This is a genomic window from Kitasatospora sp. NPDC001527 (assembly GCF_040298605.1).
In the GTDB taxonomy this organism is placed as follows: Bacteria; Actinomycetota; Actinomycetes; order Streptomycetales; family Streptomycetaceae; genus Kitasatospora.
The window spans coordinates 1-111,480 of record NZ_JBEPAM010000010.1 but is presented as its reverse complement, the minus strand read 5'-3'; the positions used below and the strand labels follow the sequence as shown (position 1 = coordinate 111,480).

At 74.6% G+C, this 111,480-nt stretch carries 106 protein-coding genes and 2 pseudogenes; 47 read left to right on the top strand and 61 right to left on the bottom strand.

The window, feature by feature from the left end:
• Positions 1-3: 3 nt before the first annotated feature.
• The 3 genes from ABT238_RS13515 to ABT238_RS13505 are packed head-to-tail and all read left to right on the top strand — an operon-like array spanning position 4 to position 3,155.
• On the top strand, positions 4-1,095 hold the full coding sequence (locus ABT238_RS13515) for an ABC transporter substrate-binding protein (protein ID WP_350561076.1): 1,092 nt from the start codon (positions 4-6) through the stop codon (positions 1,093-1,095).
• 3 nt (positions 1,096-1,098) lie between these two features.
• Positions 1,099-2,211, top strand: coding sequence for a FecCD family ABC transporter permease (locus ABT238_RS13510; protein WP_350561074.1), 1,113 nt, complete (start codon positions 1,099-1,101; stop codon positions 2,209-2,211).
• Positions 2,212-2,228: 17 nt separating this feature from the next.
• Positions 2,229-3,155: an ABC transporter ATP-binding protein gene (locus ABT238_RS13505; protein ID WP_502891427.1), complete on the top strand. Its 927-nt coding sequence runs from the start codon at positions 2,229-2,231 to the stop codon at positions 3,153-3,155.
• Here the strand turns inward: ABT238_RS13505 and ABT238_RS13500 are convergent.
• The 4 genes from ABT238_RS13500 to ABT238_RS13485 all read right to left on the bottom strand — a co-directional run bounded on the left by ABT238_RS13500 (position 3,140) and on the right by ABT238_RS13485 (position 8,196).
• The gene (locus ABT238_RS13500) at positions 3,140-4,174 is read right to left on the bottom strand and encodes an L-tyrosine/L-tryptophan isonitrile synthase family protein (protein ID WP_350561070.1); all 1,035 of its coding nucleotides are present in this window, start codon (positions 4,172-4,174) and stop codon (positions 3,140-3,142) included. The genes ABT238_RS13505 and ABT238_RS13500 overlap by 16 nt on opposite strands.
• A gap of 117 nt (positions 4,175-4,291) precedes the next feature.
• Positions 4,292-5,653, bottom strand: coding sequence for a cytochrome P450 family protein (locus tag ABT238_RS13495; RefSeq protein ID WP_350561068.1), 1,362 nt, complete (start codon positions 5,651-5,653; stop codon positions 4,292-4,294).
• 56 nt (positions 5,654-5,709) lie between these two features.
• The gene (locus ABT238_RS13490) at positions 5,710-7,215 is read right to left on the bottom strand and encodes an MFS transporter (protein ID WP_350757376.1); all 1,506 of its coding nucleotides are present in this window, start codon (positions 7,213-7,215) and stop codon (positions 5,710-5,712) included.
• A gap of 180 nt (positions 7,216-7,395) precedes the next feature.
• Positions 7,396-8,196: a trypsin-like peptidase domain-containing protein gene (locus tag ABT238_RS13485; protein WP_350561064.1), complete on the bottom strand. Its 801-nt coding sequence runs from the start codon at positions 8,194-8,196 to the stop codon at positions 7,396-7,398.
• A gap of 288 nt (positions 8,197-8,484) precedes the next feature.
• On the opposite strand from ABT238_RS13485, the gene ABT238_RS13480 reads away from it, so the two are divergent.
• Positions 8,485-9,258, top strand: a complete 774-nt coding sequence (locus ABT238_RS13480) for a maleylpyruvate isomerase family mycothiol-dependent enzyme (RefSeq protein ID WP_350757373.1) — start codon at positions 8,485-8,487, stop codon at positions 9,256-9,258.
• A 561-nt stretch (positions 9,259-9,819) separates the two neighbouring features.
• Here the strand turns inward: ABT238_RS13480 and ABT238_RS13470 are convergent.
• The gene (locus tag ABT238_RS13470) at positions 9,820-10,407 is read right to left on the bottom strand and encodes a sigma-70 family RNA polymerase sigma factor (protein WP_350561060.1); all 588 of its coding nucleotides are present in this window, start codon (positions 10,405-10,407) and stop codon (positions 9,820-9,822) included.
• A 55-nt stretch (positions 10,408-10,462) separates the two neighbouring features.
• Between ABT238_RS13470 and ABT238_RS13465 the strand changes: the two genes are divergently transcribed.
• Positions 10,463-10,801 (top strand): zf-HC2 domain-containing protein, encoded by a 339-nt coding sequence (locus tag ABT238_RS13465; RefSeq protein ID WP_350757370.1) that lies wholly within the window; start codon positions 10,463-10,465, stop codon positions 10,799-10,801.
• 413 nt (positions 10,802-11,214) lie between these two features.
• Here ABT238_RS13465 and ABT238_RS13460 read toward each other — a convergent pair whose 3' ends face one another.
• The gene (locus ABT238_RS13460; RefSeq protein WP_350757367.1) at positions 11,215-12,105 is read right to left on the bottom strand and encodes a hypothetical protein; all 891 of its coding nucleotides are present in this window, start codon (positions 12,103-12,105) and stop codon (positions 11,215-11,217) included.
• A gap of 352 nt (positions 12,106-12,457) precedes the next feature.
• Here ABT238_RS13460 and ABT238_RS13455 point away from each other — a divergent pair, with 352 nt between their 5' ends.
• Positions 12,458-13,771: a cytochrome P450 gene (locus tag ABT238_RS13455; protein WP_350757362.1), complete on the top strand. Its 1,314-nt coding sequence runs from the start codon at positions 12,458-12,460 to the stop codon at positions 13,769-13,771.
• A gap of 79 nt (positions 13,772-13,850) precedes the next feature.
• Here ABT238_RS13455 and ABT238_RS13450 read toward each other — a convergent pair whose 3' ends face one another.
• A complete protein-coding gene (locus ABT238_RS13450) occupies positions 13,851-14,576 on the bottom strand; it encodes an MBL fold metallo-hydrolase (protein ID WP_350561052.1) in 726 nt (241 codons plus the stop codon).
• A 70-nt stretch (positions 14,577-14,646) separates the two neighbouring features.
• Here ABT238_RS13450 and ABT238_RS13445 point away from each other — a divergent pair, with 70 nt between their 5' ends.
• A complete protein-coding gene (locus ABT238_RS13445; protein WP_350757359.1) occupies positions 14,647-16,053 on the top strand; it encodes a CoA transferase in 1,407 nt (468 codons plus the stop codon).
• Positions 16,054-16,076: 23 nt separating this feature from the next.
• On the opposite strand, the gene ABT238_RS13440 is transcribed toward ABT238_RS13445, so the two are convergent.
• Positions 16,077-16,718, bottom strand: coding sequence for an HdeD family acid-resistance protein (locus tag ABT238_RS13440; protein WP_350561048.1), 642 nt, complete (start codon positions 16,716-16,718; stop codon positions 16,077-16,079).
• A gap of 169 nt (positions 16,719-16,887) precedes the next feature.
• On the opposite strand from ABT238_RS13440, the gene ABT238_RS13435 reads away from it, so the two are divergent.
• Positions 16,888-17,805, top strand: a complete 918-nt coding sequence (locus ABT238_RS13435) for an NAD-binding protein (RefSeq protein ID WP_350561046.1) — start codon at positions 16,888-16,890, stop codon at positions 17,803-17,805.
• A 100-nt stretch (positions 17,806-17,905) separates the two neighbouring features.
• Positions 17,906-18,730: an APH(3'') family aminoglycoside O-phosphotransferase gene (locus ABT238_RS13430; RefSeq protein WP_350561044.1), complete on the top strand. Its 825-nt coding sequence runs from the start codon at positions 17,906-17,908 to the stop codon at positions 18,728-18,730.
• A gap of 45 nt (positions 18,731-18,775) precedes the next feature.
• Here the strand turns inward: ABT238_RS13430 and ABT238_RS13425 are convergent, their stop codons facing one another.
• Positions 18,776-19,624 carry an SDR family NAD(P)-dependent oxidoreductase gene (locus tag ABT238_RS13425; RefSeq protein ID WP_350757355.1) on the bottom strand — a complete coding sequence of 283 codons (849 nt, stop codon included), beginning with the start codon at positions 19,622-19,624 and terminating at the stop codon, positions 18,776-18,778.
• A gap of 104 nt (positions 19,625-19,728) precedes the next feature.
• Here ABT238_RS13425 and ABT238_RS13420 point away from each other — a divergent pair, with 104 nt between their 5' ends.
• Positions 19,729-20,376, top strand: a complete 648-nt coding sequence (locus ABT238_RS13420) for a CGNR zinc finger domain-containing protein (RefSeq protein WP_350561040.1) — start codon at positions 19,729-19,731, stop codon at positions 20,374-20,376.
• An 18-nt stretch (positions 20,377-20,394) separates the two neighbouring features.
• Positions 20,395-20,874, top strand: coding sequence for a hypothetical protein (locus ABT238_RS13415; protein WP_350757352.1), 480 nt, complete (start codon positions 20,395-20,397; stop codon positions 20,872-20,874).
• 205 nt (positions 20,875-21,079) lie between these two features.
• Here the strand turns inward: ABT238_RS13415 and ABT238_RS13410 are convergent, their stop codons facing one another.
• From ABT238_RS13410 to ABT238_RS13385, 6 genes are all read right to left on the bottom strand, one after another.
• The gene (locus tag ABT238_RS13410) at positions 21,080-21,694 is read right to left on the bottom strand and encodes a hypothetical protein (RefSeq protein WP_350561036.1); all 615 of its coding nucleotides are present in this window, start codon (positions 21,692-21,694) and stop codon (positions 21,080-21,082) included.
• Positions 21,695-21,929: 235 nt separating this feature from the next.
• Positions 21,930-22,118 carry a hypothetical protein gene (locus ABT238_RS13405; RefSeq protein ID WP_350757349.1) on the bottom strand — a complete coding sequence of 63 codons (189 nt, stop codon included), beginning with the start codon at positions 22,116-22,118 and terminating at the stop codon, positions 21,930-21,932.
• A 162-nt stretch (positions 22,119-22,280) separates the two neighbouring features.
• Complete coding sequence (locus ABT238_RS13400; RefSeq protein ID WP_350561032.1) at positions 22,281-22,949, bottom strand: class I SAM-dependent DNA methyltransferase; 669 nt, start codon at positions 22,947-22,949, stop codon at positions 22,281-22,283.
• A 137-nt stretch (positions 22,950-23,086) separates the two neighbouring features.
• Positions 23,087-23,638: a flavoprotein gene (locus tag ABT238_RS13395; RefSeq protein WP_350757346.1), complete on the bottom strand. Its 552-nt coding sequence runs from the start codon at positions 23,636-23,638 to the stop codon at positions 23,087-23,089.
• A 100-nt stretch (positions 23,639-23,738) separates the two neighbouring features.
• Entirely contained in the window at positions 23,739-24,191 is a 453-nt protein-coding gene (locus ABT238_RS13390) for an NUDIX domain-containing protein (RefSeq protein WP_350757343.1), read from the bottom strand.
• On the bottom strand, positions 24,188-24,376 hold the full coding sequence (locus ABT238_RS13385) for a hypothetical protein (protein ID WP_350561026.1): 189 nt from the start codon (positions 24,374-24,376) through the stop codon (positions 24,188-24,190). The genes ABT238_RS13390 and ABT238_RS13385 overlap by 4 nt, the downstream gene beginning before the upstream one ends.
• A gap of 92 nt (positions 24,377-24,468) precedes the next feature.
• Here ABT238_RS13385 and ABT238_RS13380 point away from each other — a divergent pair, with 92 nt between their 5' ends.
• On the top strand, positions 24,469-24,675 hold the full coding sequence (locus ABT238_RS13380; protein WP_350561024.1) for a hypothetical protein: 207 nt from the start codon (positions 24,469-24,471) through the stop codon (positions 24,673-24,675).
• On the opposite strand, the gene ABT238_RS13375 is transcribed toward ABT238_RS13380, so the two are convergent.
• The 3 genes from ABT238_RS13375 to ABT238_RS13365 all read right to left on the bottom strand — a co-directional run bounded on the left by ABT238_RS13375 (position 24,658) and on the right by ABT238_RS13365 (position 27,016).
• The gene (locus ABT238_RS13375) at positions 24,658-25,227 is read right to left on the bottom strand and encodes an AAA family ATPase (protein WP_350757340.1); all 570 of its coding nucleotides are present in this window, start codon (positions 25,225-25,227) and stop codon (positions 24,658-24,660) included. The genes ABT238_RS13380 and ABT238_RS13375 overlap by 18 nt on opposite strands.
• 108 nt (positions 25,228-25,335) lie before the next feature.
• The gene (locus tag ABT238_RS13370) at positions 25,336-25,917 is read right to left on the bottom strand and encodes an HD domain-containing protein (RefSeq protein WP_350561020.1); all 582 of its coding nucleotides are present in this window, start codon (positions 25,915-25,917) and stop codon (positions 25,336-25,338) included.
• A 13-nt stretch (positions 25,918-25,930) separates the two neighbouring features.
• Positions 25,931-27,016 carry a helix-turn-helix domain-containing protein gene (locus tag ABT238_RS13365; protein WP_502884146.1) on the bottom strand — a complete coding sequence of 362 codons (1,086 nt, stop codon included), beginning with the start codon at positions 27,014-27,016 and terminating at the stop codon, positions 25,931-25,933.
• A gap of 333 nt (positions 27,017-27,349) precedes the next feature.
• Here ABT238_RS13365 and ABT238_RS13360 point away from each other — a divergent pair, with 333 nt between their 5' ends.
• The 4 genes from ABT238_RS13360 (at position 27,350) to ABT238_RS13345 (ending at position 31,402) form a co-directional block, all read left to right on the top strand.
• Positions 27,350-27,838 (top strand): ATP-binding protein, encoded by a 489-nt coding sequence (locus ABT238_RS13360; protein ID WP_350757336.1) that lies wholly within the window; start codon positions 27,350-27,352, stop codon positions 27,836-27,838.
• A gap of 437 nt (positions 27,839-28,275) precedes the next feature.
• A complete protein-coding gene (locus ABT238_RS13355) occupies positions 28,276-29,907 on the top strand; it encodes a tetratricopeptide repeat protein (protein ID WP_350757333.1) in 1,632 nt (543 codons plus the stop codon).
• A gap of 236 nt (positions 29,908-30,143) precedes the next feature.
• Positions 30,144-30,278 carry a hypothetical protein gene (locus ABT238_RS13350; RefSeq protein ID WP_350561012.1) on the top strand — a complete coding sequence of 45 codons (135 nt, stop codon included), beginning with the start codon at positions 30,144-30,146 and terminating at the stop codon, positions 30,276-30,278.
• The gene (locus ABT238_RS13345) at positions 30,275-31,402 is read left to right on the top strand and encodes a methyltransferase domain-containing protein (protein ID WP_350561010.1); all 1,128 of its coding nucleotides are present in this window, start codon (positions 30,275-30,277) and stop codon (positions 31,400-31,402) included. Before ABT238_RS13350 ends, ABT238_RS13345 begins: the two co-directional genes overlap by 4 nt.
• A gap of 42 nt (positions 31,403-31,444) precedes the next feature.
• Here ABT238_RS13345 and ABT238_RS13340 read toward each other — a convergent pair whose 3' ends face one another.
• The 7 genes from ABT238_RS13340 to ABT238_RS13310 form a co-directional block, all read right to left on the bottom strand.
• A complete protein-coding gene (locus ABT238_RS13340) occupies positions 31,445-32,224 on the bottom strand; it encodes an enoyl-CoA hydratase (RefSeq protein WP_350757330.1) in 780 nt (259 codons plus the stop codon).
• Positions 32,225-32,331: 107 nt separating this feature from the next.
• Positions 32,332-33,366: an enoyl-CoA hydratase/isomerase family protein gene (locus tag ABT238_RS13335; protein WP_350561006.1), complete on the bottom strand. Its 1,035-nt coding sequence runs from the start codon at positions 33,364-33,366 to the stop codon at positions 32,332-32,334.
• 237 nt (positions 33,367-33,603) lie between these two features.
• Positions 33,604-34,821 carry a fumarylacetoacetase gene (fahA, locus tag ABT238_RS13330; protein ID WP_350757327.1) on the bottom strand — a complete coding sequence of 406 codons (1,218 nt, stop codon included), beginning with the start codon at positions 34,819-34,821 and terminating at the stop codon, positions 33,604-33,606.
• Positions 34,818-35,672, bottom strand: a complete 855-nt coding sequence (locus tag ABT238_RS13325) for a hypothetical protein (protein ID WP_350757324.1) — start codon at positions 35,670-35,672, stop codon at positions 34,818-34,820. The genes fahA and ABT238_RS13325 overlap by 4 nt, the downstream gene beginning before the upstream one ends.
• Positions 35,669-36,883, bottom strand: a complete 1,215-nt coding sequence (locus ABT238_RS13320) for a homogentisate 1,2-dioxygenase (protein ID WP_350561000.1) — start codon at positions 36,881-36,883, stop codon at positions 35,669-35,671. Before ABT238_RS13320 ends, ABT238_RS13325 begins: the two co-directional genes overlap by 4 nt.
• A gap of 146 nt (positions 36,884-37,029) precedes the next feature.
• Positions 37,030-38,244 carry a 4-hydroxyphenylpyruvate dioxygenase gene (hppD, locus tag ABT238_RS13315; RefSeq protein WP_350560998.1) on the bottom strand — a complete coding sequence of 405 codons (1,215 nt, stop codon included), beginning with the start codon at positions 38,242-38,244 and terminating at the stop codon, positions 37,030-37,032.
• Positions 38,245-38,568: 324 nt separating this feature from the next.
• Complete coding sequence (locus ABT238_RS13310; protein ID WP_350757321.1) at positions 38,569-39,957, bottom strand: phosphoribosyltransferase family protein; 1,389 nt, start codon at positions 39,955-39,957, stop codon at positions 38,569-38,571.
• Positions 39,958-40,278: 321 nt separating this feature from the next.
• On the opposite strand from ABT238_RS13310, the gene ABT238_RS13305 reads away from it, so the two are divergent.
• The 12 genes from ABT238_RS13305 to ABT238_RS13250 all read left to right on the top strand — a co-directional run bounded on the left by ABT238_RS13305 (position 40,279) and on the right by ABT238_RS13250 (position 50,099).
• Positions 40,279-41,568 carry a sedoheptulose 7-phosphate cyclase gene (locus ABT238_RS13305; RefSeq protein WP_350757319.1) on the top strand — a complete coding sequence of 430 codons (1,290 nt, stop codon included), beginning with the start codon at positions 40,279-40,281 and terminating at the stop codon, positions 41,566-41,568.
• A complete protein-coding gene (locus ABT238_RS13300; RefSeq protein WP_350757317.1) occupies positions 41,561-42,277 on the top strand; it encodes a cupin domain-containing protein in 717 nt (238 codons plus the stop codon). The genes ABT238_RS13305 and ABT238_RS13300 overlap by 8 nt, the downstream gene beginning before the upstream one ends.
• Positions 42,274-42,693 carry a hypothetical protein gene (locus ABT238_RS13295; protein WP_350757314.1) on the top strand — a complete coding sequence of 140 codons (420 nt, stop codon included), beginning with the start codon at positions 42,274-42,276 and terminating at the stop codon, positions 42,691-42,693. Before ABT238_RS13300 ends, ABT238_RS13295 begins: the two co-directional genes overlap by 4 nt.
• Before the next feature lie 297 nt (positions 42,694-42,990).
• A complete protein-coding gene (locus ABT238_RS13290) occupies positions 42,991-44,070 on the top strand; it encodes a 3-dehydroquinate synthase family protein (RefSeq protein ID WP_350757312.1) in 1,080 nt (359 codons plus the stop codon).
• Positions 44,071-44,264: 194 nt separating this feature from the next.
• Complete coding sequence (locus ABT238_RS13285; protein ID WP_350757310.1) at positions 44,265-44,819, top strand: hypothetical protein; 555 nt, start codon at positions 44,265-44,267, stop codon at positions 44,817-44,819.
• On the top strand, positions 44,816-45,226 hold the full coding sequence (locus tag ABT238_RS13280) for a pirin family protein (RefSeq protein ID WP_350757307.1): 411 nt from the start codon (positions 44,816-44,818) through the stop codon (positions 45,224-45,226). The genes ABT238_RS13285 and ABT238_RS13280 overlap by 4 nt, the downstream gene beginning before the upstream one ends.
• The gene (locus ABT238_RS13275) at positions 45,223-46,449 is read left to right on the top strand and encodes a zinc-dependent alcohol dehydrogenase (RefSeq protein ID WP_350757304.1); all 1,227 of its coding nucleotides are present in this window, start codon (positions 45,223-45,225) and stop codon (positions 46,447-46,449) included. Before ABT238_RS13280 ends, ABT238_RS13275 begins: the two co-directional genes overlap by 4 nt.
• The gene (locus tag ABT238_RS13270) at positions 46,446-47,204 is read left to right on the top strand and encodes a cupin domain-containing protein (protein ID WP_350560980.1); all 759 of its coding nucleotides are present in this window, start codon (positions 46,446-46,448) and stop codon (positions 47,202-47,204) included. Before ABT238_RS13275 ends, ABT238_RS13270 begins: the two co-directional genes overlap by 4 nt.
• Positions 47,201-48,058, top strand: coding sequence for an SDR family oxidoreductase (locus ABT238_RS13265; RefSeq protein ID WP_350757301.1), 858 nt, complete (start codon positions 47,201-47,203; stop codon positions 48,056-48,058). The genes ABT238_RS13270 and ABT238_RS13265 overlap by 4 nt, the downstream gene beginning before the upstream one ends.
• The gene (locus ABT238_RS13260; protein WP_350560976.1) at positions 48,055-48,633 is read left to right on the top strand and encodes a VOC family protein; all 579 of its coding nucleotides are present in this window, start codon (positions 48,055-48,057) and stop codon (positions 48,631-48,633) included. Before ABT238_RS13265 ends, ABT238_RS13260 begins: the two co-directional genes overlap by 4 nt.
• Positions 48,630-49,754: an NAD(P)-dependent alcohol dehydrogenase gene (locus ABT238_RS13255; RefSeq protein ID WP_350757298.1), complete on the top strand. Its 1,125-nt coding sequence runs from the start codon at positions 48,630-48,632 to the stop codon at positions 49,752-49,754. Before ABT238_RS13260 ends, ABT238_RS13255 begins: the two co-directional genes overlap by 4 nt.
• Positions 49,755-49,919: 165 nt before the next feature.
• On the top strand, positions 49,920-50,099 hold the full coding sequence (locus ABT238_RS13250) for a hypothetical protein (RefSeq protein ID WP_350560972.1): 180 nt from the start codon (positions 49,920-49,922) through the stop codon (positions 50,097-50,099).
• Between the two features lie 238 nt (positions 50,100-50,337).
• Here the strand turns inward: ABT238_RS13250 and ABT238_RS13245 are convergent, their stop codons facing one another.
• Positions 50,338-52,593 carry a sensor histidine kinase gene (locus ABT238_RS13245; RefSeq protein WP_350757295.1) on the bottom strand — a complete coding sequence of 752 codons (2,256 nt, stop codon included), beginning with the start codon at positions 52,591-52,593 and terminating at the stop codon, positions 50,338-50,340.
• 364 nt (positions 52,594-52,957) lie between these two features.
• On the opposite strand from ABT238_RS13245, the gene ABT238_RS13240 reads away from it, so the two are divergent.
• From ABT238_RS13240 to ABT238_RS13230, 3 genes are all read left to right on the top strand, one after another.
• On the top strand, positions 52,958-53,599 hold the full coding sequence (locus ABT238_RS13240; protein WP_350561160.1) for a response regulator: 642 nt from the start codon (positions 52,958-52,960) through the stop codon (positions 53,597-53,599).
• Positions 53,600-53,713: 114 nt separating this feature from the next.
• Complete coding sequence (locus ABT238_RS13235) at positions 53,714-56,014, top strand: sensor histidine kinase (RefSeq protein WP_350757292.1); 2,301 nt, start codon at positions 53,714-53,716, stop codon at positions 56,012-56,014.
• A 293-nt stretch (positions 56,015-56,307) separates the two neighbouring features.
• Positions 56,308-57,669, top strand: coding sequence for a M28 family metallopeptidase (locus ABT238_RS13230; protein WP_350757289.1), 1,362 nt, complete (start codon positions 56,308-56,310; stop codon positions 57,667-57,669).
• Positions 57,670-57,740: 71 nt separating this feature from the next.
• Here ABT238_RS13230 and ABT238_RS13225 read toward each other — a convergent pair whose 3' ends face one another.
• Together ABT238_RS13225 and ABT238_RS13220 are read right to left on the bottom strand one after the other, a co-directional pair.
• Positions 57,741-59,441, bottom strand: a complete 1,701-nt coding sequence (locus ABT238_RS13225; RefSeq protein ID WP_350757286.1) for an acyl-CoA dehydrogenase family protein — start codon at positions 59,439-59,441, stop codon at positions 57,741-57,743.
• A gap of 57 nt (positions 59,442-59,498) precedes the next feature.
• On the bottom strand, positions 59,499-60,056 hold the full coding sequence (locus tag ABT238_RS13220; RefSeq protein ID WP_350757283.1) for a PadR family transcriptional regulator: 558 nt from the start codon (positions 60,054-60,056) through the stop codon (positions 59,499-59,501).
• A 189-nt stretch (positions 60,057-60,245) separates the two neighbouring features.
• Between ABT238_RS13220 and ABT238_RS13215 the strand changes: the two genes are divergently transcribed.
• Positions 60,246-60,716: an SPW repeat protein gene (locus ABT238_RS13215; protein WP_350560960.1), complete on the top strand. Its 471-nt coding sequence runs from the start codon at positions 60,246-60,248 to the stop codon at positions 60,714-60,716.
• A gap of 78 nt (positions 60,717-60,794) precedes the next feature.
• Here ABT238_RS13215 and ABT238_RS13210 read toward each other — a convergent pair whose 3' ends face one another.
• Both ABT238_RS13210 and ABT238_RS13205 read right to left on the bottom strand, forming a co-directional pair.
• Positions 60,795-62,186, bottom strand: coding sequence for a class II fumarate hydratase (locus ABT238_RS13210; protein WP_350561158.1), 1,392 nt, complete (start codon positions 62,184-62,186; stop codon positions 60,795-60,797).
• 151 nt (positions 62,187-62,337) lie between these two features.
• A complete protein-coding gene (locus ABT238_RS13205) occupies positions 62,338-63,063 on the bottom strand; it encodes a carbon-nitrogen hydrolase family protein (RefSeq protein ID WP_350560958.1) in 726 nt (241 codons plus the stop codon).
• Positions 63,064-63,239: 176 nt separating this feature from the next.
• On the opposite strand from ABT238_RS13205, the gene ABT238_RS13200 reads away from it, so the two are divergent.
• A complete protein-coding gene (locus tag ABT238_RS13200) occupies positions 63,240-65,087 on the top strand; it encodes a cholesterol oxidase substrate-binding domain-containing protein (RefSeq protein ID WP_350757280.1) in 1,848 nt (615 codons plus the stop codon).
• A gap of 31 nt (positions 65,088-65,118) precedes the next feature.
• Here the strand turns inward: ABT238_RS13200 and ABT238_RS13195 are convergent, their stop codons facing one another.
• On the bottom strand, positions 65,119-65,697 hold the full coding sequence (locus ABT238_RS13195) for a helix-turn-helix domain-containing protein (RefSeq protein WP_350560954.1): 579 nt from the start codon (positions 65,695-65,697) through the stop codon (positions 65,119-65,121).
• 69 nt (positions 65,698-65,766) lie between these two features.
• Between ABT238_RS13195 and ABT238_RS13190 the strand changes: the two genes are divergently transcribed.
• Positions 65,767-66,522, top strand: a complete 756-nt coding sequence (locus ABT238_RS13190; protein ID WP_350560952.1) for an AzlC family ABC transporter permease — start codon at positions 65,767-65,769, stop codon at positions 66,520-66,522.
• Positions 66,519-66,827, top strand: a complete 309-nt coding sequence (locus ABT238_RS13185; protein ID WP_350560950.1) for an AzlD domain-containing protein — start codon at positions 66,519-66,521, stop codon at positions 66,825-66,827. The genes ABT238_RS13190 and ABT238_RS13185 overlap by 4 nt, the downstream gene beginning before the upstream one ends.
• Before the next feature lie 92 nt (positions 66,828-66,919).
• Here the strand turns inward: ABT238_RS13185 and ABT238_RS13180 are convergent, their stop codons facing one another.
• Both ABT238_RS13180 and ABT238_RS13175 read right to left on the bottom strand, forming a co-directional pair.
• On the bottom strand, positions 66,920-67,237 hold the full coding sequence (locus ABT238_RS13180; protein ID WP_350757277.1) for a hypothetical protein: 318 nt from the start codon (positions 67,235-67,237) through the stop codon (positions 66,920-66,922).
• Positions 67,238-67,288: 51 nt separating this feature from the next.
• Positions 67,289-67,924 carry a GNAT family N-acetyltransferase gene (locus ABT238_RS13175; protein ID WP_350757274.1) on the bottom strand — a complete coding sequence of 212 codons (636 nt, stop codon included), beginning with the start codon at positions 67,922-67,924 and terminating at the stop codon, positions 67,289-67,291.
• A 149-nt stretch (positions 67,925-68,073) separates the two neighbouring features.
• Here ABT238_RS13175 and ABT238_RS13170 point away from each other — a divergent pair, with 149 nt between their 5' ends.
• Together ABT238_RS13170 and ABT238_RS13165 are read left to right on the top strand one after the other, a co-directional pair.
• The gene (locus ABT238_RS13170) at positions 68,074-69,264 is read left to right on the top strand and encodes an acyl-CoA dehydrogenase family protein (protein WP_350757270.1); all 1,191 of its coding nucleotides are present in this window, start codon (positions 68,074-68,076) and stop codon (positions 69,262-69,264) included.
• A gap of 94 nt (positions 69,265-69,358) precedes the next feature.
• Entirely contained in the window at positions 69,359-69,751 is a 393-nt protein-coding gene (locus tag ABT238_RS13165; RefSeq protein WP_350757266.1) for an ADP-ribosylation/crystallin J1, read from the top strand.
• 43 nt (positions 69,752-69,794) lie between these two features.
• Here ABT238_RS13165 and ABT238_RS13160 read toward each other — a convergent pair whose 3' ends face one another.
• On the bottom strand, positions 69,795-70,289 hold the full coding sequence (locus ABT238_RS13160; RefSeq protein ID WP_350757264.1) for a hypothetical protein: 495 nt from the start codon (positions 70,287-70,289) through the stop codon (positions 69,795-69,797).
• Positions 70,286-70,720 (bottom strand): MarR family winged helix-turn-helix transcriptional regulator, encoded by a 435-nt coding sequence (locus ABT238_RS13155; RefSeq protein WP_350757260.1) that lies wholly within the window; start codon positions 70,718-70,720, stop codon positions 70,286-70,288. Before ABT238_RS13155 ends, ABT238_RS13160 begins: the two co-directional genes overlap by 4 nt.
• 192 nt (positions 70,721-70,912) lie before the next feature.
• Between ABT238_RS13155 and ABT238_RS13150 the strand changes: the two genes are divergently transcribed.
• From ABT238_RS13150 to ABT238_RS13140, 3 genes are all read left to right on the top strand, one after another.
• Positions 70,913-71,791, top strand: a complete 879-nt coding sequence (locus tag ABT238_RS13150) for an alkaline phosphatase family protein (RefSeq protein ID WP_350560936.1) — start codon at positions 70,913-70,915, stop codon at positions 71,789-71,791.
• Between the two features lie 319 nt (positions 71,792-72,110).
• Positions 72,111-72,590: a hypothetical protein gene (locus ABT238_RS13145; protein ID WP_350560934.1), complete on the top strand. Its 480-nt coding sequence runs from the start codon at positions 72,111-72,113 to the stop codon at positions 72,588-72,590.
• A gap of 131 nt (positions 72,591-72,721) precedes the next feature.
• Complete coding sequence (locus ABT238_RS13140; protein WP_350757256.1) at positions 72,722-74,065, top strand: multidrug effflux MFS transporter; 1,344 nt, start codon at positions 72,722-72,724, stop codon at positions 74,063-74,065.
• 181 nt (positions 74,066-74,246) lie between these two features.
• On the opposite strand, the gene ABT238_RS38780 is transcribed toward ABT238_RS13140, so the two are convergent.
• The 11 genes and pseudogenes from ABT238_RS38780 to ABT238_RS13090 form a co-directional block, all read right to left on the bottom strand.
• Positions 74,247-74,858, bottom strand: a complete 612-nt coding sequence (locus ABT238_RS38780; protein ID WP_502884145.1) for a carbohydrate binding domain-containing protein — start codon at positions 74,856-74,858, stop codon at positions 74,247-74,249.
• A gap of 18 nt (positions 74,859-74,876) precedes the next feature.
• Positions 74,877-76,361, bottom strand: a pseudogene (locus ABT238_RS13135) (glycosyl hydrolase family 18 protein); the annotation flags it as partial.
• 936 nt (positions 76,362-77,297) lie between these two features.
• On the bottom strand, positions 77,298-77,960 hold the full coding sequence (locus ABT238_RS13130) for a hypothetical protein (protein WP_350560928.1): 663 nt from the start codon (positions 77,958-77,960) through the stop codon (positions 77,298-77,300).
• Positions 77,961-78,049: 89 nt separating this feature from the next.
• A complete protein-coding gene (locus tag ABT238_RS13125; protein ID WP_350560926.1) occupies positions 78,050-79,036 on the bottom strand; it encodes an ABC transporter substrate-binding protein in 987 nt (328 codons plus the stop codon).
• 89 nt (positions 79,037-79,125) lie between these two features.
• The gene (locus tag ABT238_RS13120) at positions 79,126-79,818 is read right to left on the bottom strand and encodes an ABC transporter permease (RefSeq protein ID WP_350560924.1); all 693 of its coding nucleotides are present in this window, start codon (positions 79,816-79,818) and stop codon (positions 79,126-79,128) included.
• Positions 79,815-80,483: an ABC transporter permease gene (locus ABT238_RS13115; protein WP_350757252.1), complete on the bottom strand. Its 669-nt coding sequence runs from the start codon at positions 80,481-80,483 to the stop codon at positions 79,815-79,817. Before ABT238_RS13115 ends, ABT238_RS13120 begins: the two co-directional genes overlap by 4 nt.
• Positions 80,473-81,690, bottom strand: coding sequence for an ABC transporter ATP-binding protein (locus tag ABT238_RS13110; RefSeq protein ID WP_350757248.1), 1,218 nt, complete (start codon positions 81,688-81,690; stop codon positions 80,473-80,475). Before ABT238_RS13110 ends, ABT238_RS13115 begins: the two co-directional genes overlap by 11 nt.
• A 182-nt stretch (positions 81,691-81,872) precedes the next feature.
• On the bottom strand, positions 81,873-82,259 hold the full coding sequence (locus tag ABT238_RS13105) for a rhodanese-like domain-containing protein (RefSeq protein ID WP_350757246.1): 387 nt from the start codon (positions 82,257-82,259) through the stop codon (positions 81,873-81,875).
• The gene (locus ABT238_RS13100) at positions 82,253-82,795 is read right to left on the bottom strand and encodes a cysteine dioxygenase (protein ID WP_350757241.1); all 543 of its coding nucleotides are present in this window, start codon (positions 82,793-82,795) and stop codon (positions 82,253-82,255) included. Before ABT238_RS13100 ends, ABT238_RS13105 begins: the two co-directional genes overlap by 7 nt.
• Positions 82,796-82,999: 204 nt before the next feature.
• Positions 83,000-83,080, bottom strand: coding sequence for a putative leader peptide (locus ABT238_RS13095; RefSeq protein WP_350561156.1), 81 nt, complete (start codon positions 83,078-83,080; stop codon positions 83,000-83,002).
• 47 nt (positions 83,081-83,127) lie between these two features.
• Positions 83,128-86,430 (bottom strand): hypothetical protein, encoded by a 3,303-nt coding sequence (locus tag ABT238_RS13090; protein ID WP_350757237.1) that lies wholly within the window; start codon positions 86,428-86,430, stop codon positions 83,128-83,130.
• Between the two features lie 449 nt (positions 86,431-86,879).
• Between ABT238_RS13090 and ABT238_RS13085 the strand changes: the two genes are divergently transcribed.
• The 3 genes from ABT238_RS13085 (at position 86,880) to ABT238_RS13075 (ending at position 90,339) form a co-directional block, all read left to right on the top strand.
• Positions 86,880-87,722: a nitrilase-related carbon-nitrogen hydrolase gene (locus tag ABT238_RS13085; protein ID WP_350757232.1), complete on the top strand. Its 843-nt coding sequence runs from the start codon at positions 86,880-86,882 to the stop codon at positions 87,720-87,722.
• A gap of 29 nt (positions 87,723-87,751) precedes the next feature.
• Positions 87,752-89,209: a dihydropyrimidinase gene (gene hydA / locus ABT238_RS13080; protein ID WP_350757535.1), complete on the top strand. Its 1,458-nt coding sequence runs from the start codon at positions 87,752-87,754 to the stop codon at positions 89,207-89,209.
• Positions 89,210-89,310: 101 nt separating this feature from the next.
• Entirely contained in the window at positions 89,311-90,339 is a 1,029-nt protein-coding gene (locus ABT238_RS13075) for a TIGR03842 family LLM class F420-dependent oxidoreductase (RefSeq protein WP_350560910.1), read from the top strand.
• A gap of 52 nt (positions 90,340-90,391) precedes the next feature.
• On the opposite strand, the gene ABT238_RS13070 is transcribed toward ABT238_RS13075, so the two are convergent.
• From ABT238_RS13070 to ABT238_RS13020, 11 genes and pseudogenes are all read right to left on the bottom strand, one after another.
• Positions 90,392-90,967 carry a carbonic anhydrase gene (locus ABT238_RS13070; protein WP_350560908.1) on the bottom strand — a complete coding sequence of 192 codons (576 nt, stop codon included), beginning with the start codon at positions 90,965-90,967 and terminating at the stop codon, positions 90,392-90,394.
• Positions 90,968-91,264: 297 nt separating this feature from the next.
• Positions 91,265-91,633: a type I-E CRISPR-associated endoribonuclease Cas2e gene (cas2e, locus tag ABT238_RS13065; RefSeq protein ID WP_350757229.1), complete on the bottom strand. Its 369-nt coding sequence runs from the start codon at positions 91,631-91,633 to the stop codon at positions 91,265-91,267.
• 113 nt (positions 91,634-91,746) lie between these two features.
• Positions 91,747-92,370: pseudogene (gene cas1e / locus ABT238_RS13060) on the bottom strand (type I-E CRISPR-associated endonuclease Cas1e); the annotation flags it as partial.
• A 4-nt stretch (positions 92,371-92,374) separates the two neighbouring features.
• Complete coding sequence (cas6e, locus tag ABT238_RS13055; RefSeq protein ID WP_350560904.1) at positions 92,375-93,106, bottom strand: type I-E CRISPR-associated protein Cas6/Cse3/CasE; 732 nt, start codon at positions 93,104-93,106, stop codon at positions 92,375-92,377.
• 20 nt (positions 93,107-93,126) lie between these two features.
• Entirely contained in the window at positions 93,127-93,822 is a 696-nt protein-coding gene (gene cas5e / locus ABT238_RS13050) for a type I-E CRISPR-associated protein Cas5/CasD (RefSeq protein ID WP_350757222.1), read from the bottom strand.
• Complete coding sequence (gene cas7e / locus ABT238_RS13045; RefSeq protein WP_350757531.1) at positions 93,819-95,027, bottom strand: type I-E CRISPR-associated protein Cas7/Cse4/CasC; 1,209 nt, start codon at positions 95,025-95,027, stop codon at positions 93,819-93,821. Before cas7e ends, cas5e begins: the two co-directional genes overlap by 4 nt.
• Positions 95,021-95,695, bottom strand: coding sequence for a type I-E CRISPR-associated protein Cse2/CasB (gene casB, locus ABT238_RS13040; RefSeq protein ID WP_350757217.1), 675 nt, complete (start codon positions 95,693-95,695; stop codon positions 95,021-95,023). Before casB ends, cas7e begins: the two co-directional genes overlap by 7 nt.
• On the bottom strand, positions 95,692-99,930 hold the full coding sequence (gene cas3 / locus ABT238_RS13035) for a CRISPR-associated helicase Cas3' (protein ID WP_502891426.1): 4,239 nt from the start codon (positions 99,928-99,930) through the stop codon (positions 95,692-95,694). Before cas3 ends, casB begins: the two co-directional genes overlap by 4 nt.
• Before the next feature lie 136 nt (positions 99,931-100,066).
• Positions 100,067-100,282, bottom strand: coding sequence for a hypothetical protein (locus tag ABT238_RS13030; RefSeq protein WP_350757208.1), 216 nt, complete (start codon positions 100,280-100,282; stop codon positions 100,067-100,069).
• A 467-nt stretch (positions 100,283-100,749) separates the two neighbouring features.
• Positions 100,750-101,073 carry a serine hydrolase gene (locus ABT238_RS13025; RefSeq protein WP_350757204.1) on the bottom strand — a complete coding sequence of 108 codons (324 nt, stop codon included), beginning with the start codon at positions 101,071-101,073 and terminating at the stop codon, positions 100,750-100,752.
• A gap of 301 nt (positions 101,074-101,374) precedes the next feature.
• Positions 101,375-102,616 carry a glycosyltransferase gene (locus tag ABT238_RS13020; protein ID WP_350560890.1) on the bottom strand — a complete coding sequence of 414 codons (1,242 nt, stop codon included), beginning with the start codon at positions 102,614-102,616 and terminating at the stop codon, positions 101,375-101,377.
• A gap of 164 nt (positions 102,617-102,780) precedes the next feature.
• Here ABT238_RS13020 and ABT238_RS13015 point away from each other — a divergent pair, with 164 nt between their 5' ends.
• Positions 102,781-103,047, top strand: a complete 267-nt coding sequence (locus tag ABT238_RS13015) for a GlsB/YeaQ/YmgE family stress response membrane protein (protein ID WP_350560888.1) — start codon at positions 102,781-102,783, stop codon at positions 103,045-103,047.
• A 116-nt stretch (positions 103,048-103,163) separates the two neighbouring features.
• Here the strand turns inward: ABT238_RS13015 and ABT238_RS13010 are convergent, their stop codons facing one another.
• The 4 genes from ABT238_RS13010 to ABT238_RS12995 all read right to left on the bottom strand — a co-directional run bounded on the left by ABT238_RS13010 (position 103,164) and on the right by ABT238_RS12995 (position 106,686).
• Positions 103,164-104,105, bottom strand: a complete 942-nt coding sequence (locus ABT238_RS13010) for an ADP-ribosylglycohydrolase family protein (protein WP_350757199.1) — start codon at positions 104,103-104,105, stop codon at positions 103,164-103,166.
• Between the two features lie 122 nt (positions 104,106-104,227).
• Positions 104,228-104,818: a TetR/AcrR family transcriptional regulator gene (locus tag ABT238_RS13005; protein ID WP_350757196.1), complete on the bottom strand. Its 591-nt coding sequence runs from the start codon at positions 104,816-104,818 to the stop codon at positions 104,228-104,230.
• A 651-nt stretch (positions 104,819-105,469) separates the two neighbouring features.
• Positions 105,470-105,772, bottom strand: coding sequence for a GNAT family N-acetyltransferase (locus ABT238_RS13000; RefSeq protein ID WP_350757192.1), 303 nt, complete (start codon positions 105,770-105,772; stop codon positions 105,470-105,472).
• 65 nt (positions 105,773-105,837) lie between these two features.
• Positions 105,838-106,686 carry a class I SAM-dependent methyltransferase gene (locus ABT238_RS12995; RefSeq protein ID WP_350757187.1) on the bottom strand — a complete coding sequence of 283 codons (849 nt, stop codon included), beginning with the start codon at positions 106,684-106,686 and terminating at the stop codon, positions 105,838-105,840.
• Between the two features lie 161 nt (positions 106,687-106,847).
• On the opposite strand from ABT238_RS12995, the gene ABT238_RS12990 reads away from it, so the two are divergent.
• The 3 genes from ABT238_RS12990 (at position 106,848) to ABT238_RS12980 (ending at position 111,308) form a co-directional block, all read left to right on the top strand.
• On the top strand, positions 106,848-108,446 hold the full coding sequence (locus ABT238_RS12990; protein WP_350757184.1) for a sensor histidine kinase: 1,599 nt from the start codon (positions 106,848-106,850) through the stop codon (positions 108,444-108,446).
• Complete coding sequence (locus ABT238_RS12985; RefSeq protein WP_350560874.1) at positions 108,443-109,102, top strand: response regulator; 660 nt, start codon at positions 108,443-108,445, stop codon at positions 109,100-109,102. Before ABT238_RS12990 ends, ABT238_RS12985 begins: the two co-directional genes overlap by 4 nt.
• 658 nt (positions 109,103-109,760) lie before the next feature.
• A complete protein-coding gene (locus ABT238_RS12980; protein ID WP_350757180.1) occupies positions 109,761-111,308 on the top strand; it encodes a M20 family metallopeptidase in 1,548 nt (515 codons plus the stop codon).
• Positions 111,309-111,480: the final 172 nt, after the last annotated feature.

Below are 111,480 nucleotides of genomic sequence, written 5' to 3'. Positions count from 1 at the left end.
CTGATGCGCCCTCGCGTCTTCTGCGGTATCGCGGCCGCCGTCGCCCTGTTCGCCACGGCATGCTCCAGCAGTGGTGACGGGAGCGCGGACGGCGCGGGGGGTGGTGGGAGCGCCCAGGCGGGGGCCGGCGGCGCGTTCCCGGTCAAGGTGGTCGACTGCGCGGGCAAGGAGACCACCGTCCGCCAGGCACCGAAGCGGATCGTCAGCACCGACGCGGCCGGGCTGGAGATGCTGCTGCAGCTCGGCGCCGGCGACCGGCTCATCGGCACCGGGTTCCCGCCCGGGAAGGGCGCCCTGCCGGCCGCCATCGCCGAGCAGGGCGCCAAGGTGCCGGTGCTGGGCGACACGCTGATCCCCAAGGAGAAGCTGCTCGGCTCCGGCGCCGACCTCTACGTGGACACCTTCGGGCCGATGCCTGGCATGGGGGCCGCGGGCGCCGGGCCGAGCGAAGAGGAGCTCAAGGCGGCCGGCATCCAGCACGTGCTGCTGCTCTCCACGGCCTGCGCCACCGGCCCCAAGGCCGCCCAGGGCCCGCGCACCGACCTCGCCGCCGTCGAGGAGGACGTCCGCCGCCTCGGCGCGGTCACCGGGACGGCCGCCAAGGCCGAGGAACTGGTCGGTGCGATGGAGCAGCAGATCACCGAGGTCAAGAACGCCACCGCGGGCGTACCGGAGGCGCAGCGTCCCGGGTACTTCCTCTTCGACTTCGACGCCGGTACAAAGCAACCGATGGCCGTCTGCGGCAAGCAGGTCGCCAACGCGGTGATCACCCTGGCCGGCGCGCGCAACGTGTTCGCCGACTGCGACGCCGACTTCCGGCCCGTCTCCTGGGAGGACGTGGTGGCGAAGAACCCGGACTGGATCCAGCTCGCGGTGCGCAACCGCGGCAGCGAGGAGGCGACCCGCAAGGCCTTCGACGAGGCCGAGGCGTTCCTCAAGGGATTCCCGGCCACCCAGGGCCTGAAGGCCGTCCAGGAGGGGCACTTCCTGCGGATCGGCTCCGAGGTCACCACCATCGCCGGGATCCGCACCGCCGACACCGTGCGCCGGATCGCCGCGACGGTCCACCCGACGCTCGTCAAGAACGGACAGTAGGCGATGGCCCGGGCCAGCACCGTCGACGAGGCGCCCGCCGCGCTCGGGGGCGCCGACGCCCCCGAGAGGCGCGTCCGCGCCCTGCGCGCCGGACCGCTCGCCGCCGTGCTCACCGCCGCCCTGGTCCTCGCGCTGACCGCCGCCGTCTCGCTCGGCGCGGTGGACATCCCGCCCGGCGAGGTGTGGGAGGTGGTCGGCCGCCGGCTCACCGGGCAGCACCCGGCGCCCGGCACCCGGGACCTCATCGTCTGGCAACTGCGGGTACCGCGCGCCCTGCTGGCGGCCGTGGTCGGGGCGGGCCTGGGCGTGGTCGGCACCGCCGTGCAGGCCCTGGTCCGCAATCCGCTCGCCGACCCGTACCTGCTCGGCATCTCCTCCGGGGCCTCGCTCGGCGCGGTCGGCGTGATCGTGCTCGGCACCGGCCTCGGCCTGGAGCTGACCATCGGCGGCATCGCCGGGATCACCGTCTCGGTGGCCGCCTTCCTCGGCGCGCTCGCCGCGTTCTCGCTGGTGTGGCTGCTGGCCCGGCGCGGCGGCGGGTTCTCCCCCTTACGCCTGGTGCTCGCCGGCATCGGCATCGGCCAGTTCCTCACCGGCCTCACCAGCTACCTCGTGCTGCAGACCGGCGACGAGCAGCAGACCCGCGGCGTGCTGTTCTGGCTGATGGGCAGCCTGAGCGGCGCCACCTGGGGCCAGCTCGCCGTCCCCGCCGTCTCCGTGGCCCTCGGGCTGGCCCTGCTCCAGGGCCGTGCCCGGGGGCTCAACGCCATGCTGATGGGCGACGAGACGGCGGCCGGCCTCGGCATCGACGTGACCCGGCTGCGCCGCGAGATCTTCGCCGTCACCAGCGTGCTCACCGGCGTGCTGGTCGCCGTCTCCGGGGCGATCGGCTTCGTCGGGCTGATGGTCCCGCACGTGTGCCGGCTGCTGGTCGGCGGCGACCACCGCCGGCTGCTGCCGCTGTCCGCCCTCACCGGCGCCGTGCTGCTGGTGGTCGTCGACCTGATCGCCCGCACCGCGCTGGACGGCCAGGAAGTGCCCATCGGCGTGGTCACCGCCCTGCTCGGCGCCCCCACCCTCCTCTACCTGCTGGACCGACGACTGGAGCGGAATTGAGGATCGCCGTCGAAGACGTGAGCGTCGCCCTGGCCGGGCGGACCGTGGTGGCCGGCGTCCACCTGGTCGCCAAGGAGGGCGAGATCGCCGGGCTGGTCGGTCCCAACGGCAGCGGCAAGTCCAGCCTGCTGCGCACCGTGTACCGGCACCTGCGGCCGAGCGCGGGCCGGGTGCTGCTGGCCGGGCGGGAGTTGTCCGAGCTGAGCCCGGCGCAGTCCGCCCGGCACATCGGGGCGCTGCCCCAGGAGCGCGGCGGGGACTTCGAGTTGACCGTCCGCGAGGTGGTCGCGATGGGCCGCACCCCGTACAAGCGGGCGTTCGCCAGGGACGACGCCGAGGACCACCGGCTGGTCGGTGAGGCGCTGGACCGGGTCGGGATGGCGCACGCGCCGGACCGCCGGTTCGCCCAGCTCTCCGGCGGGGAGCGTCAACGGGTCCTGCTGGCACGGGCCTTGGCGCAGCAGCCGGACGTCCTGGTGCTGGACGAGCCGACCAACCACCTGGACGTGCGGCACCAGGTGGAGCTGCTCGCCCTGCTGCGCGAACAGCGGCGCACCACGCTGGTCGCGCTGCACGACCTGAACGCGGCCGCCTCGGTGTGCGACCGGCTGCACGTGCTGCACCGCGGCGCGCTGGTCGCCTCGGGGGAGCCGCGCGAGGTGCTGACCGCCGAGCTGCTCGCCGAGGTGTTCGGTGTGCGGGCGGCGGTGATCGAGCACCCGCTCACGGGTGACCCGTTGATCGCGTTCGACCACCGCTCGCCGGTCGGCGCACCGGCCCCGGAGCTGCCGCAGTCCCCGGAGTTGCCGGAGCCCTCGGAGCTGCCGGAGCCGGCGCCTGCCGGTCCGGGCGCGTCACTGGCCGGGGCGGCGGCCGTCCGGGTGTCCTCGCAACACCCGGTCGCCGCCGCCCCGGCCTCGGTCGAGTGTCAGGAGGTCTCGTAGTGGCTCGGCCGGCCGTTGCGCTCGACGAGCCGGCCGACCTTGGCGGCCTCCTCGCTGCGCAGCAGCTCCCACTCGCCGTCCTGGCGGTGGAGCACCGAGGAGTGCCACGGCGTCATCCACATGTCGGTGTGCTCCAGCAGCCGGATGCCGAACTTCAGCACGCCGACCTTCTGCGGGTGGATGGAGAGCCGGAACGAGCGGGGGTGCTGCTCGGCGATGAGGTCGCCCCAGGCGCGGCTGCGCTGGATGACGCCGTAGGCGCGCTGGCGGCAGTCGCGCTGCAGGGCGGACTTGGTGCCGGTCCAGCCGGAGGTGTCCTCGGTGAGGAAGCGGGTGATGCCGCGATAGAGCTTGGCGGTCTCCTCGTCGGTCAGCACCTGCTCGCGCAGCTCCTCCTTGGTGGGCGCGTACTTGGCGTGCACCCGGGCGCGCTTCTCGTCGAAGGGCAGGTCGCCGAGGACGGCGCGCAGGTCGAAGGTGTCGAGGTTGGTCAGGCCCTCGCGCTCGATCAGCGCGGCCAGCTCGTCGGAGTACTGGTCGATGTGGTCGTCGGGGACATGGATGAGGTCGCCGAAGATGTGGCCGTCGGAGCAGATCAGGATCTTGGCACCGGGCTCGTAGAGCTTGCCGATCTCCTCGGCGAGCCGGTTGAGGAAGGTGAGGGAGAGCCGCTCGCCCTCGTCGGGCAGGTGGCCGAGCACCTTGGCGAGGTTGGGGGACTTGCAGGGGAACCCGGGCAGGGTGAACAGGATCGGGTCACCGGCCGTGATGAAGTCCGCCAACTGCTCCATCTGGAGCGGGAAGTCGGCGGGCGTCGCGTCGACCTCGGGGTCCGAGGCGCGGCGGTGCGGGAGCAGCAGGTCGAGGATCTCGGCGGAGATCCGGGCGACGGTCTGCTGGTCGGGGGCGGTGTAACCGGTGCTGGTGTGCGCGATGGTGTGCGTGGTGGTCACGGTGCCCTCGTTGCTGTCAGCCTGAGGGGTGCTGGAGTTGTCGGTGACGGTGCCGGCGCGCGGCATGGTGGTCCTCCACGGAACGGTGAACGGGCTTCGGGCAGGCGGAGCCACGCCCCGGCGGTGGACGCCGGGACGCTGTGGTGGATGCAGGGAGAGGCGTGGTCGGCCTTTCGCAGGCGCTCAGATCCGCCGGTCGTAGGCGACCGGGAGGCTGTTCACCCCGCGGGCCAGGACGGCGGGTACCCAGGCGAGCGCGTCGATGCGCTCGTCGTCGGCGGCGGACGGGCGCAGCCCGGGCAGCCGGGTGAGCAGGGTGGCGATGGCGATCTGCAGCTCGGCCCGGGCCAGGGCGGCGCCGGGGCAGAAGTGGATGCCGTGACCGAAGGCCAGGTGGGCGTTGGGGGAGCGGTCGAAGTCCAGGACGTCGGTGTCCGGGAACTGCTCCTCGTCGCGGTTGGCGGCGCCGAGCGAGACGATCACCGAGTCGCCGGCCGGGACGGTGGTCCCGTGCAGGTCGCTGTCCTCGGCGAAGAAGCGCCAGGTGGTGAGCTCGAACGCGCCGTCGTAGCGCAGCAGTTCCTCGATCGCCCGGGTGAGCAGGCCCGGCTCGGCGGTGGGTGCGTCGGGGTCGAGGGCGGTGCGCAGCCGGTCGAGCTGCTCCGGGTGGCGCAGCAGGGTGATCAGCATGGTGGTGATCTGGTTGGTGACCGGCTCCTGGCCGGCGACCAGCAGCTGGAACACCATGGAGTCGAGCTCCTCGGGGCTCAGCACGCCGGTGTCGCAGGCGGTGACGAGCCGGCCGAGCAGGTCCACGTCGGGCCCGCTGGGATCGTAGGTGGCGCGCTTGTGCGCGACCACCTCGGCGATGTAGGTCTGCAGACCGCGCAGCCGGCCCTCGTACGCCGGTCGGCCCGGGTCCTGCGGGCCGACCGGTTGCACCACCTTGCCCCAGTCGCGGTCGAACCTGACGGCCAGCTCCTGGGGGAGGCCGATCACCTCGGCCAGCACCCGGAAGGGGTAGTGGGCCGCGAAGCCGGCCACCAGGTCGCTGCCGCCGGCCGGGGCGGTCGGCGGCAGCTCGTCGACCAGCGCGTCGGCGAGCTCCTGGATGCGCGGGCGCAGCGACTCCACCCGGCGCGGTGAGAAGGCGTCCAGGACGAGCTTGCGCATCGTGGTGTGCTTCGGCGGGTCCTGGTGCAGCAGGTGCACCTGGAGCTGGGAGTGCTGCGGCTCGGGCATGATCGAGGCGAGCCGGCGCCAGCCTTCGTTGCCGAGCTCGTGGTTCTTGCCGAGCCGGGGGTCGTTGAGCGCCTCGTGCGCGGCCTTGTAGCCGGTGACCAGCCAGGCGCCGACGCCGCTCGGGAAGGTCACCCGGTGGACGGGGCCCGCCGCCCGCATCCGCCGGTACAGCGGGTAGGGGTCGCTCTTGTACTCCTGGCCGAACAGCGGTACGGGGTCGGGGAGTTCGTCGTAGCCGAACGGGCAGCGGGGCCCGTCGGGCGTCTCGCCCGCCGCGGTCGGGTCGTGGACGGTGTCGGTCATTGCGGTTGTTCCTCCGGTATGGATCTGCCGTGTGCAGTCGGGTGAGTGACGGTGCATCACGTCCGGCTGCTGATCGTCCGGTCGGTCTCGGCGGTGCTCTCGGTGCTTGCGGTGCTCAGGGAGCCGTCGGAGGGCCCGGGGCCTTTGGCGCCCTTGGTGGGGCTGGTGCTGTTGTTGCGGTTGGTGCTTTTGGTGCGGTGGTGCAGGGTCAGCAGGGCCACGGCGGTCGCCGCGGCGACCGTGGCGAGGGTGAGACCGGCCCGCACGCCGGCGATCTCGGTGGTGCCGTACAGGGTGGCGGCGGTGCCCAGCGCGGGGCCGAGCGCGAAGCCGAGGCTGCGGGACAGCTGGACGGCCGAGCCGGCGGTGGCGAGCTGGTCCGGCGGGGCCGAGGTCATCACCAGGGCCTGGACCGGGCCGCCGTTGAGGCCCATGCCGACGCCCGCCACGGCGAGCCGCCAGGCGATGTCGGGCGAGGTCCAGTCGGTGTCCACCGGGATGAGCAGCAGCATGCCGAGGGCGGTCACGGCGGCGCCGGTGAGCGCCGTCGGGCGGGCGCCCCAGCGGTCCGCGAGCCGCCCGCCGAAGCGGCCGGCCACCACCATGCCGAGCGGGAACGCCAGCATGGTGAGCGCCGTGGTGGTGGCGCTCACCCCGTCCTCCCGGCGCAGGTACTGGGCGAGCAGGAAGTGGTTGGCGGCGAAGCCGGCGGCGAGGGCCAGCACCGAGCCGTTCACGGGGGCGGTGCCGGAGGCGCGCATGACGGTGGCGACCGGGCGCCCGCCGGGGCGGCGCAGCCAGAACAGCACCAGCGGCACGGAGGGCAGCGCGAGCAGCAGCCAGAGCGGCGCGTCGGGCGCGAGGGTGAGGCCGAGCAGCACGGCGGCGACGGCCGAGCCGATCAGCGCGGCGTCGGCGAGCGAGCCACGGTCGGGCATGCGCAGTCGGCCGCCGCCGCGCGGGGCGTCGCGGCGGGCGATCAGCCAGGCGGCCAGGCAGATCGGCAGCTTGACCAGGAAGATCGCCCGCCAGCCGACGTGGTCCAGCAGCAGGCCGCCGATCACCGGGCCGAGGACGGCGCCCAGCGGGCCCAGGGTGGCGGGCACGCTCATCGCCCGTCCGCGCAGTTCCGGGCGGACGGCGGTGGCGGCGAGGACCGGCATGAGGACGAACAGCACGGCGCCGAAGGCGCCCTGGGCGAGGCGGGCGGCGATCAGCCAGCTCGCCCAGGGGGCGGCGGCGGCCAGCGCGCTGCAGAGCGCGAAGCAGGCGACGGACAGCAACAGGGCGGCGCGCAGGCCGACTTGGTCCAGCCACCGCCCGGCGGGCAGCAGGAGGGCGACCAGGGGGAGCTGGTAGCCGAGCACGGCCCACTGGGCGGTGGTGGGGGAGACGTCGAGGGCGTTCGCGATGTCCGTGAGCGCGAGGTTCACGACGTTCATGTCGAGCATCGCGACGAAGGAGATCAGGCCGGCGGCGAAGACCAGGCTCCACCGGTCCACCGCCGCCCCGGCCGGCCTGTCACCCGGTGTGCTGGTGGCGGGCGACTGCTGCGTTGCCATGGGTCATCCTCCGTTCCCCCGTGCCGTCCGGACACCACCTCGGCGGCGGCGTCCGGTACAGCAGTCGGAGGCACCTCGGCGCGAGTTCCGAACAGGTGGGGGATTTTTACGGGTTGGCCGGATCATGACGGCGTTGGCCGATCTTGAGCCCGGGGGCCCGCCGGAGGACTCCGGAGCGGATCAGGTCGCGAGGTGGAAGCCGGCGCCGACCCCGCCGACGGTGTTCATCTCGTCGATGATGCTCAGGATCGGCGAACTGTGCTGGGCGCCGAACGCGTTGCCGACCAGCGTCTGGCCGTCCACGACGGGGGAGCCGGAGTCGCCGGAGTTGGTGAAGACGAGGTGGGTGAACCAGATTCCGTTGGTGCCGAGCTTGATGCCGCAGGTGAGGCCGGTCCGGTGGCCCTGCTTGCACATCCGGGTCCCGTTGGCGGGCGGCGCCCCGATCGACGTGATGGTCACCGAGCCCACGGTGTCGGTGGGGGCGACCCGGCTCTCGTCCAGCTTGATCACCGCGTAGTCCAGGCCCTTGGGCCCGGTGCTGAGCAGGTTGTTGGGCGTACTGACGTACGTCACCGTGCCGATGGCCCCCGTCTCCAGGTCGGGGCGGCTGGCGTTGACGTCGGCCGGGGCGAGGGCCGTCCCCGCCGGCGAGGTGTCCCGGTAGATCTGTTCGCCGACGAGCTTGTTGCCCTGCGCGTCGATGAGGCAGTGGGCGTTGGTCAGGCCCACCAGGTTGCCCGCTGCGTCGCGGCCGACCGCGGTGAGGGTACAGAGGTACCAGCTCGTGGGGGCCTCCGGCGTCGGCTTCAGCCGGAAGATGATCCCCGTGCCGCCCCCGACGGGCGTGAGCGCCCGCGTGCCCGCGGCGGGGGCCTGAGCGGGGTCCTGAGCGGGGACGGCGCCCGCGGACGGAGCCGCGGTGAGGGACATGACCGCGAGGAGGACGGTCAGGCCGAGGGCGCGTAACGGACGCATCATGTGATCGCTTCCTTTGTGGGAACGGGCGGTTGACCGCAGGAGGGCCACGGACCCGGTCGACCGCCACGGCGACGAGAACTGTTCGAGTCTCCATCACTCGGATGCCGGGAACACCGGCGAAAACAGGTCGGTCCCCGAGGGGCGTCAGGTCGGGAGCTGCCGGAGGCTGGCTGCACAGGGGTCTCCGACCATGACGGGGACCGCCGGGCCCGGCGCCGCCCGGCCGCCGACGCGTTCGTCCGACAAATTCGCTACCCGGCGGTCGGAGCGCCGTGGTACACAACCGGCGTGCAAAAAATCTTGGAGTTCCCCGAGGTCCTGCGGCTGATCGAAGACCGCTCGGCCGCGTTCCGCGCCGCGATCGCGTCCGCCCCCGACCTTGACGTCCAGGTCCCGAGCTGTCCGGACTGGACGCTGCGCGAACTGGCGCAGCACCTCGGCGACGGCCGCCGCCGCCAGGCCGCCATCGTCGCGGCGGGCCCGGGCGCCGAGCCCCCGGCGAGGACGGACCCGAAGGGCGCGCCGACCGCGCCCCGCGACCGCGAAGCCCTGGACGCCTGGCTCGCCGAGTCGACCGGGCTCATGCTCGACGCGCTGCGCGAGGCCGGCCCGGACCGCGGCTGCTGGACCTGGTGGGGCCGCTCGCAGGCCCCGGAGACCAGCGGAGCCGTGGCCCGGCACCAGATCCAGGAGATCGCCGTCCACACCTACGACGTCCAGCTCACCCAGGGCGCCGCGCAGCCGCTGCCGACGGACGTCGCGGTCGAGGGCGTCGACGAGTTCCTGACGACCGTCTCGGCGACGTCCGTCCCGTGGCCGTTCAAGCCGGCGACCATCGACCTGCACGCGACCGAGGGCCGCTCCTGGCGCCTGACCCTCAACGCCGACGGCGTCCACTGCGACGACCTCGCCGCCGACGCGGAGCCGGGCGACATGGTGATGCGAGGCGCGGCGGGCGAACTGGTCCTCTACTTCTACGCGCGCACCCCGCTCGACGGCCTGGAGACCTCCGGCGACACCGAGCCGATGGAGCGGCTCGCGGACTGGGACCCGAACGCGTAGAACGCGCACGTGTGACGCATCCGTCGGTGGTGCGCGCGCTCCCGCGGGCGTCACTGGGGCCGGGGTTGCGGACGTCGCGCGGCGGGTGCGGATGGCTGGGAGCGGCCTCGTGGATCAAGCGGCGAGTCGGTGGCGGTCGAAGTCGCCGTTGGCGAGCGGGTCGCGGAGTCTTGGGTCGGCTTCGGCGCCGGCCGGTGACCATCGGGCTCCGGTGATGTCCAGGGGGTCGCCGATCGGGTGGCGGCAGGCGCCCGCGCACGAGGCCCGTGGCGATCGGCCGTCCTGCGGCCACGGCGGTGTCGCGGCCCGGGCGGCCGTTCTTGTTCCTGAGGCAGCCGACGGTCTCGGGGATCTTCCTGCGGTTTTCGGCGCCCCTGTGTCGGCCGGCGGCGACGGACCTGCCGCGCGGTGGGCGACCCGCACGGAACTCCCTCTCGACTGACAGCTGACGGATAACAGCTGACAGATGACAGATTCTGAAATCTGTCATCCGTCAGCTGTCAGTCGGCCGGTGTCCTGGGGTGCTGTCGCGGGCCGCCGGTCCGTCGGCCCGCCGCCGGGTCAGCCGACGGCCGCCAGTTCGGCGGGCGGGACCGGGACCGGGTCGCCGGCCTCGGCCGCCCGCAGCCGGGCTATCAGTTCCTCGCGCGCCCGGGCCACCCGGGAGCGGACGGTGCCGACCGGGCAGCCGGCCACCTCGGCGGCCTCGGCGTAACTCAGTCCGACGACCTGGGTGAGCACGAAGGCCTCGCGCCGCTGGGCGGGCACCCGGTCCAGCAGGTCGCCGAGCGCCACGCCGTCCTCGAAGCCCGCGGTGGGCACGGTGCCCTGCCGCTCGGCGGCCTCCTGCCAGTCCGGCAGAGCGGCGCAGCGCGGCCGGGCGGCGGCGGTGCGGTAGCGGTCGATGACGGTCCGCCGGGCGATGGACAGCAGCCAGGTGCGGGCGGAGGACCGCCCGGCGAACCCGGGAAGGCTGCGCAGGGCCCGCAGGAAGGTCTCCTGGGCGAGGTCGTCGGCGGACTGCACATCGGTGAGGTGGGCGACGAACCGCCACACGTCCCGCTGGGTGGCCCGGACGAAGGCCTCGACGTCGGCGGGCCGGCCCTCGCGGGCGGCCAGGGCGAGCGCGGTCAGCTGCTCGTCATCCACGACGGCCCCCCACCCGCTCGCTACCACCTCGGAGGTGGTACGGGACGATGGTCATATGAGATGCGCGCAACTCCGTACCGCTCTGTCCGCCCGCCTCGACGGCGAACCGGCCGGTGTGCCGGGCCACCGGCTGGACGGTCATGTCGCGCGGTGCGCGGCCTGCCGGGAGTGGCTGGAGCGGGCGGAGCGGCTGCGCGGCCCGCTGCTCGCGGAGGGAGCCGAGGAGCCGTCGGCGGACTGGACCGCCAGGCTCCTCGCGCGCCTCGGCGCGGAAGAGCGTGACACGGAAGAGCGTGGCGCGGGTCAGGCCGGCGCGGAGGGACGCGGCGCGGTCGGTGAGGGTGGAGCCGGAGGAGGCCGTCCCGGGCAGGGGGACGACGGGCGGACGCGGTAGGACGGTGGCGCCGGGCGTGGCCGGTGCGCCGTCGAAGTCAGGCATGAAGAGGTCCTGAGAGGAAGACGGGGTGCGGTGCCGCTGCGGGCGGCACCGCCGGCGTCGGTGGGCGGTCGCGCGACCCCGGCTCGGCCCCGGCCGGCGGAGCGGCGGGTACGGGTCGGCGCGCGCGGGCCCGGACCCCGGCGACGGCAGCGGACTCCGCCGGTACCCGGCACCCCGGCCCCGGCGCACCGGCCGGCCGTGGCGTCCCACGGCCGACCCGGCGGCAGGCGCGAGGCGGCGGTGGAGCACGGTCGGTCGGCGGACACCGGGGGGACGGGCGGCGGTACCCGGCGGCGCGGCTGCGGCGCGGGGCGACCTGCCCACCGCGCGGCGGACACCGGTGGTGTCCGGGAACGGCGGCGGGCGCGTCAGTGGGCGAACGCGGCCGGGGGAGGCCCGCGGCGGGCCAGGGCGTGCGAGAGCAGTACCGACCGCGGCAGCCGGGCCCGGTGGCCGACGGGTCTGGGGCCGTCCGGCGGCCGGTAGCCGGCCGGGCGGCCGAACAGCACGAGCAGCGGCGTCAGCAGCGCGCCCGCCAGCACCGCGCCCAGCGCGCCGAGCAGTTCGAACAGCCGCACCAGCGCCGTCTCGCCGCGCCAGAGCAGCAGCGCGCAGGCCAGCGCGGCGAGCACATGGGCGGCGATCATGCCGGTCGACATGCCGTGCGCGGCCATGTCGTGGCCGCCCATGCCGCCCGTACCGCTCATGCCGTTCATCCCGTGCCCGGCCATCCCGGACGCGGAGGCGGCCGTCGAGCCCGAGCCCGGCACCGGCGCGCCCGCGGCGGAGGAGAGATCCGGGGTGGCCGCCGCCGCGCCGTGCGCGTGGGCGTGCACGGGGAGGGTGGCCGCCATGCCGGACGGCGGGACGTCCGGGTCCAGACCGGCCATCAGCGCCAGGTCGTCCGAGGACAGCCCGGGCGGCGTCGCCTCCGGGTTGCACAGCAGCAGCGAGGCCCAGTCCGTCCGCGGCGTGCTGGTGAGGCCGCCGCCGAACAGCGAGCCCGCCTGTTCGAAGGTCAGGTGCAGCGCCGTCTGCGCGGCCACCATCCAGCAGCTGATCACCGTGAGCCCCCGCCGCTGGCCGGCCAGCAGCCAGGTGACGCCGAGGGTGAGACCGAACGCGCCCGCCAGGACCGGGGCCGAGACCCCGGAACCGGCCATGGCGACGTGCGCCGTGGCGGCCAGCGCCACGCAGAGCGCGGCGAAGACCACGGCGCGCAGCGAGCGGATCCGGTCGGTCATCACGATGACACTCATCGTCGCACCCGCCCCCGAAGACCTGTACCGCACCCTCCGGTATTGGCCGGTTCCGCCCCCGTCCGCGCATGTCGGTCGCCTCCGGGGCGGCCCGTCCGGGCAAGCCGTTCGGGCGCCCCCGCCGCCCGGGACGGGTGGGGGCGGTGATGAGAGAGGTGACGGTGGGGTGGCCGGATCCCGACGGTGAGTGAGGCCGCCTGGGCGGAGCGTGCCGGATCGGTCCCGGAAGATGCGCTCTTCATACCGTCATATCGGTTTGACACCTCCGTACTGATGCGTACTGAATGTGACGCCCCTGGATGTGACGTCGCGCACACGGGCACCGACGGCGACAGACGACAGGAGACCCGGCATGGACACCACCGCACCCGAGGCCGCCCCCGGCGAGGCCCCCGCCACCCCGGCGCCCGCCACCCCGGCGCCCGCCGCCCCAGGGCCCACCACCCCGGCGCCCGCCGCCGACCTCGCCGATCCGGCGTTCTGGCGGCTGCCCGACCGGGCCCGCGCCGCCGCCTTCGCCGAACTGCGCCGCCTGCCCGCCCCGGCCCGCTTCGGTGAGGCCCCGGGCTTCCACGCCCTCGTCCGGCACGCCGACGTCGTCGAGGCCAGCCGCAACCCCGCCGTCTTCCTCAGCGGACCCGGCGTCACCACCCCCGAACCCGCCCGCTGGGTCCGCCTGCTGTTCGGCGACTCGATGGTGAACCTGGACGACCCCCGGCACGCCCAGCTGCGCCGCATCGTCTCCCGCGCCTTCACCCCGCGCCTCGTCTCCCGGGTCGAGGACGACATCCGCCTGGTCGCCGCCGACCTGGTCGACCGGGTGGAACGCGAGCGACCCGCCGACTTCGTCAACGCGGTGGCCGCCGAGCTCCCCTTCCGGGTGATCTGCAACATGATGGGCATCCCGGAGGAGCCCCGGCGCGCCATCCTCCACCAGGTCGACCACGCCTCCGAGCACACCGGCGTCCAGCGCCCGCTGCGCCAGCGGCTGCGGATGCCCGGCCGCGGCCTGCGCGCCCTGGCCCGGATGCAGGGCATGGTGGCCGACCTCGGACGCGAACGCCGCCGCCGGCCCACCGACGACCTGATCTCCGCGCTGGTCACCGCCGACGTCGACGGCCGCCGCCTCACCGGCCGCGAACTCGGCGCCTTCTTCTCCCTGCTGCTCGTCGCCGGCGTCGAGACCACCCGCAACGCCCTCGCGCACGGCCTCCACCTGCTCACCGCGCACCCCGAGCAGCGCGCGCTGCTCCTCGGCGACCTCGACGGGAACCTCGGCGGCGCGGTCGACGAGATCGTCCGGCACTCCACGCCGATCATCCAGTTCCGCCGCACCCTGGCCGTCGACCACCGGCTCGGCGGCCCCGACGGCCCGCTGCTGCGGGCGGGCGAGAAGGCGGTGCTCTACTACGGCTCCGCCAACCGCGACGAGACGGTCTTCCCCGACCCCGAGGCCTTCGACATCACCCGCAGCCCCAACCCCCACCTCGGCTTCGGCGGCGGCGGGCCGCACTACTGCCTCGGCGCGCACCTCGCCCGCCAGGAGATGAAGGTGCTCTACCGCGAGCTGTTCACCCGGCTCCCCGAGACCCGCTCGGTCGGCGAGCCGGAGTTCGTCCCGTCCAGCTTCGACCACCGGATCCGCTCGCTCCGCTTCACCTTCTGAACACACGTTCTGAACGCCTCTCCCGAGCGCCCCCTCCGAACGCCTCTCCCGAACGCCTCTCCCGAGCGCCCTGCGGGCCTCACACCGGCCCGGCCGGCTCCCAGACCGCGTGGTCGTGCGCGAACAGCACCCGGCGCGGGCCGAACGCCGTCAACCGGTCCAGCCAGGCCGGGTACCCGGGCAGCGGCGCGCCGACCGCGCCCTCCCGGGCCGCCCGCCGCGCCAGCACCGCCGCGCCGTACCCGGACGCGGTGTCGAACGCCTGCCCCGCCAGCACCGTGCAGCCGTCAGGACCGGCCACCACCAGCGACTGGTGCCCGGCGGTGTGCCCGGGCGTCGGCACCACCCGCACACCCGGCCACACCTCCGCCTCCCCGTCCAGCTCCCGGTAGCGGACGCCCGCGAAGTCCACCAGCGCGTCGATCGTGTACCCGCCCGCCGCGGCCGCCGCCCGCTCCGCCGCCTGCGTCCACACCGGCACCCCGGCCAGCAGCGGATTGCCGCCGCAGTGGTCGAAGTGCAGATGGCAGTTGACGACCACGTCGACGTCGCCCGGTGCCACCCCCGCCGCCGCCAGCGCCGCCGTCAGCGGACGCCGCACCGGGCGGTAGTGCGCGTCCGCCTCCGGATCGCCCTCGCCGAGGCCGGTGTCGAACAGCAGCAGCCCCTCCGGCCGGCGCACCAGGTACGCCAGCACCGCCTCCACCCGGGGCTCCGGAGTGCCCGCCTCCTCGGCGGGGCGGACGAAGTAGCCGAGGTCGAGGCGCCGGATCCCGGGCGCCGGGACGGGACGGGGCGGGGCCATGCCGGTCCTCCTGAGGGTCGCGGTGGTGGACGTCACTGCGCCTACCCACCACGCGGAGCACAATGCCGACATGACCGACCGTTCGCTCCCCGCACCGCCCGGCCCCGGCACCCCGCCGCCCACCGCCGACGGCCCCACCGCCGACGCCTGGCACGCCCTCGGCGGGCCCTCCGCCCTGCTGGAGCGGGTCTCCTTCCACGGCCCCGACGCGGTGCTGCCCTCCCGGCTGCCGGTGCGGCGGCTGGCCCGGGCCACCGTCGCCGCCTGCTCCCTGGCCGCCGCCGAACTCGCCGCGCTGCGCTGCGCCGGCCCCGTCCCGCGGGTGCGGATCGACCAGGGCGCCGTCGCCACGGCCTTCGTCAGCGAACGCCACCTGCGGATCGACGGCCGCGCCCCGGTCTCCTTCGCCCCGCTCTCCGGCTTCTGGCCGACCGCCGACGGCTGGCTGCGCACCCACGCCAACTACCCCCACCACCGCGACCGGCTGCTCACCGCCCTCGGCCTGCCCGACGACTCCGGGCCCGAGCGGCTCGCCGCCGTCCTGCGCGAACGGCCGGCCGCCGCCGTCCAGGAGCGCGCGTACGCGGCGGGGGCGCTCGCCGTCGCGGTCGCGCCCGTCCGGGACACCCGGCTGCCGCTGGTCGAGGCCCGCGTCCTCGACGAGGCCGCGCCCCGGCCGCTCGCCCCCGCCGACCTGCCCGCCGCCGGGATCCGCGTGCTCGACCTCACCCGGGTGATCGCCGGCCCCGTCGCCACCCGCACCCTCGCCCTGCTCGGCGCCGACGTGCTGCGCGTCGACTCGCCGCGCCTGCCCGAGGCCGACGACGCCCACGCCGACACCGGCTTCGGCAAGCGCTCCGCGCGCCTCGACCTCGCCCGGAGCACCGACCGGGCCGCCTTCGAGGACCTGCTCGCCACCGCCGACGCCGTCGTCACCGCCTACCGCCCCGGCGCGCTGGACGCGTACGGCCTGGCCCCCGAGGCCCTGCTCGCCCGCCGGCCGGGCCTGATCGCCGTCCAGCTGAACGCCTGGGGCTGGACCGGCCCCTGGGCCGACCGGCGCGGCTTCGACAGCCTGGTCCAGGCGGGCGTCGGCATCGCCGCCACCGAGGCCGGCGGCGACGGCCGCCCCGGCGCCCTGCCCGCCCAGGCCCTCGACCACGGCACCGGCTACCTGATCGCGGCCGGCGTGCTGCGCGCCCTCACCGAGCAGCGCACCGGCCGCCCCGGCGGGCGCCACCTGCGCTACTCCCTGGCCGGCACCGCCTCCTGGCTGCTGCACGGCATCGCCCCCACCGCCGACCCGCACGTCCTGCCCAGCGACGAGCCCTACGACCCCGCCCGGTGGCTCACCGAGACCGACACGCCCTACGGGCGGCTGCGGCACGCGCTGCCGCCCGTCGGGTACGCGGGCGCCCCGGCCGACTGGGCGCGGCCGCCGGGGCGCTGGGGCACGGACGAGCCGCTCTGGCGCTGAGCGCCCCCGATCCCCTCGGGGCCTCAGACTCCCGAGGGGATCCGCTTCGCCGTGCTGCGCACCTGGAAGGCCGTGACGATCTCGATCAGCCCCAGGATCACCAGCCAGCAGCCGGCCAGCACGGTCAGCGCGGTGATCGAACCGGCCGGCCAGACCATCAGCAGCACACCGGCCAGCGTGTTCGCCACACCGGCGAACGCCTGCCAGCCGCGGGCCGGCATGGTCTCGTCGGAGATGGCGGCGGCGAGCTGCGTGATGCCCCGGAACAGCCAGCCGATGCCGATCCAGATCGCCAGCAGGAGCACCGACTGCGCCGCGCTGCGGAAGCACAGCAGGCCGAGCAGCACGCAGATCGCGCCGCTGACGAACGCCAGCACCCGCATCGCGGTGGTGGCGTGCGTGCCGAACGCGGCGACCAGCTGCACGACGCCGATGACCAGCAGGTAGACGCCGAACAGCACGCCGACCACCAGCAGCGTCTCCTCCGGCCAGGCGAACACGACGATCCCGAGGCCGAGCGAGACGAGTCCGGCGACCAGCAGGACCTGCCAGGCGGCCTTGGCGAGCAGCCCGAGCGGGCCCCGGACCGGGGTGCCGTCGGGGGTGATGATCGGGGAGACCACGGTGGCGTCCTCCAGGGAGTCGGGGCGGCGGGCGTTCCTCACGATGGACGCGCCCGCCCCGGGCCGCCCGCCGGATACACCCGTTCGGGCGACCACCCGGGTTCCCCGGGTTTCCCGGGCATCCCGCCCCCGGGTTTCCCCCGGGACGGTTTCCCCGCAGGACGCCTGCACGTCATGTACGGATCACCCGGCGCCCATAGGATCCACCGATATGACTTCTGAAGGGTGGGGGACCCCTCCGGTCGAGCCGATCAGCCAGCACTACATCGTCTGCGGCGGCAACGCGCTCGCCCACCGCCTGGCCCACGAACTCGTCGAGCACTACGACGTCCCGGTCGTCGTCCTCGTCCCGGACCGCCTCCGCGACCACGCGCCCCGGATCGAACAACTGGCGGGCGTCGCCGCCGTCGTCGAGTACGGCAGCGTCACCGTGGAGGCCCTGCGCGCCGCCCGGGTGGAGACCGACCGCGGGATCGCCTTCGTCGACGGCAACGACCAGGAGAACATCCACGCCGCGCTCTTCGCCCAGGGCCACAACCCCGGCATCCGCATCGTCCTGCGGATGTTCAACCAGCGGCTCGGCGCCAACATCGAACGCCTGCTCAGGAACGGCACCGCGCTGTCCGGCTCCGCCACCGCCGCGCCCGCCTTCGCGGACGCCGCGCTGTCGCGCCCCAACTCCGTCCAGGTCGGCGACCGCTTCCTGCACATCGCCTACGACGACGACATCCAGTCCGACCGGCTGTGCGTCGTCGCCGACCGGATCGACCGCCAGGACCTCGGCCGGATCCGGCTGCTGCCCGAGCAGGAGGGCGACTCCGCCTCCTTCGTCCGGCTGGCCAGCGAGTTCGGCGACGACGGGCCGATCCGCTCCGGCGCCGAGGCCCGCCGCGCCGCCGGGACGGCGGGGCCGGGCGGGGCGGCGGGGGCAGCCGGGCCGGACGGCGACGGCGAGCCCGGCGCGCGGGGCGGCGGCCTCGACGCCCCGGCAGCCCTCGGGCATCCTCGCCGACACCGGTACCACCGTGCTCACCACGGCGGCGATCAGCGGCACCCTGCTGATCCTCGGCGGCGCCACCGTCGCCCTCACCCGCCGCCGTCGCCACCACGGCTGACGACACCAACGTGACCGGTGGGGTGGTCGCGGCATCCCGCCGCGACCGCCCCACCGGCGTCCGACGAGAAGACCGGTGCCGGGCCGGGACATCGACCTGGCTAGAGTTGTCGCCATGGACGATCGCTCCGAATGCGGATCCGGGTCCGTTTCGCCGGCGCTGTTCGGCATCGGCGGCGCGTGGCGGCCTGTCACCACCGGCGAGTCGGGCGCCTTCGTCTACCGCAGTGCCGACGCCGGCAGGTTCGCCAAGTGCGTACCCGCCGACGGCGCGGCCGACCTGACGGCCGAGCGAGATCGGATCGTCTGGCTGGACGGCCAGGGCGTACCCGGTCCGCGCGTGCTCGACTGGTCCGACGGCGAGGCGGGCGCCTGCCTGGTCACCAGTGCCGTCCGTGGCACACCCGCCGATCAGGTGTCGCCCGAGGACCTGCGCGGCGCCTGGAACCGCATCGCGGACGCGGTCCTCCGACTGCACGAAGTCCCCGTTCGGACATGCCCGTTCCGCCGGAACCTGGACGCCATGGTGGCCCGGGCGCGGGACGTGGTGGCCCGTGACGCGGTGAACCCGGAGTTCCTCCCCGACGAGCAGCAGCACACGCCGCCCACGCAACTGCTGGCCGACGTCACCCGGGAGGTCCCCCGACGGCTGCACCAGGAGGCCGCCGACACGGTCGTCTGCCACGGGGACCTCTGCCTGCCCAACATCGTGCTCGATCCACGGACCCTGGACGTGTCCGGCTTCGTCGACCTGGGCCGCCTCGGGCAGGCCGACCGCTACGCCGACCTGGCGCTGCTCCTGGCCAACGCCCGGGAGACCTGGGCGGACGAGGTTCAAGCACGGGCGGCGGACGCGGCGTTCGCCGACAGGTACGGCATCGCCCTGGACCACGACCGCCTGAGCTTCTACCTCCGTCTGGACCCGCTCACCTGGGGCTGACCCGGCCGTGCCCGCCAGCGCTCGTGCCCCCGGCGGGAGTCGCGGCTACCTGTCGACGGCGTCGGTCACCCGCTTCCAGCCGTCCAGGTCCGCGGTGCGTGCCTCCAGCGCGGTGCGCATGCCCGTGGCGCCGGCGGTGCCGAGGGCCAGGCGCAGCGGAGGGTTCGGGCTGTCGACGGCGGTCCGGATGCCTTCGGCGATCCGCGCCGCGGAGGAGAACGCGGATGCCGGCAGCGCTCCGATGCCCTTCTGGACCTCGCGGACGGTCCGGTCATAGTCGGCCAGGCCGTCCGCGACTTCGAGGTTGGCCAGGAAGGGGGTCGCCGTCATCCCGGGCTGGATGATCGTGACCTTGATGCCGAGCGGCGCGACCTCGGCCACCAGCGCGTCCGACAGGCCCTCGACCGCGTGCTTGGTCGCGGCCAGCAGCCCCACGCCGGGATGGGCGGACTGCCCGTAGACGGACGAGCCCTGGAGGACGTGCCCGGATCGCTGGGCGCGGAGCACCGGCAACGTCGCGCGGAGCACGTTGAGGACTCCGAAGACGTTGGTGTCGAACACGGCGCGGACCTGCGCGTCGGAGGCCTCCTCGACGGCTCCGAACAGTCCGTAGCCGGCGTTGTTGGCCACCACGTCGATGCGGCCGAACCGTGCGAGCGAGCGCTCGACCGCCTCCCGGACGGCCTGCTCGTCGCGGACGTCCGCCCGGACGGTCAGCAGGCGCTCGCCGTGTTCTTCGGCCAGATCGTGCAGGGGGGCGGTGTCGCGGGCGAGCGCTGCGACGGCCTCGCCGCTCCGGAGCGCCTGGAGCGTCAGTTCGCGGCCGATGCCGGACGTCGCGCCGGTGATCAGCCAGGTACGGGGGTGGGTCTGCTGGTTGGATGTTCCGTTCATGTTGCGACCGTAGTGAGTTAGAGCGCAACGGGTCAAGGCTGGCAGTGCTTCTGGTTGCCTGTTAGGCGGATTAGTGCCTCGTCCCACTGCTGTAGGGTGAGGGCATGAGCAGTGCGGCAGCCGGATCCCCCAGACTCAGCCCGCGCACCGTGACGCCGGCGGTGGAGACCGTGCTCGCGTTCGTGAACACGCGCGAGGACGGGGCCGGTCGGCGGGAGCTGTTCGGGGACGGCGACTCGTTCGCGGCCTGGCTGGCGGAGCGCGACGAGTTCGGCAGGCCCGGTGAATCCGGCGAGTCCGGCGAGTCCGGCGGCGAGGCCCTGGCGACCGACGCCGATGCCGCGGCCGCGCGCGAGTTGCGCGACGCCCTGGTGACCGTGCTGCTCGCGCACGCGGGCGACGAGGAGGCCCTGGGTGAGCCGCTGCAGCGCGCCGAGCGGCACCTGCGGCGCGCGGGTTCGCTCTACCCGCTGGCGACGGTGGTCACGGCCGGTGGTGTCGAACTGGCCTCGCCGCAGGCGGGGGTGGAGCGGGTGTTCGGAACCGTGCTGGCCGCGGTGACGACCTTCGCCCGGAGCGGCGACTGGGGGCGGATCAAGGCGTGCCGGAACCCCCCGTGCCATTTCGGCTTCTTCGACCGCACCCGCAACGGGGGAGGGCTGTACTGCAGTCCCGGCTGCGGCTCCCAGGTGTCCATGCGCAACTACCGCCGGCGACAGCGCCAGGAGGCCCGGACACCGCCCCAGGTGTGAGGACGGCAGGAGGCACCGTTGCGGGACTTCATCGCCGGAGAGCCCTGCGCCGACGCGGTGATCCCCTTCGGCGCCCCCATCGGCCTGCCCCGGTTCGTACACCACCTCCGCGGGCACCACGCCTCGAAGGAAGCTCCGGGCGACTGGGACTTCGACGTGTACACCGACGCGCGTGACCTCCGCGAGAGCGTCGTACTGTTCCGCAGCCGGCGCGAGGTCTGGTTCCAGGTCAACCGCGGCCCCGTGGTGGCCGGCCGGTCCCGGCTGCTTCCCCGGACCCGCGGCCGACTGGTGACCGGCCGCCTGCACGGCAACCGGTTCGGGAGGAACACCCAACTGCACGCGGGAACCGTGATGTTCCCCGACCGCCTCACCGCTGTCGAGGGCACCTCGGCCGAGGCCAGGGCGTACCGCCGCTACGTGGCCGGGCTGCGCGACCCCCTTCCCTCGCGGACGGCCCGGCCGGCCCGCGCCGAACTCTTCGGGCCCACGGCTTGACCTGCGGCGATCAGCGACACCCCGCAGCGCCGTGCTGTGCGGGCAACAGGACTCCCTTGAAGGAGAGTTGGCGGCCGGGATGCCCCTGCCCCGAGGCGCGGGGCGGGGGCACTTCGGTGTCCGGTTGTGTGGCTGTCGGGGGCTTTCGAGTCACGCGGGGAGCACTCCGCCCCGTCGATCGCCCACAGCGGGCCGCTCCTTCGGGTTAGGCAGGGGTCTTCCTGATGTCGGCGTGGACCACCTTGAAGCCACCCTTGATCACGGTCGTGAACGGCGCCGGGGCCATGCAGGTTCCGGTCCGCGGCATCACGAGTTCCCCGTTCTGGTCGACGTTCTGGGGGTCGACGTTCACCACGCCCCAGGAGAAGCCCAGGCGGTCCGGCTCGCCCTTCTCGCCCTGCTGGACGCTGACGCCGAGCCGGGTGCCGATCTCCTCCACGTTCGACTTCGTCACGACGGCGGTCAGTGTCGCCGTCCTGCCACTGGTGACCAGGCAGTCCACCTCGGCGCGCGCCCATCCCGTGGTTCCGTCGGGAGAAGTGTGGGAGAACTCCAGGGTGCCCCAGGCGTCCGTGGACAGCCCGCGGGGGGCGTTGGGGGGCAACGGCCGGGTGAACGGCTTCTGTTCGGCGTGGACGGTGAAGCGGATGTCGTGGTCGGGCGACTCGATGTAGAAGATGCCTGCTGATCCGTGAACACTCGCGGTCTTCGCCGGCTGCTTGTCCGCGGATGCCGGCGGGGTTGTGGGGGCGGGCCCGGCGGCGGCCGTTGCGGCCAGGAGGGCGACGACGACCGAAGCGCCCGTGGCGATCTTGAGCATGGGGAACTCCCTTGTGTTGTCGATGATTTGTCAGTGCTGCGGAGCGGATGCCTAGAGTCTCGTCCCTGGCGGACCGGTGAATCATGTGCCGATCGGCAGGGAATTGCGCCCGCTCTCCGGCCCGCATGTGCCGTTCGGCATACGGCTGTGCCGTATCGCACACCCGCCCGTCGACCGGCGGGGCGGGGCGGGGCGGGAACGGGGTCGGAGCCGGGTCCGATCGGTGTCCCGGTGCTCAGCCGGCAGTGCTCCGGGCCGAGCGGATCAGCAGCAGCGCGGGGACCGGGCCGAGCAGAAGCGGCGTGGGCTGCAGGATCACCGACCCCGTCAGGCACCACACGGCGAGGCCCCAGCCGACGGACCGCGGCACCGCGACGCCCTGGTGACCGGCCCGGTCTTCACCACGCTCTACCTCCAGCACCACAGTCCGGACGGACTCGCCGCACGACTGGGCCGGCTCATCGCCGCCGCGCTGATCTCCGAGCCGGCTCCCCGCCGGCCCCGAGGGGGCGGCGGGAAGCGGATGCGGTGTGGTGGTCGTGGTGGCCGGTCACGACCACCACACCGGCCTTCTCGGGGGTGCCTGTCAGGCCCCCGCTGTCCTGCCCGTGACGATCAGGGTGCCGATGTGCCCTTCGGTCGGGGCGTCGAGGACCGCGGCCTGCACCGACTCGAACCCGCTCCGCTGGAGCAGGCCGACCCACCTGCGGGGCGTGTAGGAGTAGCGGTACGTGTACAGCGCCCTCCCGGCGAAGCCACCCTTGTACATGCCCTGCGGGCCGTAGGCGCCGGGGATGGCAGGAGGCTGCGAGAAGGCCAGGACACCGCCGGGGTTCAGGCGGGACGCGATGAGGGGGAGCAGCTTCAACGGATCCGTGAACCAGACCGCTCCGAACACCGAGTAGACCGCGTCCCACGTCTCGTCGGTGCCGCCCAGGTAGTCGAGGACCTCGGCACAGTGGACCCGGACGCCGGACGGCCCCCAGCGTTCAGCCACCCTCTTGGCCATCACGGGCGAGAGATCCACCCCGGTGACCTCCACCCCCTGCCCGGCCAGCGCGGCCAACGCACGGCCGGTGCCGCACCCGATCTCCAGAGCACTGCCCGGCGCCCCGAGCACCTCCGGACCGGGCCCGTGATCGGCGTACTGGGTCCAGCGGAAGACCGGTCCGGTATCGAACACGTCGTCCTTGATACCAGCCGCGTACGTGTCCCAGAGTTCACGCTCGGATTCGATGTCGTGCTGTGCAGGCAACGGACTTCCCTTCGGTGAGCAGCCGTCCCACCGCGTCGTCCTCGGTCAGCTCGGTGGCGTGGGCATCCGCGTGGACCCCCATACGCTCCAGTGGTAGTCCCCAGCTCTCATGCAGCCGGGCTGTCGACGCGGGTGGATCACTGACCACGCTGGTGCTGACTCGCAAGCTTCACGGGTCGGAGGAGGTCGAGGACGTGGGTCCAGTCGTACTGGTCGCGTGCGCCGCCGGATTTGGGTGGGTTGGGTGGGTGGTCGCTGATGAGGACGTTCATGGAGCGGAGGCGGGCCAGGCTTTCGCCGTAGGCGGGGTGGGCGGCGAGGGCGGAGTTGACGTAGGGCTGGGCGGCTATGGGGATTCCGAGTCCGTAGGCCTCGCAGAGGATGCCGAGGGCGAGGGTGTCGGCGTTGCCCTGGGCCCATTTGTTGATCGTGTTGAAGGTGGCGGAGACGATGGCGTCGGCCGGCGGCAGCGGGCGGGGGCTGCCGGGTGTGCGCCAGGCGGAGCGGATCGGGTGGCCGGTCTGCGCTTCGAGGGCTTCCTGGTCGAGGAATGGGAGCGCGTTGGGGGTGGCGATCACCCCGGCCTGCCAGCCTTCGGCGTGAGCGGCGGTGATCAGTTCGCCGACCCCGTCGGCGACGCCGGAGGCGCAGACGACGACGTAGAGGAACGGCTCGCGGTGCTCGGCCAAGCCTGAACTCCCTTTGGTGGTAGCACTGTCGGCCCCTGCGGATCGGGCCACCAGTATGCCCGGGTGTGTGTCGGAAGGTGCGGTGATGACCGCGGACACGTCACCCGCTGAGGTGGCGGCCGTTGGTCGTCCGCACGGCTGGTGCCGCGCCACCCCGCAGAGCGTCCAGGACGCGGACGGCGTACACCTCGGTTAGACGATCGGCGGCTTCCGCTGGAGTGAGCCAGTCGACGGCGGTTGACTCATCCGAGAGTCGCACGCTGCCGCCTTCCGGGCGGCAGCGGAAGACCAGGGCGACGACGCCACGGCTCGTGTTCGTGTAGACACCGGTCAGCCGCTCCAGGCCGACCTCGATCCCGGTCTCCTCGAAGATCTCCCGCCGCACCCCGTCCTCGATGGCCTCCGCTGGCTCCAGCACCCCACCCGGAGGCTCCCACGCTCCGTTGTCCGTCCGCCGGATCACCAGCACCCGGCCGTCCTCGCGGACCACGACCCCCGCGACGGAGACGGAGTGAAGCGGCGCCGGCCCACCGCTCGTCAGATCGGGGGTCACCTGATCTCCTCGACGAGGAGGTGCGAGCGGTCCTCGGTGCGGTGGGGGAGGAGCTCCTCGTGGATGGTGCGAGCGATGCCGGTTCCCCGCCATCGCTCGCGGACCATAACCTCGCACAGGGCGAAGGTGCGGGTGTCGGTTTCCAACGGCAGGCGGCCGGCGCCGGGGTGACCAGCCCCTTCCATCGGTAGGCCACCGTGCGGGCGAAGCCGTAGGCGTACTCGACCGCAAGGCCGTCGACTTCTCCGAACGCGCAGCCCCGGCGCGGGCCGCGGGCGTGCGCCCGCAGGCGCTCGGTGAACCGCTCGACGGAGAAGAACGGGTCAGCGGCGGGCTCCTGCGCGGAGACGTCGATCAGCCGGTGCTCGACGGCGGGCAGGTGGTCGGCGGTGAAGTGGTTGATGGTGAGGGCCGGGGCCATCGTGGTGCTCCTCCCGGTCTGTCGAACGTCTTCGGCGAGGTCTTCTCAGTGATCCGCTCGTGAACGCACGCGGCCGGTGACGCGGGCTGTGGTGAGGCCGGCGAGGATCCGGTCCACGGTCTGGTCGGGCGTCTGATGCGAGGTGTCCAGCCAGAGTCCTCGGCGCGGGGTGTCGTGGCGCAGGGCCTCGTCGAGGGTCTCGACCGCCCAGGGGCCTCCGTAGCCGTGTTTGCGGCGGCCGGCCTCCCGTTTCGCGATCTCGTCCGGCGTCGGGGCGAGGACGACCAGGTAGAGCGGCTCGGTCGTCACCGCGTCGAGGTAGGCGTCGAGGTGCTCGCCCAGCACGACGTCCTGGACGACGACGGTCCAGCCGGCCTCGGCGTAGAGATCCGCCACCGCTGCGGACGCCTGGTACCGGAGCCGCAACTGTGCCGTCGCCTCGGCGGACGGCTGCGGCGTGAACTCCTCGCGGCCGGACACGATCATGCGCCGGAAACCGTCGCCCCGCAGGTGCACGGAGCGCGGGAGCCGCTCGGCGAGCAGTTGCGCGACGGTGGACTTCCCGGAGGCCATGACCCCGGTGATGAGGACCACCGCGGAACCGAGCTCCTGCACTTCCAGCCTCCTGACCTGGCCCGCCTGGGCATCAATGGCTCCGGAACCACGACGTGTTGGTCACTCATGGTGCCACGCTCGACGTTCGACGCCGTCGGACAGGCTGCTTCAGCCGGGCTTCTCCCCGAGGGCGTGGCGGAGCCAGTCGAGGGAGTCGGTCGCCAGGACGGCGTCGGCGAGGTCGTTGGCGGTCTTCGTGGTCAACCGCCCGCGGCTGTTGTCGATCCAGCGCTGGGCGTTCGTGTAGCCCTGGGCCACGTACTCGACGCCTTGGAGCAGGCACTCCAACTTGTCGGCGTCGCGGGCGCAGATGGCTTCGGGGGACTCCTGGCCTTCGTATTCGGCGATGAGGTCCCGAGCGGTGGATGCCAGGATCTCCGGCATTCCGGCCACCTGGTCGGTGGTGACGGTCTGCGGGTCGGCGCTGGCCGCGTACTTCTTCCCGAGGTAGTTGACGTCGCCGGTGCGGGTCTCCGCGACGTCGTGCCAGGTGGCGAGGAACGCCGCCCGCGCGGGGTCGGCGCCTTCGAGCCTGGCGATGATCGAGGCGAGGAGCGAGGTCCGCCAGGAGTGCTCGGCGACCGACTCGGGATCGCGGACTCCGGCCATCCACCAGCCCGTGCGCTTGGTGTGCTTGAGCGTCCCGGCTTCGAACAGGAACCGAGCCACCGAGGACAGGTCATCGGACACCCTCGGACTCCTCTCACACCTCAGCGAGGCGAATCGCGTAACGAATGCTCTCGAGCTCACGCCGCCCGCGCGCCGAGACCTCAGGGCTATCCAACATCATGGCGAGCCTTTCGCGTAGGGCAGTTGTCGCTACTCCCAAGCGCAGTAGGTTCGGTCGCACCTTGAGCAGGGACCACACCGTGTGGATGTTCAGATCAAGGTACCCATGATCGGTGTTCAGACCTTCGGTCAAGTGTGTGAGCAGCTTGTGTCCGGACCAGTGTGCTGGTGTCGAGTCCGGGATGAAATCGTCGGAGAGCTCAAGCGGAAGCTCGCCGATCCAGTATGCCCAGTAGTTGAGGTTCGCGGTTGCGCCAGCATCATCGGCCAGGGCAGTGTCAATGAAATACGTGAGACGGTCCTGATCGCCGTGCCGGGCAGAGACCATCGCAGCGGAGCGGAGGTTGAGCCAGTTGCTCAGCCAGTCAGTCGGTCTTTGGGTTCGCTGCTGATGGGCGAGCCACGAACTGGTGTCATCCTGGTCGTCGAGACCTGCGAGGTAGAGCGCCTGGCGGCGGAGCAGAAACTGATCACTCCCACGAGCTTCCTCTGCGGTGCGCCGCATGTTAGCGAAGAACCGGGCGCGTTCAGAAGCGGAGAGATCGGGTCCGGCCGGTGCGGGACCTCGCCGCGCTCGGGCAGGCGCCGGAAGCTTCCGAATACCTCGTGGGGCGAGGCCACTGAGCGGCCAAGCCAAGAGCTCGATGAGGTCACGCTGCATCACCATCGACCCCAGCGGGCTTGCTGTTTCCGACACGGCGTCTTCAAGCACACTAGCGAGAAGTACGTCAGCCTCGAGGGCGTGTTCAAAGGCATGCAGAAGCGCGGGTGTGGTGCCTAATTGCATGAGCCGATGGCGGGTCGCGAGCATCTGCCCGAATGGGACGGCGGTGAGCGGCCGTCGACCGCTCTCCCAGCCGGCGATCGTGTCGGCCGAGACTCCGATCTTTTCCGCGAATCCCTCCTGGGTGAGGCCATGCTGCTCTCGTATTACTCGGAGGACATACCCAGAGACCACGCCCGAGCGCGGACGAATTGACACTCCCTGACTGCTGGTCAGGGTTCGGTGTGGTCTGGATCGCACAGGAGTCCCCACCTTCGGGAGTGCGCACCGGCGTACTCGTACTGACAGTCACTGCAGGTTCTGGTCTCGGGCTTCTACCGTCGTAGTCGTCCCGGTCGAGGCTATCCGGAGGCTCTCTGACGTGCCTCACTCTTCCCCGAACGGGTGACGGAATAGCCCTAGTTCGTTTCACCCGGAGGTGCCGTGATGGCTCCAGTTCCCGTTCCCGGGGCAAGCGCGCAGGAGTACGAGGTTCGGGTCGGTGCCGACGCACTCTGCTCCGCGTATGTCGTCGGGCCAGCTCGCGCACGTCGAGAAGGGGTGGTTGCCGTGACCAGCGGCCTCGGGCCACAGCCCTGCCCGCGAGCTCCGTACGGCGTTCAGAAGGCCACGTGGGCGGTCGGCCAGGCGCCCGCAGCCGTCGCTCGTCTCCGTGCCGATGTCGCTGACGTTCTCCAGGAGTGGGGGGTCGACGCAGACGACGATCAGCTGTTCGCCGTGGTCCTCGTCCTCACGGAACTGGTGACCAATGCTGGCCGGTACGGCCGGCCTTGCCTGGGGCTGATCGACGTGGACCTGTGGCTGGAAGGCCGCCGCGTTGTCATTGCGGTCATGGACAGCAGCACCGACGCCCCGGTGATGCGCGAGGTCGGCGCCGACGGCGAGTCCGGGCGGGGCCTTCGGCTGATCGGTGCGTACGCCGAGGCGAGCGGCTACGAGATCCACCGCACTGGCAAGCGAGTGTGGGCCGTGATCGGCCCACACGTTGCTCCCGAGGGCGAGGCCTTTCTGCTGGACGCCGCACAGATTGTGGTCTGACCCTGCGCTCCCGTTCCTGCTCCGTTCGGCTCCTCCTGCCGTCACCCCACCGAGGATGCACCCCCTTGATCAGCAACGCGGTCATCGATTCGCACGCCCAGATCATCGTGCAGGCGGGCACGGTCGTCGGGGGAATCACCCTGTCCGCACCGCCACCCCGGCCGGTGCCGCGTCTGCTGCCTCGCCGACGGCCGCTCGTGGGGCGGGGCGAGGAGCGTGCACGTCTTGGCGCGCTCCTCGCCGCCGACGACTCCCTGCCGGTACTCATCACCGGGGCTGAAGGCATGGGCAAGACCGCCCTGGCCGTTGACCTTCTCCATCGCCGCAATGCCCCCGGACCGCACCTGTACGCGGACCTCGGTGGCAGCAGGAGCGCGTCCGGCCCGACACGGCCGGACGCGGTCATCGCCCGGTGGCTCCGAGCCCTCGGGGCCACCGTGCCCGCTGACCTGGACGAGGCCCACGACCTGTACCGCACGCTGACCGCGGGGCAGCACACCTCCGTCCTCCTGGACGACGCGGCTACCGCTGCTCAGGTCGAGCGGCTGATCCCGGCCGGCTCCGGTCCTGTACTCGTCACCGCGCGGTGGCCGCCGCCGGAACTGCTCGCCACCGGCGTCCATCACCACCGGCTCGGCCCATTGCCCGCCGACGCCTCCCGGGAGCTTCTCCTCAGCATCGGCTCCCTACCGCGCCCTCGCATCGCCGAACTCGCCGCAGCCTGTCAGGGCATACCGCAGGCCCTCCTCCTGGCCGGCGCCACCCTCCTCCCCACACCCCGCACCAACACGGAGACCGTCGTGTTTACCGCCTTCACCGCCACCTACAACGCCCTCGCCCCCCAAGCGGCCCGCCTCTACCGGATCGTCGGCCTGCTGCCCAGCGCCGACCTCACCATCGACCTCGCGATGGCCGGTGCCGCCGCCGGGCTCGACCCGGCGGCCACCGCGGACGCGTTCAGTGACCTCGCCGAGGCACAGTTACTCTTCGCGCCGGTCACGGACAGCGGGCGATGGGAGTTCGTCTCATCCGGGGCCCGCGCCCACGCCGCGTCCCTCGACACCGAGGATCGCACCAGCGTGATCCGAAGGGCCCTCGACTGGCTGACCGCCGAGACCACGGCCGCCTCCCGCCTGGCCGCCCCCTACCGCGACCCGCTCGACGCGCCCCTCGTCTTCCCTCCACCACACCGTGCGGATCACCATCCCGACCAGGCGCTCGACTTCCTCCGAACCCGCGGCCCCCACCTCGACGCCGCACTGACCACCGCCGAGGCCCACCACCCGGCGATCGTCCCCCACCTCGTGTTCGCCGCCTGGCCCCACTACCTCCGCACCCGCCACTACCGGGAATGGCTCGACCACCACGACCGCGCCCTCACCGCCCTCGGCACCCCGGCCAGTGACGTCGAACGTCGCCTCTACCGCGAACTGCTCGGCGCCCGCGCCACCGTTCTCCGCGCGCTGAACCGCGTCCCCGAGGCACTGACCGACTGCCACCGGGCCCTCGCCACCGCCAGGGAAACCAACGACCGCCCCGGGATCGCCCAGCACGACCACGACCTCGGCGCGGCCTACCGCCGGGCCGGCGCCCACACCCTCGCCCGCCAGCACTTCGACCGCGCCCGGAGACTCTCCATCGACCTCGGCCGCCACCGCGGCGCCGCCCTCGCCCACCTCGAACTGGCTCTCACGGACGCCGACCTCGGCGAGGACGCCACCACCGTCACCGACCGGCTCTCCGTCGCCGAACGCGGCCTCCTGGCGACCGGCGACCCCCTCAACTCCCACAAGGCCCGCGCCTGGCGCGGCCGGATCCTCGCCACCGACGGCCGGGTCACCGACGCCCGACCGGTCCTCACCTCCGCCCTGGAAGGCTTCCGCGAGCAGAACGCCCGGCTGTGGGAGGCCCGCACCCTGAGCTGGATCGCCGACGTCGACAGGCAGTGCGGGCGCACCGGCGACGCGATCACGCTGCTCCGCCACGCCGCAACCCTCTACGAGCACCACAGCCCCGCCGACCACGCCCACGTCACCGGCGCCCTGCGAGACCTCCGGAGCCGGACGTGAACGACGGCTCCGGGGACGACGGTTCCGAGCGGGTCTGGGCCGCCTACGGAGTGTCGGTGGCGGCGCTCCTGCACCTCGTCGCCACCGCCCTGGTGCTCATCAACCGCTCGCACTGAGAGGAGGAGCACGGCCGTGTCCCAGCCCGCCCAGAAGCCGCCCAAGCCCAAGCCCGCGAACCCGCCCACACCCCGCCCGCCCGACCGGTAGGCGCGCAGCACAAGACCGAGGAGGCCCCCATGGCCTGGGGAACCGACAAGAACAGCAACGGCAAGCACGGGGGCAAGAAGGACCCCGGCACCGCCAAGCCGTCGCCCGACGGGTCGCGGCCGCTGCCCGAGCCCAAGCACCGGAAGGACGACGACAAGAAGTGACGGACTCCGTGCATCAACCGGGGCAGGCCGCCGTGCGCGGCCTGCTCCGGGCCGTCGGCGAAGCGCTCGGCGGCCCCGTTCCCCGCGAGTGGCGGGAAGCGATCGAGGCGGTTCCGCGCCACCGCTTCCTCCCCGCTCGGATCTGGCTGGACGATGGCGGCGGGGGCTACGAGCCGTGTGACGACCAGCGCCGGTCGGAGGCCGCCTACACGGACGTGCCGATCGTCACCCAGGTGAACGACGGTCAGGTGCCGGCCGACCCGGCCGACGCGTGGCCGTCCTCCTCCGCCTCGGCGCCCTCGATCGTCGTGCGGATGCTGCGCGACCTCGATGTCCGCCCGGGCACGCGGGTGTTGGAGGTCGGCACCGGGACCGGGTGGAACGCGGCGTTGCTGGCCCACCGGGTCGGGGCGGGGAACGTCGTGTCGGTCGAGATCGATCCCGACGTCGCGCGGCAGGCGCGAGCCGCCTTGAACGGCAGCGGTGTGGAGGTCGTCCGCGCGGACGGTGCGGCAGGCTGGAGCGGACGCGCGCCCTACGACCGGCTCGTTTCCACCTGCTCCGTGCGCCGCGTGCCGTGGGCGTGGATCGAGCAGACCAGGCCGGGCGGCATCGTCCTCACGCCGTGGGACAACCCGATGATCTGCTGGGGGCTGCTCAACCTCACCGTCGAACGCGACCGCGCGCAGGGGAGGTTCGCTCCGCACTCGGCGTTCATGCTGATGCGCACCCAGCGGCAGGACCTGCGGATCTTCCGCGACGTCGTCCGCGATGAGCACGTGCCGGCGGAGAGCCGCACCTCGCTGGACCCGCGGCAGGTCACCGGAGACGCGTGGGAGGCCCGGTTCGCGCTCGGCCTGCGGCTCGGCGACGTGTGGACCGCCTGGGAGGAGGACGCCGCCCGGCTCTGGGTGGCGACCACCGACGCCCGGTCCTGGGCCGCCGTCGACGACGACGGCACGGTGGGGCAGTACGGGCCGCGCCGGCTCTGGGACGAGGTGGAGGAGGCCCACCGCTGGTGGGAGCGGCAGGGGAGGCCCGGCCCGGAGCGGTTCGGGTGGACCGTGGTCGAGGGAGAGCAGTGGGCCTGGCTGGACCGGCCCGGCCGGAGGGTGTCGAGGTGAGCCGGGAGGCCCCCGGTGGCCCGGGGGCCTCCCGCCGGCGCGTCAGCGGTGCTTGAACTGGGCCGGGCGCTTCTCGGCGAAGGCGGCCATGCCTTCCTTCTGGTCGGCGGTGGCGAAGGCGGCGTGGAAGAGGCGGCGCTCGAAGCGGACGCCCTCGGCGAGGGTGGTCTCGAAGGCGCGGTTGACGCTCTCCTTCATCATGATCGCCGCCGGGGTGGACATCTCCGCGACCTTCTCGGCGGTGGCGAGCGCCTCGGCGAGCAAGTCGTCGGCGGGGACGATGCGGGAGACCAGGCCGGCCCGCTCGGCCTCCTCGGCGCCCATCATCCGGCCGGTCAGGCACAGCTCCATCGCCTTCGCCTTGCCGACGGCCCGGGTGAGGCGCTGCGAGCCGCCGATGCCCGGGATCACGCCGAGCTTGATCTCGGGCTGGCCGAACTTGGCGGTGTCGGCCGCGATCAGGATGTCGCAGAGCATCGCCAGCTCGCAGCCGCCGCCCAGCGCGAAGCCGGCCACCGCCGCGACGACCGGCTTGCGCAGCTGGCCCAGGCGGTCCCACGGGCCCAGCCAGTCGTCCAGGTAGACGTCGGGGAACCGGTTGCCCTGCATCTCCTTGATGTCGGCACCGGCCGCGAACGCCTTCGCCGACCCGGTGATCACCAGACAGCCGATCTCCGGGTCCCGGTCGAACGCGGTGGCCGCGGCCACGACCTCGTTCATCAGCCGGGTGTTGAGCGCGTTGAGCGCCTCCGGCCGGTTGAGCGTGATCAGGCCGACCCGGCCCTTGCGGTCCACCAGGATCGTCTCGTAGGTCTCGGTCATCGCCGTTGACTCCCATTCCGTTGCGCGCTCTGACGGACCCACGATCTACGAACCGGCCCGCCTCGCGCCAGTCTCGGTCCGCGAGACGGTGGTCACCCGTTCGCAGGTCAGGCGACGGACCAGTCCCCGTCGGCCGGTGGTTCGAAGAACGCGGCGACCGTCGCCTCGTCGACCCCGGCGAGGGTGGCCGGGGACCAGTGCGGGTCGCGGTCCTTGTCGACCACCTGCGCGCGGATGCCCTCGACGAGGTCGTGGTGGGTCAGCGCCGCGCAGGACACCCGGTACTCCTGCGTCAGGGTCTCCTCCAGCGAGCCGTGCGCCCGTGCGCCGCGCAGGGCGGCCAGCGTCACCTTGAGCATCGTCGGCGAGCGCTCGGCGAGCTCCTCGGCGGCCTGCTTGGCCGCCGGGACACCGCTCGCCACCAGCCGCGCCGTGATCTCCTCCACGCCGTCGGCCGCGTAGCAGGCGTCGATCCACCCGCGCTGCTCGGCGAGCGGCGCGGCCGGGGCCTCCTCGACGAACCGGGCGAGCACCTCCTCGACGGGCGAGCCGGCGAGGCCGGCCAGCAGCTCCGGCAGCTTCGCCGACGGCACGAAGTGGTCGGCGAACCCGCACAGCAGCGCGTCCCCGGCGGTCATCGAGGCGGCGGTCAGCCCCAGGTGGGTGCCCAGCTCGCCCGGCGCGCGGGACAGCAGCCACGTCCCGCCGACGTCCGGCACCAGACCGATCCGGGTCTCCGGCAGGGCCACCACCGAACGCTCGGTGACGATCCGCACCGACCCGTGGGCGGAGACGCCGACGCCGCCGCCCATGGTGATGCCGTCCATCACCGCCACGTACGGCTTCGGGTACCGCGAGATCAGCGCGTTCAGCCGGTACTCGTCCCGGAAGAACGCGCGGGTCGCGGCCCCGCCCGCCTTGGCGTCGTCGTGGAACGCCCGGATGTCGCCGCCCGCGCACAGCCCGCGCTCGCCGGCGCCGGTCAGCACCACCACCCGCACCGCGTCGTCCCCGGCCCACGCGTCCAGCGCCGCCCGGACGTCCAGGATCATGCCGTGCGTCAGCGAGTTGAGCGCCCGCGGCCGGTCGAGCACGATCCGCCCCGCCGCGCCGTCCCGCCACACCCGCACCTCGTCACCCATCGTCCCCACTCCCGTCTGTCGTCGACCGGTCCGTCTCGCCAAGATCTCCGCCGTCACCGTACCCGGGGGCGCTCGCGCGGCCGCAAGCACGAAGGCCGCAAGCGCGAAGGCCGCAAGCACGAAGGCCGCAAGCACGAAGGGCGGCTCCGGTCGGTGACCGGGCCGCCCTTCGTCCGGCGGGGGAGGGTGGTTCTCAGGGGCCTCAGGGGCCTCAGGGCCTCAGCGGCTCCAGCGGCCTCAGGGGACGATGCGGCCGGTAACCTCGCCGAAGCCGATGACGGTGCCCTCGGGGCCGGGGGCGGTGGCGGTGATGGTCACCTCGTCGTCGTTCTCCAGGAAGGTGCGGGTCGAGCCGTCCGGGAGCTTGAGCGGGTTCTCGCCGTTCCAGGTGAGCTCGATGAGCGCGCCGCGGGTGTCGGGCTCGGGGCCGCTGACGGTGCCGGAGGCGAACAGGTCACCGGTGCGCAGCGAGGCGCCGTTGACCGTCATGTGGGTGAGCTGCTGGGCGGCCGTCCAGTACATCGAGGCGAACGGCGGGCGGGAGACGGTGTGGCCGTTGAGGCGGATCTCCATCGCGAGGTCCAGGGCCCAGGGCTCGCCGTCGCGGTCGTCGAGGTAGGGGAGCGGTTCGACGTCGCGGGCCGGCGGGGTGACCCGGGCGTGCTCCAGGGCGTCCAGCGGCACGATCCACGGCGAGACGGAGGTGGCGAAGGACTTGCCGAGGAACGGGCCGAGCGGCACGTATTCCCAGGCCTGGATGTCGCGCGCGGACCAGTCGTTGACCAGGCAGACGCCGAAGACGTGCTCGCGGAAGCGGTCCAGGGGGACGGGCGTGCCGAGCGCGGAGGGCGCGCCCACGACGAAGCCGACCTCGGCCTCGATGTCCAGCCGGCGGGTCGGGCCGAAGGACGGGACGGCGTCCGCCGGAGCCTTGCGCTGCCCGTGCGGGCGGACCACCGGGGTGCCGGAGACCACCACGGTGCCGGAGCGGCCGTGGTAACCGATCGGCACGTGCTTCCAGTTGGGGGTCAGCGGCTCCGAGCCGGGACGCAGGATCCGGCCCAGGTTGGTGGCGTGGTGCTCGGAGGCGTAGAAGTCGACGTAGTCGGCGACCTCGAACGGCAGGTGCAGCCGCACCTCCGCCAGCGGCAGCAGCAGCGGGGTGAGGGCGTCCCGGTGGGACTCCTCGGTCAGCCAGCGGGTGAGCGCGGTGCGCACCTCGGTCCAGACCGGACGGCCCGCGGCCAGCAGCGGGTTGAGCGAGTCGGCGTCGAGCAGCACGGACGGCTCCCCGGCGGCGCGGGCGGCGGCGCCGGCGTCCAGGACGAAGTCGCCGACGCGCACGCCGATCCGCCGCCCCGGCCGGTCGCCGGCCGTGAAGACGCCGTACGGCAGGTTGTGCACGCCGAACGGCGAGTCGTTCGCGGGGGCGAGCCAGCTGCGGGGGGTGGTCAACGGTCCTCCTGGGGCGTGGGGTCGGGCGACAGCAGGCCGAGGGCGGCCAGGTCGTCCAGGGGCTCGGCGATGCTACAGGTGCCGAACGCGGTGAACGAGTTGCGAATCACCGTGACCTGACGGTCGGTCAGCGCCAGGACGGCCTTGGCGAGCAGCTCGCCGGAGCGCTCGGCGAGCACCTCGGCCGCTGCCGCCCGGTCGGTCTCCTGCGCGGCCAGCAGGACGTTCAGGAAGCCGTGGTGCTCGAAGCCGGTCGCCGGGTCGGTGTGCCGGACGGCGTGGTGCAGGCCGGCCGTGCACTTGTACGGCAGGCCGCGCTGCGCGCAGCCGGTGAGGAAGCCGGCCAGCTCCTCCTCGTCCGGGAAGGCGCCGGCGACGACGCCGCCGGTGCGGAACTTGGCCCGGTACGGGCTGTCCACCAGCACGTCCAGCACCTCGTCCAGGCCGTCCCCGCGCAGCAGTTCGCGCGGCAGCTCGACGGCCGCGGGTACGTCCGCCGGCAGCAGCAGGTCGAGCGCGGCGACCGCCTCCCGGGCGTCCCGGGTGGCGAGTTCGACGCCGGCCACCTCGAAGGGCGCCGCGGCGGAGAGGGCCGGGCCGAGCTCGGCGCTGCCCCCCGGCAGCACCAGCCCGACCCGGAGGCGGGGGCCGCCGTCCCGCGCCGCGGCCGCCAACTCGTCCAGCCGGCCCGCCCCGCAGAGGAACGGGCCGACCGCGTCGGCGTACCGGGCGGTGCGGTGTGAGCGGTGTGCGGGCACCGCCTCGGCGACGGGCAGGTTCCCCGGCGGGAACACCGCCGCGTCGTCGAACAGCCCCCGGAAGAGCGGGGGGATCACGGGTGCGGCGCTCACTGCTGCGGCCCCCGACCGGCCCAGGTCCAGGCGTAGTTCGCGTCCTCGGAGGCGCGGCCGCCCTCGCCCAGCTCCAGCGGGCGGAAGGTGTCCACCATCACCGCGAGCTCGTCGAAGAACTCGGCGCCGATGGACCGCTCGTAGGCGCCCGGCTGCGGGCCGTGGGTGTGGCCGCCGGGGTGCAGCGAGATGGAGCCCTGGCCGATGCCCGAGCCCTTGCGCGCGGCGTAGTCGCCGCCGCAGTAGAACATGACCTCGTCGCTGTCCACGTTGGCGTGGTAGTACGGCACCGGGATCGACAGCGGGTGGTAATCCACCTTGCGCGGAACGAAGTTGCAGATCACGAAGCCGTTGCCCTCGAACACCTGGTGGGCCGGCGGCGGCTGGTGGATCCGGCCGGTGATCGGCTCGAAGTCCCGGATGTTGAACGCGTACGGGTACAGGCAGCCGTCCCAGCCGACCACGTCGAACGGGTGGTGCGGCACGGTGTACCGGGTGCCCGCGATGCCGTTCGGGCCGCGGTGCTTGACCAGCACGTCGACGTCCCCCGCTCCGGATGACGCCGTCTCGACCGGCAGCGGGCCGGACGGGCCGCGCAGGTCCCGCTCGCAGTACGGCGCGTGCTCCAGCAGCTGGCCGTACTTGGAGAGGTAGCGCTTGACGGGGGTGATGTGGCTGTTCGCCTCGATGCAGTAGGCGCGCAGCGGCTCGTCGCCGGCCGGCACCCAGCGGTGGGTGGTCGCCCGGGGGATGATCACGTAGTCGCCCTGGCCGACCTCCAGCGTGCCGAAGACCGTCTCCAGGGTGCCGGCGCCGGACTCCACGTACACGCACTCGTCGCCGAGCCCGTTGCGGTACAGCTCGCTCGGCGCCCCGGCGGCGACGTAGGAGATCCGCACGTCGCCGTTGCCGAGGACGAGCCGGCGCCCGGCGACGACGTCCGCGGACTTCCAGTCCTGGCCGGTGAACAGCTCGTGCAGCTTGAGGTGGCGGGGGAGCAGGGGGTGGTTGGGCACCGTCGACTGGTCGGGCAGCTCCCACGGCACGGCGTTCACGACGGCCGAGGGGATGCCCCGGTGGTAGAGCAGCGAGGAGTCCGAGGAGAACCCCTCCTCGCCCATCAACTCCTCGTAGTACAGCCCGCCTTCGGGCGTGCGGTGCTGCGTGTGCCGCTTGGGCGGGATGCTGCCAAGCTGCCGGTAGTACGCCATCGTCCCTGCTCCTCCCGGACCTTCCTGTGGCCCAGAGCTTCCTACGGCTTCAGCGGTGGCTGTGCGCCCCGGAGGCTTTCGGCCCCGGGGGCGGTCGGCCCCGGAGGTGGCGCTCCGGAGACCGCCAGCCTCCGGGGCGGCCCGCCTCAGAGGTTGCCGCGGCGCTCCTGCTCGCGCTCGATGGCCTCGAAGAGCGCCTTGAAGTTGCCCTTCCCGAAGCCCAGCGAGCCATGCCGCTCGATGAACTCGTAGAAGACGGTCGGACGGTCGCCGATCGGCTTGGTGAAGATCTGCAGCAGGTAGCCGTCCTCGTCGCGGTCGACCAGGATGCCGCGGCTCTTCAGCTCCTCGATCGGCACCCGGACCTTGCCGATCCGCTCGCGCAGCTCGGGGTCGTCGTAGTACGAGTCGGGCGTGTTCAGGAACTCGACGCCGCGCGAGCGCAGCACGTCCACGGTGGTGAGGATGTCGTTGGTGGCCAGCGCCATGTGCTGGCAGCCCGCGCCGGTGTAGAACTCCAGGTACTCGTCGATCTGCGACTTCTTCTTGGCGATGGCCGGCTCGTTGAGCGGGAACTTCACCCGGTGGTTGCCGCTGGCGACGACCTTGGACATCAGCGCGGAGTAGTCGGTGGCGATGTCGTCGCCCACGAACTCGGCCATGTTCACGAAGCCCATGACCTTGTTGTAGAAGGTGACCCACTCGTCCATCTTGCCGAGCTCGACGTTGCCGACCGCGTGGTCCAGGGCCTGGAACAGGCGGCGCGGCGAGCCCTCCGGGTGCCGCACCTTGCTCTGGGCGGCGATGTAGCCGGGCAGGTACGGGCCGGTGTAGCGGGAGCGGTCGACCAGGGTGTGGCGGGTCTCGCCGTAGGTGGCGATCGCGGCGCGGCGCACGGTGCCGTGCTCGTCGGAGACGTCGTTCGGCTCCTCCAGCACGGTGGCGCCCTGGGCGCGGGCGTGCGCGATGCACTTGTCGACGTCCGGGACCTCCAGGGCCAGGTCGACGACGCCGTCGCCGTGGCGGCGGTGGTGGTCCAGCAGCGGGCTGTCGGGGGAGACGCCGCCCTTGATCACGAAGCGGCAGGATCCGGAGCGCAGCACGTAGGCCTTGCGGTCACGGCGGCCGGTCTCCGGGCCGGAGTAGGCGACCAGTTCCATGCCGAAGACGACCTGGTAGAACTGGGCCGTCTGGGTGGCGTTGCCCACCACGAACACGACGGCGTCCTGCGCGGTGACCGGGAACGGGTCGGTGGCCGGGTCGTGCTCGACGAGGCCGACGAGGCGGCGCAGCTGCTCGGCGTCGAGACCGGCCTCGCGCTCCTCGGGGGTCAGCTCAAGGGCGTGGGACTGCGGGGTCATCGGTCGTTCCTCCACATTGAGGCCTCGGCATTGAGGCATCCGCTTGAGGCGGCCGCTCCGCGGGGATGGGGCGAGGGGGATGCGGGCGGCTGAGCGCAGAGCTTGCTCCAGTCGGGGGGGTTGGGCAACAGGTCGGTTTTTCACTGTTCAATGTGTACAAGGTGATCAGGAAATCGCTGGTCGTGCTGTGCAGAATGCTCGGTCGATCCGGGGTGTTTCACGAGTTCTGCGTAACGGCCCCGACCGGGCGTGTGCGCTGGTCAGGAGGGGGTGGGGTCCGGGCGGGGGCGGCGGCTCGGGACCCGGGAGCGGGGGCTTTGGGTCTCAGGGGGCGCGGGGGACGAGGTGGCCGGCGAACCAGTCGCGGGCCAGCTCGGCGACCCGGTCCAGCGTGCCGGGCTCCTCGAACAGGTGACCGGCGTGCGGGACCACCGCCAGCTCACTCTCGCAGCGCAGCCGCTCGCGCGCCCGGCGGTTCAGGTCGATCACCGCCTCGTCCCGGCCGCCGACGATCAGCAGCGTCGGCGCGAGCACGGCGCCCAGCGCGTCCGCCCCGGCGAGGTCCGGCCGCCCGCCCCGGGAGACCACCGCGCCCACGCCGTGGCCCAGCCGGGCGGCCGTCCACAGCGCGGCGGCGGCCCCGGTGCTCGCGCCGAACAGGCCGAGCGGCAGGAACGGTCCGCCGTCCCGGCGGGCCTGCTCGGCGGGCAGCGCGCGCGCCACGTCGGTGAGCCGGGCGCCCAGCAGGGCGACGTCGAAGACGTTGCGCCGGTCCTCCTCCTCGTCCTCGGTGAGCAGGTCGAACAGGAAGGTGGCCAGGCCCGAGCGGTTCAGGGCCCCGGCCACATGGCGGTTGCGCGGGCTGTGCCGCCCGCTGCCGCTGCCGTGCGCGAACACCACGATGCCGCGGGCGCCCGCCGGGACCGTCAGCCGGCCGGTCAGCCGGGCCCCGGCGGCGGGCAGCGTCAGCTCGCGGTCGGACGCCGGCACCGTGGCGTCGGACGCGGGCACCGTGCCGTCGGGCGCCGACCGTTCGCCCAAGGGCGCCGGCCCGGCTTCGTCACCGGTGCGGGCCGCGGCGAGGTGGCGCAGCACCTCGGCGTCCTCGGTCTGCGAGAAGTCCGCGTAGAACTCGCCGATCGCGAAGAACGGCGACGGCGTGCCCACGCAGACCAGTTCGTCGGCGACCCCGCTCAGCCGCTCCGTCCAGTCCGGCGGCGCCACCGGCACGGCGAGCACCACCCGCGCCGCGCCGCGCGCCCGCACGATCAGGCAGGCGGCCCGCGCGGTCGAGCCGGTCGCGATGCCGTCGTCGACCACGACCACCGTCCGCCCGCGCAGGTCGACCGGCGGGCGGCCGCCCCGGTAGCGGTGCGCCCGGCGCTCCAGCTCCGCCCGTTCGCGGGCCTCCACGGCGGCCAGCTGCTCCGGGGTCACCCCGGCGGGCCGCAGCACCTGGTCGTTGATCACCCGCACCCCGTCCTCGCCGATCGCCCCCATGCCCAGCTCCGGCTGGTACGGGACGCCCAGCTTGCGGATCACGCAGATGTCCAGCGGCGCGCCGAGCGCGGCGGCCACCTCGGCGGCCACCGGGACGCCGCCGCGCGGCAGGGCCACCACCACGGTGCCGGGGCCACGCAGGTGCCCCAGCAGGGCGGCCAGCCGGCGGCCCGCGTCGGTGCGGTCGGTGAAGTGGGTCCTGGTGGCGTGCATGGTGTCGGCCTCCGTGTTCCACCGTACGTCGCCCGTACAGTGCCCGGGGCCGGGGCCGGGGCCGGGGCGGGGGCGGGGGCGGGGGCGGTCGCGGTGCGGGGGACGGCGGGCGCGGCGGTGCGGGCGCCGCGGGCCGTCCCGTCGCCGCGCCGGCCGGTCCCGGGCCGTCCCGGGCCGTCCCGGGCGGGACCGGGACGCGGATGGGGCCGGCCGCCCGTGCGTCCGGGACGGCGGGCGCGCCAGCGTGGTGCACACCGGCCCGTCGGGCCCTCCCTCACCCGTCGGGCCGCCCGAGCCGTCGCCCGCCGAAGGAGCCGACCTGTGTCCATCCCCCACCCGCAGCACCGTCCCGGCACGCCCGGCGCCCCCGGCGCGGACGTCCACGGCCTGCACGCCACCGGCGACCCGGTGAGCGGCGCCCACGCCTGGACGGTCGCCACCGCGTTGCCCGTCCGCTACCGGGTCCGCTTCGTCCCCGGCGTGCTGGACCCGCGCAACCCGGCGCTCGCCCGGGCCGGCGGCCCGCCCGGGCGCCGGCTCGTCGTCGTGGACGCCCGCGTCCACGAACTGCACGGCCACCGCCTGCGCCGCTACCTGGACGCCCAGGACGTCGAGTACGAGACGCACGTCCTGCTGGCCCACGAACAGGTGAAGACCATGGACGCGGTGTTCCAGGTCGCCGACCGGATGGACTCCTTCGGGATCTCCCGCCGCGGCGAACCGGTGATCGCGGTGGGCGGCGGCGTACTCACCGACGTCGTCGGCCTCGCCTGCAGCCTCTACCGCCGCTCCACGCCCTTCGTCCGGGTGCCGACCACGCTGATCGGCCTCGTCGACGCGGGCGTCGGCGCCAAGACCGGCGTCAATCACGGCCGCCACAAGAACCGCCTGGGCAGCTACCACCCCGCCGTCGACACCCTGCTCGACCCGGGCTTCCTCACCACCCTGGACCGGCGCCACCTCGGCAACGGGCTCGCCGAGATCCTCAAGGTCGCCCTGATCAAGGACGCGGACCTCTTCTTCCTGCTCGAACGTCACGGGCGCGCCCTGCTCGACAGCGGCTTCCAGTCCCCGGCCGCCGGCGCCGCCGTGCTCGGCCGCGCCGTCCACGGCATGCTCCAGGAGCTCCAGCCCAACCTCTGGGAGCACCGCCTGGAACGCCTGATGGACTACGGGCACTCGTTCAGCCCGACGGTCGAGATGCGCGCGCTGCCCGAACTCCTGCACGGCGAGGCGGTCTGCGTCGACATGGCGCTCACCACCGTCGTCGCCCGGCGCCGGGGCCTGCTCGACGCGGGGCAGGCCGAACGGATCCTGCGGCTGATGCGGCGGCTCGAACTGCCCGTCTGGCACCCGCTGATGGAGCCCGTCACGCTCGCCGAGGCGCTCGCCGACACCGTCCGCCACCGCGACGGGCGGCAGCGGCTGCCGCTGCCCTGCGGGATCGGCGCGGGCGTCTTCGTCGACGACCTCGGCGGGGCCGAACTCGGCGACGCCGCCGGCTGGCTGCGCACCTGGTCGGCCACCGAGGCCACCGAGGCCACCGAGGCGGCGGGCGCGGGCGCGGCCGGAGCGGCGGGATCGGTGCGGGGGAGTGGGACACGTGCGTAGCGCCGTCGTGGTCGCCGACACCACCGCCCCGGCCGACGTCCACGGAGTGCACGGCGCGGCCGGGATCACCCAGTGGACCTGCCTCGCCCGCCGGGCCGGACTCACCGGCGGCTGGGAGGCCGTCGAATGGGCGCGCGTCCCGGTGGGCGGCATCAGCGGCGAACACCTCCACACCCGCACCCGTGAGGTCTACGTCCTGCTCGCCGGAGAGGGCGAGGTCACCCTCGACGGCCACCCGTACGCCGTCCGCGCGGGCGACGCCGTCCTGACGGCGCTCGGCACCCGGCACGGCCTGCGCAACACCGGGGCCGGACCGCTGGAGTGGCTGGTGATCGAACTGCCCGCCGACCCGCCGGCCCGCGGCCGCGCCGGTCGCGCCGGCCCGGTCGGCAGCACCGTCGTCCGCGACCTGCGGCGCACCGGCCCGCTCGACCCGTCCGCCGTCATCGGCGGACCGCTGCGCCTGCTGCGGCACGTCGAACTGGCCACCGGTGAACGGGACGTCCTGCTCGCCGACGGCGTCGAGCACACCGCCTTCGTGACCGGCGGCCACGGCCGGGCGGGCGCCGGGAACGTCCGGGTGCCGCTGCGCCCCGGAACGGCGTTCACCCTGCCGCTCGGCACCGCCCTGGACCTCGCCGCCGGCCCCGGCGGGCTCTCCTACCTGCACGCGGAACTCGTGCCGGCGCGAGGCGGTGAGCCGCGATGATCGTCACCCGCACGACCGCGCCCCGCCTGCTCCTCGGCCCCGGCGCCCAGCGGATCCGCACCCGCTGCCTCGCCCGCCGGGGCATGCTGCACAGCGAGTGCGAGGCCTTCGAGCACGTCCACCTCGGCCCGGGCGCCTGCTACGACCTCACCGGCCGCGACGGCACCGAGGCCGCCTGGTACGTGCTGCGCGGCCCGGTCGTCCTGCTCGACTGCCCGGACCACCCGCTGCGCATGCTCGACCGCGGCACTCTGCTGCTCGCCCCGCGCGGCGAGTCCGTCCACCTGCACGGCGGCCCGCTCGGCGCGGAACTGCTCTGCCTGACCGTCCTGCCGGACCGGGTGAGCGCCGCCCTGCCCGAACGCCGCCCCGAGGTCGCGCGCCGCGCCGTCCCGGCCGGGGGGCCGCCGGGGTAGCGGGCCCGGCGGCGGCCGTCCTCGGCGGCCGGCCGCGAGGGCCGTACGTACCGGGCCCGTCCCGACCGTGGTGGGACGGGCCCCGGGCATGCCGGGCGTACCCCTAGGGGCCCGTCCCGGCCCGTCCCGGCCGCGCCCCGGCCCGTCCCGGGCGCCGGCGCGGGGCGCGGTGGGGGCCCGGGGCTCAGGCGGGCGGGGCGGCGGGCGGCGCAGCGTGGAGGCCATAGGACGAAGCCCGGACCTCGGGCTTCGGACCTCGCAGTTCGGGCTTCGGAGTTCGGACGGGAGGAGGCCATCATGCGTCGCAGTGTCCGGCTCGACCGGCGGATCCAGGCCGGTGCCGCCCAGGTCTTCCTGGCGGTGCGCGGCGGCGAGCCGTCGTGGTCCGAACTCGGGACGCGGCTCGACGGCCTGCGGGCCGAGCGGTTCCTCGTCGTCACCGACGGCACCGCGCCCGAGGCCACCCTGGCCGCCGTCCGCGCGCTCGCCGCCGACCGGGCGCCCACCGCCGTGCACGACCTGCGCGACGGACCGCTGCCGGCCGCCGCCCGCGCCGGCGCCGTGGTCCTCGCCGTCGGCGGAGAACGCGCCTGCGGGCTCCCCGCCGAGGTGCGGTTGCCCACCGACCTGGCGGCCGCGTGCGGTCCCGCCCTGGCCCTGCACCGCCCCGTCCCGAACGCGCTGGTCTGGGTCCGGGCCGACCAGCTCGCCGCCCGCCCCGCCGCGTGGACCCGGGCCGGGACGGTCGCGGTCGTGCGCCACGTGCTCGCCGTCTGCCCCGCCCAGTACCCGACGCTCGCCGCCCTCCTCCACCCCGGGGCCCGGTACGACGAGCCGACGCTCACCGCCCTGATCGCCCTGTGCGCCGACGCGCGGGCCGCGCTGGTCTGCTTCGACCCCGACGAGACCGGCCCCGCGCTGGCCCTCGGCTACGGCCGGAGCCTCGCCGCCGCGGTGCGGGCCGTGGCCGGTCCTGACCTCGCCCCCGGCGACGCCGAGGCGCTCGGCCTGGTGCTCGCCGCCCGGGTGGCGGAGCGGCTCGGCCTGGCGGCCGGGGCCACCGGCTGGGCGCACCGGGACCTGCTGGCCCGCAACGGCTCGGCGACCGCCCTGCCCGGCGGCGTCGACGTGGACCGGCTCACCGTCGCGCTCGTCAACGCCGCCGCCCCCGGGCTGCTGCTGCTCGCCGACCTCGGGCGCCCGTACTGCGCCGACGGCAGGCTGCTGACCCGGGTGGACGCCGCGGTGCTGAGGGCCGCTGTCGAGGGCCTGGCCGACCCGGTGGGCACGGGCGTCCCGCGCAGCCGGGCCGCCGTCACCGAACCCGCCCTGGCCGGCGCCGTCCCGGCCGCCGGGTCCGGGTCGGGTGCGCTGTGAGGCGCCGGGGGCGCGGGCCCGGGTGCCGTCCGGGTGCCGTCCGGGCCGGGTCCGGGCCCAGGCCGGGAACGGGCCGGGCGCAGTCCGGGAACAGGACAGGACCGGGTCCCCGTGCGGCCGGGACGGCAGGCGGCCCACCGTGGAGAACAGATACGGCCCAGTACGGACCGCAGACACCAGAAGGAGCACCCGTCATGTCGGGCACCGTCATCACCGACCTCCGCCGCCGCGGCGCCGTCGACCCCACCCGGGTGCTGACCGGACCGCTGCGCGCCGTCGGACTGCAGTGGCTCGACCCGGGCCGCAGCGTCGAGATCACCGCCGAGGGCGTCGAACGCGCCCTGTACATCACGGCGGGCTCGGGCACCGCCACGGCGCCGGAGGCCGAGGCCGGGAACGAGGAGTCGGCGGAGGCCGACGCCGGGATCCCGCTGGTCGAGGGCACCGCCGTGACCCTGCCGCTCGGCGCGCGCACCGTGTTCACCGCCGGCACCGCCGGGCTCGAGTACTTCCACGCGGTGCTGGCCGTCGCCGGCCACCCGGGGCGGGCCATGGCCCACCCGGCGGCGGAACGGCCGGCAGCCGAACCGCCGGCCGCCGAACGGCCGGCCACCGAACAGCCGGCCGCCGAACGGCCGGAGAGCGCGCGACCGGCCACCGGACAACCGGCGGCCGAACCCGCCGAACCCGCCGACCATCCCGACCGCCCCGACACCCCTCCGAGCACGAAGGGAGGCGAGCCAAGGTGATCGTCACCACCGCGACGGCCTCGGCCGCCGTCATCCTCGGCCCGAACGGCGAACGCGTGCGGCTGCGCTGCCTGGCACGCCGCTCCATGCTCGCCAGTGCCTGCGAGAGCTTCGACCACCTGCGGCTCAGCCCCGGCGCCCACCACGCGCTGCCGGGGCGGCCCGAGGGCGAGACCGTCCTGTTCGTGGCGCGCGGGTCCCTGCTCGTCGGACAGAACGCCGAGGAGCCGGACCACCTGGCCGTCGACGGCGACCTGCTGCTGGCGACCCGGGGCCGCACGCTGCTCCTGGAGGCCGGCCCGCTCGGGGCCGAGGTGCTCTGCCTCGCCCTGGCCGCGCCCCGCCGCACCACCGCGACCAGGCGCTCCCTGGCCCGGCGGCGCGCCGAACGGCGGAGCCGGCCATGACCGGCTCCGCCCCCGCCTTCGGCGAGGCCCCCGCCACCACGGCGGGGGCCCGCCGTTCGGGCGCCCGCGCCACCATGGCGGCGCTGCGCATCGAGGGCCCGCACCGCGTCGTGCTCGCCCGGGAACCCCGGCCGGCGCCGCCCGGACCGGACGCCGTCCTCGTGCGCACCTCCCTGGTCGGCCTGTGCGGCACCGACCTCGAACTCCTCCACGGCACCGCCGCGTACCTGCGCGACGGGCGGGCCCGCTACCCACTGGTCCCCGGCCACGAGTGGTGCGGCACCGTCACCGAAGTCGGCCGCGACGTCACCGAGTTCGCGCCCGGCGACCGGGTGGTGGGCCACACCATGGTGCACTGCGGCCTGTGCCGGATGTGCCGGCGCGGCCGCCGCCCGCTCTGCGAACGCCTCACCGAGGTCGGCCTCTACGGCCGCCCGGGCGCCGCCGCCGAGTACGTGGTGCTGCCGGAGCGCTCGCTGTCCCGGATCCCCGGCCAAGTACCGGACCGGGCGGCGGTGTTGACCGAACCGGCGGTGACCGTGGTAGCCGGCCTCGAACGGGCCCGCTGCCGCCTCGGCGACCGGGTGATCGTCCTCGGCACCGGCACGATCGGCCTGCTCGCCGTCCAACTCGCCGCCCGGCTGGGCGAGTCGGTGGACGCCGTGGGCATCGACCCGGCCGGACGGCGGCTCGCGCTGCGCTGCGGCGCGCGCCACGCCCTGAGCCCCGAGCAGGCGCTCGCCGCCGGCCTCGCCCGGTACTCGCTCGCCGTCGAGGCGGCGGGCGCGGCTCAGGCGTTCGCGCTCGGCCTGGACCTGCTCGAACCGGGCGGCCGGCTCGCCGTGATCGGCGTGGCCGCCGGCCCGTGCCCCGACTTCGACCCGGGCCGGCTCGCCCTGCGCGGACTGGAGGTGATCGGCGTGCGGCACGGCCTGGACCACTACGACCGCACGCTGCGGCTCTTCCGCGACGGCGTGCTGACGGCCGAACCGCTGATCGCCGCCGTGCTGCCGCCGTCCGCCGGGGCGCAGGCCTTCCGGATGCTGGCGGGCGGGCGCAGCGGACCGCCCAAGGTACTCCTCGACTTCGGCCGCGCCGGCGACGAGCCCGGCCGCGCCGGCGACGCTCCGCCCGCCGCCCTCCCCACGGCTCCCCGACCCGCAGGCCCCGACCCCGACCCCGACCGCGCCACAGCCACAGCTACCGAAGGAGATCTCGCGTGATCCTCGTACCCGCCGCCATCCCCCGGACGGCCCCCGTGTTCCGGCGGCTGATCGACCCGCGCCACCTGCCCACCGCGCACGGCGGACTGACCGTCGAGACCCTGCCGCCCGGCGTCCGCGTCGAGCACCACCCCTCCCGGGTGGGCGAGGCCGTGACCCTGGTGCTCTCCGGCGGTATCCGCTCGGCCGGGCGCGTGCTCGGCCCGGGCGAGGGTCTCTACCATCCGCCCGGCAGCGCCTGCGGACTCACCGCCCTGCCCGGCGCACCCGCCGCCGTGCTGACCGTACGGCCCGTCGCGGTGCCCGGCGACCGGCCCGCGCTGCGCCCCCACCCCGTTCCGCTCGCGCCGCCCGGCCCGGCGGTGCCCGCCGCGCGCACCGGAGACGGCGCGCCGGTCGCGGGCTCGGCCGGCATGGCGGTGCGCTGGCTGGCCACCGGCGAGACGGTCGGCGCCCGCCGGCTCACCGTCGCCGCCTCGGTGTTCGGTGCCGGCGGCAGCCACGACCTGCACCGGCACCCGCGCGCCGACGAGTTCTTCCTCGTCCTGTCCGGCGCCGGCACCCACCTCACGGCGAGCACCGCCGTCCCGCTCCGCGCCGGGGACCTGGTGTTCGTCCCGGCCGGCGAGTGGCACGGCTTCCGGACCGGCCCGGCCGGCCCGACCGCCGCCCTCTACGGCTACCTGGGCGCGCCCAGCCTGGCCCTGGCCGGCTACCAGGTCCGCCCCGCCACCGTGCCGGAGGCCGGCCGATGAGCATCCCGGGACCGCACCACTGGCACCCCGACGGCGGCGCGTGGCCGCCCACCGTGGCGGTCGTCACCGGCGCCAGCTCCGGCATCGGCCGGGCCGCCGCCGTCGCCCTGGCCCGGGCCGGGCACGCGGTGGCGATCGGCTACCGCACCGACCGGGCCGCCGCCCGCCGCACGGCCGCGCTGGCCGGCGGGCGGACCATGCTGCTGCCGCTCGACCTCGCCGACCCGGCGGCCGCCGCGCGAGCCGTGCACGCGGCCGCCGAACAGCTCGGCGGGATCGACATCCTGGTCAACTCCGCCGGGATCAACCACCGTTCACCCGTCCTGGAGGAGAGCCTGGACGACTGGCGGCGGATCCTCGCCGTCGACCTCACCGGCCCCTTCGCCTGCGCCCAGGCCGCCGCCCGCCGGATGGTCGCCCAGGGGCGCGGCGGGCGGATCGTCAACGTCACCTCCGTCCACGAGTTCACCCCGATCCTGGGCGGCGCCGCCTACTGCGCGGCCAAGGGCGCGCTCGGCGGGCTCACCCGGGTGATGGCCCTGGAACTGGCGCCCCACGGGATCACCGTGAACGCCGTCAGCCCCGGCGAGACCGCCACCCGGATGAACGGCGTCCTCGACGACCGCGACCTCACCGGCCACCCCCGGCCCGGCATCCCGGTGGGCCGGCCGGGGCGGGCGGCCGAGGTCGCCGCCGCCATCGTCCACCTGACCGGCCCGGACGCCGCCTACACCACCGGCGTCTCGCTCACCGTCGACGGCGGCATGAGCCTGATGAGCGCGGTCGCCAACCAGCGCGACGCCGTCCACGAGAAGCCGTTCCGGCCCGAGGCCCCCGGAAGGAGCGCCCCATGACCGGCATCCCCGGCGCGCGCGCCGTGCACCACGTCGCCTACACCGTCCCCGACCTCGACCAGGCGGTGACGTTCTTCACCGACGTGCTCGGCGCGCGCCTGCTCTACCGGCTCGGACCGGTCGCCGCTCCTGACGGGGACGGCGACTGGATGACCCGCCAACTCGGCGTCCACCGCTCGGCGGTGGCGCACATCGCGATGCTGCGCCTCGGCCCGGTGAGCAATCTGGAGCTCTTCCAGTACACCACCCCGGACCAGCGCCGCGAGCAGCCCGCCAACAGCGACCTGGGCGGGCACCACCTCGCGATCGCCGTCGACGACGTGGACCGCGCCGTCGCCTACCTGCGGCGCCAGCCCGGGGTCGAGGTGCTGGGCGAACCGCAGACCGTCGCCGACGGCGGGCCGATCGACGGCGACCGCTGGGTGTACTTCCGCACGCCCTGGGGGCTCCAGCTGGAGGTGCTCGCCATGCCGCCCGGCATGCCCTACGAACGGTCCACCGCCGACCGGCTGTTCACGCCCCGGGCCCCGTGGGACATCGCCGCCGCACGGCCGGGCGGGACGGATCCGGCATGATCGAGACCACCGCCGCCGTGGTGCGCGAGACCGGCGGGCCGTTCCGCCCGGAGACCGTCCGGCTGGACGGCCCGCGCGCGGACGAGGTCCTGGTCCGGATCCACGCCGTCGGGATCTGCCACACCGACCTGAGCGTGCGGGCCGGCCGCACGCCCGCGCCGCTGCCGGCCGTCCTCGGCCACGAGGGCGCGGGCACCGTCGCGGCGGTCGGCGAGGCCGTCACCCGGGTGCGGCCCGGCGACCGCGTCGTGCTGACCTTCGACTCCTGCGGTGCCTGCCCGCCCTGCCGGGACGGGCTGCCGGTGCGCTGCGACCACTGGGCCGCGCTCAACCTGTTCGGCGGCTTCCGGCCGGACGGCAGCGCCACCGTGCACGGCACGGGCCGCCACCGCGGCGCCGCGCTGCACGGCCACTTCTTCGGCCAGTCCTCCTTCGCCGGGTACGCGCTCGCCGACGAGCGCAACGCCGTGCCCGTCACCGGCCCGCCGGTGCCCTTCGAACTGCTGGCGCCGCTCGGCTGCGGCGTGCAGACCGGCGCGGGCGCGGTCCTCAACGTACTGCGGCCCGAACCCGGCGACACCCTGGTGGTGTTCGGCGCCGGCGCGGTCGGGCTGGCCGCCGTCCTGGCGGCGCGCTCGACGCCGGTGGTGCGGATCGTCGCCGTCGACCTGCGCCCGGAGCGGCTCGCGCTGGCCCGCGGGCTCGGGGCCACCGACGCCGTGGACGCCCGCGCCGGGGACCCGGTGGCGGCGGTCCGCGAACTGACCGGCGGGCGTGGCGCGCAGCACACGCTGGAGACCAGCGGCAGCGTCCGCGCGCTGCGCCAGGCGGTGGAGGCGCTGGCCGTCGGGGGGACCTGCGGGGTGGTGGGCGCGCCGCCGGCCGGCAGCGAGGTGGGCCTGGACGTGCCCGGGCTGCTCGCCCGGGCTCCCCGGATCGTCGGGGTGAACCAGGGGGCGAGCGTGCCGGGCCGGTTCCTGCCGGTGCTGGTGGACCTGCTGCGCGCCGGACGGCTGCCGGTGGACCGGCTGGTGCGGACCTTCCCGTTCGCGGCGGTCGAGGAAGCGGCCGCGGCGGCGGAGTCGGGGGAGGTGGTGAAGCCGGTGCTGGTCCTGCGCTGAGCCGCTGAGCTGCACCGACGGGCCCGCCGTCGCGTCCGCCGTCCCGTTCTGGGACCGGAACGGGACGGCGGGCCCATGCGCCCGGGGCGCGGTGCCGTCCAGAGTGGGAGGCAGAGCGGTTGATCGGCTCGACCGCTCGGAGCTGAAGAATCTGGAGCCCCCCTCATGGCAACGAACACGGCATCGAAGGCGCTCGGCTTCGCGTCCGCAGTCGTCGGCATCGCCGCAGCCGCCGCGGTCGTCAAGAGCGCCGTCGCCGGTGCGGCGGCCAAGACCGCACCTGCGGCCGGCAGCCCGGCGGACGCCGAGCGCTGCAAGCCGGGTGAGAAGGACTGCAAGCACTGATCGTCCGCGATCGCCCTGCTTTTCGTCCTCGCCCGATACTCCGCCCATCTCCCCCCCACCCGTCCCGCCCCCGGAGCCACCGGCACCGGGGGCGGGCTACGTGCCGGGCCGTGTGCGGGGTCGCGGCGCCGGGCGCGGGGCGCGGGGCCGCTCCGCGTACGGCTGACAGATGACAGTTGACAGAATCTGTTATCTGTCATCTGAAATCTGTCAGTTGTCAGCTGTCAGCCCACGGCCGTCAGCGCCCCGTGCCGCGCCCCTGCGAGGGGTGCCGGGGGAGGACCGCCAGCACCCGCGTGCCGCTCTCCCGCGAGAGCCGGTCGATGGTGCAGTGCCCGCCGATCTCGGCCGCCCGGTCCGCCATCGACCGCAGGCCTACCCCGGCCGCCGGATCCGCGTGGGCGGTACCCGCCTCATCCGCCTTCGGGTCCGGGGTGAGGACGGTGCCGGCCTGGGGGAGGCCGAGGCCGACCCCGTCGTCCTGGACGGTCAGCGTCAGGTACGCCTCGTCCGCCCGCAGCGCCACCTGGGCGTTCCGGGCGCGGGCGTGCCGCAGCACGTTGTTCAGCGCCTCGGCGGTGATCCGGTACGCGGCCACTTCGACGGCGGCGGGCAGCTCCGGCAGCGGGTCCGGTTGCAGCGCGGCACTGACGGCGAGCCCGTCGCTGCTGAACGAGGCCGCCAGGTGCTGGATGGCGCGGGTCAGGCCGAACTCGCCGAGCGGCGCGGGCCCGAGGCGGTCGGTGATCCGCCGCACCTCCTTGATCGTCATCGCCAGGTCGACCGAGATGTCCTGCAGCGTCCGCGCGATCGCCTCACTCCCCGCCCCGCTCCCTGCCGCGCCGTCGGCGGCGCTGTCGACGGCGTCGCCGGTCTCCGCCCCGCCTGCCTCGGCCCCGCCCGCCTCCGCCCCGGCCGCCGAGGCCGCGTTGTCGACCCGCAGCCGCAGCCCGGCCAGCGCCGGGCCGAGTCCGTCGTGGATGTCACGCCGCAGCCACCGCCGTTCCTCCTCGCGCGCCGCGACGATCTGCTCCCGGCTGGCCTGCAGGTCCTCCTGCAGCCGCAGGGAGGCGACGGCCGGCGAGGCCTGGTCGGCGAGCGAACGCAGGATGTCGACGTCGCTGGGGTCCAACCGCTCCTCGCCCGCCCGCAGCCCGACCGTCAACTCCCCGATCACGGCGCCGTTGTGGACCAGCTCGAAGCCACGCACCGGCCCGTCCAGGCGCCCCACCGCGGCCAGCGACCGCCGCCCGGCCCGGGTGGTGACCGCCAGCGCCACGCCCGGCAGCCGCAGCTCCTCCGCGACGGTGGTGCACAGCGCGGACGGCAGCCGCTCCGGATCGACCACCTGCCGGACCTGCCCGGCCAGCGTCCGCAGCACGTGGTAGGGCTGGGCGCGGTCGCCGTAGTAGAGCCGGTCCACCGCGCCCACGGCCCGCCGGGCGGCCCGCGGCAGGCACGCGCCCAGCACGAAGACCAGCGCGATCAGCACCAGCGCGGCGGCGCCCCGGCCGGGCACCAGCCACCCGGACAGCACCGCCGCGCACACCACGAACACCACGGTGAGCCCGGTGGCCAGCACCAGCCCGATCAGTACCGACCGGGCGGCGCGGTCCAGCCGCCACCCGCCGTCCCGCACCACCAGGAACGCCACCGCCACCGCCCAGACCGCGCCGGCCGCCGTGAACAGCGAGTAGCTCAGCCAGTACTCGTACTGGAAGCGGCGCGTGTAGTAGTCCTGCATGCCCGCCCAGAGCAGATAGGCGCCCAGCATGCCGGCGAGGTGCGCGCGCCGCCGGGGAGCGGCCCGGCGCAGCAGCCGTACCAGCAGCACGGCGGCCGCGATGCCGATCAGCAGGTAGTTGACCGGGTCGTAGAGGCTGTCCAGGTGCCCGGTGACCGAGCCGAAGAAGTTCGCGGGCCCGCTGTCGGCGAGCGGGTTGGGGTGCCCGAAGACGGTCGTGTTGTCCAGGAAGGACATCTGGTACGGAAGCACCCACAGGGTGACGGCGCCGATGTACCACCACCACCGGCTGGTGGTGAGCCGGGCGGCCGGCAGCCAGAGCGGCAGCACGTAGAACAGGGTCTGGCTGATCGTGTCGCACACCCCGCGCACCACGGCCGCCGCTCCCACGATCCCGGGGTCGGAGACCTCCACCCAGACGGGTGCGGCGACCGCGCTCGGCAGCATGGACGTCAGCGCGTAGACGAGCATCACCCAACCGAGCGGATTTCCCGGCCGGTGGGCGTGCAGCAGCATGCCCGCCCCCGCCGTCGGCAGCGCGTACAGCAGGATGGCCAACTGGTCCCGGGGCGCCTCGATGCCCGGGGAGCCCAGGTGCACCAGGACGTAGCAGACCCAGAGGGTGGCGACCACCAGGCAGAACACGGTGACCGCGGCGGCGCCGGTCAGGTGGCGCTGCGCGGCCGTACGGCGCGGTAGGCGCCCGGCGGGCGTGCGCGGCCGGGAGCGGGAGGGGATCACCGTGGTCATGGCACCGCCTAGGGACGGGTGGGGGGTCCACCGACGACCGGTCGCCGCGCCGGACGCGCTGTCTCCAGTCTCGGCCTCCCGCCGTCCCGGGCGCATGGGGCAGCGGTCTTGTCCGCCCCGTCCCCGTCCCCGCCCCAGCCCCGCCCCGCCCCCGCCCCGGTCCCGCGCCGCCCGGCCCGCCCCGTCCCCGCCCCGGTCCCGCGCCGCCCGGCCCGCCGCGCGCGCCACGCAGGCCGCCACCAGGGCTGTCACGGAAAGTCACAAGCGCATCGCTGGTAGTGTCGGCCATGTGGATGAAGAACAGCCCGCCGAAGTCCCGCAGCGACCAGAGGACCGGTCGGAGGAGGAACCGCCGGCCGCGCCCGTGCGGGTCCTGATCGTCGACGACCATCCGCTGTTCCGCGAGGGTCTGAAGGTCGCCCTCGAAAGCGCCGAGGGCATCGTCGTCGTCGCCGAGGCCGAGCGCGTCGGCGACGTGCCGGAGGCGGTCGCCCGCCACCGTCCGGACGTCGTCGTGATGGACCTCTCGCTGCCGGACGGCTCCGGGCTGGAGGCCACCCGCCGGCTCTCCGCCGACCAGCCGGCCCCGCCCGTGCTGATGCTCACCATGGCCGACGACGACGGCAGCCTGCTCGCCGCTCTCCAGGCCGGGGCCCGCGGCTACCTGGTGAAGGGCGCCGGGCGCGAGGAGGTGCTGCACGCGGTGCGCACGGTCGCGGCCGGCGGGGCGGTGTTCGGCGCGGACGTCGCCGAGCGGATCACCACCCTGCTCGCCGGCGCCCGGGTGCGGGAGGCCGGCCAGCTCTTCCCGGCGCTCACCGCCCGCGAGGCGGAGGTGCTCGACCTGGTGGCGCGCGGACTGGACAACCGCCGGATCGCCCGGGAACTGGTGGTCGCGGAGAAGACCGTCCGTAACCACGTCACCCACATCTTCGAGAAGCTGCACGTCGCGACCCGGGCCGAGGCCGTCGCCCGCGCCCGGGACATGGGACTCGGCGACGGCTGACCCGCACCCGGCAGGCCCCCGCCGCCGCCCGGCCGCGCCCCGGGGCCGGGACCGGACCGCCGTCCCGCGCCGACGGGACGGCGGGACGCGCAGGATGCGGGGGAGGAGGCTTTCATGAGCGAACCGGCCGCCACCCCGGCCACCCCTCCGGCCCGGCACCCCGCCCCGCCGGCCCACCGGTCGACCACCCGGCCCACCGGCCCCGCCGGGCCGACCCGGTCCACCCGCCCGCGCAGCCCCGCGCGCCCACCGCTCCCCTCGGCGCCGGCGCCACGGCCCCCGGCCGCGCCCCGGCGCACCGTCCTCGGCCCGGCGGCCTGGACCTGCGGCGCGACCCTGCTCAGCGGGCTCGGCTGGGTCCTGCTCGCGGTCACCCACCCGAACGCCCCCTGGGCCTCGCCGTTCTACCTGCACGACGGCGAGACGGTCCTGCTCGGCTTCGCCTTCGCGCTCTCCGGGCTGCTCATCCTCGCCCACCGCGCCGCACCCGCCCCGGAGGGGACCACCCCGGGCCCCGCCGCCGGACCGCCGGCCGGCCGCAGCCTCGGCCGCTGCCTGCTCCTCGCCGGCCTCGGCGGCTGCCTGTCCCGCTTCACCCTCCTCGCCGCCGCGGTCACCGACGCCGGAGCGGTGGTGCAGGCCGTCGGCGCCGCCCTGCTGCTCGTCTCCGTCGCCCTGTTCATCTTCCTCTCCATCGCCCTCCCGCTCTGGCTGCCCGAGGGCCGGCTGCCCGGCGGGCCGGGCCGCGTGTTCGTCGCGGCCGTCGCGCTCTGGAGTGTCGTCCACGCGTGCGCCGTCCGCCTGCGCAGCCCGCTGCCCTACCACGGCGACGTCCTGGTGCCGCCCGGGCAGGGCCTGCCGCTGGACGAGTGGCACGCCACCCTGGTCGCCTGGGGCCTGGTCGCCACCAGCCTGGTCGTCGCCGCCGTCCGCTGGCGGCGCTCCGCCCGCCCGCACCGCAGCGTCACCGCCGTCCTGGTGCCCTACCTCGTCTGGCTGGTCACCACCAACATCGCGCTGCGGCTCGGCAGTTCGGAGAGCGTCGCGGCGGTCACCTACTTCGCCGGCTCCGCGCTGTGGATGCTCGGCGCGGTCGGCTACGCGTTCACCCGCGACCGCTCCCGCTACCTCGACCGGGCGACCCGCCGGATGCTCAGTGTCCTCGCCCTCACCGCCCTGCTGATCGCCGGCTACCTCGGCATCGCGCTGCTGCTGCGCCGCGCCCTGCCGCAGGCCAGCAGCGCCCCCGCGCAACTGCTCGCCGCCGGGGCGCTGGCCATCGGCGGACTGCTCGGACCCACCACCCGGTGGGTGGTGCGGGCCGTCGACCGCTTCTACTACGGAGACCGGGCCCGCCCCTACCAGGTGGTGCGGGCGCTCGCCGAGCGGCTGAGCCGCGCCGTCAGCCCCGCCGACGCGCCGCCCCTGCTCTGCGACACCGTGGTGAACGCGCTCGGCCTGCCCGGCGCCCGGGTCGTCCTGCACACCCGCACCGGACCGCACGAGGTCGCCTCCGTCGGCACCATCGGGCCCGCCGGCCAGGTGTTCCCGCTCAGCTACGAGGGCACGGTGATCGGCGACCTGTACGCGCCGCCGCGCGCCGGGCAGCCCGACCTCGACGCCCAGGACCACGAGGTGCTGCGCTTCCTCGCCGACCAGGCCGCGCCCGCGATCGCCTCGCTGCGGATGTACGAGGAACTGCAGCGCGGGCGGCGGCGGATCGTGCTCGCCCGCGAGGAGGAGCGCCGGCGGCTGCGGCACGACCTGCACGACGGCCTCGGGCCCAGCCTCTCCGGCCTGCGGCTCGGCGTCGACACCGCGCGGGCGGCCGTGCCCGCGGACTCCCCGGCGGCCCGCTCGCTGGTCGCGGTGTCGGCCGGGATCGGCCAGGCGATCGACGAACTGCGCAGGATCACCGAGGGGTTGGCCCCCGCCGCGCTGGCGGGGGAGGGGCTCGCGGTGGCGCTGCGGCGGCTGGTCGCGGACCTGGACGGGCCGCAGGTGCGGATCTCGCTGGTGCTGGACCCCGACCCGCCGCCCGCGCTGCCGGCCGCCGTCGAGGTGGCGGCGCTGCGGATCAGCGGCGAGGCCCTGCACAACGTGCTGCGCCACTCGGGGGCCGGCCGGGCCCGGCTGACCCTGCGGGTGCGGCCGGAGGCGGTGGTGCTGGAGATCTGGGACGACGGCTGCGGCTTCCCGGGGGGCCCGGCCGACGACACCGGTGTGGCGGACGCGGTGGACGGCGGGAAGGGGAGCGTGGCCGCGCGGCGCGCCGGAGCGGGTGTCGGGCTGCGCTCGATGGCGGAGCGCGCCGAGGAACTGGGCGGCCGGTTCACGACGGGCAACCACGACGGCGGCGCCGTCGTCCGGGTCGTGCTGCCCCGCACGCCCGAACAGCCATTGGTCGACGACTGACGACTGACGGCCGTCGGGGCCGCGGCGGCGGACGGCTGACGACTGACAGATTTCAGCTGACAGATAACAGATAACAGATTTCAGATTCTGTCAGCTGTCAGTCGCCGCCGTGAGCCGCCGGCCGTCAGTCGCCGGCATCCCCGCCGCCCCTTGACGGACTCCCCGGTTCGCCCAATCATCATGGTCGCGTCAACTTTTCGGCGCGGCCGGCGGCCCCACACCCCCTCAGTACCCCTCCGCCGCCCGCGAAGTGGCGCGCTTCCGTTCTGCCCCACCGGATACCGGAGCCCCCATTGACCGAGCGCGCCCCGCGGCGATCCCGCCTGCGCCGATCCGCCCTGTCCGCCGCTGCCGCCGTCGCCCTCGCGGCCGCCTTCCTCACCCCCGCCGCCTCGGCGGCCCCGCCGGCCCCCGCGCCGCGGGCCCTCGCCGCGCCCGCCGCACCGGCGGTCGCCGCAGCCCCCGACATCCCGGTCGCCAACGTCAAGGCGCACCTGGCCCAGCTCCAGTCGATAGCCACCGCCAACGGCGGCAACCGGGCCCACGGCCGCACCGGCTACAAGGCCTCGATCGACTACGTGAAGAGCAAGCTGGACGCGGCCGGCTACACCACGACCCTGCTCACCTTCAGCTACAACGGCTCGACCGGCTACAACCTCATCGCCGACTGGCCCGGCGGCGACACCTCGCACGTCGTCATGGCCGGAGCCCACCTCGACTCCGTCACCGGCGGCCCGGGCATCAACGACAACGGTTCCGGCTCGGCCGGCGTCCTGGAGACCGCTCTCGCCGTCTCCCGGGCCGGCCTCAAGCCCACCAAGCACCTGCGGTTCGGCTGGTGGGGCGCCGAGGAGTACGGCATGGTCGGCTCCAAGAACTACGTCAACGGCCTCGGTGCCACCGAGCGTTCGAAGATCGAGACCTACCTCAACTTCGACATGATCGGCTCGCCCAACCCCGGCTACTTCACCTACCGCTACGACAGCGCCCTCGACGCCCTGTTCCGCGACTACTTCGCCGGCCTCGGCATCAGCACCGAGCAGGACTTCGAGGGCGACGGCCGCTCCGACCACGCCCCGTTCCAGAACGCCGGCATCCGGGTCGGCGGCCTGTTCAGCGGCGCCGACTACACCAAGACCAGCGCCCAGGCGGCGAAGTGGGGCGGTACGGCGGGCCAGCCGTTCGACCGCTGCTACCACTCCTCCTGCGACACCACCGCCAACATCAACGACACCGCGCTGGACCGGATGAGCGACGCCATCGCGTACGCGATCTGGACCCTGGCCGCCGGCAGCACCACCCCGCCCACCGGCACCGTCTTCGAGAACACCGCCGACGTCCAGATCCCCGACTACGGGTCGGCCGTGACCTCCGACCTCGCCGTCACCGGCCGCACCGGCAACGCCCCGGCCGCGCTCCAGGTCGGCGTGGACATCAAGCACACCTACCGCGGCGACCTCGTCATCGACCTGGTCGCGCCGAACGGCACCGCCTTCCGCCTCAAGGCGTCCAGTGGCGACTCCGGGGCGAACGTGCAGACCACGTACACCGTGAACGCCTCCGCCGTGCCGGCCAACGGCACCTGGAAGCTCAAGGTCCAGGACGTCGGCCCGCAGGACACCGGCTACATCGACAGCTGGAAGCTGACCTTCTGAGCCCGCGAAAAGGCCCCCGGGGGTGCCGGTCCGCCGGCCGGCACCCCCGGGAACTCCGCCTCGGGCGCCGGCTACGGAGCCATCTCGTACGCGCCCGAGAGCGCCTCGACCATGCCCCACACCTTGGCCGCCCGCGCCGCGTCCGCGACCGGGCGGCGCACGTGCGCCAGCGCCCACGCCGCCTGGGCCTCGGTGGCGGACGCCTTGCCGTGCAGCTCGGTGGCGTGCGCGGAGAAGTCCCGCACCAGCGCGTCGAAGACCTGGTCCAGCAGGTCCGCGTCCAGCCCGGTGAGCGCCGCCTGCTCCAGCACCAGCTGCCCGTAGACGATCAGCGCGAACAGCTGGCCGATCTCCAGCAGGAAGTCCAGGTCCGCCTGCTGCTCCGCGCCCGGCGCGTGGTTGATCAGCAACTCGCAGAAGCCGTCGGCCTGTTCGCGGAACCGGGCGACGTTCGGCAGGTGCCCGTGCGCGTCGTAGGCGGCCCGCCAGTCGTGGAAGCGGATCGCGCCGAGGCCGCGGGCCGGTCCCTGCCGGAACAGGAACGCGTCGTCGGCGGCGTCCTGCCGGGTCGGCACCGGGGCGTACTCGGCCGGGGCGAACAGGTAGTTGGCCATGAACTTGAGGATCAGCGCCAGGTTGACGTGGACGGTGCCCTCCAGCTTCGGCAGGCCGCGGATGTCCTTGGCGGCCTTGTCGAAGTAGGTGTCCGCCTCGAAGCCCTTGGCCGCGATGACGTCCCACATCAGGTCGATGACCTTCTCGCCCTCGGTGGTGACCTTCATCTTGGTCATCGGGTTGAAGAGCAGGTAGCGACGGTCCTCGGGGGAGGCGGTGCGGAAGTAGTCCACCGCGCGGGCGGAGAACAGCTTCATCGCCGCCAGCCGCGCGTAGGCGTCGGTCAACTCCCGGCGCACGTGCGGGAAGTCGGTGACCCGCTTGCCGTACAGCACCCGGTTGTGGGCGTGCGTCACGGCCTCGTACATCGCGTGCTCGCAGATGCCGACGGACGCCGTGCACAGGTTGAACTTGCCGACGTTGACGGTGTTCAGCGCGGCGTCGAAGGCGGCCTTGCCGGTGTGCAGGACGTCCTCGGCGCGGACCGGGTACTCCTCCAGCCGGAACTCGCTGACGTACATCTGGGCGTTGACCACGTTCTTGACCAGGTGGTACGCCTCGTGGCGGCTGTCGGCGGCGAAGAAGACGTAGCCCTCCGGCCCCTCGACGTCCGAGCGGCGGCCGAACACCGAGACCAGGCCGGCGACGTTGCCGTTGCCGATGTAGTACTTGGAGCCGGTGGCGGTGAAGCCGCCCTCGCCGTCCGGGGTGAGGATCATGTCGGTCGAGTAGATGTCGGCGCCGTGGCCGCGCTCGGAGAGACCGAACGCCATGACGTGACCCTCCGTCAGGAGGCGGGCCGCACGGGCCCGGACGGCCTCGTTCTCGCTCTGCCACACCGGGCCGAGGCCCAGGATGGTGACCTGCCAGGTGTACCAGTAGCCGAGGCCGTAGAAGCCGAGGATCTCGTTCAGCTCGGCGATCCGGGCGGTGTCCCAGCGCTTGGCCGGGTCGGCTGAGGAGGGCGTCAGGAACTCGGCGAACAGGCCCTCCTTCGCGGCGAATTCGAGGAAGTCGGCATACCAGGCGCGGTCGATGTAGGCGTCGATCAGCGCCTTCTTGCCGCGCGCTTCGAACCAGTCCACGGTCGCGCGCAGCAGCCGGCGGGTCGGCTCGTCGAACTGCGCGGGGTCGTAGGTGCGCGGGTTGAAGAGCATCGCGGGCTCCCGGGGGTCGAGGGTGAGGGCGGGGAGGGGTGGTGGGCGGAGCGCGGTTCAGCGGCCTTCGGCCAGCTCGCGCAGGGTGGCGAGCACGTCGTCGAGCCAGGCGAGGGTCATCCGCTCGTACTCGATGCCGCCGCGCAGCACCACGTGCTGGAGCCGCCGCTGGGCGTCGATCGCCTCCGGGGGCGAGTCCGCCGGGAAGTCGCGCCGCTCGCCGTGCAGGTAGCGGTCGAGCAGGGCGGCGTGGCCCTCGCGGTGGCGTTCGACCTCGGGGATCAGCGCGGCCGGGTCGTCGAAGGCCGCCGCCCGGATCCGGACGGCCAGCTCGTGCCGGACGGTCTCCGGTTCGACGGGCTCGCGCAGCCAGGCGGCGAGCGCCTCGCGCCCGGGCGGGGCCGCCGAGTAGACCTTCTTGTCCGGCCGGCCGTCCTGGGCGACCTCCTCGGCGCGGACCCAGCCGTCCGCCTCCATCCGCCGCAGCACCCGGTAGATCTGCTGGTGGGTGGCGGTCCAGAAGCGGCCGATGGACCGGTCGAAGCGCCGGGCCAGTTCGTAGCCGGAGCCGGGCCGTTCCAGCAGCGAGACGAGGATCGCGTGCTCCAGTGCCATGACCGGCATCCTGCTATGCAACGAGTTGCATAGGCAAGGGCGGCGAGTGGCGGTGAGACGGAGGTCACCCGCTGGGACGGGGTGGTGCGGAAGGGTAGCCGCCCTGGTCAAAAGGTGCAAAACGGTCGAAGGGCGCCAGAATGGTACTGGGCTAGAGCCCTCCATGTTCCGACCTAGGAGGTGGTATCGGTGTCTACCCAAGCGCCGATGGGCATGGAACACCATCCGGACATCGTCGAACTCCGGGAGCACTACGAGCGGGTCACCCTGACCCCGCGGGCCCAGGCCGTCGAGGCCCTGGCCGTCCTGGCCGGTCTGTTCCTGGCGGCCTCGCCGTGGATCGTCGGCTTCACCGCGTTCAGCACGCTCACCGTGACCTGCCTGATCGTCGGCATCGCCTACAGCGTGCTGATGGCCGGCTACGGCTCGGCGTACGAGCGCACCCACGCCCGGGCCTGGGCCGCCACCCTGCTCGGTGCGTGGACGATCCTCTCCCCGTGGGTCGTCTCGGGCGAGGTGGACCGGGGCAAGAACATCGTCACCTGCCTGATCGCGGGCGGCGTGATGTGCCTGCTGGGGATCGCCGCCATCTCGATGGCCACCATGACGTCGAACGGGGCGTCGATGCGGCGCGGCCGGGCCGGCCGGGCCAGGAGCTGACGGTCACCGTCAGCCCCGCACCCGGGGCGCGGAGCGGCGAGAGCGCCTCCGCGCCCCGGGCGCGTGTCCGCCCCCGTCCTACGGGCGGGTCATCCGCAGCACGTCCAGCGCCTCGTCCAGCTGCTCCAGGGTGAGCCGCCCCTGCTCGACGTACCCGCGGTCCAGCACCACCTGACGGATGGTCCTGCGCTCGGCCAGCGCCTGCTTGGCGACCTTGGCCGCCTCCTCGTACCCGATGTACCGGTTCAGCGGCGTCACCACCGACGGCGAGGACTCCGCGTACTCGCGGGCCCGCTCGGCGTTGGCCGTGATGCCGTCCACCGCGCGGTCGGCCAGCAGCCGGGCGCTGTTGGCCAGCAGCCGCACCGACTCCAGGACGTTGCGGGCGATCACCGGCAGCATCACGTTGAGCTCGAAGTTGCCGCTCGCCCCGGCCACCGTGACGGTGGCGTCGTTGCCGATCACCTGGGCGGCGACCATCAGCACCACCTCGGGCAGCACCGGGTTCACCTTGCCCGGCATGATCGAGGAGCCGGGCTGGAGGTCCGGCAGGTTCAGCTCGCCGAGGCCGGTGCGCGGGCCCGAGCCCATCCACCGCAGGTCGTTCGCGATCTTGGTGAACCCGACGGCGACGGTGCGCAGCTGGCCGCTCAGCTCGACCAGGCCGTCCCGCGCGCCCTGGGCCTCGAAGTGGTCGCGGGCCTCGGTCAGCGGCAGGTCGGTGGCCCGCGCGACCTCCTCGATCACCGCCGCCGCGAACCCGGGCGGGGTGTTGATGCCGGTGCCCACCGCGGTGCCGCCGAGCGGCAGTTCGGCGACCCGGGGGAGGGTGGCGAGCAGCCGCTCGCGCCCGTGCCGGACCTGCGCCGCGTAGCCGCCGAACTCCTGGCCCAGGGTGACCGGCGTGGCGTCCATCAGGTGCGTGCGGCCCGCCTTGACGACACCCGCGAACTCCGCCGCCTTGCGCTCCAGCGCCTCCGCCAGGTGCTCCAGCGCCGGGACCAGATCGTGCGTGACGGCGGCCGTGGCGGCGATGTGGATCGAGGACGGGAAGACGTCGTTGGACGACTGGCTGGCGTTGACGTGGTCGTTGGGGTGGACCGGCCGGCCGAGGCGCTCGCCGGCCAGGGTGGCGATCACCTCGTTGGTGTTCATGTTGGACGAGGTGCCCGAGCCGGTCTGGAAGACGTCCACCGGGAACTCGTCGTCCCAGCGGCCCGCCGCGACCTCCTCGGCGGCGGAGACGATCGCGTCGGCGGTCTCCGCGTCCAGCACGCCGAGCCGGGCGTTGACCCGCGCGGCGGCGGCCTTGATCCGGGCCAGCGCGGCGATGTGCGCCCGCTCCAGGCGCTGGCCGGACACCGGGAAGTTCTCCACCGCCCGCTGCGTCTGCGCCTGCCACTTCGCCCCGGCGGGCACCCGGACCTCGCCCATCGAGTCGTGCTCGATCCGGTACTCCTCGTCACCCATCGTGCGCTGCACCTCCTGAACGGTCCCGGCGGGCGGGGGCCCTCGCTTCCAGGGTCCGCGCCCCGTCCGGGTTCGGCTTCCGGACACCACAGCCACGCGCGGGCCCCGAGTATTTCCCGCCCGGAGAATCGGTCCCGGGCCGCCGGGCCGGTCACCGGAGGACGGCGGTCACCACCTCGCCCGGCGCCGTGCCGGCCCGAACGACCTCGGTGCCGTCCGGCGCCCAGACACCCGAGCCGCCCGAGGTGGCGGCGAACTCGCCGCTGGGCCCGGCGGCGGTGGACAGCACCACCCACACGCCGTTGTCCGCCGCCCGCGCCGGGTAGCGGGCCTCCTTGGTGGCCAGCGCCTCGGGGCCCGCCCCGTACAGCGTCGAGGCGACGTAGGCGTCGGCGCCGAGCGCGACCAGCTGCTTCACGTGCCCGGGGTTCGCGGCGTCCGCGCAGACCGCCAGGCCGAGGCGCCGGCCGTCCAGCTCCAGGACGGCGGGTTCCCCGGCGGCGAAGCGCTCGGCCTCCCGCCCGTAGAGGTTCGTCTTGCGGCAGGCCACGAAGGCGCCCTCGCCCGTGACGGCGAGCGTGCCGATGTACTCGCGGCCGTCCGCCCCGGCCACCGGCGCGCCGACCAGGGCCGTGGCGCCGGTCCCGGCGCAGGCCGCGACGAGCGGCGCGAGGCGCTCGTCCGAGGGGCCGACGGCGGGCGCGGCCAGGTCGTACCCGGTCAGCGACAGTTCCGGGAACACCACCAGACGGGCCGCCCCCGCCTCGCGGACCGCGGCGGCGTGCCGCTCGACGTTGACCGCGACGGTGTCGGGCCGCCCGGAAGGTGCGCAGGCGGGCTGGGCGACGGCAACGGCCAGGGGAGCGGGCGCGGGCACGGTGGGGCCTCCGGAGGTGACCAGGGACGGCGATCACGATCAACCTATGAGCTCACCGCAAAATCCGGCAATGTTCATTCCTTCGAGTGAAGATCACCAGCGCGACGGCAGCACCCGGCCGACCGCTTCGTACGCTCACCCGGGATCGGGGAGACCGCGCGACACAAGGGGCGGACATGACGGCAGCGGCACACCACCACGACGAGCCGGGCCACGGCCTCAGCCGGCGCCGCCTGCTCGGCGCCTCCGCCGCGCTCGGCGCCGGCGCCTGGCTGCTGCGCGGCACCGTCGGCCCGGACACCGCCCGGGCCGACGCCCCCGTCCCGCCGGGCCTCCCGGCCGGCACCGAACTGTTCCGGCGGGTCTACCAGAACTGGTCCGGCGAGGTCCGCACCGACCAGCTCTGGACCTGCGCCCCGCGCACCCCCGGGGAGGTCCCCGCGCTCGCCGACTGGGCCCGCGCCCACGGCTGGCGCCTGCGCGCCCAGGGCCACCGCCACACCTGGGCGCCGCTCACCGTCGCCGACGGCACCCCCGCGGCGGCCCGGGTACTGCTGCTCGACACCACCCGCCACCTCACCGCGATCACCGCCGACTCGCCCACCACCGTCCGCGCCCAGAGCGGCGCGAGCATGGAGGCCCTGCTCGCCCACCTCGCCGAGCGCGGCCTCGGCCTCACCGCCGTCCCCGCCCCCGGCGAACTCACCGTCGGCGGCGTGCTCGCGATCGGCGGCCACGGCAGCGCCGTCCCCGCCGCCGGCGAGCAGCGCCCCGACGGCCACGGCTACGGCTCCGTCAGCAACCAGGTCACCCGGCTGACCGCCGTCGTCCTCGACCCGGCCACCGACCGCTACACCCTGCGGACCTTCGACCGCTCCGAGGCCGACAGCGCCGCCTTCCTGGTCCACCTCGGCCGGGCGTTCGTCACCGAGGTGGTGCTCCGGGCCGGCGCCGACCGGCCACTGCGCTGCGTCAGCCGGCTGGACCTCCCCGCCGCCGAACTCTTCGCCCGCCCCGGAGCGTTGCCGCCCTCCTCGCCCTCCCGCCCGCGCACCTTCGCCGACTTCGTGGAACGCGACGGCCGCGTCGAGGCGATCTGGTTCGCCTACACCGAACGGCCCTGGCTGAAGACCTGGAGCGTCACCCCGAACCGCCCCTTCGCCGCCCGCGCCGTCGACGAGCCCTACAACTACCCCTTCTCCGACTCCGTCCCCGAGCCGGTCGCCCGGCTGGCCGGCGACCTCGTCGCCGGCACCTGGGCCTCGGCCCCGCTCTTCGGCCAACTCCAGTACCTGATCGCCAAGATCGGCCTCACCGGCGATCTCACCGACGTCCTGCTCTCCGGTGACCTGCTGCGCGAACTGCTCACCGGCGAGGTGATCACCCACCTGCTCGCCGGCGGACTGCGCTCCGACCTCTGGGGCCCCTCGCGCACCCTGCTCCAGTACGTGCGCCCCACCACCCTGCGGGTCACCGCGAACGGCTACGCGATCCTCGCCCGGCGCGCCGACCTGCAGTGGGTGGTGGCCGAATTCGCCGACCGGTACCGGGAGTTGCTCGACGCCTACCGGGCCCGCGGCGAGTTCCCGGTGAACGGCGCGGTGGAGATCCGGGTCACCGGCCTCGACGACCCGGCCTGGTCCGGGGTGCCCGGCGCCCGGCCGCCGCTGCTCTCCGCGCTGCGCCCGCGCCCGGACCGCCCCGAGTGGGACACCGCCGTCTGGCTCGACGTGCTGGCCTTCCCCGGCACCCCCGGGCTGCACCGCTTCGCCCGCGACCTCGAACAGGCCCTGCTGCGCTCGTTCGACGGCACCCGGGCGGGCCTGCGCGTCGAGTGGTCCAAGGGCTGGGCCTACACCGAGGACGCCGCCTGGGCCGACCCGGACATGCTGGACCGCGTCGTCCCGGCCAGTCACCGCGCCGGCGGCGGAGCCGGCTGGGACGAGGCGGTCACCGTCCTGGACCGCCACGACCCGCACCGCGTCTTCGGCAACCCCTTCCTCGACCGGCTCCTGAAGCTCTGACCGCAGCGGAAGCCGTTGAGGTGACGGCCCGTCAGACGTGCTCCATCACGATCACCGCGACGGTGTCCGGCGCCAGGGCCCGGAACACGTGCGGGACGTCGCCCGGGTAGCTGACGTAGTCGCCCGGGCCCAGTTCGACGGGCGCCCGCGTCGGCCCGGCCAGGGCCCGCCCGGCGCTCAGCAGCACGTGCTCGACGGTGCCCGGATTGTGCGGATCGGAGGCCCGGGCCTCGCCCGGCTCGGCGTCGATCCGGTAGATGTCGCGCCGGGCGCCCGGCGGGCAGGAGGCGAGCAGGGTCGCGGCGTAGTCGGCCCGCTCGGAGTGGGTGACCGGCCCCTCGCCGGCCCGCACCACCCGGACCGTCGGGCGCGGCGGGTCGACCAGCCGGCTGAACGGCACGTCCAGGGCGACGCCGAGCGCCCAGAGCGTCTCGACGCTGGGATTCCCGGCGCCCGACTCCAGTTGCGAGAGCGTCGATTTGGCTATCCCCGCCCGGCGGGACAGCTCGGCCATCGACAGCCCGGCGCGCTCGCGCTCGCGCCGGATCGAAGCCGCGATCAGCTCGATCAACTCGCCCCCGGAGGGGCTGCCGACGTGGGTTCCACTCATCAGTGTTCGCTCCATGCGTCCAGGCGTTCGGTTTGACGAACGACCCCTTTTGCGTTCACTCTACTGGACATGCGTTCGCTCATCCGAACTCTTGAACGTGCCACCCTCCGTGACATCGCCCTGGTCTGCCTCGCGGACGCGCTGGTCGGCGTCTCGTTCGGGGCGATCTCCGTCTCCGGCGGCCTCCCGCTCTGGGTGCCCGTGGCCATGTCCGTGCTGGTCTTCGCCGGGGGCGCCCAGTTCGCCGCCGTCGGCGTCGTGCTCTCCGGCGGCGGCGCGCTCGCCGCCGTCGTCACCGCCCTCGTCCTCAACGCCCGCCTGCTGCCCTTCGGCTTCACCGTCGCCGACGCGCTGGACGGCCCCCGGTGGCGCCGGCTGCTCGGCGCCCAGCTGCTGACCGACGAGTCCACCGCGTTCACCCTGCTGGAGTCCGACCCGCGACGGCGCCGGGCGGCGTACTGGGTCAGCGGCCTCGCCCTGTTCGCCATCTGGAACGTCGCCGTCGTGATCGGCGCGGCGGCCGGCGGGCTGATCGGCGACACCGACGCCCTGGGCCTGGACGCCGCGTTCCCCGCGGTGCTGCTCGCCCTCGTCCTGCCCGCGCTCCGCGACCGCCGCACCCGCACCGCCGCCCTGGCCGGCGCCGTCGTCGCGGTGGCCGCCACGCCGTACGTGCCGGCGGGCGTGCCGGTGCTGCTCGCCCTGGCCGGACTGCTGTTCGCCGCCCGCCCGACCGGCCCGGCGGCGCCCCCGCCCGGAGCGGCGTCCGAGCCCGTGCCCGGCTCCGGCCGGTCCGACCGCCTCGCCGGGGAGGTCCGCCGATGACCCTGACCGCCGTCCTGCTGCTGGCCGCCGGCACCTACGCCTTCCGGCTCGCCGGACCGCTGCTCGGCGGCCGGATCACCGTCTCCGAGCGCCTGCGCCACCTGCTCGCCGTCTCCGCCGCGGTGCTGCTGGTCGCCCTGGTGGCCACCGGCGCGCTCACCCAGGGCCACGGCTTCGCCGGGTGGGCCCGGCCGGCCGGGGTGCTGGTCGCGGGCGTCCTCGCGCTGCGCCGCGCGCCGTTCCCGCTGGTGGTGGTCGCGGCCGCCGCGACCACGGCGGTGCTCCGCCTCTGCGGCGTTGCCTGACCGTCCTGCCCGTCCCGTCCCGTCCTGACCTGACCTGACCGGCCTGGCCGTCCGCCGGACACCGGCCGACGACGGCCCCCGGTCCCCGGCCGTCAGCCGTCCCGCTCGGCGAGCCGGTCCTGCTGCACCTCGGGCCGCTTGCTGTCCCACAGCAGCTCCCACACCTTGAAGACGCAGTGGTAGTCCCGCATGCTCCCCTCGGTGATCAGCAGATAGCTGTCACCGTCCCGCAGCAGCCGGCGCCGCCGGCCGTTGAACGGGTGCTGCGGGGTGTACGTCGGGACGATCCGCCGCAGCTCGGCGAGCGCGTCCTCCCGGTCGCCCTCGACCTCGGCGAGCACTTTGGCACCCCAGAGCCGGTTGTCCCCGATGCCTTCGGTCTCCTGCACGACCACGGCCCACCGGCCCATGGCCCACCACCCCTCACGTCTCGTCCCGTGCCCGGCCCCTGCGCGGAGGCGTCATCGTAGCGACGCGTCCCCGGTGCCCGCACCGGTCTCGGTCGGCACCTTGTAGAAGATGGTCGTCGCGCGCGGCACCCCCGCCGGATCGGTCGCGAAGTCGGGCACCGTGCCGACCCGGGTCCAGCCCGCCGCCGCGTACATCCGCTCGGCGGGGCTGGCCGTCTCGGTGTCCAGCACCAGCGTGCGCAGCCCGCGTCCGGCGGCCGCCGACTCCAGGGCCGCGAGCAGCCGGCCGGCCAGTCCCCGACCGCGGTGCGCCCGGTGCACCATCAGCTTGGCGACCTCCCCCCGGTGCAGCCCGTTGGCCGTCGCCGCCGGACGCAACTGCACCGTCCCGGCGATCCGGCCGTTCCCGTTCCCGCTCGCGCTTCCGCTCCCGCTCGGCGTCGCGTCCGTCCCGTCGGCCTCGGCGACCCAGAGCAGCAGCCGCCCGGCCGCCACGTCCGGAGCCAGCGCCCGCCACCAGCCGGCCGCCGCGGCCCGGTCCAGCGGGGAGAGGAAGCCGACCGACGCCCCGGCGCCGACCGTGTCCGCGAGCAGCCCGCCCAGCAGGCCGTCCAGGCTGTCCGGCCCGTCCGGCCCGTTCGCCGACCCGCTCAGCTCATCCGCCGTCACCAGCCGGATTGTGTACATGCTCACTCCCTCGTCCGCGGCCGTCCCAGGAGCGGCCCCGTGCGCCATACTCGCCGGTACCCAGCGCCGCGACGGCTCCGAACCCCGACGTCCCCACCCCGACGCCCGGGCCCGCCGTCCGCGCCCCGCCGAGCGTACAAGGAGCCCCCGTGGCGAAGCCGCCCAGGATCGACCCCGCCGACCTGCTCGCCGTCGGTGACCTGCTCACCGACGAGGAGCGCCTGGTCCGTGACACCGTGCGCAGGTTCGCCGACGACCGGATCCGCCCGCACATCGGCGACTGGTTCGAGCGCGGCGTCTTCCCCGCCCGTGAACTCGCCCCCGAACTCGGCGCCCTCGGCGTGCTCGGCATGCACCTCGACGGCTACGGCTGCGCCGGTTCGAGCGCCGTCGCCTACGGCCTCGCCTGCATGGAGCTGGAGGCCGCCGACTCCGGTCTGCGCAGCTTCGTCTCCGTCCAGGGCTCGCTGGCCATGCGCTCCATCCACGCCTACGGCTCGGAGGAGCAGAAGCAGCGCTGGCTGCCCGGCCTCGCCGCCGGCGAGCGGATCGGCTGCTTCGCCCTCACCGAGCCGGACTTCGGCTCCGACCCCGCCAACATGCGCACCCGCGCCCGCCGCAAGGGCGCCGGCGAGGGTGCGGACTGGGTGCTCTCCGGCTCCAAGATGTGGATCACCAACGGCGGCATCTCGGACGTCGCGGTCGTCTGGGCGCAGACCGAGGACGGTGTGCGCGGCTTCCTGGTCGAACCCGGCACGCCCGGCTTCACCGCCACCGACGTGCCCGGCAAGCTCTCCCTGCGCGCCTCGGTGACCAGCGCGCTCGCGTTCGACGACGTCGTGCTGCCCGCCGACGCCGTCCTGCCCGGCGTCAGCGGCCTGCGCGGACCGCTCTCCTCCCTCAACGAGGCCCGCTACGGCATCCTCTGGGGCACCGTCGGCGCCGCCCGCGACTGCTACACCGCCGCCCTCGACTACGCCAAGAGCCGCGTCCAGTTCGACCGCCCGATCGCCGGCTTCCAGCTGACCCAGGAGAAGCTGGTCGAGATGATGCTGGAGGTCGAGAAGGCCTACCTGGTCGCGCTGCGGATCGGCCGCCTCAAGGACGAGGGCACCGCCCGCCCCGCGCACATCAGCTTCGGCAAGCTCAACAACGTCCGCGCCGCCCTGGAGATCGCCCGCAGCGCCCGTACCGTGCTCGGCGCCAACGGCATCACCACCGCCTACCCGGTCCTGCGGCACGCCAACAACCTGGAGTCGGTGCTCACCTACGAGGGGACCAGCGAGATCCACACCCTCGTCCTCGGCGAGGCCATCACCGGCGAGTCCGCCTACCGCTGACCCCGGCGGGCGGCCGTCGGCCCGTGTCCCACCGTGCCGGCCCGTGCGGGAAAACCGTTTCCCGCACGGGCCGTTCCTGGCTAGCGTCCTGCCCATGACCGGCCCGACGACCCAGCCCACCCCCAGCCCCGCCGTCCCCGGACGCACCACCACCCTCTGGCGCCCGACCGGCCCTCGGGAACTGGCCCTGGTCGAGGCCGCCGACTGGCGCGCCTGGCCGCCGCGCCTGCCCGATCAGCCGATCTTCTACCCGGTGCTGAACGAGGACTACGCGATCCGCATCGCCCGCGACTGGAACGTCCCGGCCTCCGGCGTCGGCTACGTCACCCGCTTCGAGGTCGACACCGCCTTCCTCGCCCGCTACCCCGTCCGCCAGGCCGGCGGCCGCACCATCCTCGAACTCTGGGTCCCCGCCGAGGAGCTGCCCGAGTTCAACCGCCACCTGGTCGGCCGCATCGAGGTGGTCCACGAGTTCCGCCCGGCGTGATCCGAAGGAGAGGGCCTGGCGGACGGCGGTCGGTGCTCGGCGGCTACCGGTCGGCAGGCCGGGGGAGCGGTGCGAGGTCGGGTTCGACCCACTCGGCGCGCGCCCGCGGGGAGGCGAGGGTCCCGGGGCGGTAGTGCCGGTCGAGCAGATCCTTGTCGAACAGCTCGGCGTGCCGGTCGGCGAAGGCCGCGAAGTCCAGCCGGTCCGCGCCGTCCATGCCGTCCGTGCCCTCCGTGCCGTCCGTGCCGTCCGCGCCGCCCGCCGGCTCCCGGCCGCCGGCGTGGTGGGCGACCAGCTCGACCCAGGCGCGGGTGAGCGTGGCGTGGTACTTCCCGGGCGCCCCGGCGGCGGTCGCGGTGCGCCGGATGCCGTCGCCGACGAGGGAGAGCGCCGCGGGCATGCCGACCCGGTGGACCGCCAGCCAGGTCAGGTGGACGTGCTCACGGTGGCCGAAGCCGCCGCCGCCCGCCCGCACCCGGGCCATCAACCGGTCGAAGAGGGCCGCGTCGCCGGCCGTTCCGCGGGTGTCGTGGGTCATAGGGGTACCTCTGTGAGGGCTCGCAGGACGTGGTGGAAACCGGCCAGGGACTCCGCGGACAGCCCCGCGAGCGCCCGTGCCTCCAGTGCGCCCACGGTCCGCCGGACGGTCCCGGCGGCCTCGCGGCCCGAGGGGGTCAGCTCGATCACCACGACCCGCCGGTCGCCCGGCCGGGCGCCGCGGGTGATGTGGCCGCGGCGCTCCAGGCGGTCGAGCACGCTGGTGAGGGTGGTCGGGCGGGTGCCGGTGGCGGTGCCGAGCTCGGAGACGGTCCGGCTCCGGCCGTCGGCCAGGATCGCCAGCGCGTTGGTCTCGGACGGCGTCAGGCCGAGGCCGGCCGGTTCCGCCGCGAGCACCCCCGGGGTGACGTGCGTGGCACGCTGCAGCGCGAGGACCGCGGAGCCCGGGGGCTGCTCAAGGGATGAAGTCACGTAATCGGACCGTACGAAATCGTAGGACCGGACGCAAAGCCCGCCCCGAAGCGGTCGGACACGCTCCGTCCATCCCCCCTTCCGCTCCAGGACACCTCGCGGTCCGGCAGGGCGTGAAGCATGGCGCGGTCGCCGACGCCCGCCCGGTCGCGGACACCGGCGACGCCCGCACCGCGAAAGGAACCGCCCCCCATGTCCACACCACCGCTGCCGCGCCCCCGCGTCCTCGTCGTCGGGATCGACGGCGTCCGGTACGACCTGCTGGAGCAGGTGCCGATGCCGAGGCTCGCGGAGGTCGCCGGGGCCGGGTTCCTGGTGCCCGTGACGGTGGCGGACTCCACGCCCACCATGTCCGGCCCCTGCTGGGCCACCATCGTCACCGGCGTCGAGCCCGCCAAGCACGGCGTCTGGGGCAACCACCTGGGCGGCAACCGGCTCGACGTCTTCCCCGACTTCACCACCCGGCTGGCCCGCGGCGACCACCGCCACACCTTCGTCGCCGCCGGCTGGGACCCGCTGGTCATCGCCGAGTCCGGCGGACCGCTGTTCCGGGCCCCCGGCCGGCTCTGCTACGTCGCCCCCGCCGAGGACACCCCCGAGGCGTGGGAGGCCGTCGACGAGGAGGTCACCCGGGAGGCCGTCGACGTGCTGCGCGACGCCGACCCCGAGGCCTCCTTCGTCTACCTCGGCGCCGTCGACGAGACCGCCCACTTCCTCGGCTGCGGCGAGGAGTACCGCGCCGCGATGCGGGCCGCCGACGAGCGCCTCGGCCGCCTCCTCGGCGCGCTGCGGCAGCGGCCCGGCTACGCCGAGGAGGCCTGGACGGTCATCGTCGTCACCGACCACGGCCACGTCGACACCGGCGGCCACGGCGGGCGCACGCCCGAGGAGCGCACCGCCTGGGTCGCCTGCGCCGGCCCCGGCATCCCCGCCGCCCCGCCCGCCGGCGAGATCCGCCACCCCGACGTCGCCGCCCAGGTGTACGCGGCGCTCGGCCGCCCGATCGACCCGCACTGGACCCTCGACGGCCGGCCCTTCCCGATCGCCGCCCCGGTACCCGCGGCGCTCTGACACCCCGGCACCGCGCCCGGCAGTATCCGGCAACCGGGTGGCCCCCGCACCCGGCGGCACCCGGGCGGGTGCCGCCGGGCTGCGCCCCGGGCCGCTGCGGGCCAGGCTCGACCAGGGGGAACCCCGAGACCGGCCGGGCGCGTGTACGTCTCAAGGTGGAGGAGCCACCCCCCAAGGACGGCGGAAGATCGCGACCTTCCGGTGACGACCGGCCACCCCGGCGCCCACCAGGATGGAGACACACCGGGAAACCGGTCCCGGAGCCGGGGAGGCGGGCGCCGGGCGCACAGCAGCAGCACACGGGAGAGGACAGGCGGGCATGAACGGCATCGCGGGCAAGATCGCACTCGGAGTGGCGGGCACCGGCATGGCCGTGGCCGTCGCCGCCGTCGCGGTGGGGCCGAGGGTCGCCGAGTGGTACGACGGCCGGCACCAGGAGCAGTCCAGCTACGCCAGTGGCAGCGCGGCCAAGGCCGACCACCGCGCCGTGCCGGCCTGGCTGCCCGACAACGCCTCCGCCGTCCGCTACCTGCGCTCCACCACCGGCGACGACCGCCTGCTGACCGCCACCCTCCCGGAGGGGCGGCTGCCGGCCGGCTGCCGCACGGGCGAGCCCGGCAAGGGCGGCCACCCGGCGCCGGTCTCGCTCAGGGCGGGCTGGTTCCCGGAGGGGATCACCACCAAGGTCACCGGCTCCTGCGGCCACTACAACGTCGCCCTGACCGGCAACCAGCTCTACGCGTGGCAGGACGGCGCCGCCGTCCAGGCCGCGCTGCGGGCCGAGCGGCTCGCGCGCTGAGACGCCCGCCGCCGGGAGCCGGCCGCTCCGCCCGGGATGGGCCGGGCGGCCGCCCCCGACTGTCGGCGGCCCGGGGGGCTGGGGTAGGACGGAGCGAGCACGATCGCCGTGCCCGTTCCGAGAGGAGCCCCATGCCTGGTTCGACCGCCGGCTCAGCCGGTGACACGTCGACCGCCTCCACCACCCCCGCCGACCCCACCACCGGCACCACCGGCACGACCGGCACGACCGGCGCCACCGCCACCACCAAGGGCCGGGTGACCGGCGGCGTGGGCGGCCGCGCCACCATCGCCGTCCTCGGCGGCATGGTCGCCCTGGGCCCGCTCACCACCGACCTCTACCTGCCGGGCCTGCCCGCGATCGCCGACGACCTCGCCGCCGAACCGGCCGCCGTCCAGCTCACCCTCACCTTCTCGATGTTCGGCGTCGCCGCCGGCCAGCTCATCTTCGGACCGCTCAGCGACCGCTTCGGACGCCGCCCGCCGCTGCTCGTCGGGCTCGTCGTCTACACCTTCGCCAGCCTCGCCTGCGTCGTCGCGCCCAACCTGGCCGTGCTGGTCGCCGCCCGCTTCGTCCAGGGCGCCGCGGGCGCCGCCGGACTGGTCATCGGCCGCGCCGTCGCCCGCGACCGCTTCGAGGGCGTCGCGATGATCCGCTTCCTCGCCTCGATCACCCTGATATCCGGCCTCGCCCCGATCCTCGCCCCGCTGTTCGGCGCGCAACTGCTGCGCTTCACCTCCTGGCGCGGCACCTTCGGCGCGCTGGCCGCGCTCGGACTGCTGCTCACCATGGTCGCCTTCGGCGCACTGCGCGAGACCCTCCCGGCCTCCGCCCGGCGCGGCGGCGGCCTGGCCTCCACCCTGCGCACGATGGGCGGACTGCTGCGCGACGTGCCGTTCCTCGGCCTGATGCTCACCAGCACCTTCTCCTTCGGCGCGCTGTTCGGCTACATCAGCGGCTCCTCGGTGGTGCTGCAGCACGTCTACCACGTGTCGCCGCAGACCTACAGCCTGCTGTTCGGCCTCAACTCGGTGGCCATCGTGGCCGCCACCCAGGTGAACGGGCGGCTGCTCGCGCCCCGCTTCCCCGCCGCCACGCTGATGCGCACGGGCCTGGCGATGATGATCGCCGCCGGCGCGTTCCTGGTCCTGGCCACCGCCGTCTGGGACCTCGGGCTGATCGCCGTCTGCTCCTCGCTGTTCGTCATGATGGCGGGCCTCGGCGTCGTCCTGCCCAACTCGGCCGCCCGGGCGCTGAGCCTGGTCGCCCCCCAGGCCGCCGGCTCGGCCTCCGCCCTCCTCGGCACCGCCAACTTCCTCTGCGGCGCCGTCGTCGCCCCGCTCAGCAGCCTGGGCGGAAGCCCCTCGGCGGTCCTGCTCGCCGTCGTCGTCCTCAGCTGCGCCCTGCTCGCCGCGGTCTCCTACCTGCTGCTCCTGCGCCCCGGCCGGCACGCCCCGGAACCGGCCGTCGCATAGCCGGGCGGCGCGCGGCCGGGCGGCGTGGACCGGCGCCGGCCGCCGGAACGGCCCCCGCCGGGGTGCCGCGACACGAGGGTCGCGGCACCCCGGCGGGGGAGTGGAGCGGGGGCTGACAGCTGACAGTTGACGTTATCTGTCATCTGTCAGCTGAAATCTGTCAGTTGTCAGGTGCCGGCCGTCAGGCGATCGAGAAGTCGTCGCCGAAGACGCTGCCCTGGCCGTACCAGCCGTGCAGGTACACCGTCGCCGTGCCGGAAGCGCCGGTGGTGAACGGGACGGAGAGCTTGGTCCAGCCGGATCCGCTGGTCCAGGCGGAGCCGGTGGCGCCGCCGCTCACGCCGACGTAGGCGTAGCTGCCCTGGACCCAGCCGGTCAGCGTGTACGCCTTGTTGGGCGCCAGCGTCACGGTCTGGCTGCACTCGCCGGTCTGCGACCCGGTGGCCGCGGCCTGCAGCGCGTACGAGCCGGAGTGGACCGGGGTGCTCACCACGGAGCCGCCGGCCTGGCAGGTCCACGGGCCGAGGCTGCCGGTCTCCAGGCCGCCGTTGGCCAGGCCGCCGGGCGGGGTGACCCCGGTGACGGTCAGCGTGTAGGTGGCGGTGTGGCTGCCGGAGGGGGCGGTGCCGGTGACGGTGAGCGGGTAGGTGCCCGGAGTGGTGCCGGCCGTGGTGGCGACGGTGAGCGTCGCGGGCGAACCGGCGGTGACGCTGCCCGGGTTGACCGTGGCGGTGACCCCGGCCGGGGCGCCGGTGACGGTGAGGGCGACGCTCTGCGCGGAGCCGGCGACCACGCCGGTGTTGATCGTGGTGCTGGCCGAGGCGCCGGCCGTGACCGAACCGGCGGCGGGGCTCACCGCGACGGAGAAGTCGTTGCCCGGCTGGGTGCTCGTCACCTTCAGCGTGTAGGTGGCGGTGTGGCTGCCGGAGGCGGCGGTGCCGGTGATGGTGAGCGGGTAGGTGCCGGGCGCGGTGCCGGCGGCGGTGGCGACGGTGAGCGTGGCGGGCGAACCGGCCAGGACCGTACCGGGGTTGACCGTCGCGGTGACGCCGGCGGGCGCGCCGCTGACGCTGAGGCTGATGCTCTGCGCGGTGCCGGAGGGCGCGCCGGGCGGGGTGATGTCGGCGGTGGTGATGGTGGCGGTGGTGGACGAACCGGCCGTCACGGTGCCCGTGTTGGGGTTCAGGCCGATCGCGAAGTCGGTGTTCGGCAGGCCGGTGCTGGTGAACGGCGCGAAGATCCTGGTGAAGTCCCAGGTGTTCTGCTCGATCCCGGAGCAGTCGTTGCGCCCGCCGACGCCGGGGCACTTGCCGGTGTCGCGCTGCAGCGCCCAGAACGACAGCGTGCTGATGCCCCTGGCCAGGGCCCAGTCGTAGACCGTCCGCGCGTTGGCCAGCGTGAAGGTCTCGGCCGGGCCGAAGTCGTCGATGCCGGGCATCTCGATGATGCCGATGGACGCCCAGAGCTGCGCGGGGGTCTTGGTCGGGTAGAGCTTGGCCAGCTGGTTGTACAGACCGGTCGCCGCGGTCTGGGTGTCGACGGCCATGTCGTGCGTGGCGTTGTCGTAGTAGTCGAAGGTCATCAGCTTGACGACGTCGATCCGCGCGTTGTTGCTGACGGCGTTCCTCAGCAGCGCGATGCCGTTGGCGGCGGGGCCGCTGGTCGTCGTGGGCAGCGTGTAGGAGAACTGGATCTGCCGGCCGTTGGCGGCGGCCCAGTCCTGGGTCAGCTTGATCGCCTTGTTGCGGCGGTCGACGCCCGCGGCGTTGTCCAGCGAGTCGGCCTCGATGTCGAGGTCGATCCGGCTGATGTCGTAGGTGGTGATGAGCTTCTGGTAGGCGGCGGCGATCTGGTTGACGTCCGTGCAGCTGTCGGCCAGTTCGGTGCCGGTGGTGTCGGCGGTGTAGCCGCCGAACGACGGGATCACGTCGCCGCCGTTGGCCCTGATGGTGGCGAAGTCGGCGCCGAAGGAGGACTGCGCGATCGGCAGCGAGGTGTCGCCGTTCCAGTACGGGGTGCAGGAACCCTTGGTGGCCGTCTGCAGGAACGCCATCGTCAGGTACTTGGCGCCGGACTGGGCGGACAGCGCGGCGGGGCTCTCGCCGGTCCAGGCTTCGAAGTAGGGGGCGAAGACCCGGCTGGGCAGCGGCTTCGCGGCGGCCGTGGCGCTCGCCTCGGCGACGGCCGGGCCCGCCGGCGCGGCGCCGGCCGTCGCGGCGCCGGCGACCAGGCCGGCCGAGGCGACCAGCGTGGCACAGGCCGTCAGCGCGGCCCGGACTTTTCGGTGTAGACGCATGGATTCTCCAACAGACTTGGTGGGGCAGGACGTTGGTGAAGCGCGCGGAACCGCGCTGCGGACCTTGCGGGGGCGTGCGAAGGTGCGGGACGTGCGGGCCTCGTAGGGGAGAGGGCCGTACGGCGGGACGGTGGCGCGGGGGTGTGCGGAACCCCGCAGGCACGCGGCGCGGACGGACGGCGGTGCGCCGGCGCGCGTACGCCGTGACGGGGCCTGGGGGTGGAGCGGTGCAGGGCAGGGCAGTGCCTCGGCCGCCGGTGGTCACACCCCCACAGTGCATCCCGGTCGGATCGACATGCCTATGGTTGGACTAGACCACTCGTCTGTCAAGAGTCCTTACAGTTCGTCGGCGAAGCATCGCTCTCCCGAGGTTGGCCGGAGGTGTGTCAACCTTGCGAAATTCGCTTGTGGCCCGGTCGACGGGTCGGACATGATCGGGGCATGCGAGACCTCGACTGGAAGCTCGACAGAGAGGGCGGCTGCCGCCCGCACGCGTGAGCCCCCGGCTCCCGGGTCCAGGCCCGCCGCCACCGGCGGCCGAAGGCCGGACCAAGTCCCTTCGCTCCCGCGCCTGTTCGTCCGTTCTTCCGTTCTCCACGCTTTCCGTGCTGACGTCCGCCCGTGCTCACGGGCCCTTGCCCGGCGCGCCTCGGCGCCCGCGTACCGCTGCGCCCGCGCGCCCTTCCATCTGCACACCCGCATACCCGCACATCTGTGCACCGCGTATCCGCGTGCCCGCATGTCTCCATGCCGGTACGCCGGTCGACCCCCGGAAAGGAGGGACCTGTGGACTTCGTCGTGTCCGATGACAAGGACACCGCCTGGAGCCTGGTCTGAGCCGGCGGTGTGAGCCGTGGCCGCGCGGTGGTCGTCGCGCGCGGCCACGGTGGCCCGGAGCTCAGGACACCGGGCCGTTCGGGGGCCCGCCGGCGCGGTTCAGGCCGGCGGACAGAGGGTGGTGCGCAACGCGTCCAGGATCTTCTCCGCCTTCTCCGCCCCGAAACCCTGGGGGTGGGCCGGATCGGTGAACCGCTGGTTGGCCAGTTCGATCAACTTGGCCCGGTCCTTGGGGAACTGGTACATCGACTGGCACTGACCGCGGGCCCGCTCGACGGCCCGGTCGGGCTGTCCGCCGACGATCGCCGGGTCGATCGCCTCCAGTGCGGCGATCAGCCGCGCGGTGGCGTCCGCGGCGGGCTCGGCCGGCAGTCCGGCGTCGGTGGGAGGTGCCGGCTTCGCTGCCACCGGGGGATCGGCGGGGGAGCCGGTGGCACCGGGGGCGGGCGGGTTCGCGGTCGTGGCCGCGGGCCCGGTCGCCGGCGCGCCGGGGGAGGCGCCGGCCGTGCTGCCGGGGCCGGGCGTGCCGGACGCCTCGGTGGCGCCCGGCGCGGGGCCGGTGGCGGTCGCGGTGGGCGCCACCGGCGTCGGGGCGTCCGGCGCCGGGGTGGCGCCGGCCGCGGCCGCGGTGTCGGCCGCGGGGGACGACGCCGAGGTGGTGCCCGCGGCGGTGGTGCCGGAGTCCGAGCCGGAGCTGGAGCACGCGGCGAGGCTCACCGCGGCGCAGGCCGTGAGGGTGGCGGCGAGGAGACGAGTGCGCATGGCGCCACCCTGTCATGTTCGCGCCGCTCAAGGGAAGATCTGCCGGGCCGGGGATCGGCTCCCCGGCCCGGCAGCGGCGTTCCCGGCGGTCAGGACAGACCGTTGCTCTTCAGCCACTCCTTGGCCACCGCCGACGGGTCCTCCTTGTCGACCGCGACCTTCTTCATCAGCGCCAGCAGCCCCGCCGTGTCCAGCTTGGCCGAGACCGCGTTGAGCGCGCCGGTCGCCGTCGCGTCCACCTTGTCCTTGTTGACCAGCGGCGTGACGTTCTGGGAGGCGAACAGGTTCTTGGGGTCGGTGAGCGGGACGAGCTTCAGCTGGGAGATCTTCGGGTCGGTGGAGAAGACGTTGCCGACCTGGATCGAGCCGTCCTTGATCGCGTTGGCCGTGGTCTCGCCGGTCGACTTCCACTCCTTGAACGTCAGGCCGTAGACGTCCTTGAGCGGCTGCTCCTGGCGTGACTTGAACTCCGGCGGGCCGCCGATGGTGAACTCGCCCGCCTTGGCGGCCAGGTCGGCGATCGACTTCAGCCCGTACTTGTCGGCGCTCTCCTGGCTGACGCTCAGGGTGTCCTTGTCCTCGGCGGGGGAGGAGTCCAGGATCGCGAGCGGGGCGGGCAGCGTCTTGGTCAGCGCGGCGTTGACCGCGCTCGTGCCCGGGTCCGCGGACGAGTTGCCCAGGTAGGCGAGCAGCGAGCCGTTGTACTCGGGCAGCACGGACAGCTTGCCGCTCAGCAGCTGCTCGTAGAGCACCTCGCGGCTGCCGATGTTGAACTTCTCCTCGACCTTCACGCCCTTGGCCTTGAGCGCCTGCGCGTAGATCGAGCCGAGCAGCACGTTCTCGGGGAAGTTGGCCGAGCCGACGACGACCGTCCCGGCGGCCGGCGCACCGGCCCCGGCGCTCCCGGAGGCGCTCCCGGAGGGCGCCGGGGCCGCCGAGCCCTTGCCGCCCAGCGGGTCGCCGCCCGAGGAGCTGCAGGCCGTCGCGGTCAGGGCGAGCGCGGCCAGGGCCGTCAGGACGGCGGCCCGGCGGCCGGTCGTCGCCGCTCTCAGCGGCGCGGGTGCGGATGTCGACATGGTGATAGGTATCCTTTCGAGGCGGACGTCACGGTCGATCGAAGGAAGAGGGAACGGGGCGGCCGCGGCGCGCCGGCGACGCGGAACGGTCACGACGGCTCCCCGGCCGCGGCCAGCTGCTGCGCGCGCAGCCCGGGCGGCAGGGCGTACCGGGCGAGCAGGGCGAAGAACAGCTGCGCCCCGACGGCGAGCAGCACCACCAGCAGCGCGCCGCCGACCGTCATCGCGTAGTCCCGGGTGGCCAGCCCGTCGACGACGTACCGGCCGAGCCCGCCGAGCCCGACGTACGCGGCCACCGTCGCCGTCGCGATGACCTGCACGGTCGCGGTCCGGAAGCCGGCCAGCAGGGTGGGCAGCGCGGACGGCACGCAGACCTGCCACAGCACCTGCGGGTGCGTCAGCCCGACGCCGCGCGCCGCGTCCCGCACGTCCGGATCGGTGCCGCGCACCCCCTCGACGGCGGCGACCAGCAGCGGCGGCGCGGCCAGCGCGACCAGCGGCACCAGGACGGCGGTGTCGCCGACCCCGGCGAGCAGCACCGCCAGCGTCACCAGACCGAGCGTCGGCAGCGCGCGGGCGGCGCCGGCCAGCGCGGTCACCGCGGTGACACCCCGTCCGGTGTAGCCGATCAGCAGCCCGAGCGGGACGGCCAGCAGCGCGGCGAACAGCAGCGCCTCGGCGGAGAACAGCAGGTGCTCGGCGATCCGGTTGACGATCGAGTTCGGGCCGCTGCGGCGGTCCGGGTCGGAGAAGAAGTCCCCCAGCCAGGTGAGCCAGTTCACCGGCCCGCTCCCTTCTCCCGCACGGCCCAGGGCGCCAGCAGGCGGCGGGCGCCGACCAGCAGCAGGTCCACGGTCAGCGCGAGCGCCGTGATCAGGACGATCCCGGCCACGATCGGCGTCGGGAAGGTGCGCTGGAAGCCGTCGACGAACAGGTAGCCGAGCCCGCCGCGCCCGACCAGCGCGCCCACCGAGGCCAGCGAGATGCTGGAGACGGCCGCCACCCGCAGACCGGCCACCAGGTAGGGGACGGCGGCGGGCAGTTCGACGGCGGCCAGCCGGTGCCACGGCCCGTACCCCATCGCGGTCGCGGCCTGCCGCACCGGGTCGGGCACGGCGCGCAGCCCGTCCACCGTGGTCGGCAGCAGCACGGCGAGCGCGTAGAAGGTGAGCGGGATCATCACGGTGGCCTGGGTGGCCAGCCCCGTGTAGGGGATGAGCACCACGAAGACGGCCAGCGAGGGCAGGGCGTAGACGATGTTGAAGACGGCGGCGAGCGGCTGGTAGAGCCGCGGGTGGCGGGCGCAAGCCAGGCCGAGCGGGATCGCCAGCATCAGGCCGATCAGGACCGGGAGCAGCGCGATGACGGCGTGGTCGGCGAGCAGGTCGCCGAGGTAGCCGAGGTGGTCGCCGATCCAGTACCAGCGGACGATCGGTTCACCGTCCACCGCCGACTCCGTCCGTCTCGATCGTCTCCGCCCGCGTGACCTGCTGCGCGCCCGTGACCTGCTGGGCCACCGCGTTCTGCTGCGCCCCCGTGACCTGCTGGGCCTCGGGGGCGCCCGCGGGCCCGGCCGGGGCCGGGTGGGCGGCGAGCGCCGCCAGGACGGCCTCGCGGTCGGCGGTGCCGGTCACCCGGCCCTCGGCGTCCAGGGCGACGGCGATGCCCGCGGGGGAGAGCACGGCGGCGTCCAGCGCGGCGCGCAGCGTGTCGCTCGCGGGCCGGAACCCGGGAGCCGGCTGCAGGGCGCCGCCCGCCGCGTCCCGGTCGATCCACCCGATCGGGCGGCGCTCGTCGTCCAGCGCGAGCTCCCACCGGCCGAAGCGCGCCCGGCCGGCCGCCGCCCCGCTGCCCGGACCGCTGCCCGGACCGCCCGGTATCGGCCGGACGGCGACGGCCTCGGCGGTCCGCAGCCCGAGCCCGCGCAGGCCCCGGTCACGGCCGAGGAACGCGGCGACGTCCGCGTCGGCGGGCGCCGTGAGCAGCGTGTGCGGGTCCGCGAGCTGGGCGATCCGCCCCCGCTCGCGCAGCACCACGACCTGGTCGCCGAGCCGGACCGCCTCCTCGATGTCATGGGTCACGAACAGCACCGTCTTGTGCAGCTCGGACTGCAGGCGCAGCAGCTCCTCCTGGAGCCCGGCCCGCACCACCGGGTCGACCGCGCTGAACGGCTCGTCCATCAGCAGCACCGGCGGATCGGCGGCCAGCGCCCGCGCCACGCCGACGCGCTGCTGCTGGCCGCCGGACAGCTGGAACGGGTACCGCCTGGCGGTCTCCGGGGCGAGCCCGACCAGGTCGAGCAACTCGGCCGCGCGGGCACGGGCCTTCTTCCGGTCCCAGCCGAGCAGGTACGGCACGGTCGCGACGTTGTCGATCACCCGGCGGTGCGGGAACAGCCCGGCCTGCTGGATCACGTACCCGATGCCGCGCCGCAGCTTGGCCGGATCCAGCGCGGCCACGTCGGTGCCGTCCAGCAGGACCCGCCCCGAGGTCGGCTCGACCATGCGGTTGACCATCCGCAGCAGGGTGGTCTTCCCGCAGCCGGACGGGCCGACCAGCACGGTCGTGCGACCGGTGGGGACGTCGAGGTCGAGGCCCTCGACGGCGACCGTGCCGTCGGGGTGGCGCTTGCCCGCGCCGTCGAATCTGATCACGGGGGGTTTCCTCGTCTCGGCGGCCCCCGGCGGCGGCGCCGATGGTGTCGTCGTCTGGCGGTCGGTCGGTCTCGGACGGTGTACCCGTCGGTCGCGTGGTTGCCCGCCCTGGCGGCGGTGGAAACTCTGATCAGCCTATGACCTGACGACCCATGTGTCCCTGATTTACCGGCCGTGGCCGCTCAAGCTCCCTGACGGGTCGGCAGCCCGGCCGCCGCCCAGCCGACGAACCCGCCGTCCAGGTCGGTCGCACGGCGCAGGCCCAACTCGCGCAGCGACGCCGCCGCCAGGCTCGACGCGTACCCCTCCGAGCAGACCAGGATCACCTCCAGGTCGTGCCCGGTGGCCTCCGGGATCCGGTGACTGCCCGTCGGGTCCAGCCGCCACTCCAGGACGTTGCGCTCGATGATCAGCGCTCCGGGGATCTCCCCCTCGGCCGCGCGCTGCGCCGCCGGGCGGATGTCCACCAGCAGCGCGCCCTCGCGCTGGGCGCGGTGCGCCTCCTCGGCGCCGGGCCGGTGGACGCCCGCGCGGGAGCGGGCGAGCAGGTCGTCGATCGTGGTCACCACTGGTCGGGTCCTTCCTCGGAGGTGCGGACCAGGCCGCCGGCCCGCAGGTCGTAGTGCGCCATCGAGTTCAGTGGCGGCGAGTAGGCGTGCAGCGTCACGGCCGGGCCGGACGCGGTGTTGCGGACGTCGTGCACGTAGTCGGGGCCGAACGCGCGGGCGGTGCCGGACTGGATCCGCCGGATCAGCAGGCCCTGCTCGGGGCCGCCCAGCGACAGCTCCTCCAACTCGCCCAGCGCGACGGTGAACGCGCCGCGCGAGCCGCCGTGGTCGTGGAAGCCGGTGGACTGGCCCGGCAGCCAGCTGATCAGCCACACCTCGTGGTCCTCGTCGGCGGCGAGCCGGCGGTACCAGCGCTCCTCGGTGGAGAGCCGCACGTGGTGGATCCACTGGTCGGGCCGTTCGGCCAGCTCGCGGACGATCGTCCGCAGGGCGTTCGGGGTGAGCGGCGCGCGGGCTTCCCCGGCGGGGACGGCGGCGGGGGCGGCGGCGGGGACGGGCGCGGGGACGGGCGTGTCGGGGGCGAGGTCCAGGTTCATGTGGGTGTCCTCGGGGAGGCGGGAGGGGGCGGAAGCGCGGTGGCGCACGCGCCGGACCGCAGCGGACGGCAGCGGGCCGCGCCGGTCGGACGCCGGTGGACGGCACGCTCACGCAGGGCGAAGGCGCGTCAGGAAGACGGGTGTGGCTGTGCGGCGCGAACCCTGGGGGACGTCACAGGGCGGGGCCGGCGGGGAAGGGGAAGATCAACAACAGGCACAGATGGAACTCGCCTGGCGCCGGAGGTCGACGTGAAGGCGGCAGACCAGAGTGGTGCCGGTGTCCATGGGCCGGATCCTTCCCGACGGACGCGGTGGGAGTCAAGCGAGCACCCTCACACCTGCCCGTTGAGTCCCTGGTCGGGCGTGGTGGTGCCCTGTTCGGCTCCGGCTCCGGCTCCGCTCCCGGACCCGGGCGCCCGGCCGGGGCCGGGGACGGTCGCGGCCCGGCCCGGCGCCCGGCCGTTGGACTTGCGGGCGGCCGGCGTCGTGGCCCCCGGTGCCGCCGAGCCGCCCGCCGTCGCCCCGGCCCCAGCCCCCGTCCCCGTCCCCGTCCCCGTCCCCGTCCCTGCCTCCGCCCCCGCCACCGCCAGTGCCGCCGCGACCGCCGGTGCGGCCTGCTCGCCCAGGTACCGGCCGAGCGTCTGGTAGGCGTCGAACTGCCGGTGGTCGAACCACTGGTCGCCGGCGCCGTCGTTCGGGAAGGCCGGATCGGACGCCGCGTACGCGTGCAGCTCGTACGGCATGCCGGGCGTGAGCACCGCCTGGGCGACGATCAGCGTGCCGTGCCGGGCCGCGCCGGGCACACCGTCCGCATCAGGCGCACCGGGCGGGCCGTCGGGCTCCCCGAGCTCCAGCGGCCACGGGTAGACGATGTCGCCGACCACCACCACCCGGGCGGAGAGCCGGTCGGCCAGCCGGGCCGCCAGCCCGCGCAGGGTCGGCTGGCCGCTCCCGCCGGGCGCCCCGCCGCCGGCACTGCCCGGGATCAGCAGCTCCGGCTCGCGCAGCGTGATCGCGATGCCCAACTCCTCGCGCGCCAGGGTGATCGCCGCCGCGAGCGCCCCCGCGAAGGCGGAGTCGCCGCTCGCGTCGATGCACACCGCCGTCCGCACGCCGTGCCGCAGCAGCTCGACCAGGCCGAGGTTCTCGTAGTGCCCGCCGTCGGTGGTGAGCAGGAACCGCGCGTCCATCGGGTACCGGCCGCAGGCCTCGCGCAGCTGGTAGGAGAGCCGCCGGACGGCGGGCTGCGGCGCGTACCGCCAGTCCCGGTCGGCGGACCAGAGCGGGGCGAGCGCCGCCGGGTTGGGCAGCCAGGTGCCCAACCGCGCGTTGGTCACCGCGAACAGCCCCTGGTAGGCGCGGGAACGGCGGCCCATCGCCGAGGAGAACGCCGCGCCGGAGACGGCCATCGCGGACTGCACGGTGAGGTCGCGGGCGATGTGCCGCCGGGTGCGCCGCTCCAGCAGGTCGGTGCGCGCGTAGCCGACGTCCGGCCCGCCCACGTAGTCGTGGGAGAAGGTGAACGACACCGCCCGCCGCCCCGGCGGCGTCCGCGCGCTGCCGGAGAGGTTCGCCGCCGCCGCGAAGATCACCTGGGGGAAGTCCGGCTGCCGGGCGCCGTAGTGGCTCAGCCGGGTCTGCTCGCGGAAGAAGTGGTACGGCCGGGCCAGCACCTCCCCGGTCCGGCCCGGATCACCGTCCCGGCCGCGATCCCCGCCCTGATCCCCGTCCTCACCTCCGCCCTCACCCCCGCTCCCGCTCCCGCCTCCGGAGCCGCCCTCGACCACCCGTCGGACGGCGAAGGCCGAGGCGAGCCGGCGCCGGTAGAAGGGGTGCAGGCCCATCCAGGTCTGGTCGAGGTTGAGCCCCACCGTGAGCAGCACCAGCGGCAGCAGCACCTGGAGCGGGACCGGCCAGGAGTGCCCGGTGGCCACCGCCCAGCCGAAGGTGAGCAGCGTGCCCGAGGTGAGCGCGGTCAGCGCCGACCAGAGCACCAGGTACTCGGTGATCCGCCCGGTGAGACCGCCGGGCCGCCGCAGCCCGGCGCCGCGCAGCACGCCGCCGAGCACCGCCGCGCCCTGCTCGATGGCGTGCCGGCCGTGCCAGAGGATGCCCAGCAGCAGCGCCAGGTAGCTGAGCAGGACGGTGAGGCTGATCCCGGCCCCGGTCTGCCGGGCGCCGACCGCGAGCGCGCGCTGCAGCGCGACGGCGGCCCAGGCGAGGCCCGGGACGGCCAGCACGCCCACGGCGGTCAGCGCGGCCAGCGCGAGCGCGCCGTGCGAGAAGCGGCGCAGCACGCGGGGCAGCAGGGTGTTCCAGCCGAGCCAGGAGAAGGTGAGCAGCCACAGCAGCCACCCGGTGGCGGCGGTCGCCAGCAGCCCGGCGAGCGCGAACAGGGCGGGGGAGCGCGCCGACGGCGGGCCGTCCAGGTCGGCGAGCGGCACGAGGTGGTAGAAGCGGCTCAGCCCCAGGCCCAGCACCAGGACGGCGGCGAGCAGCAGGGAGAGCGCCGCGACGAGGCCGCGCAGCAGGGTCCCGAGCGCCACCAGCCACTCGCCCGCGCCGTCCGCCAGGTACTTGGAGTGGCGCCGCAGGTGGTCCTCCTCGGGCGAGCCCGGTTCGAGGACGGTGTCGGCGTCCAGCCCGGAGCGGGCCCGCACCGGTCCGCCGGGCGCGGCGTCGCAGAGCGCCAGCTGCATCGCGCCGACGGTGTACCCGCCGCCGGAGACGGCGACCAGGTAGCGTGCCTGCTTGAGCCACGGGCGCAGCGCCTGCAGCGCACCGAGGGTGACGCAGGCCGCGCGGATGCCGCCGCCGGAGACGCAGAAGCCGAGCCGGGCGTTCTCGCGGCCGGGCGGCACCCGGGCGGCGTTGCGCCAGCGGGCGTGCCGGGTGAGCGGCCCGTGCGTCCGGGGGCCGGGCGGCCACCGTCCGCCGCGCGCGGTCGCCACCGGCCAGGGCGGGATCAGCGCGGGCCCCGTCCCGCTCCCGCCGCCTGCGGACGCCTCGCCCCCGGGCGCCTCGTCCTCGGATCCGCCGCGCTCCTCCTCCGGCGGGCAGGGCAGCAGGGCGCGCACCGCCCGGTGCACGGTGGCGGCGCAGACGACGACGGCCACCGCGCCCGCGGGCGGCAGCAGCAGCCACTTGACCGTGGCGAACGCCGCCGCCGCGGCGAACGGCGCGTCCCCGCCGGTGGGCCCGGGGCCGGTGCAGCCCAGCCCGGCGGCCAGCAGCACGTCCTCGGCCAGGTCGCAGCCGCCGGCCAGCACCCCGGCCAGGCCCGCGACGACCGCGGTCAGCCGCCAGTGCGCCCGGGTGAACACGTACGCCCCGAGCATCCCGGCCGCCGCCAGCGTCACCGCGAGGCCGCCGAGCAGCCAGAGGTCGGCGTCCAGCGAGGCGCGGAAGGCCGGGGCGCGCCCGGCGAGCACGGCCTCGGCGGCGGCCCGCGAGCCGGCCAACTGGAGCCGGACGTCCAGCGTGCCCTGGCCGGCGGGCGTCCGGCGGACGAACAGCAGCCACCCGAGCACCGCCGGCACCGGCACCCCGAGCCCGAGCAGCACCCCGCCCCAGGCGGGCACTGCGGGCGCCCGCGCCGTTCGCGGCGCTCCCCGCGCGGCGTCGGCCGTCACCATCCGTCCACCACCCCCCTCTCCGGTCACTCCGGGGCCCCGGCCGTTCCGGGGCCGACCGCCCCGCGTCCGACCGCTCCGGGCCACCACCACCCGACGACACCACCTGACGACGGGCTCCTCCGGCGGCGGACCGGAGGAGCGTCACCGGCTTCCTGCCCCGAACCACGCCGGACCGCTCCTGGATTCACTCGAATGAGTAAGCAGCGCGCCCCCGGGGTAGATGACCGTTTCATCCCATCTACCGGATCCCGCGTGTCCGCCCACCAAGATCGCCCCGGCCGCGTCGCGTCCGACGTATTGTCAGGCGACCGAAGTCGGGCCTACGGTCGACGGACCCACCCTCTACGCACGTAGACCGCACGCAGACATCCACCGCAGGCAACACCGCCCGCCAACCCTCGGACCGCGGGCCCGCCCCCGGGACGGGCCGCGGAGTTGCGGAGGTACCCATGTCGCAGATCGTCCGTGCCGCCCTCGTCCAGACCCGCTGGACCGGCGACCAGGAGAGCATGATCGCCCTCCACGAGCGGTACGCCCGCGAGGCCGCCGCCCGGGGCGCGAAGATCCTCGGCTTCCAGGAGGTCTTCAACGCCCCGTACTTCTGTCAGGTCCAGGAACCCGAGCACTACCGCTGGGCCGAGCCCGTCCCCGACGGCCCCACCGTGCGCCGGATGCGCGACCTCGCCCGCGAGCTCGGCCTCGTCCTCGTCGTCCCCGTCTACGAGGAGGAGCAGCCCGGCGTCTACTACAACACCGCCGCCGTGATCGACGCCGACGGCGGCTACCTCGGCAAGTACCGCAAGCACCACATCCCGCAGGTCAAGGGATTCTGGGAGAAGTACTACTTCAAGCCCGGCAACCTCGGCTGGCCGGTCTTCGACACCGCCGTCGGCAAGGTCGGCGTCTACATCTGCTACGACCGGCACTTCCCCGAGGGCTGGCGGGCGCTGGGCCTCGGCGGCGCGCAGATCGTCTACAACCCCTCCGCGACCAGCCGCAGCCTCTCCGCCTACCTCTGGCAGCTCGAACAGCCGGCCGCCGCCGTCGCCAACGCCTACTACGTGGCCGCCATCAACCGCGTCGGCACCGAGGAGTACGGCGACAACGACTTCTACGGCACGTCCTACTTCGTCGACCCGCGCGGACAGTTCGTCGGCGACGTCGCCTCCGACAAGGCGGAGGAACTCGTCGTCCGCGACCTCGACCTCGACCTCATCGAGGAGGTCCGCCGGCAGTGGGCGTTCTACCGCGACCGCCGCCCCGAGGCCTACGGCCCGCTGACCGAGGCGTGACGGAGGCGACCCACGTGACCAGCACCCCTGTGACCAGCAGCCCCGCGGCCAACACCTCCGCGACCGGCGCCACGCCCCGCCGCACCGCCGTCCGCGGCGGACTCGTCATCACCGCCACCGAGGAACTGCGCGCCGACGTCCTCATCGAGGGCGAGCGGATCGCCGCCCTCGCCGCCACCGGCAGCGAGGCCGCCCTCGCCTGGACCGCGGACACCGTCATCGACGCGGCCGGCCACTACGTCATCCCGGGCGGCGTCGACGTCCACACCCACATGGAACTCCCGTTCGGCGGCACCCACGCCTCCGACACCTTCGAGACCGGCACCCGCGCCGCCGCCTGGGGCGGCACCACCACCATCGTCGACTTCGCCGTCCAGCCCGTCGGCGGCAGCCTGCGCGAGGGCCTGGACGCCTGGCACGCCAAGGCCGAGGGCAACTGCGCGATCGACTACGCCTTCCACACCATCGTCTCCGACGTCACCGACGCCGTCCTCAAGGAGATGGACACCCTCGTCGACTCCGGCGAGTCCACCTCCTTCAAGCTCTTCATGGCCTACCCCGGCGTCTTCTACAGCGACGACGGACGCATCCTGCGCGCCATGCAGCGCGCCGCCGTCAACGGCGCAATGATCATGATGCACGCCGAGAACGGCATCGCCATCGACGTCCTCGTCGAACAGGCCCTCGCCGCCGGCCGCACCGCGCCCCGCTACCACGGCGAGGTCCGCCGCGAACTGCTGGAGGCCGAGGCCACCCACCGCGCGATCAAACTCGCCCAGGTCGCCGGCAGCCCGCTCTACGTCGTCCACGTCTCCGCCGCCTCCGCGCTCGCCGAACTCGCCCGCGCCCGCGACGACGGTCACCCCGTCTTCGGCGAGACCTGCCCGCAGTACCTCTTCCTCTCCACCGACAACCTCGCCGAGGAGGGCAGCGACGGCTTCGAGGGCGCCAAGTACGTGTGCAGCACCCCGCTGCGCCCCCGCGAGCACCAGGCCGCCCTCTGGCGCGGCCTGCGCACCAACGACCTCCAGGTGGTCTCCACCGACCACTGCCCGTTCTGCTACACCGGCCAGAAGGAACTGGGCCGCGGCGACTTCTCCAGGATCCCCAACGGCCTGCCCGGCGTGGAGAACCGGATGGACCTGCTCCACCAGGCCGTCGTCGACGGACACCTCAGCCGCCGCCGCTGGATCGAAATCGCCTGCACCACCCCGGCCCGGATGTTCGGCCTGCACCCCCGCAAGGGCACCCTCGCCCCCGGCGCCGACGCCGACCTGGTCGTCTACGACCCCACCGCCGTGCAGACCGTCTCCGCCGCCACCCACCACATGAACGTCGACTACTCGGCCTACGAGGGGCGCACCCTCACCGGCCGCGCCCGCACCGTCCTGTCCCGGGGGACCGTCGTCCTCGACCGCGGCACCTGGCTCGGCCGGGCCGGCCACGGCACCTTCCTGCGCCGCGACACCTGCCAGTACCTGGGCTGAGCCCGCCCCCTCGGCCCCGCCGCGCCCGTCTCCTCCTCAGCCCCCGCAGCCTCCTCCTCCCCTCCTCCCCTCCTCGCCTTCCTTCGCCTTCCGGAGCCTCCATGGACATCGGCCTCGTCCTGCAGACCGACCCGCCCGCCCGCCTGCTCATCGACCGCATGATCCGCGCCGAGCGGGCCGGGTTCACCCACGGCTGGACCTTCGACTCCTGCGTCCTGTGGCAGGAGCCCTTCGTCATCTACAGCCGCATCCTGGCCGAGACCAGCACCCTCACCGTCGGTCCCATGGTCACCAACCCCTCCACCCGCACCTGGGAGGTCACCGCCTCCCTGTTCGCCACCCTCAACGACATGTACGGCAACCGCACCGTCTGCGGCATCGGCCGCGGCGACTCCGCCATGCGCGTCGCCGGCCGCAAGCCCGCTACCCTGGAGCGGCTCTCGCACGCCATGCACGCCGTCAAGGAGCTGGCCGAGGGCCGCACCACCGAGGTCGACGGCACCGAGATGCGCCTGCCCTGGGTCGGCGAGGGCGCCGAACTGCCCGTCTGGATGGGCGCCTACGGCCCGAAGGCCCTCGCCCTGACCGGCCGCCAGGCCGACGGCTTCATCCTCCAGCTCGCCGACCCCTACCTCACCGAGTACATGGTCAAGGCCGTCCGCCGTGCCGCCGCCGAAGCCGGCCGCGACCCCGACGCGGTCACCGTCTGCGTCGCCGCGCCCGCCTACGTCACCGCCGACGACTCCCCGGACGCCCTCGCCCACGCCCGCGAACAGTGCCGCTGGTTCGGCGGCATGGTCGGCAACCACGTGGCCGACCTCGTCCGCCACTACGGCGAGCACTCCGACCTCGTCCCCGAGGCCCTCACCGCCTACATCAAGGACCGCCAGGGCTACGACTACAGTCACCACGGCCGCGCCGGGAACCCCGACACCGCCTTCGTCCCCGACGAGATCGTCGACCGTTTCTGCCTCATCGGCCCCGTGGACACCCACCTCGCCCGCCTCGAACACCTCCGCACCCTCGGCGTCGACCAGTTCGCCATCTACGCGATGCACGACGCCGTCGAACCCACCATCGACGCCTACGGCACCGCCATCGTCCCCCACCTGCGCACCGGCGCCGTCTAGGGACCGCGGCGCGGAGGGGCACGGGGCGGCCGCGCGACGGTGGCGGCCGGTGTCAGTCGAAGAAGGTGACCCGGCCGGAGTCCAGGCGGTAGTACGCGCCGACCACCCGCAGCCTCCCGTCCGCGATCAGCGGGCGCAGCAGGCGGTCCTGGTGCAGCGCGGCCACGGTCTGCCTGGTCTGGGCGCGGATGGTGGCCTCGGTCAGCTCGTCCGGCGCCGTCCCCAGACGCACGGCCTCCTCGTAGGGGCGGCGCAGGTCGTGCGCGATGTCGGCCAGGTGACCGGGCAGTTCACGGCCTTCGCGGAAGCACTCGACGGCGGCGGTCACCGCCCCGCAGCGCTGGTGTCCCAGGACCACCAGCAGCGGGGTGGCGAGCTCCGCGGGCCCGTACTCCAGGCTCCCGGCCACCAGCGGGTCGTGGGTGTGGCCGGCGGTGCGGACCACCATCAGGTCGCCCAGGCCCTGGTCGAAGACCAGCTCCGGCGGCACGCGGGAGTCGATGCAGGAGAACACCACCGCGAACGGCTCCTGGCCGGCGGCCAGTTCGACGCGGCGGGCGGCACCCGTGTCCGGGTGGGCGGCCCGGTCGCCGCACCACCTCTCGTTGCCCGCCCGAAGCCTGGCCAACGCCGGCTCGGGTGTGCCCGGCGCTCCCGGCGCTCCCGGCGCTCCCGGCGCTCGCGGTGGCGGCGCCGCGGCGGACGCCGTGTCCCGGGCCGGTACCGCGAGCGCCGCCGCGGTGAACACCCCTGCGCGGACCACCGCACGCCGATCCACCGGCCGCCCCACTTTCTCCGCTTCACGGCTTATGTGACGGGGCATCACAATACTCCCGATGCGCGCCACCGCCGACCGCCGCCGACCGCTGGTTGGGGGAGCCCGGTGGTGCCAGGGGTGTCAGGCGGTGCCGGGGGGCCGGTGGGCCTAACGGCCCCCGAACCGGCGCCGCCTGGCGGCCTTGCTCCACCCGCTCGCGGCCCCGTCCGTCGGCGGCCCGCCGCGGGGCGCCGGTGCCGGGCGGTCCACCGGGCGGTGGATCAGCGTCAGTCCGTCGTGGTCCACCGGGTGCCACCGGTGCTCGTGCGTCGCGAACGCGAAGCCCTGCTCCGTGTCCGTGCTGTAGGTGAGGACGGCCCGCCCGCGGCCCCGGTACGTCCGCACCTCCTCCCACAGCACCTCACGGATCCGCGCCGACGGATCGCCGACGAAGACGCCCGGCGAGATCTCGGTGAGCCACCTGGTCAGCAGCCCGCGCAGCCCGGCCGGGCAGTCCGCGAGCACCAGGGTGATCACCAGACCACCTCGCCGCCGTAGTTGCGCCCGCCCGCGACCGTGCCGTCCCGGTCGGTGAGCAGCCGGACGGTGTCGCGGTCCCCGTCCCCGTCCCCGTCCCCGGTCCCGTCGCCGTTGCACCCCAGCGCCACCACCACCGAGTGCGCGATCCCGTACATGCACTGCGCGGCCGCCGTCACCGCCTGGTTCGGCGCGTCGCCGGCCGCGAAGTCGCCCCGGTCGTACTCGCGCCGCACCCAGCGCACGCCCGTCCGCGCCGCCTCCGCCCGGTAGACGGCCCTGAGCCGGTCACCCTCCCCGCCGAGCATCCCGCGTCTGGTCAGGCCCGCCGGATCCGCCTCGGGGAACCGCAGCCGGTACATCTCCCGCGCCACGTCCAGCCGGTGGCGCCGGTTCGCCCACGCCGTCGCCTGCGCCTCCATCAGCCCGGCCGAACGGGTCAGCGCCCGGCCGCCCGCGTAGTAGCGCACACCGTGCTCGCCCACCCAGACCACGCCCGCGCCGCACTCGCCGAGCACGCTCATCGCCTGGTGCGTCACCCGGGTGCCCGGTCCGAGCAGCAGCACCCCGAGCGTCGCGGACGGGATGTACCGCACGCCGGACTCGTCGGTGGCGGTGATCGCGTTGTCCTCTCGGTGGATCGTGCACCGCTCCAGGTACAGGAACGAGACCCGGTCGCTGATCCGGGTCAGCTCCCGGGGAGAGGAGACCGGCCTGCTCTCCGGAGTCGCGGCCACCCCGTCACCCCCGCACCGGCGCGAGCGTCATCAGCCCGCACCCGTACGCCTTCGCCTTGCCCAGCCCCGCGGTGAGGGTACGGCGCAGCGCGTCCGGGTCGGTGACGCGCAGCCGGCCGTCGTAGGTCGCGGTCACCAGGGTGACCTTGTGGCGCCCGGCGTGCACCCGGTCGTTCTTGCCGAAGGACACGCTGCGCTGCCGGTGCACGACCAGCTCGTGCTCGTCCCCCTGCGCCAGCAGCCGGCGTTCCGGCGCCTTCTCGACGACGGTGAAGCCGGCCCGCTCCTGCTGCTTCAGCAGCCAGCCCGCCTGGTGGCGCTGGGTGAGGTGGGCCGTCCGCTTGGTCGGCTCGTCGGGGGAGCGGCGGATGCTGTGCACGGGGTTCGCCGTCAGGCGGAACGCCCACGTCGACCCGGCGGCGATGGTGGACAGGAACGCGCCGTAGTCGAAGGTCTGCCAGCCGCCGGTGGTCGGCCAGCCGGCCTCCTCCACCAGGTGGGTGAGATCGGGCCGCTGCGGACTCACCAGGTGGAGCAGCACCTCGGCGCGGGCGTTGTGGTCGATCCGCCACAGCACGCGGGGCGCCGCGTCCGCCGGGGCGGACGCCGCCGGGGCGGGCGCCGCCGGAAGTTCGGCGAAGGATGCCATCACGGCGCCGTGCAGCAGTTGCGGCGAGGAGAGCAGCCGCCGGGCCCCGGCGCGGGCGGTGTTGACGCGAAGGCGGGTGAGGAACATGTCAGGCGGATTCCCGTTGGTCATAGGAGGTCCAGGTGGGCCGTCGGATCGTGATCGGGAACGAGCGTCGGCGCGTTGACGACGAAGGAGACCACCCCGCGCAGCGCGTAGCGGCGGTGCCGGGGGTCGAAGCTCAGCGGCAGGTCCCGCAGCAGGTCCGCCCGCGGCTGCTCGGCCGGTTCGGCGTCCGCCTGGACCGGCAGCGCCACCGAGGCCGCGTGGTGCCGCGCCCGGTACCAGGGCGCCGCCTGCCACGGCTCCCGCTCCAGGGCCGACCGCAGCCCCGCCTCCCACCGCACCCCCAGGTCCACCGGTCCGCTCGGCGGACACGAGCGGCGGCCCAGGTACGGCAGGTGCACCGGCGCGCGCAGCGCCGCCGCCAGCTCGTCCACCGCCGCGTCCGGGCCCTCCACGGCCGCCACGAACACCGCGTCCGCGAGGTAGAAGCGCTCGGACAGCGGCATGGCCTTGTCGGGGTCCCCGTGGTGGGCCGTCTGGAGATCCCGGATCCGGGTGCCCGGCTGGTCGGTGCGCACCCCGAACCGCAGCGCGGCCAGGTCGGTGAGGTCGTCCCCCCGGTCCCGCCCCAGCGCGCCGGCGAGCATCCCCAGCACCCCGCTCTTCGTCGGCGCCGGCTCGGTGGTCCGCCGGGCGAACCGGGCGGAGGAACCCCAGGACTGCAGGGGACCGGCCAGCCGCAGCAGCAGCACGCTCACCCGGCCGACCCCGCGAGCCGCTTCGCCACCGCCGCGCCGACCGCCGAGACCAGCTCGCCGAGCCCCACCTCGGCACCGAGCCCGCCGAGGGCGGACGTCCGCCCGCCGACCCGCAGCACCCAGCTGTCCTCGGTCACGGCGCCGAAGGCCCGCTCCACCTCCGGCACGTAGGCGGCCAACTGCGCGCAGGCGCCCGCCACATGGCCACCGGTGAGGCCGTCGCCGCCGGCCTGGACGGCCTCCTCGAACGCCCCGGCGAAGCTGATCGGCCGGGCGGAGCGGACCTTGACGATCACCGCGTCCGGGAGGGTCTGGTTGGCGAAGGTGTTCATCTTGCCGGTCGGGATCGACGTCACGAACGCCTCGACGAACGCCTCCACCGCACGCCGCACCGGCACACCCGCCGCCTCGTCCGCGCGCAGCCCGTCCCCGAGGTTCTCCCGCAGCCGGTCCACGTCCACGGCCGCGTAGCGGTACAGCGTCGCCGAGTTGAAGTCCACCGTGCCGATCATCCCGGCGCCGGGCTCGTCCTCGGCCCGCTGGTCGTCCACCGCCGTGTAGTAGTCCGACTCGTTCTCCACCGCGTGCACACTGATCGCATGGGCCACCTGCGCGGCGGCGTCCACGTTGATGTCCGAGGCGTCCGCGACCATCCGGCCGAACAGCGCGATGTCCACCGAGTGACGGGAGTTGGCCGCCTCACGGGCCCGCGCCTTGTTCTCCTTGTCCTTGAAGAACTCCTTCAGCCCGCCGGACTCCTTCAGCCCCTCGGCGGCGAGCGCGGCGAGCGCGTCGAGCTGGCGGCTGCTGAGGAACATCAGGTACGAGGACTCCGGTGCCGGGTCGTCGGCCTCGGCGGCCCTCGCCTTGCGCTTCGGCGGCTCCACCTTCGCGCCGGTCGCGGCGCTGATCGTGTCGGCCGCCGCCTGCCACGCCTCCGGCTCCTTCAGCTCCACGCCCAGCGCGGTGATGCGCTCCGCCAGCAGCTCCGCCACCTTCTTGGTGCGCACTCCCAGCTCCGCCGGGTCCAGCAGGCCCTCGAACGCCCGGCGGGTCGCCCGCTTCCACGCCTGGCTGGACACCCGCGCCCGCCGCACCCCGCCGTACACGGCCGTCTTGGGCGAGCCGGTGTCGTCCCGGTTGAGGTTGCTCGGCGGGACGGTCTGCAGGATGTGGACGTCCAGAATGGTGCGGGTGCTCACGATTCGTCCTTGTCGGTGTCGGTGTCGGGGGATTCGGTGGCGGTGTCGGCGGCGGACGCTCCGTCGGTGGCCTTCGAGGGCCGGTAGGCGTGGAAGCCGCGCCCCCAGGAGCGGTTCACCTCGCCCCGGTGGGTGGGCAGTTGCCACCGGTACAGCTGGTCGGCGAGCAGCCCGTAGTCGAGCGGGACGGCCGCGCGGCGCAGCAGCAGCACGATCTCCCGCAGCCGCTGCGCGAGGATGTCGAAGGTCGGCGCCGAGCCCGCCCGGACGAACCGCTTGCGCAGCGGCTCGTCGATGTCGTCGATCGGCATCAACTGTCGCACCGCACTCCCGAGTTGCGGCCCGCCTGGGCGATGCATCCCGGCGTCGCGGTGCGACTGCTGGTGCAGCGACCACAGGGTCACCGCCGTGTGCATCGCGTTCTCGGCGAGGGCGTCCGACGGCCCGGTCCGCCCGTTCGGGTAGAGCCGCTCCAGGCCGGTCAGGCCCCAGAGTTCGGGCAGGTCGCCGATCCGCCGGCCCGCGCCGCGCCGGATCTGCGCGACCCGGGCGACGGAACGGGACTCGTCGGCGCGGTAGCCGCGCTGCAACTGGCTCACGTGGTCGTGCGTCGCCCCGCCCGCCCGGCCGAGGCCGTCGCGGCGGGGGGAGGGGACGGGGGCGGTGGTCATCGGTCGTCGTTCTCCAGGGAGTCGTCGTCGTTCCCGCCGGGGGCCTCCGGCGGCGTCGGGCCGGCGAGGGCCCTGGCCAGCGCGGAGCGGAACCACAGGAAGGCCAGGGTGTCGTTGAGCCAGATCCGTCCGCCGTTCCGGCGCACCACCACCCGGCCCTCCCGCGCCGCCCGCGGAGCGGTGTCCACCAGCTCCGCGCCCAGCGCGCCGAGGATGCGCCGGGCGTCGAGCCGCCACTCCGCAAGGGCCTGACCGGGATCGGTGCGCCGACCCAACTCCCGCAGCCAGAGGCGGAAGGGGCCGTCGAGTTCGGCGTAGCCGCGCTCGGCCGCCACGGCCTTGGGCCCGTCGGCCTCCGTCCCGGCGGCCTGGGCGAGGCCGGCCGCGAGATCGACGAGCGCCCGCACACCACCCTCCGCGTCCCTCACCGCGCTCACGGCGTCCTGCCGGTAGGCCGAACCGCCCTCGTGCAGGAGGATCACCGCGAGCGTGACACCGTCGTCCAGGACTTCGTCGATCACCGACTGCTGGGTCCCGTAGACCACGCCCACGGTCCGCGCGCGGATCAACCGCCCGCTGTCCAGCGACCCGTCGACGGACAGCCTGGCCACCCACTCCAGGACCAACGGGGTCTGGGTCTCCGGCGGCTCGCCCTTCCTCCCGTCCACGGGAGTCACCCGCGACTCCAGGAGGGCCGGCAGGCCGCGCCAGGCCGAGCGGGCCGGGTCGTGCTGACGCGGAAGGTACACCGGCGTCCGGCCCAGCTTCCTCTCCTGGGGACGACTGCGCCGCCAGCCGGACAGCGGCTCGGTGAAGCGGCGGTCGTGTGGCGCGAGCGGATCCCCGTACGAGAGCACCACCCCGGTCGCCGCGCTCCCGTCGTGGTGCAGGCGGATCCGACGCGCCTGCCAGGTGTACAGGTCGCGCGGGCCGGAGGGGCGCTGCGTAGGGTCGGCCACCTCCCGGTCCTGCTCGGCGCCGTACGGCCCGCGCCGCCAGGCCGGCCGGTCCTCGGGGCGGAAGCGGGCCCCGGGGGTGTCCGCGGCCACCAGGTTGAGCAGGAGGGTCTCCCGCAGGTCGTCCCCCTCGGCGAGGACACCGCCGAGGCCGCCGGCCCATCCCGTGCCGAGCGGGTACACCTTCCCGTTCCTCCCCCGACCGTCGCCCACTGCGGCGGACTTGATCCCCGAGGTGTCGAAGGCATGCGCGTGCACCAGCCAGCGCGCCGCCTCGGCGAACACCTCGCGCAGCGACAACTCGGCGGTCGTCCCGTCCAGTCGCTGCACCGGCAGCCAGGGGCGGGACACCAGGTCGAACGAGGGCACGCTCTTCACCAACCTCACATCACGGGCTCCGGCCGGATGCACCGCCATACCGTCGCTCGGGTTGTACTCCAGCTCGAATCCCGCCAGTTCGGCCCGGCCCTCCTCGTCGAGCAGCAGCACCAGCTCGCCGTCGAGCTGCGGACACTCCTTGACCTGCCAGGCGGGGACGAACAGTTGCTCCAGCCCGCCGATCGCCTTGTCGATCACCCAGGGCTTGGAGAAGTGGTAGGGGAGCCGCATACTGCTCGCCGCCAGGGCCTGGGCGGCGTTCCACGTGGGCACGGTCTCGGTCGGCAACGGCAGGCCGCCGCGCCCCCTGTCCAGCCAGGGGAGGGTGGTGAGCCTGCCGTCCGCACGGCGCATCGCCACCATCACCTCCAGGCTCTCGTCCCCGTCGCGCACCTGGGCCCCACCGGGCCGACGGTCGTCCACGTCGCCGACCCCGGCGTCCAGCCAGCCCACCAGCGACCGCCCCGGCGGGCGCACCTCGTCCAGCCGGAACACCTCGGCGCGCGCCGCCTGCTGGGCGTCGGCGAGGCGCTGTGCCCGCGCCGCCTCGGTCATCGCCTCGCTCCACGAGGGCGGGCCGAGCGGCTCGTCGCCGTAGGCGCGCTGGACTAGCGCGTCGATGCCGTCCGGGAGCGAGAGGGGCGCTCCGTCCGCCAGGTGCGGCCACAGCACGGCCGCCGACCGCAGGAGGTGGTGCACGCCGTAGACGGAGGCCGAGCCCCTGACGGGGGCGGGGTGGGGCTGCGCTGCCCAATCCACGCCGGTGACCAGGCAGCGCGCCGTCCGAAGTCCCGCCGGCCGGGCGCTCTGCCCCGCTCCGCGCGGGTGGCGGTGCAGGCGGCCCACGCGCTGGAGCATCAGGTCGACCGGGCACAGGTCCGTCACCATGATGTCGAAGTCGACGTCGAGCGACTGCTCGGCCACCTGGCTGGCGACGACGACGTGCGGCCCGCGCGGCCGGTCCCCGTCGGGTCCGAACCGGGCCAGCAGACCGTCGTCCTTCCGGGCCCGGTCGAGGTCGACGAAACGCGCGTGCGCGACGGTGACGGCGTCGTCCCCGAACCGCTCGCGCAGCCGCTCGGCGGCTTCCAGGACCCGGTCGACGGTGTTGCGGATCACCAAGGCGCAGCCGCCGTCGGCGAGTTCCGTCGCCAAGCGGTCGGTGAGCGAGGTGAGGTCGTCGTCCAGCGGTTCGAGGCGGACGGACGTCCGCCGGGCGGCGTCGGCGGCGGGGCGGCGGGTCAGGGGCGGGTGTCCCGGCGCGACGGCGGTGAGCAGTGGATAGCCGGCGTTGGCCGGCACCTGCCCGTCGTCGCCCGTCCCGCAGTACGCCCGGACCAGGGCACGCCGGGTGGAGGCCGGCAGGGTGGCCGACAGCATCACCACCGGCACCCGGTACGCGCCGAGCCAGGCGAGCACCCGCTCCAGGTAGGTGTTCATGTAGGCGTCGTTGGCGTGCACTTCGTCGATCACGACGACCTTGCCGGCGAGCGCGAGATGGCGCAGTGCGAGGTGCCGGTTCTTGAGGCCGGCGAAGAGCACCTGGTCGATCGTGCCGACCGCGAAGGACGCGAGCATGCCCTTCTTGCGCCCTCGCAGCCACTGGTGGGCGATCAGTCCGGCGTTCTTCCGCTGTGCGCGGTGGCCGGAGGCCTTGGGGCCGTCGACGTCCACGGCCGCGATCCGGCGGCGGTCGGCGGCCATCATGCCGGCGTACTCGTCGTTGAGCGCCGCCTTCGCGTGGGCGAGGAAGACGGTCCGGTCACCGTCGGCGGGCAGGTGGTCCAGCCATGCGGTGAGGCGGGGGAACATCGCGTTGGCGGTCGCGCGGGTCGGCAGCGCGACGTAGCACCCGCCCGCGCCGGTCCTGGCGGCGAAGATCTCGGCGACGGCGAGCGCCGCCTCGGTCTTCCCCTCGCCCATCGGCGCCTCGATCACCAGCAGCCCCGGCACGGGCAGCTCGCGCGCCAGCCGGACGGCCTCCTCCTGCACGGGGCGTGGCGCGCTGCCCGGCGGCAGATCGAACCGCGCGCTCATCAGATCGGCTGCGTCGAGGAGGGATTCCTCCGCCTCCCAGGCGGGCGGCAACTGTAGTCCGTCCCACGCCGATTCGATGCGCTCTTCCTCCGAGCGGGGCCGGTCCTCGGGGAAGTACGGAAAGAGATCCGGATTGCTGGCGATCCAGTCGGCCATGATGACGACGCCGGTCAGGAGCACCTGCACCGTCTGCGGCAGCCTGACGTCCCTGATGGCATCCAGCGGACCGGCGGCCCCGAGTACCTCCGTGCACGCGTCGAGAATCTCGAACTGCACGCTGCGCCACAGCGGTTCGCTCTTTCCCGGGGTGCGGAGCAGGTCCTCGCGAAGTTCGAGCGCGTGCAGCTGGCCGTGGCCCGGCGGCACGCCGTGATGCCCGCCGGCCACCACCGCCCACTGCCCGGCGGTACTGCGGGCCCAGCCGTGCCGTTCCACCAGCCATTTCTGGAGCAGCAGTTGACCGGCCGGCCCGTGCGGCGCCATCCGCCGGTCGTCGCCGTACCGCCTCTGGTCGTGCATCGCCAGCCCGGCTTCCCGCATCCGGTCGGCGAGCCCGTCGACCTGACACGCGAACGCGGGCGTCGCCTTCCCGATGTCATGCGTGGCCGCCAACCACACCGCGAGCTCCCGCGCCCGCCCGTGATCGCCTCCGACCGCCCCGGCGATCAACTCCCGCACGTTCCTCGGAAGCCACTCGTCCCACAACCGCCCCGCGACAGCCCCACTGTCCGCCATGTGCCGCCACAGCGGCAACCACCCACCGGTGTCCTTGTCGGACTTGGCCCAGACGGCACGAGCGGCATCGGACAACCGCGCGGAGAGCCCCGGACCGGAAGACGCTCCAGTCGCGCCGTCATTCAACACGGGCGCTGCTCCTAGGGGCTCGGAAGATCAGAAGTGAACGGTCCTGCACGGAGGTGACCGATCGCGGCGCGCTGCTGCCGGTGCCCCCGGCCGCCGGGTGCGCGCACCGCTGTTCGCGGTGCGCACACCCGCTGTCTCAGCGGCGGTTCTGCCGGCGCCTGCTGTGAGGGGCGGTGGCGCGGATGGTGGCCGTAACGATGACGGACACGACCACCACGGCTACCACGACGGGGATGCCGACGTCGACGGCGGCGCCGGATCCCATCCCTGCTGACACGCAGGCTGCCAGCAGGGCCGCGAGGGCTGTGATGAGCTGTTGATCTTGCGGGCGTTGGGCCGTACGAGTCGCCATCAAGGCACTCCTTCGATGGAGGGTAGGCCGGGGCCGCCATTGTTCTTCGCAGGAGCAGTGGGCCCGGCCGTCCTCGTTTGGACGGGAAGTCGGCGGAGAGGCGTGGGCGCTCGCTCGCCGAAGTGATCTGACGGAGAGTCGGGTCACGAGCCGAAGATCACCCTCGGGCACATCAAGATCGATACCAACTCGGCTTCTGCACAGTAGCGTTGAAGCCTTTTTCGCCCGGACAGCGCTGTTCGGTGGAGCCGCCCTGACATTGCACAGCGAAGCTCGGGCAAGCCGTTCGCGCCGAGCCGATCCCTCGGCGAGCCGGCGGCGGTCGTGTTGGGTTCTCCTGTACTCGTCGGTACTGCCAAGCCCGCATGCGCGGGGAGCAGGTCGAGTCCGGGATGCGAGCAGCGCGTGCTCGGTGAAGCGGTGGGGCAAGGTTCGAACGCGAGGTGGCCAGCTGTTGCAGCTGGCGCTCAGGTGAGTGCGGTCGCGATCAGGGAGGCCGTCTCTGCCAGTAGCCGCTCGTCGGCGGGTGCGGTGGGCTCGGGTTTGGTGGACAGGACCGCGAGTGTGATCGGTCCGCGGCGTGGGGGCCAGGTGATGCCGACGTCGTTGGTGGTGCCGTAGCCGCCGGTGCCCGTCTTCTCCGCGACGGTCCAGTCCTTCGGCAGGCCGGCGCGAAGGCGGTTGGCGCCGGTCGTGTTGCTCAACAGCCAGCTGGTCAGGCGGTGGCGGTCGGGGACGGGTGACCGTGTCACGCGCGAAGACCCCCAACCGCGCCGAATGCGCCTGCTCAAGTGCGCGCAGTCGGTCGGCGAGTCCTTCCTCGGTCTCGACTCCGCCCTGCGCGAAGGCCTGTCCGGCGGCAGGGAGCGCGCCTGCCAGAGCAGCCGCGGCGACTCCGCCCAGAATCCGACGTCGACCTGGTCGCAGCTCCAATGGTGTCTCCCTCGTCGTCCGGCCGCTGGGGCGACCCCGCACGGGTGCGGAGCAGAGTTCGTGAGCTGGGCTTCGTTGCGTGGGTAAGGCGGTATCTCCAACGTCCCTCGGATCGGGCACTGCTCGTATTCCCGGTACCGGCGCCACCGCCAGGACGGGCTATCCGGCGAGGCGGGCGATTGTGGCGAGGACGCGGGCGGGGCCGTCCTCCGTCTTCAGGACGGCGGCGATGGATTGGGCGCGGGTGCGGTGGTGGGGGGTGTCGAGGGCTCGGCGGATGGCGGTGGCGAGGCGGGTGGGGGTGAGCTGGGGGAGCGGGACGGGGCCGGGGGAGGTGCCGAGGCGGGTGAGGCGGGCGGACCAGAAGGGGGCGTCGAGTTGGGCGGGGACGGGGACGGTGGGGATGCCGGCGCGCAGGGTGGCGGCGGTGGTGCCCGCGCCCGCGTGGTGGACGGTGGCGGCCATGCGGGGGAGGAGCCATTCGTGCGGGGTGTCGCCGATGGTGAGGACGTCCTCGTGGCCGTCGGGTGCGGCGAGGCCGCTCCAGCCGGACTGGAGGACGGCGCGGACGCGGGCCGCGCGGACGGCGGCGAGGACGGTGGCGGTGAGGCGTTCGGGATCGGGGACGACGAGGCTGCCGAAGCCGATGTAGACGGGCGGGGGTCCGGCGGCGAGGAAGTCCAGGAGACGGTGCGGGGGTTGCCATCCGGGGTCGGTGGCCGGCCACCAGTAGCCCGTGACCTGGTGGGACGGGTGCCAGTCGGCGGGGCGCGGGACGACCCGTGGCGAGAAGCCGTGCAGCACGGTGCGGTGGCGGCGGGCGTGCGCCACGGAGCGCTGCGGCAGGCCGAGTTGGCGTCGTAGGCCGCGCACGGCCGGGGCGAAGAGGCGGTCGACGGCGGCCTGGACGGCGTGGCCGGCGAGCAGGTTGCCGGGCCCGCCGAGGGAGCGGGTTCCGGTGACGGCCGGGGCGAACTCGCGGGTGGGAGTGAGTGGTTGGAGGTTGAGGGCGATGTTCGGGATGCCCGCGGCCTCGGCGACGACCTGGCCGAGCTCGGCCGTGGTGCTGGAGGTGAGCAGGAGGTCGGCGCCCGGTTCGGTCGCGGCGGCGATGCCCGCGCCGAGGGCGGGCATGAACCTCCGGGCCAGGCGGGACAGCTGGATGATGCCGAGCGGTCCGGTCCCGGTGCGCAGGAGTCGCCTGCCGCCGGTGGAGGCGAGTTCGGCGCGCGGGTCGACGGGCAGCGGGCGGAACTCCAGTCCGGCGGCGCGCACGGAGTCGGCGAAGGTCGTGTGGGTGGCGAGCGCCACCTGATGGCCGGCCGCGCCGAGGCGGGCGCCGAGCCCGGTGAAGGGGGCGACGTCGCCCCGTGAGCCGGCGGTGGCGATCAGGATGCGCATGGGCGCAGTATCGCGGGGTAGCCGGGGCCGGAGAAGGACGCCGCGCCAGCCGCCCCGCCAGCGGGGTAGGTGCGGCGGGAACCGCCGGACGGCGGAGTGGCGTCCTTGCAGGCAGTACGGCGTGCACGGGGCCGCCGTACGGACCGGAGGGCGGGAGGGCGCGGATGAGCTTCGTCGCATGGATCGTGCTGGGTCTGGTGGCCGGGGCCCTGGCCAAGCTGCTGCTGCCGGGCCGGGACCCGGGTGGCGCGGTGGTGACCACCCTGATCGGCATCGCCGGCTCGTTCGTCGGCGGCTGGATCTCCTCGAAGTTCCTGCACCGAGAGGTGACGGCCCACTTCTTCGACCTGGCGACCTGGGCGTCCGCGATCGGCGGCGCGCTGGTGCTGCTGATCCTCTACCGGATCGTCTTCGGCCACTCGAGGGACTGAGGCGGGAGAAGGACTGAAGCGGGAGAAGGACTGAGGACGGGGCGAGGGCGACGGATCCGGGCCGGCCGCGCGGGATGCGCGGCCGGCCCGTCCGTACGGGCAGGTGAGGGTGCCGGTCAGCCGGCCAGGAGGTCGGGCGGCAGCTCCTCGCGGGCGGCCAGCCAGGAGGCGGGCACCCCGGCGGTCCCGGTGCGGGCGGCGACCACGCCGCCGGCGATGGCGGTGGTGGTGTCCATATCGCCCCAGCGCTCCAGGGTGTGCCAGAGGGCGTCGGGCAGGGAGTCCGGGTGCCCGGCGGCGGACCACAGGGCGAACGGCACCGTGTCCGGCGCCGAGATCCGCGCCCCCGAGCCGAGGACGTGCGCCGCGTGCCGGACGGAGGTGCCGGCCGGCAGCCGGGCCGCGATCCGCAGGCCGGAGCGCACGTCGCTCTCCGGCAGCCGGCCGGCGACCTCGTCGAGCAGCTCCGCTCTCGCCGGAGCGTCCCCTCCACGGCTGCGCGTGGCGAGGGCGGCCGCCAGCGCGACGGCGACCGCACCGGCGACCGCCTCCGGGTGGAAGTGCGTGGTGCGGGCCTGGAGTTCGGCCTGGCGGGCGACGGCGCCGAGGTCGTGGGCGAGCCACGCGCCGAGCGGCGCCACCCGCATCGCCGCGCCGTTCCCGTACGAGCCCTGGCCCCCGAACTGGCCCGAGGTGACCGCGCGCCAGTCGGCGCCGGCGTGGATCTCGCGCAGCACGCGGTGCATCGACGGCCCGTACTTGCGGCCGTGCTCGCGGGTGTACTCGGCGGCGAACTCCCGGGCCAGCGCGTCCTGGTGGACCTCGCCGCGGGTGCGCAGGTGGCGGAGCAGGACGATCGCCATGGCGGTGTCGTCCGTCCAGTGCCACGGCGCGGGCCGGGCCAGCCGGGCCGCGAGCGCGACGGGCGCCTCGTCGACGGGGACGGCGAACCAGCGGTCGCCGAACGCGTCGCCGAGGGCGAGGCCCTGCAGACTGTCGAGGGCGGGGCCGGGGGTCGGGCCGGTGGCGGGGCCGGGCCCCGGGCCGGTGGTGCGCATGTCGTTCTCCGAGCGGGGCTCCGAGGGGATCGGTTCGTCGTGCGCCAGTCTGCCGGCCGGGCGCGGGCGGTGGCCAGCGGCTATCGTGCCGCCCCGGGCTGCCCGCGCCGGGACGGGAGTGGTCAGGCGTCGGCCGCCAGGCCGCGCAGGACGAGCTTGCGGACGGCCTCGAAGCGGTCCTCGACCGCCGGGTCCGACCAGCCGGACGCGTGGGCGGGGTCGTGGAAGTGGGCGGTCGCCTCGAACACGGCGCGGGCGGTCGCGTTGACCGGCGTGTGCCGGAACTCGCCGGTCTGGATGCCGTCCTGGACGATCTGGCCGATCTGGTCGACCAGCGCCGTCAGGTGGCCGTCGACGACGTGGCTCGCCTCGCCGGCCAGCGTCAGGTAGGTCGCGAAGAGCTGCGGGTCGTCGAGGGCCTTCTTGCGCTTGGCGGTGAACAGCGTGGTCAGCCACCGGTGCAGGCGTTCGGCGGCCGGGCCGGGCTCGATGGCGATGAAGCGCAGGTCGTCGTGGGCCTGGGCGAGCCAGCGCTGGGTGACGGCCTCGCGCAGCGCCGCCTTGCTCGGGAAGAAGCGGTAGACGCTGCCGTGGCTGACGCCGAGGGTGCGGGCGACGTCGACGACGGTGGCCTTGGTGGAACCGAACCGCCTGAGGGCGTCCTCCGTCGCGCTCAGGATCTGTTCGGTGGTGAGTGCGCTGTCCGTGGCCACGGGGCGGTTCGTCCTTACGGGTGAGGCGTCCGCCCGCCGGGTGCGGCGGACGGGCGGTCGGCCGGAGCGGCGGCCGTCGGCGGGTCGTGTGGGTCGTGCGGGTGGTGGAGGTGACGCGGGGCGGTGCGAGGCGGTGCGGGTGCGGACGGCCCCGCCCGTGACGGGGTGCCCGCCGCGGGCGGGGCCGCGGCTCAGCGCTCGCTGTCGAGATGGGCCATCCGGGCGGCAGCGTACCGTTCCCCGGTCGCGGATCCGGCGGGTACCGCCGTCTTGACGGCCGGGAGGTCGGCCTCGGTGAGGGGACGTCCGGCGCGCCGAGCGCCTCGGCGGGCCGGTCTCGGCGCCGGGCGCCGACCAGGGGGACCAGGTTCTCGCGGCGCGGGGCGACCCGGGCGATCGCGAGCTGCGCGACGGTGGCGATCCGATCGGCGGCGACCGCGGGCGGGGCTTCGACGAGCCGGAGGTTGTGGGCCGCGCCGTCTGCGCGCCGACCACGTCGACGGGGTGGACGGCGGCGCGGCGCAGCGTCCCGGTGCTGACAGATTTCAAAATCTGTCATCTGTTATCTGTTATCTGAAATCTGTCAGTTGTCAGTCGTCAGCTGTTACCGGTGACCGGGGGACCCCGCCTCGCCGGCCGTCCGTCGACGCCTCAGTCGCTCACCCGGCTCCGGTTCTCGTACGCCAGGTCGATGTACTCGGGGTGCCGCAGCATCCATGCCTTGATGAACGGGCACGTCGCCAGCACCGCCAGCCCCCGTGCCCGCGCGTCGTCCAGGGCGGCGCGCGCCAGCGTGCTGCCGATGCCCTGTCCCTCGTACGCCGGCTCGACCACCGTGTGCGGGTACACGACCAGCTCGTCGCTGCGCAGGTACTCCGCGAACCCGGCCAGGGTGTCGTCCACCCAGGCCTCGAACCGGCTCGCGCCCTCGGCGTCACGGATCGTGACCGTCATGTGCGGACTCCTCACTGCTTGCCACCACTGTTCGCCACGGAGCCGCGGCCGACGGCCCCGGTCCATCATCGAGCGGGGGCCGCCGCCCCGCCCGCCGCCCCGCCCGCCGCCGCGTCCCGGACCCCGCCCGGTGCGCGCAGCAGGTACGCCCGCGCCGGCGGAACGTTCCGCCACGCCGTCCGGCTCCCCAGTCCGTACTCCTGCTCGAACCGCCGCAGCAACCGCACCACCGCCCGGTGCCGCGCACCCCGGCGCGGCCCCGAGGTCACCAGCCGCGCCGCCGACGTCCCCAGATAGCCGAAGTACGTCAGCTCGCCGCCGGGCCGCAACAGCCGCAGATAGAGGTCGAGGATGCGCCGGACCTCCGCCGGTTCGAAGTTGGTGAACGGCAGACCCGACACGATCACGTCGTACCGCTCGGCGGCCGCGCCGGTTCCGCCGCCGGCCCCGTCGCCGCTGCCGTCCGGCCGCGCCGCGCTGGCCTCCGGGAGGTCCTGCACCCGGCACTCCGACACCCGAAGCCCCAGCTCGGGCCCGCGCCGCGCCAGCTCCGGATCCGCCCGGAGCCGTTGCGCGAACCGGGGGTTGGACTCCACCGCGTGCAGCCGGTCGCCCGCCCGCAGCACCCGCACCAGCCGGCGGGTCACCGCCCCCGTCCCGGCCCCGACCTCCAGCACCGAGATCGGCCGGTCCGGACGGCTCGTCGCCGGGACGACCAGCGCGTTCACCAGATCCGCCCCGCTCGGCGCCACCGCGCCCGTCAGCCGGAAGGTGCGCAGCGCCTCGGAGAGGAAGAACCAGCCCTCGCCGCCACCCGGTCGGGGAGCGGCGGAGGAGACCGCGGAACGGGGGACCGGATCGGGGTCGGGAGCAGGATCGGGAGCAGGGCCGGGACGGAGCTGATCGGTCGTCATGACCCTGAAGCTAAAGACCGTCCCGACCTCCCGGAATCGGCCGACCGGCCGCCCGCACCCCCGACGAAAGTCGAGGGTGTCACTGGTCGTTCGTCAGGGGCCACGGCCCACCGCCACGCCGTAGCATCAGGACCCTGAACCGCCATGGAAGGGAGGACCGGATGACCACCGATCACCTGACACGTACGCCCCACCCGGCCCGCCCGACCCACCCGGCCCGCCCGCCCCGCCTGTCCCGGTCCGTTCGCCTGTTCCGGCCGGTTCACCCACCGGAGGCGCCGCGCCCCGGACGCACCATGCTCCTCGGCTGGTACGCCCCCGGCCGCAACCGGCTGATCGAATCGCTCCTGTTCGCCACCGTCCTCGTGCTCGCCCTCGAAGAGAGCGCAGCCCAGTGGCTCAGCCCCGACCTGCCCCTGCGCCCGCTGCGAGTCGCCGGCGCCGCCCTCGCCTCGCTCTCCCTCCTCCTCGCCCGCCGCCAACCGGTCGCCGCCGCGGTGCTGCCCGTCCTGGTCGGCGGGCTGCTCAACCGCGCCTTCCCCAGCCTGTTCAGCGTCTTCCACCTGGCCGCGACGGGCCGCACCGGCCCGGCCCTCGCCGCCGGAGCCGTGACCGCGGCGCTCAGCGTGGTCCGCGCCGACTCCGTCATCGGCTGGGCCGGCATCACCGGGTCCCAACTCCTGGTCGAGGTCGCCGCCGTCTCCCTCGGCCTGTGGCTGCACGGCCGTCGCGCGCTGATCCGCACCCTGCACGCCAAGGTCGACGCGCTGCGCCGCGAACGCGAGCTGCGCGCCGAGCAGGCCCGCGCCGCCGAACGCGCCCGGATCGCCCGCGAGATGCACGACGTCCTCGCCCACCGGCTCAGCCTCCTCGTGCTGCACGCCGGCGTGCTGCGCGACCAGGCCCGCGCCGGCACCGTGGCGGACGACCCCGAGCGCCTCGCCCACCGCCTGGAACTGCTCCGGGCGACGGCCGCCCGGTCGCTCGACGATCTGCGGGACGTCCTCGGTGCCCTGCGCGCCGATCCGCCGGACCGGCCCGACCTGTCGGAGCCGGCCGATTCACCGGCTCGGGCGGCTCCACCCGGACCGCCCGGCCGACCTGCTCCACCTGTCCAGGCCGTCCTGCCGGACCCGTCCGAGCGGGCTGCCCAGCCCCCGCCCCCGCCACCGCCACCGTCCGACCGCACCGGTACCGACGTGCCGCCCTCCCGCCGCGCCGACTCCAGGGCCGTCGCCGCACCCGCCCTGCGCGACCTCGCCGAACTCGTCGGCGAGGCCACCGACGCGGGCCAGCGCGTGGAACTCGCCCTCGCCGGGGACCCGGAGAGCATCCCGACCACCCACCGGCTGGCCGTGCACCGCGTCGTCCAGGAGGCGTTGACCAACGCGCGCAAGTACGCGCACACCGCGCCGGTCACCGTCCGCGTCCAGTACGGGGCGCCCGCCACGACCGTCGAGGTGCACAACGGCGCGGGCGACCCGGCACCGTCCGGCGCCTGCACCGGCAGTGGCTACGGCCTGGTGGGGCTGGGCGAACGGGTCGGCGCCCTCGGCGGGTACTTCGACGCGGGGCCCGACGGCAGCGGCGGTTTCCGCCTCTCCGCCCGCCTCCCCGCCCCGCACCGGCCACCGGTCCGCCCGCCCGCACGGCCGCCGGACCGCACGGCACCGAGCCCCGGACCGGCCGACCCGCCCCCAACCGTGCCCCCGCCCCCAACTGTGCCCCCGCCCCCGAACCCACCGAGTGAGGCGACGTGATCCGCACGATGGTGGTCGACGACGACGCGCTGGTCCGGCTCGGGCTCGTCGACCTGCTCGCCCAGGACCCGGAGCTCACGGTCGTCGCCGAGGCCGCCGACGGTCTGGAGGCCGTCGAACTCGCCGGACGGCACCGCATCGACGTCGCCCTCATGGACATCCGGATGCCCCGGCTCGACGGCATCGCCGCGACCCGCCGGCTGCGCGAGCTGACCGACGCCCCACGCGTCATCGCGCTCACCACCTTCGACCTCGACGAGTACGTCTACCGGGCCCTCGCCGCCGGTGCCGACGGCTTCCTGCTCAAGGACACCCCGCCGGCCGAGATCGCCCGCGCCGTCCACGTCGTCGCCGGCGGACAGGGCATGCTCCACCCGGCCGCCGCCCGCAGGCTCATCGACCGCTACCACCGCACCGGTGCGCCGCGCGCGGTGTCCGCCCGCAGCCGGTTGGCCGCCCTCACCCCGCGCGAGAACGACGTGCTGCGCGAACTCGCCGTCGGCCGCTCCAACGCCGAGATCGCGCTCGCCCTCGGCATGCGCGAGAGCACGGTCAAGGCACACGTCAGCCGGATCCTCACCGGACTGGGCGTCGGCAACCGCGTCCAGGCGGCGTTGCTCGCCCGGGACGCGGGTGTGGTCGGCGACTCCCTCTGACCAACCGTCGTCCGCCGCGGCGGACGACGGTCGCGATCACCGGTGCCCCGGTCCGCTCCGACCGTTCCGTCCAGACTCCTCCGCATCCACCACCGTTCGCGGCGAATCATCCCGCTCCGACTGCTTCCGATCAGCGCCACGCCGTACTCTCCACCGATCCGCCATCACCCATCTGGCTTGGAAAAGGCGCGCCTTGGCGTCCCGCGCTGCCGAACCCCCGGCCCGGGTCCATGGTGGAAGTGGGCGCGATCCGGCGACCGCGCCCGCGCGCCGGGCCAGATTCGCGCGCCGTGCGCCGACCGCGTCCCGCGGCCGCGCACCGGGGCGGGACCCGGGTCCGGCACGCTGGGAGCAGGGCCACCTCGCAGGAAACCGAACGGTTCTTCTAGGCTCACATCTCGGCTTCCCTGCGGTGATGCGCGGTTCTGCGCCCGCCGTAAGGGAAGCCGCCGTCCACGGAGGCCCCGGGACGATCGGGGCCACCGGATCGAGCGAGGAGGACGCACATGCCACAGACGCCGCCCAGCCGTTCCAGCGCATTTGGACCGGAGGGCCCCCTCCGCTGTCCCGCAGTCGAGGCCGGGCCCGTCCGCCCGGCGACCTGGTCCGGCCGACCCGCCCGGCCGCTGTATACCGGCGGCGGCCGCGGAGGCGAGCGTTGAGTCCTCAAGCCGTCCGCCCGTCCACCGCGACGGCCGCCCCGACCGCCGTAGCTCCCACCGCCCTTGCCGCCACCACCACGCAAGGCGTCACCAACCAGGGCGCAGCCCAAGGCACCACCGCCGGCGCCACCGCCGGCACGATCACCGCAGTCACCGCCGTACCCGCAGTCACCGCAGCCCCCGCGACCGGAACCGGCACCACCCCCGCCAGTACCGCCCCGGCCTCCGCCGTCACCACGGCCGAACCGACCAGGACCGCCCGCACCGCCCTCGCCCCGGCCACCCCCGCACCCGCCGCCGCGCCACCCCCCGCCGCGGCCCCCCACGCTCCGGCCGTCCCCGACAGCGAGGGCCAACCCGGCCCCACCGCCGCGCTTCCCGGTCTGCCCCGGGCCCTCACCACCCGCGCCCGCACCCTCGCCGGAGCGGTCCGGAAACGCTGCGCGGACCTGGCCAGGATCGAATCCCCCAGTGGCGACGCACCCCGACTCGACGCGCTCGCGGAGGAGTTGGCCGCCGGGTTCCGTGCGACCGGGGCCACCGTCCAGCGCGAACCCGGCCCCGCCGGCGACCACCTGGTCCTCCAGTGGGACGGGCGGGACGAGAGCCTGCCGCACCTGCTCGTGGTCGGCCACCACGACACGGTCTGGCCCGCCGGCATCCTCACCGACTGGCCGGTCACCGAACAGGACGGCACCCTCAGCGGCCCCGGCGTGGTCGACATGAAGGGCGGACTCGCCATCCTCGAAGGCGCGTTCGCCCTCCTCGCCGACCTCGGCCAACGCCCGCACCGCACCGTGCGCCTGGTCGTGGTCTCCGACGAGGAGGTCGGCAGCCCGGACGGCCGGCGCCTCGTCGAACGCCAATTGCGCGGAGCCGGCGCCGTGCTCGGTTTGGAGCCCCCGCACCCGGACGGTCGGCTCAAGACCGCCCGCCGCGGCTCCACCCGCGTACGGCTCACCGTCACCGGACGCGAGGCGCACGCGGGCAATGACGCCACCCAGGGGGTCTCGGCGGTCGACGAACTCGTCGACCAGCTGGTGGCCGTCCGAGGCCTGGCCAGCCTGCCCGGCACCGAGCTCAACGCGGGCCGGATCAGCGGCGGCACCCGCGCCAACGTGATCGCCGGCCGGGCCGAGGCCGAACTCGGCCTGCGCTTCGCCACCACCGAGGCACAGCGCCGCACCCTCGACAACCTCGCCCGGCTGACCGCGCTCCGGCCCGGCGCCCGGGTGCGGACCGAGGTGCTGTCCAGCCGTCCCGCCTGGCCCGAGCGCTCCGCCAACCCGTTGCTGCGCCACGTCCGTTCGCTCGCGGCGGCACTGGGGCAGCCGCTGGACGGCGGTCCGGCGGGCGGCGCGGGCGACACCAACCTGCCGGGTTCGCGCGGACTCCCGACGCTCGACGGCTTCGGCGCCGTCGGCGCGGGTGCGCACGCCCGGCACGAGCACATCCGGATCGACCAGCTGGCACCGCGGATCGCGCTGCTGGCGGCGATGCTGGCCGTCCCGCTCCCGCGGCTGCGCGACCGCTCGGAGGGCTGAGCAGGCGGCCCCGCCCGTCGGTCGGCGACCGGCCGGTAGCCGGTCGTGACGGTGGCGGTGAGGGCGGGTCGTGACGGCGGCGGTCGAGCGAGGCCAGCACGGTGTTGCCGTCGATCCCGACGCCCCACAGCACCCGGCCGTCCACCGCGCACTCGACGTACGCGGCGGCCTG

What these genes read in the sequence shown, in the direction of transcription:
- ABT238_RS13515 (WP_350561076.1), top strand. Translation starts at nt 4, where the DNA reads ATGCGCCCTCGCGTCTTCTGCGGTATCGCGGCCGCCGTCGCCCTGTTC.
- ABT238_RS13510 (WP_350561074.1), top strand. Translation starts at nt 1,099, where the DNA reads ATGGCCCGGGCCAGCACCGTCGACGAGGCGCCCGCCGCGCTCGGGGGC.
- ABT238_RS13500 (WP_350561070.1), bottom strand. Translation starts at nt 4,174, where the DNA reads ATGCCGCGCGCCGGCACCGTCACCGACAACTCCAGCACCCCTCAGGCT.
- ABT238_RS13495 (WP_350561068.1), bottom strand. Translation starts at nt 5,653, where the DNA reads ATGACCGACACCGTCCACGACCCGACCGCGGCGGGCGAGACGCCCGAC.
- ABT238_RS13490 (WP_350757376.1), bottom strand. Translation starts at nt 7,215, where the DNA reads ATGGCAACGCAGCAGTCGCCCGCCACCAGCACACCGGGTGACAGGCCG.
- ABT238_RS13485 (WP_350561064.1), bottom strand. Translation starts at nt 8,196, where the DNA reads ATGATGCGTCCGTTACGCGCCCTCGGCCTGACCGTCCTCCTCGCGGTC.
- ABT238_RS13465 (WP_350757370.1), top strand. Translation starts at nt 10,463, where the DNA reads ATGAGATGCGCGCAACTCCGTACCGCTCTGTCCGCCCGCCTCGACGGC.
- ABT238_RS13460 (WP_350757367.1), bottom strand. Translation starts at nt 12,105, where the DNA reads ATGAGTGTCATCGTGATGACCGACCGGATCCGCTCGCTGCGCGCCGTG.
- ABT238_RS13455 (WP_350757362.1), top strand. Translation starts at nt 12,458, where the DNA reads ATGGACACCACCGCACCCGAGGCCGCCCCCGGCGAGGCCCCCGCCACC.
- ABT238_RS13450 (WP_350561052.1), bottom strand. Translation starts at nt 14,576, where the DNA reads ATGGCCCCGCCCCGTCCCGTCCCGGCGCCCGGGATCCGGCGCCTCGAC.
- ABT238_RS13445 (WP_350757359.1), top strand. Translation starts at nt 14,647, where the DNA reads ATGACCGACCGTTCGCTCCCCGCACCGCCCGGCCCCGGCACCCCGCCG.
- ABT238_RS13435 (WP_350561046.1), top strand. Translation starts at nt 16,888, where the DNA reads ATGACTTCTGAAGGGTGGGGGACCCCTCCGGTCGAGCCGATCAGCCAG.
- ABT238_RS13430 (WP_350561044.1), top strand. Translation starts at nt 17,906, where the DNA reads ATGGACGATCGCTCCGAATGCGGATCCGGGTCCGTTTCGCCGGCGCTG.
- ABT238_RS13425 (WP_350757355.1), bottom strand. Translation starts at nt 19,624, where the DNA reads ATGAACGGAACATCCAACCAGCAGACCCACCCCCGTACCTGGCTGATC.
- ABT238_RS13420 (WP_350561040.1), top strand. Translation starts at nt 19,729, where the DNA reads ATGAGCAGTGCGGCAGCCGGATCCCCCAGACTCAGCCCGCGCACCGTG.
- ABT238_RS13410 (WP_350561036.1), bottom strand. Translation starts at nt 21,694, where the DNA reads ATGCTCAAGATCGCCACGGGCGCTTCGGTCGTCGTCGCCCTCCTGGCC.
- ABT238_RS13385 (WP_350561026.1), bottom strand. Translation starts at nt 24,376, where the DNA reads ATGGAAGGGGCTGGTCACCCCGGCGCCGGCCGCCTGCCGTTGGAAACC.
- ABT238_RS13350 (WP_350561012.1), top strand. Translation starts at nt 30,144, where the DNA reads ATGGCCTGGGGAACCGACAAGAACAGCAACGGCAAGCACGGGGGCAAG.
- ABT238_RS13340 (WP_350757330.1), bottom strand. Translation starts at nt 32,224, where the DNA reads ATGACCGAGACCTACGAGACGATCCTGGTGGACCGCAAGGGCCGGGTC.
- ABT238_RS13335 (WP_350561006.1), bottom strand. Translation starts at nt 33,366, where the DNA reads ATGGGTGACGAGGTGCGGGTGTGGCGGGACGGCGCGGCGGGGCGGATC.
- ABT238_RS13320 (WP_350561000.1), bottom strand. Translation starts at nt 36,883, where the DNA reads ATGGCGTACTACCGGCAGCTTGGCAGCATCCCGCCCAAGCGGCACACG.
- hppD (WP_350560998.1), bottom strand. Translation starts at nt 38,244, where the DNA reads ATGACCCCGCAGTCCCACGCCCTTGAGCTGACCCCCGAGGAGCGCGAG.
- ABT238_RS13310 (WP_350757321.1), bottom strand. Translation starts at nt 39,957, where the DNA reads ATGCACGCCACCAGGACCCACTTCACCGACCGCACCGACGCGGGCCGC.
- ABT238_RS13295 (WP_350757314.1), top strand. Translation starts at nt 42,274, where the DNA reads ATGATCGTCACCCGCACGACCGCGCCCCGCCTGCTCCTCGGCCCCGGC.
- ABT238_RS13290 (WP_350757312.1), top strand. Translation starts at nt 42,991, where the DNA reads ATGCGTCGCAGTGTCCGGCTCGACCGGCGGATCCAGGCCGGTGCCGCC.
- ABT238_RS13285 (WP_350757310.1), top strand. Translation starts at nt 44,265, where the DNA reads ATGTCGGGCACCGTCATCACCGACCTCCGCCGCCGCGGCGCCGTCGAC.
- ABT238_RS13275 (WP_350757304.1), top strand. Translation starts at nt 45,223, where the DNA reads ATGACCGGCTCCGCCCCCGCCTTCGGCGAGGCCCCCGCCACCACGGCG.
- ABT238_RS13265 (WP_350757301.1), top strand. Translation starts at nt 47,201, where the DNA reads ATGAGCATCCCGGGACCGCACCACTGGCACCCCGACGGCGGCGCGTGG.
- ABT238_RS13260 (WP_350560976.1), top strand. Translation starts at nt 48,055, where the DNA reads ATGACCGGCATCCCCGGCGCGCGCGCCGTGCACCACGTCGCCTACACC.
- ABT238_RS13255 (WP_350757298.1), top strand. Translation starts at nt 48,630, where the DNA reads ATGATCGAGACCACCGCCGCCGTGGTGCGCGAGACCGGCGGGCCGTTC.
- ABT238_RS13250 (WP_350560972.1), top strand. Translation starts at nt 49,920, where the DNA reads ATGGCAACGAACACGGCATCGAAGGCGCTCGGCTTCGCGTCCGCAGTC.
- ABT238_RS13245 (WP_350757295.1), bottom strand. Translation starts at nt 52,593, where the DNA reads ATGACCACGGTGATCCCCTCCCGCTCCCGGCCGCGCACGCCCGCCGGG.
- ABT238_RS13235 (WP_350757292.1), top strand. Translation starts at nt 53,714, where the DNA reads ATGAGCGAACCGGCCGCCACCCCGGCCACCCCTCCGGCCCGGCACCCC.
- ABT238_RS13225 (WP_350757286.1), bottom strand. Translation starts at nt 59,441, where the DNA reads ATGCTCTTCAACCCGCGCACCTACGACCCCGCGCAGTTCGACGAGCCG.
- ABT238_RS13220 (WP_350757283.1), bottom strand. Translation starts at nt 60,056, where the DNA reads ATGGCACTGGAGCACGCGATCCTCGTCTCGCTGCTGGAACGGCCCGGC.
- ABT238_RS13210 (WP_350561158.1), bottom strand. Translation starts at nt 62,186, where the DNA reads ATGGGTGACGAGGAGTACCGGATCGAGCACGACTCGATGGGCGAGGTC.
- ABT238_RS13200 (WP_350757280.1), top strand. Translation starts at nt 63,240, where the DNA reads ATGACGGCAGCGGCACACCACCACGACGAGCCGGGCCACGGCCTCAGC.
- ABT238_RS13195 (WP_350560954.1), bottom strand. Translation starts at nt 65,697, where the DNA reads ATGAGTGGAACCCACGTCGGCAGCCCCTCCGGGGGCGAGTTGATCGAG.
- ABT238_RS13190 (WP_350560952.1), top strand. Translation starts at nt 65,767, where the DNA reads ATGCGTTCGCTCATCCGAACTCTTGAACGTGCCACCCTCCGTGACATC.
- ABT238_RS13185 (WP_350560950.1), top strand. Translation starts at nt 66,519, where the DNA reads ATGACCCTGACCGCCGTCCTGCTGCTGGCCGCCGGCACCTACGCCTTC.
- ABT238_RS13180 (WP_350757277.1), bottom strand. Translation starts at nt 67,237, where the DNA reads ATGGGCCGGTGGGCCGTGGTCGTGCAGGAGACCGAAGGCATCGGGGAC.
- ABT238_RS13175 (WP_350757274.1), bottom strand. Translation starts at nt 67,924, where the DNA reads ATGTACACAATCCGGCTGGTGACGGCGGATGAGCTGAGCGGGTCGGCG.
- ABT238_RS13165 (WP_350757266.1), top strand. Translation starts at nt 69,359, where the DNA reads ATGACCGGCCCGACGACCCAGCCCACCCCCAGCCCCGCCGTCCCCGGA.
- ABT238_RS13160 (WP_350757264.1), bottom strand. Translation starts at nt 70,289, where the DNA reads ATGACCCACGACACCCGCGGAACGGCCGGCGACGCGGCCCTCTTCGAC.
- ABT238_RS13150 (WP_350560936.1), top strand. Translation starts at nt 70,913, where the DNA reads ATGTCCACACCACCGCTGCCGCGCCCCCGCGTCCTCGTCGTCGGGATC.
- ABT238_RS13145 (WP_350560934.1), top strand. Translation starts at nt 72,111, where the DNA reads ATGAACGGCATCGCGGGCAAGATCGCACTCGGAGTGGCGGGCACCGGC.
- ABT238_RS13140 (WP_350757256.1), top strand. Translation starts at nt 72,722, where the DNA reads ATGCCTGGTTCGACCGCCGGCTCAGCCGGTGACACGTCGACCGCCTCC.
- ABT238_RS13130 (WP_350560928.1), bottom strand. Translation starts at nt 77,960, where the DNA reads ATGCGCACTCGTCTCCTCGCCGCCACCCTCACGGCCTGCGCCGCGGTG.
- ABT238_RS13125 (WP_350560926.1), bottom strand. Translation starts at nt 79,036, where the DNA reads ATGTCGACATCCGCACCCGCGCCGCTGAGAGCGGCGACGACCGGCCGC.
- ABT238_RS13100 (WP_350757241.1), bottom strand. Translation starts at nt 82,795, where the DNA reads ATGAACCTGGACCTCGCCCCCGACACGCCCGTCCCCGCGCCCGTCCCC.
- ABT238_RS13095 (WP_350561156.1), bottom strand. Translation starts at nt 83,080, where the DNA reads ATGGACACCGGCACCACTCTGGTCTGCCGCCTTCACGTCGACCTCCGG.
- ABT238_RS13090 (WP_350757237.1), bottom strand. Translation starts at nt 86,430, where the DNA reads ATGGTGACGGCCGACGCCGCGCGGGGAGCGCCGCGAACGGCGCGGGCG.
- ABT238_RS13085 (WP_350757232.1), top strand. Translation starts at nt 86,880, where the DNA reads ATGTCGCAGATCGTCCGTGCCGCCCTCGTCCAGACCCGCTGGACCGGC.
- ABT238_RS13075 (WP_350560910.1), top strand. Translation starts at nt 89,311, where the DNA reads ATGGACATCGGCCTCGTCCTGCAGACCGACCCGCCCGCCCGCCTGCTC.
- cas6e (WP_350560904.1), bottom strand. Translation starts at nt 93,106, where the DNA reads ATGTTCCTCACCCGCCTTCGCGTCAACACCGCCCGCGCCGGGGCCCGG.
- casB (WP_350757217.1), bottom strand. Translation starts at nt 95,695, where the DNA reads ATGACCACCGCCCCCGTCCCCTCCCCCCGCCGCGACGGCCTCGGCCGG.
- ABT238_RS13030 (WP_350757208.1), bottom strand. Translation starts at nt 100,282, where the DNA reads ATGGCGACTCGTACGGCCCAACGCCCGCAAGATCAACAGCTCATCACA.
- ABT238_RS13020 (WP_350560890.1), bottom strand. Translation starts at nt 102,616, where the DNA reads ATGCGCATCCTGATCGCCACCGCCGGCTCACGGGGCGACGTCGCCCCC.
- ABT238_RS13015 (WP_350560888.1), top strand. Translation starts at nt 102,781, where the DNA reads ATGAGCTTCGTCGCATGGATCGTGCTGGGTCTGGTGGCCGGGGCCCTG.
- ABT238_RS13010 (WP_350757199.1), bottom strand. Translation starts at nt 104,105, where the DNA reads ATGCGCACCACCGGCCCGGGGCCCGGCCCCGCCACCGGCCCGACCCCC.
- ABT238_RS13000 (WP_350757192.1), bottom strand. Translation starts at nt 105,772, where the DNA reads ATGACGGTCACGATCCGTGACGCCGAGGGCGCGAGCCGGTTCGAGGCC.
- ABT238_RS12995 (WP_350757187.1), bottom strand. Translation starts at nt 106,686, where the DNA reads ATGACGACCGATCAGCTCCGTCCCGGCCCTGCTCCCGATCCTGCTCCC.
- ABT238_RS12990 (WP_350757184.1), top strand. Translation starts at nt 106,848, where the DNA reads ATGACCACCGATCACCTGACACGTACGCCCCACCCGGCCCGCCCGACC.